118 protein-coding genes and 6 tRNA genes (2 of these 124 running past the window's edge) are annotated in these 109262 nt (G+C 61.1%); 82 read left to right on the forward strand and 42 right to left on the reverse strand.

The window, feature by feature from the left end; translation table 11 throughout:
- A protein-coding gene (locus FA04_RS05345; RefSeq protein WP_034795450.1) for an Rne/Rng family ribonuclease crosses the window boundary here: on the reverse strand, nt 1-1627 show its 5' portion. The gene continues 1178 nt to the left of window position 1, outside the view; 1627 of the gene's 2805 nt are visible here — the first part of the coding sequence; its start codon is at nt 1625-1627; the stop codon falls past the left edge of the window.
- A 771-nt stretch (nt 1628-2398) separates the two neighbouring features.
- Here FA04_RS05345 and FA04_RS05350 point away from each other — a divergent pair.
- The 3 genes from FA04_RS05350 to prfB all read left to right on the forward strand — a co-directional run bounded on the left by FA04_RS05350 (nt 2399) and on the right by prfB (nt 7640).
- Nucleotides 2399-3619: an N-acetylmuramoyl-L-alanine amidase gene (locus FA04_RS05350; protein WP_051659335.1), complete on the forward strand. Its 1221-nt coding sequence runs from the start codon at nt 2399-2401 to the stop codon at nt 3617-3619.
- A gap of 338 nt (nt 3620-3957) precedes the next feature.
- Complete coding sequence (locus FA04_RS05355; protein WP_034795452.1) at nt 3958-6411, forward strand: penicillin-binding protein 1A; 2454 nt, start codon at nt 3958-3960, stop codon at nt 6409-6411.
- A gap of 97 nt (nt 6412-6508) precedes the next feature.
- Nucleotides 6509-7640 (forward strand): peptide chain release factor 2 gene (prfB, locus tag FA04_RS05360; RefSeq protein WP_110818441.1). Its coding sequence is split into 2 segments (ribosomal slippage): nt 6509-6577 and nt 6579-7640, totalling 1131 coding nucleotides; the frame shifts between segments, so codons are not numbered across the junction.
- A gap of 68 nt (nt 7641-7708) precedes the next feature.
- Here prfB and FA04_RS05365 read toward each other — a convergent pair.
- Together FA04_RS05365 and FA04_RS05370 are read right to left on the reverse strand one after the other, a co-directional pair.
- Nucleotides 7709-8197: a hypothetical protein gene (locus FA04_RS05365; protein WP_034795456.1), complete on the reverse strand. Its 489-nt coding sequence runs from the start codon at nt 8195-8197 to the stop codon at nt 7709-7711.
- A gap of 102 nt (nt 8198-8299) precedes the next feature.
- A complete protein-coding gene (locus tag FA04_RS05370; RefSeq protein WP_034795458.1) occupies nt 8300-9073 on the reverse strand; it encodes an NAD kinase in 774 nt (257 codons plus the stop codon).
- A gap of 157 nt (nt 9074-9230) precedes the next feature.
- Here FA04_RS05370 and FA04_RS05375 point away from each other — a divergent pair.
- A tRNA-Thr gene (locus tag FA04_RS05375) sits at nt 9231-9306 on the forward strand.
- A 106-nt stretch (nt 9307-9412) separates the two neighbouring features.
- Here FA04_RS05375 and FA04_RS05380 read toward each other — a convergent pair.
- Nucleotides 9413-9739: a hypothetical protein gene (locus tag FA04_RS05380; RefSeq protein WP_200949988.1), complete on the reverse strand. Its 327-nt coding sequence runs from the start codon at nt 9737-9739 to the stop codon at nt 9413-9415.
- A 27-nt stretch (nt 9740-9766) separates the two neighbouring features.
- Here FA04_RS05380 and FA04_RS05385 point away from each other — a divergent pair, with 27 nt between their 5' ends.
- Complete coding sequence (locus FA04_RS05385) at nt 9767-10240, forward strand: hypothetical protein (protein WP_200949989.1); 474 nt, start codon at nt 9767-9769, stop codon at nt 10238-10240.
- Between the two features lie 196 nt (nt 10241-10436).
- Here FA04_RS05385 and FA04_RS05390 read toward each other — a convergent pair whose 3' ends face one another.
- Nucleotides 10437-11378 carry a LysR family transcriptional regulator gene (locus FA04_RS05390; RefSeq protein WP_034795460.1) on the reverse strand — a complete coding sequence of 314 codons (942 nt, stop codon included), beginning with the start codon at nt 11376-11378 and terminating at the stop codon, nt 10437-10439.
- Nucleotides 11379-11515: 137 nt separating this feature from the next.
- Here FA04_RS05390 and FA04_RS05395 point away from each other — a divergent pair, with 137 nt between their 5' ends.
- Together FA04_RS05395 and FA04_RS05400 are read left to right on the forward strand one after the other, a co-directional pair.
- Nucleotides 11516-12136 (forward strand): FMN-dependent NADH-azoreductase, encoded by a 621-nt coding sequence (locus FA04_RS05395; RefSeq protein ID WP_034795463.1) that lies wholly within the window; start codon nt 11516-11518, stop codon nt 12134-12136.
- Nucleotides 12137-12296: 160 nt separating this feature from the next.
- Entirely contained in the window at nt 12297-12557 is a 261-nt protein-coding gene (locus FA04_RS05400; RefSeq protein WP_234824438.1) for a hypothetical protein, read from the forward strand.
- Nucleotides 12558-12750: 193 nt separating this feature from the next.
- Here the strand turns inward: FA04_RS05400 and FA04_RS05405 are convergent, their stop codons facing one another.
- The gene (locus tag FA04_RS05405) at nt 12751-13626 is read right to left on the reverse strand and encodes a TrmH family RNA methyltransferase (protein WP_034795465.1); all 876 of its coding nucleotides are present in this window, start codon (nt 13624-13626) and stop codon (nt 12751-12753) included.
- A gap of 217 nt (nt 13627-13843) precedes the next feature.
- Here FA04_RS05405 and FA04_RS05410 point away from each other — a divergent pair.
- From FA04_RS05410 to tuf (FA04_RS05420), 3 genes are all read left to right on the forward strand, one after another.
- Nucleotides 13844-13928: transfer RNA gene (locus FA04_RS05410), tRNA-Tyr, on the forward strand.
- Between the two features lie 23 nt (nt 13929-13951).
- A tRNA-Gly gene (locus tag FA04_RS05415) sits at nt 13952-14025 on the forward strand.
- A gap of 277 nt (nt 14026-14302) precedes the next feature.
- Nucleotides 14303-15478, forward strand: coding sequence for an elongation factor Tu (gene tuf, locus FA04_RS05420; protein WP_034795467.1), 1176 nt, complete (start codon nt 14303-14305; stop codon nt 15476-15478).
- A gap of 15 nt (nt 15479-15493) precedes the next feature.
- Here the strand turns inward: tuf (FA04_RS05420) and FA04_RS05425 are convergent, their stop codons facing one another.
- Complete coding sequence (locus FA04_RS05425) at nt 15494-16030, reverse strand: GrpB family protein (protein ID WP_034795470.1); 537 nt, start codon at nt 16028-16030, stop codon at nt 15494-15496.
- 254 nt (nt 16031-16284) lie between these two features.
- On the opposite strand from FA04_RS05425, the gene FA04_RS05430 reads away from it, so the two are divergent.
- The 9 genes from FA04_RS05430 to rpoC all read left to right on the forward strand — a co-directional run bounded on the left by FA04_RS05430 (nt 16285) and on the right by rpoC (nt 28730).
- Nucleotides 16285-16360: transfer RNA gene (locus FA04_RS05430), tRNA-Trp, on the forward strand.
- Between the two features lie 197 nt (nt 16361-16557).
- Entirely contained in the window at nt 16558-16758 is a 201-nt protein-coding gene (gene secE, locus FA04_RS05435; RefSeq protein WP_034795473.1) for a preprotein translocase subunit SecE, read from the forward strand.
- Between the two features lie 16 nt (nt 16759-16774).
- Nucleotides 16775-17305 carry a transcription termination/antitermination protein NusG gene (gene nusG / locus FA04_RS05440; protein WP_034795476.1) on the forward strand — a complete coding sequence of 177 codons (531 nt, stop codon included), beginning with the start codon at nt 16775-16777 and terminating at the stop codon, nt 17303-17305.
- 208 nt (nt 17306-17513) lie between these two features.
- The gene (rplK, locus tag FA04_RS05445; protein ID WP_034795479.1) at nt 17514-17945 is read left to right on the forward strand and encodes a 50S ribosomal protein L11; all 432 of its coding nucleotides are present in this window, start codon (nt 17514-17516) and stop codon (nt 17943-17945) included.
- A 4-nt stretch (nt 17946-17949) separates the two neighbouring features.
- On the forward strand, nt 17950-18648 hold the full coding sequence (rplA, locus tag FA04_RS05450) for a 50S ribosomal protein L1 (protein WP_034795482.1): 699 nt from the start codon (nt 17950-17952) through the stop codon (nt 18646-18648).
- Between the two features lie 330 nt (nt 18649-18978).
- Nucleotides 18979-19497 carry a 50S ribosomal protein L10 gene (rplJ, locus tag FA04_RS05455; protein ID WP_034795485.1) on the forward strand — a complete coding sequence of 173 codons (519 nt, stop codon included), beginning with the start codon at nt 18979-18981 and terminating at the stop codon, nt 19495-19497.
- A 58-nt stretch (nt 19498-19555) separates the two neighbouring features.
- Nucleotides 19556-19933 (forward strand): 50S ribosomal protein L7/L12, encoded by a 378-nt coding sequence (gene rplL / locus FA04_RS05460; RefSeq protein WP_034795489.1) that lies wholly within the window; start codon nt 19556-19558, stop codon nt 19931-19933.
- A 267-nt stretch (nt 19934-20200) separates the two neighbouring features.
- Entirely contained in the window at nt 20201-24340 is a 4140-nt protein-coding gene (gene rpoB / locus FA04_RS05465; RefSeq protein WP_034795492.1) for a DNA-directed RNA polymerase subunit beta, read from the forward strand.
- A gap of 184 nt (nt 24341-24524) precedes the next feature.
- Nucleotides 24525-28730, forward strand: a complete 4206-nt coding sequence (gene rpoC, locus FA04_RS05470) for a DNA-directed RNA polymerase subunit beta' (RefSeq protein ID WP_034795495.1) — start codon at nt 24525-24527, stop codon at nt 28728-28730.
- 123 nt (nt 28731-28853) lie between these two features.
- Here rpoC and FA04_RS05475 read toward each other — a convergent pair whose 3' ends face one another.
- Nucleotides 28854-29150, reverse strand: coding sequence for a hypothetical protein (locus FA04_RS05475; RefSeq protein ID WP_034795498.1), 297 nt, complete (start codon nt 29148-29150; stop codon nt 28854-28856).
- A gap of 567 nt (nt 29151-29717) precedes the next feature.
- On the opposite strand from FA04_RS05475, the gene rpsL reads away from it, so the two are divergent.
- The 31 genes from rpsL to rplQ all read left to right on the forward strand — a co-directional run bounded on the left by rpsL (nt 29718) and on the right by rplQ (nt 49084).
- Nucleotides 29718-30089 (forward strand): 30S ribosomal protein S12, encoded by a 372-nt coding sequence (rpsL, locus tag FA04_RS05480; protein WP_003507760.1) that lies wholly within the window; start codon nt 29718-29720, stop codon nt 30087-30089.
- A gap of 77 nt (nt 30090-30166) precedes the next feature.
- Entirely contained in the window at nt 30167-30637 is a 471-nt protein-coding gene (rpsG, locus tag FA04_RS05485; protein WP_034795512.1) for a 30S ribosomal protein S7, read from the forward strand.
- Between the two features lie 33 nt (nt 30638-30670).
- Entirely contained in the window at nt 30671-32770 is a 2100-nt protein-coding gene (fusA, locus tag FA04_RS05490; RefSeq protein ID WP_034795515.1) for an elongation factor G, read from the forward strand.
- Nucleotides 32771-32840: 70 nt separating this feature from the next.
- A complete protein-coding gene (gene tuf, locus FA04_RS05495) occupies nt 32841-34016 on the forward strand; it encodes an elongation factor Tu (RefSeq protein WP_034795467.1) in 1176 nt (391 codons plus the stop codon).
- 320 nt (nt 34017-34336) lie between these two features.
- On the forward strand, nt 34337-34645 hold the full coding sequence (gene rpsJ / locus FA04_RS05500) for a 30S ribosomal protein S10 (RefSeq protein WP_003507767.1): 309 nt from the start codon (nt 34337-34339) through the stop codon (nt 34643-34645).
- A gap of 139 nt (nt 34646-34784) precedes the next feature.
- Entirely contained in the window at nt 34785-35471 is a 687-nt protein-coding gene (rplC, locus tag FA04_RS05505; RefSeq protein ID WP_034795518.1) for a 50S ribosomal protein L3, read from the forward strand.
- A 12-nt stretch (nt 35472-35483) separates the two neighbouring features.
- Nucleotides 35484-36104: a 50S ribosomal protein L4 gene (gene rplD, locus FA04_RS05510; RefSeq protein ID WP_034795521.1), complete on the forward strand. Its 621-nt coding sequence runs from the start codon at nt 35484-35486 to the stop codon at nt 36102-36104.
- Nucleotides 36101-36394: a 50S ribosomal protein L23 gene (locus tag FA04_RS05515; RefSeq protein WP_034795524.1), complete on the forward strand. Its 294-nt coding sequence runs from the start codon at nt 36101-36103 to the stop codon at nt 36392-36394. The genes rplD and FA04_RS05515 overlap by 4 nt, the downstream gene beginning before the upstream one ends.
- Nucleotides 36395-36437: 43 nt before the next feature.
- Nucleotides 36438-37274, forward strand: coding sequence for a 50S ribosomal protein L2 (rplB, locus tag FA04_RS05520; protein WP_034795526.1), 837 nt, complete (start codon nt 36438-36440; stop codon nt 37272-37274).
- Between the two features lie 15 nt (nt 37275-37289).
- Nucleotides 37290-37568, forward strand: a complete 279-nt coding sequence (rpsS, locus tag FA04_RS05525; RefSeq protein ID WP_018239488.1) for a 30S ribosomal protein S19 — start codon at nt 37290-37292, stop codon at nt 37566-37568.
- A 2-nt stretch (nt 37569-37570) separates the two neighbouring features.
- On the forward strand, nt 37571-37960 hold the full coding sequence (gene rplV / locus FA04_RS05530; protein ID WP_034795534.1) for a 50S ribosomal protein L22: 390 nt from the start codon (nt 37571-37573) through the stop codon (nt 37958-37960).
- The gene (gene rpsC / locus FA04_RS05535; protein ID WP_034795537.1) at nt 37960-38694 is read left to right on the forward strand and encodes a 30S ribosomal protein S3; all 735 of its coding nucleotides are present in this window, start codon (nt 37960-37962) and stop codon (nt 38692-38694) included. Before rplV ends, rpsC begins: the two co-directional genes overlap by 1 nt.
- 38 nt (nt 38695-38732) lie before the next feature.
- The gene (gene rplP / locus FA04_RS05540) at nt 38733-39146 is read left to right on the forward strand and encodes a 50S ribosomal protein L16 (protein WP_011975175.1); all 414 of its coding nucleotides are present in this window, start codon (nt 38733-38735) and stop codon (nt 39144-39146) included.
- Nucleotides 39147-39157: 11 nt separating this feature from the next.
- Complete coding sequence (gene rpmC, locus FA04_RS05545; protein WP_034795543.1) at nt 39158-39358, forward strand: 50S ribosomal protein L29; 201 nt, start codon at nt 39158-39160, stop codon at nt 39356-39358.
- A 12-nt stretch (nt 39359-39370) separates the two neighbouring features.
- Nucleotides 39371-39607, forward strand: coding sequence for a 30S ribosomal protein S17 (gene rpsQ / locus FA04_RS05550; RefSeq protein ID WP_034795546.1), 237 nt, complete (start codon nt 39371-39373; stop codon nt 39605-39607).
- A gap of 178 nt (nt 39608-39785) precedes the next feature.
- The gene (rplN, locus tag FA04_RS05555; RefSeq protein ID WP_034795548.1) at nt 39786-40154 is read left to right on the forward strand and encodes a 50S ribosomal protein L14; all 369 of its coding nucleotides are present in this window, start codon (nt 39786-39788) and stop codon (nt 40152-40154) included.
- Between the two features lie 14 nt (nt 40155-40168).
- Nucleotides 40169-40480 carry a 50S ribosomal protein L24 gene (rplX, locus tag FA04_RS05560; protein ID WP_025426674.1) on the forward strand — a complete coding sequence of 104 codons (312 nt, stop codon included), beginning with the start codon at nt 40169-40171 and terminating at the stop codon, nt 40478-40480.
- Entirely contained in the window at nt 40473-41030 is a 558-nt protein-coding gene (rplE, locus tag FA04_RS05565) for a 50S ribosomal protein L5 (protein WP_034795552.1), read from the forward strand. The genes rplX and rplE overlap by 8 nt, the downstream gene beginning before the upstream one ends.
- A 34-nt stretch (nt 41031-41064) precedes the next feature.
- Nucleotides 41065-41370 (forward strand): 30S ribosomal protein S14, encoded by a 306-nt coding sequence (gene rpsN / locus FA04_RS05570; RefSeq protein WP_034795562.1) that lies wholly within the window; start codon nt 41065-41067, stop codon nt 41368-41370.
- 12 nt (nt 41371-41382) lie between these two features.
- Complete coding sequence (gene rpsH, locus FA04_RS05575) at nt 41383-41781, forward strand: 30S ribosomal protein S8 (protein WP_025426677.1); 399 nt, start codon at nt 41383-41385, stop codon at nt 41779-41781.
- Nucleotides 41782-41827: 46 nt separating this feature from the next.
- Nucleotides 41828-42361, forward strand: a complete 534-nt coding sequence (gene rplF, locus FA04_RS05580; RefSeq protein WP_034795564.1) for a 50S ribosomal protein L6 — start codon at nt 41828-41830, stop codon at nt 42359-42361.
- Between the two features lie 12 nt (nt 42362-42373).
- Nucleotides 42374-42736 carry a 50S ribosomal protein L18 gene (gene rplR / locus FA04_RS05585; RefSeq protein WP_034795567.1) on the forward strand — a complete coding sequence of 121 codons (363 nt, stop codon included), beginning with the start codon at nt 42374-42376 and terminating at the stop codon, nt 42734-42736.
- A gap of 128 nt (nt 42737-42864) precedes the next feature.
- The gene (rpsE, locus tag FA04_RS05590) at nt 42865-43434 is read left to right on the forward strand and encodes a 30S ribosomal protein S5 (protein WP_034795569.1); all 570 of its coding nucleotides are present in this window, start codon (nt 42865-42867) and stop codon (nt 43432-43434) included.
- A gap of 12 nt (nt 43435-43446) precedes the next feature.
- Nucleotides 43447-43650, forward strand: coding sequence for a 50S ribosomal protein L30 (rpmD, locus tag FA04_RS05595; protein ID WP_034795572.1), 204 nt, complete (start codon nt 43447-43449; stop codon nt 43648-43650).
- A 13-nt stretch (nt 43651-43663) separates the two neighbouring features.
- Entirely contained in the window at nt 43664-44134 is a 471-nt protein-coding gene (gene rplO / locus FA04_RS05600; protein ID WP_034795576.1) for a 50S ribosomal protein L15, read from the forward strand.
- 233 nt (nt 44135-44367) lie between these two features.
- Complete coding sequence (gene secY, locus FA04_RS05605) at nt 44368-45708, forward strand: preprotein translocase subunit SecY (RefSeq protein WP_034795578.1); 1341 nt, start codon at nt 44368-44370, stop codon at nt 45706-45708.
- Nucleotides 45705-46283: an adenylate kinase gene (locus FA04_RS05610; RefSeq protein WP_034795582.1), complete on the forward strand. Its 579-nt coding sequence runs from the start codon at nt 45705-45707 to the stop codon at nt 46281-46283. Before secY ends, FA04_RS05610 begins: the two co-directional genes overlap by 4 nt.
- Before the next feature lie 232 nt (nt 46284-46515).
- Complete coding sequence (gene rpsM / locus FA04_RS05615) at nt 46516-46884, forward strand: 30S ribosomal protein S13 (protein WP_034795586.1); 369 nt, start codon at nt 46516-46518, stop codon at nt 46882-46884.
- Between the two features lie 226 nt (nt 46885-47110).
- Nucleotides 47111-47500, forward strand: a complete 390-nt coding sequence (rpsK, locus tag FA04_RS05620) for a 30S ribosomal protein S11 (protein WP_003536496.1) — start codon at nt 47111-47113, stop codon at nt 47498-47500.
- 103 nt (nt 47501-47603) lie between these two features.
- Nucleotides 47604-48614 (forward strand): DNA-directed RNA polymerase subunit alpha, encoded by a 1011-nt coding sequence (locus FA04_RS05625; RefSeq protein ID WP_034795592.1) that lies wholly within the window; start codon nt 47604-47606, stop codon nt 48612-48614.
- 44 nt (nt 48615-48658) lie between these two features.
- Nucleotides 48659-49084: a 50S ribosomal protein L17 gene (rplQ, locus tag FA04_RS05630; protein ID WP_034795595.1), complete on the forward strand. Its 426-nt coding sequence runs from the start codon at nt 48659-48661 to the stop codon at nt 49082-49084.
- A 160-nt stretch (nt 49085-49244) separates the two neighbouring features.
- On the opposite strand, the gene msrQ is transcribed toward rplQ, so the two are convergent.
- Nucleotides 49245-49898 carry a protein-methionine-sulfoxide reductase heme-binding subunit MsrQ gene (gene msrQ, locus FA04_RS05635; protein ID WP_034795611.1) on the reverse strand — a complete coding sequence of 218 codons (654 nt, stop codon included), beginning with the start codon at nt 49896-49898 and terminating at the stop codon, nt 49245-49247.
- 2 nt (nt 49899-49900) lie between these two features.
- The gene (gene msrP, locus FA04_RS05640; RefSeq protein WP_034795613.1) at nt 49901-50845 is read right to left on the reverse strand and encodes a protein-methionine-sulfoxide reductase catalytic subunit MsrP; all 945 of its coding nucleotides are present in this window, start codon (nt 50843-50845) and stop codon (nt 49901-49903) included.
- Between the two features lie 198 nt (nt 50846-51043).
- Here msrP and FA04_RS05645 point away from each other — a divergent pair, with 198 nt between their 5' ends.
- The 3 genes from FA04_RS05645 (at nt 51044) to sugE (ending at nt 54281) form a co-directional block, all read left to right on the forward strand.
- Complete coding sequence (locus FA04_RS05645; RefSeq protein ID WP_034795616.1) at nt 51044-52441, forward strand: DegQ family serine endoprotease; 1398 nt, start codon at nt 51044-51046, stop codon at nt 52439-52441.
- Entirely contained in the window at nt 52438-53751 is a 1314-nt protein-coding gene (locus tag FA04_RS05650; protein ID WP_034795619.1) for a replication-associated recombination protein A, read from the forward strand. Before FA04_RS05645 ends, FA04_RS05650 begins: the two co-directional genes overlap by 4 nt.
- A 215-nt stretch (nt 53752-53966) precedes the next feature.
- Entirely contained in the window at nt 53967-54281 is a 315-nt protein-coding gene (gene sugE / locus FA04_RS05655) for a quaternary ammonium compound efflux SMR transporter SugE (protein ID WP_034795623.1), read from the forward strand.
- Between the two features lie 134 nt (nt 54282-54415).
- Here the strand turns inward: sugE and FA04_RS05660 are convergent, their stop codons facing one another.
- The 9 genes from FA04_RS05660 to FA04_RS05700 form a co-directional block, all read right to left on the reverse strand.
- Nucleotides 54416-55201: an ATP12 family chaperone protein gene (locus FA04_RS05660; protein WP_034795626.1), complete on the reverse strand. Its 786-nt coding sequence runs from the start codon at nt 55199-55201 to the stop codon at nt 54416-54418.
- Complete coding sequence (locus FA04_RS05665; protein WP_034795628.1) at nt 55194-55859, reverse strand: HAD-IA family hydrolase; 666 nt, start codon at nt 55857-55859, stop codon at nt 55194-55196. Before FA04_RS05665 ends, FA04_RS05660 begins: the two co-directional genes overlap by 8 nt.
- Nucleotides 55859-56851: an RluA family pseudouridine synthase gene (locus FA04_RS05670; protein WP_034795631.1), complete on the reverse strand. Its 993-nt coding sequence runs from the start codon at nt 56849-56851 to the stop codon at nt 55859-55861. Before FA04_RS05670 ends, FA04_RS05665 begins: the two co-directional genes overlap by 1 nt.
- A gap of 213 nt (nt 56852-57064) precedes the next feature.
- Entirely contained in the window at nt 57065-57442 is a 378-nt protein-coding gene (gene crcB / locus FA04_RS05675) for a fluoride efflux transporter CrcB (RefSeq protein WP_034795634.1), read from the reverse strand.
- 72 nt (nt 57443-57514) lie between these two features.
- Nucleotides 57515-58348 carry an S-formylglutathione hydrolase gene (gene fghA / locus FA04_RS05680; protein WP_034795636.1) on the reverse strand — a complete coding sequence of 278 codons (834 nt, stop codon included), beginning with the start codon at nt 58346-58348 and terminating at the stop codon, nt 57515-57517.
- A 24-nt stretch (nt 58349-58372) separates the two neighbouring features.
- Nucleotides 58373-59020 carry a DUF1345 domain-containing protein gene (locus FA04_RS05685; protein ID WP_034795640.1) on the reverse strand — a complete coding sequence of 216 codons (648 nt, stop codon included), beginning with the start codon at nt 59018-59020 and terminating at the stop codon, nt 58373-58375.
- Between the two features lie 48 nt (nt 59021-59068).
- Nucleotides 59069-59509, reverse strand: coding sequence for a YaiI/YqxD family protein (locus FA04_RS05690; protein WP_034795642.1), 441 nt, complete (start codon nt 59507-59509; stop codon nt 59069-59071).
- 81 nt (nt 59510-59590) lie between these two features.
- Nucleotides 59591-60718 (reverse strand): S-(hydroxymethyl)glutathione dehydrogenase/class III alcohol dehydrogenase, encoded by a 1128-nt coding sequence (locus FA04_RS05695; protein WP_064816987.1) that lies wholly within the window; start codon nt 60716-60718, stop codon nt 59591-59593.
- Between the two features lie 69 nt (nt 60719-60787).
- On the reverse strand, nt 60788-61183 hold the full coding sequence (locus tag FA04_RS05700) for a helix-turn-helix domain-containing protein (protein ID WP_034804375.1): 396 nt from the start codon (nt 61181-61183) through the stop codon (nt 60788-60790).
- Between the two features lie 246 nt (nt 61184-61429).
- On the opposite strand from FA04_RS05700, the gene FA04_RS05705 reads away from it, so the two are divergent.
- Nucleotides 61430-62368 carry a DMT family transporter gene (locus FA04_RS05705; RefSeq protein ID WP_234798737.1) on the forward strand — a complete coding sequence of 313 codons (939 nt, stop codon included), beginning with the start codon at nt 61430-61432 and terminating at the stop codon, nt 62366-62368.
- A 6-nt stretch (nt 62369-62374) separates the two neighbouring features.
- Here the strand turns inward: FA04_RS05705 and lipB are convergent, their stop codons facing one another.
- Complete coding sequence (lipB, locus tag FA04_RS05710; protein ID WP_034804378.1) at nt 62375-63094, reverse strand: lipoyl(octanoyl) transferase LipB; 720 nt, start codon at nt 63092-63094, stop codon at nt 62375-62377.
- A 193-nt stretch (nt 63095-63287) separates the two neighbouring features.
- Between lipB and FA04_RS05715 the strand changes: the two genes are divergently transcribed.
- Nucleotides 63288-63372: transfer RNA gene (locus FA04_RS05715), tRNA-Leu, on the forward strand.
- Nucleotides 63373-63492: 120 nt separating this feature from the next.
- Here FA04_RS05715 and istB read toward each other — a convergent pair.
- Nucleotides 63493-64284: an IS21-like element helper ATPase IstB gene (gene istB, locus FA04_RS05720; protein WP_089046329.1), complete on the reverse strand. Its 792-nt coding sequence runs from the start codon at nt 64282-64284 to the stop codon at nt 63493-63495.
- Entirely contained in the window at nt 64281-65525 is a 1245-nt protein-coding gene (istA, locus tag FA04_RS05725) for an IS21 family transposase (protein ID WP_246807031.1), read from the reverse strand. The genes istB and istA overlap by 4 nt, the downstream gene beginning before the upstream one ends.
- A gap of 459 nt (nt 65526-65984) precedes the next feature.
- Here istA and FA04_RS05730 point away from each other — a divergent pair.
- Nucleotides 65985-66069, forward strand: a tRNA-Leu gene (locus FA04_RS05730).
- Between the two features lie 242 nt (nt 66070-66311).
- A complete protein-coding gene (gene acmB, locus FA04_RS05735; RefSeq protein WP_034796015.1) occupies nt 66312-67496 on the forward strand; it encodes a methyl acetate hydrolase AcmB in 1185 nt (394 codons plus the stop codon).
- Nucleotides 67497-67543: 47 nt separating this feature from the next.
- On the opposite strand, the gene FA04_RS05740 is transcribed toward acmB, so the two are convergent.
- The gene (locus tag FA04_RS05740; protein ID WP_034796014.1) at nt 67544-67813 is read right to left on the reverse strand and encodes a hypothetical protein; all 270 of its coding nucleotides are present in this window, start codon (nt 67811-67813) and stop codon (nt 67544-67546) included.
- A gap of 52 nt (nt 67814-67865) precedes the next feature.
- On the reverse strand, nt 67866-68375 hold the full coding sequence (locus FA04_RS05745) for a peptide deformylase (protein ID WP_034796011.1): 510 nt from the start codon (nt 68373-68375) through the stop codon (nt 67866-67868).
- A gap of 322 nt (nt 68376-68697) precedes the next feature.
- On the opposite strand from FA04_RS05745, the gene mgtE reads away from it, so the two are divergent.
- Nucleotides 68698-70119, forward strand: a complete 1422-nt coding sequence (gene mgtE / locus FA04_RS05750) for a magnesium transporter (protein WP_034796009.1) — start codon at nt 68698-68700, stop codon at nt 70117-70119.
- Nucleotides 70120-70163: 44 nt separating this feature from the next.
- Nucleotides 70164-70577 (forward strand): MerR family transcriptional regulator, encoded by a 414-nt coding sequence (locus tag FA04_RS05755; RefSeq protein WP_034796007.1) that lies wholly within the window; start codon nt 70164-70166, stop codon nt 70575-70577.
- An 80-nt stretch (nt 70578-70657) separates the two neighbouring features.
- Here FA04_RS05755 and FA04_RS05760 read toward each other — a convergent pair whose 3' ends face one another.
- The 3 genes from FA04_RS05760 to FA04_RS05770 all read right to left on the reverse strand — a co-directional run bounded on the left by FA04_RS05760 (nt 70658) and on the right by FA04_RS05770 (nt 72965).
- Entirely contained in the window at nt 70658-71131 is a 474-nt protein-coding gene (locus FA04_RS05760) for a methyltransferase family protein (protein WP_034796004.1), read from the reverse strand.
- 3 nt (nt 71132-71134) lie between these two features.
- A complete protein-coding gene (locus tag FA04_RS05765; RefSeq protein WP_034796001.1) occupies nt 71135-72142 on the reverse strand; it encodes a heparan-alpha-glucosaminide N-acetyltransferase in 1008 nt (335 codons plus the stop codon).
- A gap of 130 nt (nt 72143-72272) precedes the next feature.
- Nucleotides 72273-72965 (reverse strand): DUF599 domain-containing protein, encoded by a 693-nt coding sequence (locus FA04_RS05770; RefSeq protein ID WP_034795992.1) that lies wholly within the window; start codon nt 72963-72965, stop codon nt 72273-72275.
- Nucleotides 72966-73711: 746 nt separating this feature from the next.
- On the opposite strand from FA04_RS05770, the gene FA04_RS05775 reads away from it, so the two are divergent.
- Both FA04_RS05775 and FA04_RS05780 read left to right on the forward strand, forming a co-directional pair.
- On the forward strand, nt 73712-75112 hold the full coding sequence (locus FA04_RS05775; RefSeq protein WP_034795990.1) for an L-serine ammonia-lyase: 1401 nt from the start codon (nt 73712-73714) through the stop codon (nt 75110-75112).
- A 120-nt stretch (nt 75113-75232) separates the two neighbouring features.
- Nucleotides 75233-75670, forward strand: a complete 438-nt coding sequence (locus FA04_RS05780) for a DUF1489 family protein (protein ID WP_034795986.1) — start codon at nt 75233-75235, stop codon at nt 75668-75670.
- Nucleotides 75671-75851: 181 nt separating this feature from the next.
- Here FA04_RS05780 and FA04_RS05785 read toward each other — a convergent pair whose 3' ends face one another.
- From FA04_RS05785 to FA04_RS05810, 6 genes are all read right to left on the reverse strand, one after another.
- Entirely contained in the window at nt 75852-76121 is a 270-nt protein-coding gene (locus tag FA04_RS05785) for a hypothetical protein (RefSeq protein ID WP_034795983.1), read from the reverse strand.
- 76 nt (nt 76122-76197) lie between these two features.
- The gene (locus tag FA04_RS05790; RefSeq protein WP_034795980.1) at nt 76198-77730 is read right to left on the reverse strand and encodes an SPOR domain-containing protein; all 1533 of its coding nucleotides are present in this window, start codon (nt 77728-77730) and stop codon (nt 76198-76200) included.
- A 181-nt stretch (nt 77731-77911) separates the two neighbouring features.
- Nucleotides 77912-78646 carry a hypothetical protein gene (locus FA04_RS05795; protein WP_034795976.1) on the reverse strand — a complete coding sequence of 245 codons (735 nt, stop codon included), beginning with the start codon at nt 78644-78646 and terminating at the stop codon, nt 77912-77914.
- A gap of 286 nt (nt 78647-78932) precedes the next feature.
- Complete coding sequence (locus tag FA04_RS05800; protein WP_034795974.1) at nt 78933-79541, reverse strand: transglutaminase-like cysteine peptidase; 609 nt, start codon at nt 79539-79541, stop codon at nt 78933-78935.
- A 695-nt stretch (nt 79542-80236) separates the two neighbouring features.
- Nucleotides 80237-80845, reverse strand: coding sequence for a PilZ domain-containing protein (locus tag FA04_RS05805; RefSeq protein ID WP_034795971.1), 609 nt, complete (start codon nt 80843-80845; stop codon nt 80237-80239).
- A 109-nt stretch (nt 80846-80954) separates the two neighbouring features.
- Entirely contained in the window at nt 80955-81596 is a 642-nt protein-coding gene (locus FA04_RS05810; RefSeq protein WP_234798738.1) for a PAS domain-containing protein, read from the reverse strand.
- Nucleotides 81597-81951: 355 nt separating this feature from the next.
- Here FA04_RS05810 and FA04_RS05815 point away from each other — a divergent pair, with 355 nt between their 5' ends.
- Nucleotides 81952-82683: a rhomboid family intramembrane serine protease gene (locus tag FA04_RS05815; RefSeq protein ID WP_034795968.1), complete on the forward strand. Its 732-nt coding sequence runs from the start codon at nt 81952-81954 to the stop codon at nt 82681-82683.
- Nucleotides 82684-82944: 261 nt separating this feature from the next.
- Complete coding sequence (locus FA04_RS05820) at nt 82945-83373, forward strand: CBS domain-containing protein (RefSeq protein ID WP_034795965.1); 429 nt, start codon at nt 82945-82947, stop codon at nt 83371-83373.
- Nucleotides 83374-83506: 133 nt separating this feature from the next.
- Here the strand turns inward: FA04_RS05820 and FA04_RS05825 are convergent, their stop codons facing one another.
- From FA04_RS05825 to folE, 3 genes are all read right to left on the reverse strand, one after another.
- Nucleotides 83507-84466 (reverse strand): patatin-like phospholipase family protein, encoded by a 960-nt coding sequence (locus FA04_RS05825; protein ID WP_034795962.1) that lies wholly within the window; start codon nt 84464-84466, stop codon nt 83507-83509.
- Nucleotides 84467-84864: 398 nt separating this feature from the next.
- The gene (hisI, locus tag FA04_RS05830) at nt 84865-85317 is read right to left on the reverse strand and encodes a phosphoribosyl-AMP cyclohydrolase (RefSeq protein ID WP_034795960.1); all 453 of its coding nucleotides are present in this window, start codon (nt 85315-85317) and stop codon (nt 84865-84867) included.
- Nucleotides 85318-85341: 24 nt separating this feature from the next.
- Nucleotides 85342-85959, reverse strand: a complete 618-nt coding sequence (gene folE / locus FA04_RS05835; RefSeq protein ID WP_034795957.1) for a GTP cyclohydrolase I FolE — start codon at nt 85957-85959, stop codon at nt 85342-85344.
- Nucleotides 85960-86299: 340 nt separating this feature from the next.
- Here folE and FA04_RS05840 point away from each other — a divergent pair, with 340 nt between their 5' ends.
- The 6 genes from FA04_RS05840 to FA04_RS05865 all read left to right on the forward strand — a co-directional run bounded on the left by FA04_RS05840 (nt 86300) and on the right by FA04_RS05865 (nt 91220).
- Entirely contained in the window at nt 86300-86746 is a 447-nt protein-coding gene (locus FA04_RS05840) for an iron-sulfur cluster assembly scaffold protein (protein ID WP_034795955.1), read from the forward strand.
- Nucleotide 86747: 1 nt separating this feature from the next.
- Nucleotides 86748-87122 carry a membrane protein insertion efficiency factor YidD gene (yidD, locus tag FA04_RS05845; protein ID WP_034795951.1) on the forward strand — a complete coding sequence of 125 codons (375 nt, stop codon included), beginning with the start codon at nt 86748-86750 and terminating at the stop codon, nt 87120-87122.
- Entirely contained in the window at nt 87119-87547 is a 429-nt protein-coding gene (locus FA04_RS05850; protein ID WP_034795948.1) for a DUF2267 domain-containing protein, read from the forward strand. Before yidD ends, FA04_RS05850 begins: the two co-directional genes overlap by 4 nt.
- Before the next feature lie 11 nt (nt 87548-87558).
- Nucleotides 87559-88098, forward strand: a complete 540-nt coding sequence (locus FA04_RS05855) for a DUF1697 domain-containing protein (protein ID WP_034796039.1) — start codon at nt 87559-87561, stop codon at nt 88096-88098.
- 220 nt (nt 88099-88318) lie between these two features.
- Complete coding sequence (thrS, locus tag FA04_RS05860; RefSeq protein ID WP_034795946.1) at nt 88319-90301, forward strand: threonine--tRNA ligase; 1983 nt, start codon at nt 88319-88321, stop codon at nt 90299-90301.
- 79 nt (nt 90302-90380) lie between these two features.
- The gene (locus tag FA04_RS05865) at nt 90381-91220 is read left to right on the forward strand and encodes a lysophospholipid acyltransferase family protein (RefSeq protein WP_034795943.1); all 840 of its coding nucleotides are present in this window, start codon (nt 90381-90383) and stop codon (nt 91218-91220) included.
- 33 nt (nt 91221-91253) lie between these two features.
- On the opposite strand, the gene FA04_RS05870 is transcribed toward FA04_RS05865, so the two are convergent.
- Nucleotides 91254-92267, reverse strand: a complete 1014-nt coding sequence (locus FA04_RS05870) for a hypothetical protein (protein ID WP_034795940.1) — start codon at nt 92265-92267, stop codon at nt 91254-91256.
- Between the two features lie 100 nt (nt 92268-92367).
- Between FA04_RS05870 and FA04_RS05875 the strand changes: the two genes are divergently transcribed.
- Nucleotides 92368-92952, forward strand: coding sequence for a nitroreductase family protein (locus tag FA04_RS05875; RefSeq protein ID WP_034795936.1), 585 nt, complete (start codon nt 92368-92370; stop codon nt 92950-92952).
- A complete protein-coding gene (locus tag FA04_RS05880) occupies nt 92952-93554 on the forward strand; it encodes a flavin reductase family protein (protein WP_034795932.1) in 603 nt (200 codons plus the stop codon). The genes FA04_RS05875 and FA04_RS05880 overlap by 1 nt, the downstream gene beginning before the upstream one ends.
- A 22-nt stretch (nt 93555-93576) precedes the next feature.
- Here the strand turns inward: FA04_RS05880 and FA04_RS05885 are convergent, their stop codons facing one another.
- The gene (locus FA04_RS05885; RefSeq protein ID WP_034795930.1) at nt 93577-94275 is read right to left on the reverse strand and encodes a hypothetical protein; all 699 of its coding nucleotides are present in this window, start codon (nt 94273-94275) and stop codon (nt 93577-93579) included.
- Between the two features lie 74 nt (nt 94276-94349).
- Here FA04_RS05885 and FA04_RS05890 point away from each other — a divergent pair, with 74 nt between their 5' ends.
- Both FA04_RS05890 and FA04_RS05895 read left to right on the forward strand, forming a co-directional pair.
- Nucleotides 94350-95486, forward strand: coding sequence for a DUF2336 domain-containing protein (locus FA04_RS05890; protein ID WP_034795928.1), 1137 nt, complete (start codon nt 94350-94352; stop codon nt 95484-95486).
- A 30-nt stretch (nt 95487-95516) separates the two neighbouring features.
- Nucleotides 95517-96536 (forward strand): SDR family oxidoreductase, encoded by a 1020-nt coding sequence (locus FA04_RS05895; protein WP_034795925.1) that lies wholly within the window; start codon nt 95517-95519, stop codon nt 96534-96536.
- A 15-nt stretch (nt 96537-96551) separates the two neighbouring features.
- On the opposite strand, the gene FA04_RS05900 is transcribed toward FA04_RS05895, so the two are convergent.
- Nucleotides 96552-96965, reverse strand: coding sequence for a hypothetical protein (locus FA04_RS05900; protein ID WP_034795922.1), 414 nt, complete (start codon nt 96963-96965; stop codon nt 96552-96554).
- A 220-nt stretch (nt 96966-97185) separates the two neighbouring features.
- Here FA04_RS05900 and FA04_RS05905 point away from each other — a divergent pair, with 220 nt between their 5' ends.
- Nucleotides 97186-97653, forward strand: a complete 468-nt coding sequence (locus tag FA04_RS05905; RefSeq protein WP_034795918.1) for a GNAT family N-acetyltransferase — start codon at nt 97186-97188, stop codon at nt 97651-97653.
- A gap of 99 nt (nt 97654-97752) precedes the next feature.
- Here FA04_RS05905 and parE read toward each other — a convergent pair whose 3' ends face one another.
- Entirely contained in the window at nt 97753-99813 is a 2061-nt protein-coding gene (parE, locus tag FA04_RS05910) for a DNA topoisomerase IV subunit B (RefSeq protein WP_034795915.1), read from the reverse strand.
- Between the two features lie 212 nt (nt 99814-100025).
- Here parE and FA04_RS05915 point away from each other — a divergent pair, with 212 nt between their 5' ends.
- The 6 genes from FA04_RS05915 to FA04_RS05940 all read left to right on the forward strand — a co-directional run bounded on the left by FA04_RS05915 (nt 100026) and on the right by FA04_RS05940 (nt 106942).
- A complete protein-coding gene (locus FA04_RS05915; RefSeq protein WP_063979520.1) occupies nt 100026-100946 on the forward strand; it encodes an alpha/beta hydrolase in 921 nt (306 codons plus the stop codon).
- 230 nt (nt 100947-101176) lie between these two features.
- The gene (locus FA04_RS05920; protein ID WP_034796036.1) at nt 101177-102619 is read left to right on the forward strand and encodes a UbiA family prenyltransferase; all 1443 of its coding nucleotides are present in this window, start codon (nt 101177-101179) and stop codon (nt 102617-102619) included.
- On the forward strand, nt 102616-103938 hold the full coding sequence (locus FA04_RS05925) for an FAD-binding oxidoreductase (protein ID WP_034795908.1): 1323 nt from the start codon (nt 102616-102618) through the stop codon (nt 103936-103938). The genes FA04_RS05920 and FA04_RS05925 overlap by 4 nt, the downstream gene beginning before the upstream one ends.
- Before the next feature lie 93 nt (nt 103939-104031).
- A complete protein-coding gene (locus tag FA04_RS05930) occupies nt 104032-104472 on the forward strand; it encodes an EamA family transporter (protein ID WP_034795905.1) in 441 nt (146 codons plus the stop codon).
- Nucleotides 104469-105479, forward strand: coding sequence for an NAD-dependent epimerase/dehydratase family protein (locus FA04_RS05935; RefSeq protein ID WP_034795903.1), 1011 nt, complete (start codon nt 104469-104471; stop codon nt 105477-105479). The genes FA04_RS05930 and FA04_RS05935 overlap by 4 nt, the downstream gene beginning before the upstream one ends.
- Before the next feature lie 107 nt (nt 105480-105586).
- Nucleotides 105587-106942, forward strand: coding sequence for an aspartate aminotransferase family protein (locus FA04_RS05940; protein WP_371273179.1), 1356 nt, complete (start codon nt 105587-105589; stop codon nt 106940-106942).
- 36 nt (nt 106943-106978) lie between these two features.
- Here FA04_RS05940 and FA04_RS05945 read toward each other — a convergent pair whose 3' ends face one another.
- On the reverse strand, nt 106979-107578 hold the full coding sequence (locus tag FA04_RS05945; protein WP_034795898.1) for a YceI family protein: 600 nt from the start codon (nt 107576-107578) through the stop codon (nt 106979-106981).
- Entirely contained in the window at nt 107575-108195 is a 621-nt protein-coding gene (locus tag FA04_RS05950; protein ID WP_034796035.1) for a cytochrome b, read from the reverse strand. The genes FA04_RS05945 and FA04_RS05950 overlap by 4 nt, the downstream gene beginning before the upstream one ends.
- 193 nt (nt 108196-108388) lie before the next feature.
- On the opposite strand from FA04_RS05950, the gene FA04_RS05955 reads away from it, so the two are divergent.
- Together FA04_RS05955 and FA04_RS05960 are read left to right on the forward strand one after the other, a co-directional pair.
- Entirely contained in the window at nt 108389-108868 is a 480-nt protein-coding gene (locus FA04_RS05955; protein ID WP_060539243.1) for a hypothetical protein, read from the forward strand.
- A 184-nt stretch (nt 108869-109052) separates the two neighbouring features.
- Nucleotides 109053-109262, forward strand: the 5' portion of a protein-coding gene (locus FA04_RS05960) for a GNAT family N-acetyltransferase (RefSeq protein WP_034795892.1). It continues 276 nt past the right edge of the window; 210 of the gene's 486 nt are visible here — the first part of the coding sequence; it begins with the start codon at nt 109053-109055; its stop codon lies off the right edge, out of view.

A 109262-nucleotide genomic window follows, 5' to 3' on the forward strand; every position in this document is an offset into this window, starting at 1 on the left:
CGAGCAGGCCGAAATGCGAGATGCGGCCGACCTGGATGCGGGCGCGATCGTTCTTCAGGCAATCCTTCAGACGCTTCTCGACCGAGCGGTTGTTCCGCTTTTCTTCCATGTCGATGAAGTCGATGACGACGAGGCCGGCAAGGTCGCGCAGGCGGAGCTGGCGTGCCACTTCTTCCGCCGCTTCCAGGTTCGTCTGGAGAGCGGTGTCTTCGATCGAGTGCTCGCGCGTCGAACGGCCGGAGTTGACGTCGATCGAAACCAGGGCTTCGGTCTGGTTGATGATGATGTAGCCACCGGACTTCAGCGTTACCTGCGGCTGCAGCATGCGGTCGAGCTGCGCTTCGATGCCGGAGCGCGAGAAGATCGGATGCACGTCACGGTAAGGCTGAACCACCTTGGCGTGGCTGGGCATCAGCATCTTCATGAAGCCCTTGGCTTCCTTGTAGCCTTCCTCACCGGAAACGATGATCTCGCTGATGTCCTTGTTGTAGAGGTCGCGGATCGAGCGCTTGATCAGGCTGCCTTCTTCATAGACGAGGCAGGGGGCCGTGGAATTCAGCGTCAGCGTGCGGACGTTTTCCCACAGGCGCATCAGATACTCGAAGTCGCGCTTGATCTCGACCTTGGTGCGGTTGGCACCGGCGGTGCGCAGGATCACGCCCATGCCCTGCGGCACTTCGAGGCCGCGGGCGATTTCCTTCAGGCGCTTGCGGTCCTGCAGATTGGTGATCTTGCGGGAGATGCCGCCGCCACGTGCGGTGTTCGGCATAAGCACCGAGTAGCGACCGGCGAGCGACAGGTAGGTCGTCAGTGCCGCGCCCTTGTTGCCGCGCTCTTCCTTGGCGACCTGAACCAGCAGGATCTGGCGGCGCTTGATGACTTCCTGGATGCGGTACTGCTTGCGCGGCTTGCGAACCTGGCGATCCGGAACTTCTTCCATGGCGTCTTCGGCGCCGACGGATTCGATGATTTCCTTTTCGCCGTCGTGACTGTCGTCGTCATCATCGTCATCGTCATGGCGACGGCGGCTGTCGACATCCTCGGAAATGGCGTCGGTATCGACCATGGCAGCCATTTCGCCGCCATTGCTCTCGTCGCCGTCGGTCGATGCAGCAGCCGCTTCTTCAGCGGCCTTGGCCTTGGTCTTGCGGGTGCGCTTCGGCTTCGCCTTCGGCTTTTCGGCCGGCGCTTCCTCTTCGACGACCGGTGCGGCGTCAGCGACGGCTGCGACCGGCTCGGCTTCAGTTTCCGCGACGACTTCGAGGTCTACGGGAACGGAAAGTTCGCTTGCCGGGGCAGGGGCGGTCTCGACATGCTCGATGTCGTCGTCACGCCGCGCTTCTTCGGCTTCGGCCTTCAAGAGCGCCTGACGATCGGCGAGCGGGATCTGGTAGTAGTCGGGATGGATTTCGGCGAAAGCCAGGAATCCGTGGCGGTTGCCGCCGTAGTCGACGAAGGCGGCCTGGAGCGAGGGCTCCACCCGGGTGACCTTCGCCAGATAGATATTGCCGCGGATCTGCTTCTTATGTTCCGACTCGAAGTCGAACTCTTCTATGCGGTTCCCGCGAACGACAACGACGCGCGTCTCTTCTGAATGAGACGCATCGATAAGCATTTTCTCTGCCATCTAAGCTGTGCTCCTCGGCGCGCCAGCGGAACGGGAGACAGACCTGCTTCCTTAGGAAGACTGCCAAACACGTCGGAAGGTGCGCCGGATATGAAAGTTCCTGTTTGGCGCAGGCGATGGTGCAGCAGCCAGACGACAGCCGGAACATGTGTGTCCCGGGGCCGCGCTACTTCTGACCGATACTGCTGAGTCAACATCAATGACCAAACAAGAATGCCAATGTCCAAGGTCTCATGAAGACCCGATGAATGCGCCCGCTTGCGGGCGTCGGTGAAAAATCACCATCAAGAACTCCGGCCACCGCCGGAAATTTGCGATCCAGTGTACGGGGAGGAAATGCAGCGACGGCGGATGAACACTTGCGACCGCGGAATTGCGATAAGTTAACCGGTCAATCCGGTTCGACCGCACCCTGGCGCCAAGCTTTGGAGAAGCTCCGGCTGCCCGGTCGACTGTTCTATCCCGTCAACACTTTCTCCTTGTGACGCTTTTATGTTTTCTATGTCACATTGGCAAGGGAAAAGCCCGTGCCGCCACAATAATGATCGATTCGCTTGTCCACGTGGAGTAGGTCGATAAACGGTAAATCGATTGTCCCGGCGGGCCGGGGAAGATGATCATTGTCAAGCATTGGTTAACCATAAGGGTTCATTGATCAACCTGTGCGTCCAGCAGCCGTGCGTCGGCTGCTGTTTGGTTTTCTGAGAAAGTGGTGGAGAGCCCGAGGTGAGGCCTTTGGCGGTTTGTATGCGTGGTTCGCTGTTGTCGTTGATGTCGCGCACGGGCAGGCTTCTGCTCGGAGCATCGCTGCTTGCCGGCGGTCTTCTTTTGAACGTGCCGGCGGCTGTTGCCGCCGAGCCGGGGCCTTTGCTCGCCTTTGCTGCGCGGATCGCCGGCGACGATGCACGCACGCGCGTCGTCGTCGAGTTCGATCGCAAACCGGAATTCTCCCTGCACTACGTAGCCGATCCTGTTCGCGTCGTGGTCGACCTGCCGGAAACGGCCTTTGGCCTCAAGGCGGACAGCCTTGAACCGCGCGGCCTCTTCGATGCGATCCGCTACGGCGGCATGGGGGCGGGCAACTCCCGCATCGTTCTTTCGGCGAAAGGCCCCGTGGCGGTAACCCATGCGGAAGTCGTCGCGGAAGAGGGGGGCAAGGGCTACCGGCTCGTGCTCGATGCCGAGCGCGTCGACCAGGCGCGCTTCGATGCGCTTCTCGGTGAACAGCAGTGGACCGGATCGGTCGCCGCCGCCAAGACCGACAGGCCGGTTGCCGTCGCTCCCACGAGGGAAGGCGGGCCGTTCATCATCGCGATCGATGCGGGCCATGGAGGCATCGATACCGGTGCGCTCGCCGGCGAAACGAAGACGGAGGAGAAGCATGTAACGCTCGCCTTCGCGAAAGATCTCGTCGAGGCCCTGAACAAGGGCGCCGGGATCGAGGCTTTCCTCACCCGCGACAAGGACGTCTTCCTCTCGCTTCCCCAGCGCGTACAGATCGCCCGCAACAAGGGCGCCCATCTCTTCATTTCGCTTCATGCGGACGCGCTGCGCCAGAAGGACATCCGCGGCGCGACGGTCTATACCATCTCCGACAAGGCCTCCGACCATCTGGCCGCAAGTCTTGCCGCCCGCGAAAATTTGTCCGACGAAATCGCCGGCGTGCCGCTTCAGAGCGAGCCGGCGGAAGTGGCCGACATCCTGATCGATCTGACGCGCCGCGAGACGCAGGCCTTCTCGGTCAACATGGCGCGCGCCGTCGTTACGTCCTTCGAGGGCCAGATCAATCTCATCAACAATCCGCACCGTTTTGCCGGCTTCCGCGTGCTGCAGGCGCCGGACGTGCCCTCGATCCTGCTTGAACTGGGCTTCCTGTCGAACAAGGAGGACGAAAAACTGCTGCTGGATCCGGAGTGGCGCAAGAAGGTTTCAGAGCGTCTTGCGGTCGCTGTTCAGCGATACCGCGAGCAGGCCATCGCCAGCGGCGGCTGACGCTTGAAGGCAGGCCCGGGAACGAAGTGATTTGTGTCGCCCCGGTAACAGCGCTATGCTTTTCAACGGGATGCGCACGGGATTATCGCATAACAGCCCTATTTTACGCACAATCCGGGACCTAACCGGAATTGCGCCCGGATTTGTTGAGAAACGAGTTGAAGCCCGGAGTTCCCCGCCATATGAGGAGCCGGGCTAGGTGGGGCGTTGCGACGCCAGACGATTTCTCGTGAAAGAGTTTGGTCGGCCCGCTGTATAGAAGCCGGCAGGACAGAGCATGGACTGTCAGTCGGGCGGTTCGGCAATTGGACGATAATTAAGGTACCGGTATCTGACTGATGATCAGGCTGATTGGATATTTCTTCGGGATTGGCGCGTTTCTGCTGCTGGGTGTGGCCGGGGCCGTGGCGCTCTATCTTGGTGTCGTCACCAAGGACCTGCCGGATTACGAGGTTCTGGCGAAGTATTCGCCGCCGGTGACCACGCGCTTCCACGCCGGCAACGGCGCGCTGATGGCGGAGTATGCCCGTGAGCGGCGTCTCTATCTGCCGATCCAGGCCATCCCGGATCGCGTCAAGGCGGCCTTCATCTCGGCTGAAGACAAGAATTTCTATCAGCACCCGGGCGTTGACATCACCGGTCTTGCGCGCGCCATCGCGGTGAACCTGCAGAACTTCGGCTCCGGCCGTCGTCCGGTCGGCGCCTCGACGATCACGCAGCAGGTGGCCAAGAACTTCCTGCTCTCGTCAGACCAGACGATCGACCGCAAGGTCAAGGAAGCAATCCTCTCCTTCCGCATCGAGCAGGCCTACACCAAGGACCGCATTCTCGAACTCTATCTCAACGAGATCTTCTTCGGCCTGAATTCCTACGGCATAGCCGGTGCGGCGCTGACCTATTTCGATAAGTCTGTGACTGAGCTTACCATTGCCGAGACCGCCTATCTCGCAGCCCTTCCGAAGGGCCCGGCCAACTATCATCCGTTCCGCAAGACCGAAGCGGCGCTTGAGCGCCGCAACTGGGTAATCGACCGCATGGTCGAGAACGGCTACGTCACCAAGGCCGATGGCGAAGAAGCCAAGAAGCAGCCGCTCGGCGTCAACCCGCGTCGCGGCGGGGCGCATCTCTTCGCCTCCGACTTCTTCGCCGAGGAAGTCCGCCGGCAGATCATCCAGAAATACGGCGATAACGCCCTCTATGAAGGCGGCCTGTCGGTTCGCACCTCGCTCGATCCGCGGCTGCAGATCGCCGCGCGCAAGGCGCTGCAGGCGGGTCTGCTCAGCTACGACGAGCGTCGCGGCTTCCACGGCCCGGTCAAGTCGATCGAAATCGGCGGCGATTGGGGCGAGCCGCTGGGCGCTGTCGTTGCCTTCAACGACGTGCCGGAGTGGAAGCTTGCCGTCGTTCTCTCCGTCGATGGACAGGGCGCCGAGATCGGCATTCAGCCGGAGAAGGAAGCCTCGGGCAAGATCGTCGCCGAGCGTGTCACCGGGCATATCTCCGCCAAGAACATGCAGTGGGCCTACCGTTCCGCCAGCGGCGACCGCAAGTCGGCGAAATCGCCTGAAGGCGTCTTCGGCGCCGGCGACGTCATCTATGTCGAGCCGCTGCCGGAGAAGGGCGAGTATCGCCTGCGCCAGCCGCCGAAGGTGCAGGGTGGCCTCGTCGCCATGGACCCGCAGACCGGCCGCGTTCTGGCGATGGTCGGCGGCTTCTCCTATGGCCAGTCGGAATTCAACCGCGCGACGCAAGCGATGCGCCAGCCGGGTTCGTCGTTCAAGCCCTTCGTCTACGCGGCCGCCCTCGACAACGGTTATACGCCTGCATCGGTCATTCTCGACGCGCCGATCGAGATCGTCGCTGGTGGCCAGGTCTGGCGCCCGGAAAACTACGGCGGCGGCTCGGCCGGTCCGTCGACGCTGCGTCTCGGCATCGAGAAGTCGCGTAACCTGATGACCGTTCGCCTCGCCAACGACATGGGCATGAACCTCGTTGCCGAATATGCCGAGCGCTTCGGTATCTACGACAAGATGCCGCCGCTGCTCGCAATGTCGCTAGGCTCGGGCGAAACCACCGTCCTGCGCATGGTTTCGGCCTATTCCGTGCTCGCCAACGGCGGCAAGCAGATCAAGCCGTCGCTGATCGACCGAATTCAGGACCGCTACGGCAAGACGATCTTCCGTCACGAAGACCGCACCTGCGACAACTGCAACGCCGGCGATTGGCAGAGCCAGGAAGAACCGGTTCTCACCGACAACCGCGAGCAGGTTCTCGATCCGATGACCTCCTACCAGATCACGTCGATGATGGAGGGCGTGGTGCTGCGCGGCACGGCTGCCGGCAAGATCAAGCTCGATCGTCCGGTTGCCGGCAAGACCGGTACCACCAATGACGAAAAGGACGCCTGGTTCGTCGGCTACACGCCGGACATGGTTGCAGGCCTCTATCTCGGCTTCGACAACCCGGCCCCGCTTGGCCGCGGCGCGACCGGCGGCAGCCTCGCCGTGCCGATCTTCAACGACTTCATGACAGAAGCGGTGAAGGGCACGCGCCCGAGCAAGTTCGTCGTGCCCGAAGGCATGAGCATGGTCGCCGTCAACCGCAAGACCGGCATGGCCGCCCAAGAGGGTGAGCCGGACACGATCATCGAGGCCTTCAAGCCCGGCACCGGCCCGGCCGACACCTTCTCGGTCATCGGCGGTCTTGACCAGTACGTGCCGCCAGAAGAGATCCTCAAGAACTCGCCGCAGGCGAACCAGGCAGTGACCTCCGGTTCCAACGGCCTGTTCTAGTCCTTATCCCCTTCACGCGATGCCCGCCGCCTTTACATCAGCGGTGGGCATCGCTATTTGACGCTCACTTTCCTATCGGTTCACAAGAAGCAGGATCATGCGCAGCGAAATCGAGAACATTGTCGACGAAATCAAGCAGGCCATAAGCCTGCTGAGGAGGCATCTTTGACTGGGATCAGGCGGTAAGACGACTGGACTGGTTGAACAACAAAGCGGAAGATCCGGCGCTTTGGAACGACGCTTCGGAAGCGCAGAAGCTGATGCGCGAGCGCCAGCAACTCGATGACGGCATCAATGGCCTGCGCCGTTTCGAGCAGCAGCTCAATGACAACATCGAACTCATCGAACTCGGCGAGGAAGAGGGCGACGCCGCCATCATCGCCGACGCCGAACAGGCGTTGCGGGATCTCAGAAACGAAGCGGCGAAGAAGCAGGTCGAAGCCATGCTCTCGGGCGAGGCGGATCAGAACGATACCTATCTCGAAGTGCATTCGGGTGCCGGCGGTACCGAAAGCCAGGACTGGGCCAACATGCTTTTGCGCATGTACACCCGCTGGTCCGAGCGCCAGGGGTACAAGGTCGAGCTTCTGGAAATCCAGGACGGCGAAGAGGCCGGCATCAAGTCCGCGACGCTCCTCGTCAAGGGCCACAATGCCTATGGCTGGCTGAAGACCGAATCGGGCGTGCACCGCCTGGTTCGCATCTCGCCCTACGACAGCAACGCGCGCCGCCACACCTCGTTCTCCTCGATCTGGGTCTACCCGGTCGTTGATGATTCGATCCAGATCGACATCAACGAGAGCGATTGCCGTATCGACACCTACCGCTCGTCGGGCGCCGGCGGTCAGCACGTCAACACGACCGACTCGGCCGTGCGCATCACGCACATCCCGTCGGGCATCGTCGTGCAGTGCCAGCAGGAACGTTCGCAGCACAAGAACCGGGCGAAGGCCTGGGACATGTTGCGTGCGCGCCTCTACGAGGCCGAACTGAAGAAGCGGGAAGAGGCCGCCAACGCCGAAGCCGCGTCGAAGACCGACATCGGCTGGGGCCACCAGATCCGCTCCTACGTTCTGCAGCCCTATCAGCTGGTCAAGGACATGCGCACCGGCGTTGAAAGCACGGCACCGGGCGACGTTCTCGACGGTGAACTCAACGAGTTCATGGAGGCCGCCCTTGCGCACCGCGTCAGCGGCGGCGCGGATGCCGTCGTGGATGATCTGAACTAAGGCAGACAGCGGTCTGCACCAGTGCAATTGAAGAGGGCCGGGTGTTCGCATCCGGCCCTTTCTTTTGCTCAGTTGGAGGCACGCTCGATCTTGATGTCGCCGAGATCGTCGATGAGCACGGTCCAGCTCTCAGGCTCTCTCACCGACGGGTCCGTCTTCAGATAGACGGTCGCAAACATGCCGGGCTGCGCGGTGACACCGGTCGAGGTCTCCGGGCGGATGTCGGTGACGTAGGCCTTGAGCGCGGAGAATTCTTCGAGTTCCGCCGACGAAATCACCAGAGGGCCGGCCGAGGTCGCTGCCACCTGCTGCAGATGGATCTGGGCGGTTCCATCCGCCTGGCGAAGCGCGATCAGCTTGTAGTAACCACGCCGGGCGTCGCCCGGCTTTTCGGCGGCCGCGTTCGGATCGAGGGATGAAAGCGGCTCTCCGCTTTCCTCCCAGTAGCCGGTGCTGGTCACGAAGGTCGCCTCAGGCGGAACGATGTTGGCATCCTGAGCCTTGGCGCCGGCACTGCTGAGAAACAGGAACAGCGCGAGGAGGGCGGATCTGTGCATTGGGTCGTCGTCCTTAAGGCGGCGGCTCGGTTGCCGTTTACTGCGGGCCGGCGGAAACCTAGCCGGCAGAATGATACCATAGGTCGCGCGGAGAACGTGCGCTCAGTTCGAAAACTGCTCGGCGAGGATGCGATCCGACCAGGAATGATCGGGATCCGAGAGGATGCGCGCCGTCATGTTTTCCGATTCGGCGATCTTCACCTTGACCACGGACTTCACTTCCTGATGGTCGGCCACCGCGTTTACCGGCCGCTTGTCGGCCTCAAGGATTTCGATCTCGACTGTGACATGGTTCGGCAGAAGCGCGCCACGCCAGCGGCGCGGGCGGAAGGCACTGACCGGGGTCATCGCCAGAAGCGGGGCCTCGAGCGGCAGGATCGGCCCGTGGGCGGAGAGATTGTAGGCGGTGGAGCCGGCAGGGGTGGCGACCAGCAGGCCGTCGCAGGTCAACTCCTCCAGCCTTGTCTTGCCATCGATCAGGACGCGGAGCTTCGCCGCCTGGTAGGACTGGCGGAAAAGGTAGACCTCGTTGATCGCAAGTGCCGTGAAGCTCTCGCCATAGACGTCGGTCGTCTGCATCTCCAGCGGATGAAACGCGTTCTCGACTGCCTGGCAGATTCGGTCCGTCAGGTTCTCCGTGCTGTAGCGGTTCATCAGGAACCCGACCGAGCCACGGTTCATGCCGTAGACCAGCTTGCCGCTGTTCATGGTCTGATGCAGCGTCTGCAGCATGAAGCCGTCGCCGCCAAGCGCGACGATCACATCGGCCTTCGACGGATCATGGTCGCCATAGATCGCCTTGAGATCAGCCGCAGCCTTTTGTGCCTCTTCCGCGGACGAGGCGAGAAAGGCTAGGGAAGTGAACGTTCGGGCCATGAAACTCTAGTCCGCTCGATATGTTATGCGCCGCCAGCGGCAATCTCTCTCTATCGTTTCTGGCATGGCCCGGAACCGAACGCATCTGAAAAATTGGGAGAATTCGCAATTTTGCTTTACACCACATCAGATTATGGTAACTCCCACCAAAGCAAGTGCCCTTATAGCTCAGTTGGTAGAGCGGCTGATTTGTAATCAGTAGGTCGGGAGTTCGAGTCTCTCTGGGGGCACCACTTCATTTCTTCCCCATTGTTTTTTCCGAATTTTTGGCGGCTATTCGAGCCGGAATTTCAGGTTCGGCGTGTTGCCGCGGGTACACCGTCGGCGCAAAGCGAGCAGTTAGTCACGCATCGCAAAGATGGCCATGAACACTGGTGTGCCGATCAGAACGCCGGCAATCGAAAATAGCGGCCCATAGATCAGCGCGCTCAGCGGTATGCCGGCGATGCATACCGCAATGCCATCCTTCAGGCAGTTGTACGGCCCGCCCTCGAATATGCCGTAGACGGGTAGGAACAGCCCCGCGACGATAAGGCTGACAAGGAACGCCAGGACGGCGGAGATGATCAGTCTTCCAAGAGTTCTCATCCTCCTGAAATATAGGGAATCAGTGGTTTCGGCCACCGCCGATTGTTTCTCCAGCGCCGATGAACGGAGGACGAGCATTCGTCAGCTGGCTCTCTTGGAAAGGTCTTGGTCATCGAACACGTTCTTTCGGCTGCCGCCAAAAGCAGCCTTACCAACCCCGCGGCACTGGCGCCGGTCAGATGGGCGGTCGTTCTGCTTTGTGGGTTTGTCGTCTGGAGCCCTGCCAACGCGCAGGAGGGATCCGATTGGACTGAGATGAGTTCGAGCGCGACCCAAGTTTCCGGTTTGGGGGCGGTCCGCTATTCCGTGGGATACAGCAACATCGGTTATGACCACTTTCGTTCGGAGATCGTGGTTGAGTGGCGTGATGGCGGTAAGCGGACGCAGACGATCTACGAAGGCATCTATGACAATCCCCCTGCGAAGGTCTGGGGTGCTAAAGGCCTTCTCTGCGTTTCGATGGAGGCTTGCGCGCGATCGACGAACGCCTGCACAGTGGAGGTGATCGCCTATCGATATGACGTCGGCGCCAAGTCTTTTGCCGAGCTTGCAGACGGCGGCGAGCTTTGCCGCCGATGAGATGCGGAGCCTTGGTCGGAGTAAGCGGTCAACGCTCGATCGATCACCGGCTCCCGCATCGCTTAGTCCGGCGCTCTCCGTGCGTCTCGAGATCGTGACGCCGGTGCAGTCCGAGCAATGGTTCACGATTCGCGATCCCGATGGCAACGTGCTGATGATCTGCCGCTGCTGATCGGAAAAGCCGCGCCGTGCGGCATCAGATGTCGAAGGACGGCCCCATGCGCACAGGAACCTCGCGGCATTTCTGCAGGGCGTTGAGCAGGTTCTCGGCGAGATAGTCGATCAGCGCCCGCGTCGCCGGCAACATGCCCTGGCGGGACGGGAAGACGAGGTGCACGACGACGTCGTTCGACGTCCATTCCGGCAGCACCGGCGCAAGGACGCCGGCGCGGAAAGCGCGCTCGCAGATATGGTCAGGCAAGAGGGCGACCCCCATGCCTTCGATCGCGGCGCGTTCGAGAATCAGGAAATCGCTGCAGCCGACGATCGGACGATGGGTGATTTCCGTCGTGTTGCCATCGATCGAAACCAGCCGCCAGACATCGGTCGGGTGCTGTTCGTTCATCGACAGCGTCGCCTGCTGGCTGAGGTTCTCGATCGTGATCTCGCCGGCGCGGGCGAGGAAGGTGGGGCTGGCTGCAAGCCGCTCGCGAACCTCGCCGAACTTGCGGATGATGAGTTGGTTGTCCGTATCGAGCTGCCCGCGGGCACGCAGCGCCACGTCGACCCGCTCCTCGATCAGATCGATGCGACGGTTGGTGGCGGTGATCAGCAGCCGGACGCCGGGGTAGCGGCGGTGAAACGCCGGCAGGATGTCGGCAAGCATAGGGGTGAAACCGAGCGGGCAGGCGAGCCGCACCGTGCCCGAGGGCTCCGCGCGCACGGCGGCGATCTCGGCTTCGGCGGCAGCCACCCCGTCGAGAAGGCTCTGGCAATGCTCATAGAAGACCCGGCCGATATCGGTGACACGCAGCTTGCGGGTCGAGCGCTCCAGCAACCGCACACCGAGCTGCTCCTCGAGGCGGGCCACATGTTTGCTGAGCTTGGATTTGGGTATATTGAGGTCCCGTGCCGCAGCACTGAAGCCGTTGTTTCGCACGACGGCGGCAAAAAGCCCGAGGTCGTTCAGATCCTGCATTGTCCTGTCTCCGAGGTGCGGATGATGGGTATGATTGTTTCCGGCTGGAAACAGTATGTCAAATATCCGCTGGCTTATCGGGCCATTGTTTTCCCCTCATATGTGGATCACCGCAACGTAAACACAAAGGTGTTCCCATGAACGTTCTTCATATCGACTCCGGTATCCTCGGCGACCACTCGGTTTCCCGCCGTCTGACGGCCGCCCTTGCCGCCCAGGTCAAGGCTGACCGCCCGGATGCGCAGGTGACCTATCGCGACCTCGCTGCCAGCTCGCTGCCCCATCTGACCGGCGCCCAGATCATGGCCCCGGCCGACCTCGAAGGCGTCGACGCGGGTCTCGCTGCCGACGTCAAGCTTGGCCGCGACATGCTGGAAGAATTCCTCGCCGCCGACACCGTCATCATCGGCGCTCCGATGTACAACTTCGGCATTCCGAGCCAGCTGAAGGCCTGGATCGATCGCATCGCCGTCTCCGGCAAGACTTTCCGCTACACCGAGAATGGTCCGGAAGGCCTCGCCAAGGGCAAGAAGATTATCGTCGCCTCCACCCGCGGCGGCCACTACTCCGCCGGCCCGGCGGCCGTCATGGATCACCAGGAATCTTACCTGAAGACGGTCTTCGGTTTCCTTGGCATCACCGATGTCGAATTCGTGCGCGCCGAAGGCCTGAACCTCAGCGCCGACAGCAAGCAGTTTGCGATCGCCGAGGCCGAAAAGACCATCTCGGAAGGCAGCGTGCTTCGCCTGGCGAGCTAAGACCAAATTCAGCGGATCACCGAGGTGATCCGGTGGGAGGGGCGTATGCCCCACGTGCGGACGGTGCCGGTTGCGCAAGCAGCCGGCATTGTCCGTTTTCGAACATCGATATCTGCTTTATAATGCCCTCATGATGGACGGGCGGACGATCCTTTGGGGCATGACCGCTGCGGTGGCCTTTTTGCTCGCCGCCGAAGCGACCCTTGCTGCGCCGCCGGATCATGGCTGCACCTGCCGCAATCGAGACGGTTCCAAATACGAACTTGGGCAGGTCGCTTGCCTGCGTGTCGACGGCAACGCCTACCTCGCGCGCTGCGAGATGAACCTCAACGTCACGACCTGGAAGAAACTGCGTGAAGGCTGCCCTACGGCCGGCATGAGCACACCGGGTAGCCTTGCGGGGCAATCGATCCGTTTCTGACGCGGAAGAGCGGCTTGCCGTCCTCATTCCGATCTTTTTCGAAACTGCACGGCGCAGCGCTCCGCGATCCCACCGGAGCGGAAATTTCCACAGGCGCTATTTCGCGTTACCGCCTCGGCTTTGGCGCCGTTGTCTGTGAGCTGCGGAGGACCGCCGCGCTTTGCGGTGAGGCGGCCCGGAACGCCTGGCGATGTCAGCGCTTCAGATGCTGGCGCGCCGCATACATCGCGATCGCCGCTGCGTTCGATACGTTCAGCGACTTTATCGCGCCGGGCATGTCGAGCCGGGCAAGATCGTTGACGATCGAGCGGGTCTTCTGCCTAAGCCCCTTGCCCTCGGAGCCGAGAACGAGGGCGATCTTTTCGCCGCTGAATGTCCCTTCCAGCGGCTGCGGCCCTTCCGAATCAAGTCCGATCGTCTGGAAGCCCAGCCGATGCAGTTCCTCGATGGCATCGCCAAGGTTGGTGATCTGGATATAGGGGATCATCTCAAGCGCGCCGGAGGCCGATTTGGCGAGCACGCCCGATTCGGTCGGGCTGTGGCGCATGGTGGTGATCAGCGCGCCGGCATCGAAGGCGACGGCCGAGCGCATGATGGCGCCGACATTGTGCGGATCGGTCACCTGGTCGAGCACCAGAATCAGCGGGCAGTCGCGCAGAGCCTCGAGCCGGCGATGCGGCAGCGGGCGGGTCTCGAGCATCACGCCCTGGTGGATCGCGTCGGGACCGAGAATCTTGTCGAGATCCTGCGGCGTCACCGTTTCGACCGGGAAGGGCAGGGCCGAAAGCTCGCCGAGTTCCAGACGGGCGGCCGCGTTCGGCGTAACGCTGAGACGGATGACCTCGCGAGCCGGATTGTCCAGCGCCGCGCGAACCGTGTGCAGGCCATAGAGTAGAACTTGCTCGGGCGAGAGCGGCTGCGGCCTCCAGTCGGCCGGCGCCTTGCGGCGCTTGTCCTCTCTTGGCGTGGGGATTTCGCCACGTTCCCGCTTGGCGTCGCGATGCGCGCGCCGAAGGTTGGCGTAATGGGTGTCCTTGGCGCTCTTGTCGCCGGTGCGATCTTTGCTCATTGGCGTCTTATAGAGAGGTTGCACGCGGGGCGAAACGGTTTTCAGCGTCGGGTCCTTTTTTACGGCTGTGGAGAAAATCGGAAATTTTCCGCTGACCCGTGTTGACAGGACGAAACGGGGCAGTCATATACCCGGCCACAGATCGAGAGCGGCACGGCCAAGTCGCTGGTTGTCTCACGATCTCAAATGCTTGGTCGAAAGATCCCGACAGAATAATGGAGGGATGCCCGAGTGGTTAAAGGGGACGGACTGTAAATCCGTTGGCTCAGCCTACGTTGGTTCAAATCCAACTCCCTCCACCATTCTGCTTCTGGATCGAAGGCCCGCGGGTATAGCTCAATGGTAGAGCAGCAGCCTTCCAAGCTGAATACGCGGGTTCGATTCCCGCTACCCGCTCCAATAGCGGCTTCCTCCTTCTTTTCGAATTAATGTATCAAGTCAACGTTCATCGCTAAGCGTTTGAATGTTTTACTGCGGCTGCGATTCGTAGCTCGATAGCACTGAATCTTGTAGCGGCGTCGCGCGCTTCTTATATATCGGCAGGAAAAGGCCAGCGGCGGCCGGCCCGGGCGCGCGCAATTAAGTCTTGCGCAAATCCCCTGAAACCCTTAAACGGCTCCACAAACCGGCCCTGCCGGCTGATCATTATTCATACTTGACCACAGGAAACGTACCCATGGCAAAGAGCAAATTTGAGCGCAACAAGCCGCACGTTAACATTGGCACGATTGGCCACGTTGACCATGGCAAGACGTCGCTGACCGCAGCGATCACGAAGTACTTCGGCGAGTTCAAGGCGTACGACCAGATCGACGCTGCTCCGGAAGAAAAGGCCCGTGGTATCACGATTTCGACGGCGCACGTTGAGTATGAGACGCCGAACCGTCACTACGCTCACGTTGACTGCCCCGGCCACGCCGACTACGTCAAGAACATGATCACCGGTGCAGCGCAGATGGACGGCGCGATCCTGGTTTGCTCGGCTGCTGACGGCCCGATGCCGCAGACCCGCGAGCACATCCTGCTCGCTCGTCAGGTTGGCGTTCCGGCAATCGTCGTGTTCCTCAACAAGGTCGACCAGGTTGACGACGCCGAGCTTCTCGAGCTCGTCGAGCTGGAAGTTCGCGAACTTCTGTCGTCCTACGAATTCCCGGGCGACGACATTCCGATCATCAAGGGCTCGGCTCTTGCTGCTCTGGAAGATTCGGACAAGAAGATCGGCGAAGACGCGATCCGCGAGCTGATGGCAGCTGTTGACGCCTACATCCCGACGCCTGAGCGTCCGATCGACCAGCCGTTCCTGATGCCGATCGAAGACGTGTTCTCGATCTCGGGCCGTGGTACGGTTGTGACCGGTCGCGTTGAGCGCGGCATCGTCAAGGTCGGCGAAGAAGTCGAAATCGTCGGCATCCGCGACACGTCGAAGACGACGGTTACGGGCGTTGAAATGTTCCGCAAGCTGCTCGACCAGGGCCAGGCTGGCGACAACATCGGCGCGCTGATCCGTGGTGTTAACCGTGACGGCGTTGAGCGTGGCCAGATCCTGTGCAAGCCGGGTTCGGTCAAGCCGCACAAGAAGTTCATGGCTGAAGCCTACATCCTGACGAAGGAAGAAGGCGGCCGTCATACGCCGTTCTTCACCAACTACCGTCCGCAGTTCTACTTCCGCACGACGGACGTGACGGGCATCGTGACGCTGCCGGAAGGCACGGAAATGGTTATGCCGGGCGACAACGTCACCGTTGCCGTTGAGCTGATCGTTCCGATCGCGATGGAAGAAAAGCTGCGCTTCGCAATCCGCGAAGGCGGCCGTACCGTCGGCGCAGGCATCGTTGCCTCGATCGTCGAGTAATCGACTGATTTCAGATCAGTAGAGAGGCCCCGCCGGCAACGGCGGGGCCTTTTTCGTTTCGGTTGTCGCCAGGATTTCGTCGATGAAGGCGCGCTTGCCGTGGGTGTAGATATCCCAATCGCCATTGGCCTGCTCTGCGAGTTGCCGCTTCAGGGCTTCGTAGCGGCTGGCGAGTTCGGGAGCGTCACGCAGCCGGTCCCTGAGCACTAGACGTGCCGCATGGGCGGCGTTGTCGTCTCCACAGAGATAGAGCCGCGTGCCATAGGCAAGCGTTGCCATAGTAAACGTCCACAGGCCGCTTGCGTGCGGGTCGCCGTGAAAGGTGTAGCCTGCGTTGCAGAGGCGAGCGCTGAGCCCCGGCAGCTCCGCTACGTCCGCTACCACCGCATCGATATCGATCTTCGGCTTCGCGGCCAGTCCGGGTATCGCCGTGCTTCCGATGTGGTGGATCTCGCGGACGAAAGGCGAGAGCAGGGCGGTGATGGAAAGCGCCCGCGCCTCAAAGAGCGACGGCCAGAGAGGATCATATTCGACCAGCGTGATGCGCGACATGCGAATCGATTCCGGTGAGGAGAGCTTCTGGCAGGATAGCGAATGCCCGCAGCGCCGCGACCATTTCTGAGTGGCGAGGCAATGACTTGCCTTTCTTTGTGGGGCACTCCGGCCGGCAGGGCAGGGGATAGATGCGATTGAATGCGGATTTTTTCGGATCGGCGTTGAAAGGTGCTTGTCATCCTCCGGCAAACTGAATATGAAGCCGCTGACTTGAGGCGGCGAGACGTTGTTGAACGGGCACGCAGCCGAATAGGGGTATAGCTCAGTTGGTAGAGCGGCGGTCTCCAAAACCGCAGGTCGGGGGTTCGAGCCCCTCTGCCCCTGCCATTCTCTCCAGGCTTGCATAAGAGCTGAGGGTTCGGCAGAGTAAGTTTAAGGATCGGTTAGCCGGTCGACGAAATTCACAGAAAAGACTGATTGGCTCTTGTGGTTTTTAGAATCGGTCTTTATGTAGGGTCCAAACAGACACGCGGTGCGTGGGGCTGAATCATCGGCTTTACGCGCCGTAATGGCGTGAGCATTACATGGCATCCAAAACGAATCCGGTAACGTTTCTGCAGCAGGTTCGCTCTGAAACGTCGAAAGTGACCTGGCCCTCTCGGCGCGAGACGATGATCTCGACGCTGATGGTCTTTGTCATGGTCTTTTTTGCCGCTGCCTTCTTCTTTGCTGCGGACCAGTTGATGGGTTGGGCGATCGGCCTCATCCTCAACGTTGGCGCTTGATTGGGTGGAGGCTAGTATGGCTGCGCGCTGGTACATTGTTCACGCCTATTCGAACTTCGAAAAGAAGGTCGCTGAATCGATCGAGGAAAAGGCCAAGCAGAAGGGTCTCGAGCACCTGTTCGAGAAGATTCTCGTGCCGACCGAGAAGGTTGTCGAAGTGCGTCGCGGCCGCAAGGTTGACGCCGAGCGCAAGTTCTTCCCGGGCTACGTTCTGGTTCGCGCCAACCTGACGGATGAGGCTTTCCATCTCATCAAGAACACGCCGAAGGTAACCGGTTTCCTCGGTACCGACAGCAAGCCGGTTCCGATTCCGGACCATGAAGCCGAGCGCATCCTCGGTCAGGTCCAGGATGGTGTCGAGCGTCCGAAGCCTTCGGTCTCGTTCGAGATCGGCGAGCAGGTTCGCGTTTCCGACGGTCCGTTCGCCTCGTTCAACGGCGTCGTTCAGGATGTCGACGAAGAGCGTTCGCGCCTCAAGGTCGAAGTTTCGATCTTCGGCCGCGCGACCCCGGTCGAGCTGGAATACGGTCAGGTCGAGAAGGTCTGATAAGGCCTTAAAAGGATAGGGTGGGTTTAGGCCCATTCTGGCGGAGAAATCCGCATGCGCGTGGAAGGATGCCGGCCTTAGCCGGGTCGGATGTTCCGTACCACGCAACCGCAGCCGCCGGCCATCGAGGTCGGCAAGAGCCGGGTAACTGGCATAACAGGTCCTTGGAGCGATCCGTCGCGAGGGGATTTTAGAAAGGCAGAGAGAAATGGCTAAGAAAGTTGCAGGCCAGCTCAAGCTGCAGGTGAAGGCTGGGGCGGCCAATCCGTCTCCGCCGATCGGTCCTGCGCTCGGTCAGCGTGGCATTAACATCATGGAATTCTGCAAGGCGTTCAATGCCGCCACGCAGGAAATGGAAAAGGGTATGCCGATCCCGGTCGTCATCACCTATTACCAGGACAAGTCCTTCACCTTCGTCATGAAGCAGCCGCCGGTCAGCTACTTCCTGAAGAAGGAAGCAAAGATCCAGTCCGGCTCGAAGACCCCCGGCAAGGGCGGTTCGGCTGGCAAGCTCACCAAGGCTCAGATCAAGTCGATCGCCGAAGCCAAGATGAAGGATCTCAATGCCGCCGATATCGAAGGCGCAATGGCCATGATCGAGGGCTCTGCCCGCGCTATGGGCCTGGAAGTGGTAGGCTAAGACCATGGCGAAGATTGCAAAGCGAGTACAGAAGTCCCGCGAGGGCGTTGACCCGACGAAGATCTACGGTCTTACCGAAGCCGTCTCGATGGTCAAGGAACGCGCAACTGCCAAGTTCGACGAAACCGTCGAAGTTGCGATGAACCTCGGCGTTGACCCGCGCCACGCTGACCAGATGGTCCGCGGCGTTGTCAACCTGCCGAACGGCACCGGCCGCTCGGTTCGCGTCGCCGTTTTCGCACGTGGCGCCAAGGCTGACGAAGCCAAGGCTGCTGGTGCTGACGTCGTTGGCGCAGAAGAGCTTGTCGAAATCGTCCAGGGCGGCAAGATCGATTTCGATCGCTGCATCGCCACCCCGGACATGATGCCGCTCGTCGGTCGCCTCGGTAAGGTTCTCGGCCCGCGTGGCATGATGCCGAACCCGAAGGTTGGCACGGTTACGATGGATGTCGCTGGTGCCGTCAAGGCTTCCAAGGGCGGCGCCGTTGAGTTCCGCGTCGAGAAGGCCGGTATCGTTCACGCTGGCATCGGCAAGGCGTCCTTCGACGCCAAGGCACTGGAAGAAAACATCCGTGCTTTCGCTGACGCCGTGATCAAGGCAAAGCCGACCGGCGCCAAGGGCAACTACGTCAAGCGCGTCGCGATTTCGTCGACCATGGGCCCGGGCCTCAAGATCGACCCGGCCACGCTCAGCGTCGCCTAAAGAATTTTCGGGCTTCGGCCCGGGAAAGAGTTTCCGGCCCTTCGGGGCCGGAAATCCGGATTTCGATCCGGAACTCCTGTCCGAGATTGCGGGTGGTTATACCTTAATCACTTCGGCCTGCATGAGACGGGTAAGATCTGAATTTCGCCATGACGCCGGAGGCGTCGAAATTCGGTTCGAACCTCGCTTGCCTTGTGTCAGACCCGGCTCTTCCGGGAACGCCAAGGGACAGGATCCTTAAGCGTTATCAGGGATCGAGCTCGATCTCGGGTGACAAAGGCAAACCCGATGGGGCTGCATTATTGCAACCCTGTCTACTGGAGACAGACAGTGGAAAGAGCGGAAAAACGCGAATTCGTCACGGAGCTGAACGAAGTCTTCAAGGCTTCCGGTTCGGTTGTCGTGGCCCACTATGCTGGTGTCACAGTTGCGCAGATGAACGACTTCCGTTCGAAGATGCGCGCTGCTGGCGGCACCGTCAAAGTCGCGAAAAACCGCCTGGCCAAGATCGCTCTTCAGGGCACCGAGTCGGAAGGGATGACCAATCTCTTCAAGGGTCAGACGCTGATCGCATACAGCGAAGACCCGATCACGGCTCCTAAGGTTGTCATGGATTTCGCCAAGACCAACGACAAGCTCGTTGTTCTCGGTGGCGCCATGGGCACGACCACGCTCAACGCCGAAGCAGTCAAGTCGCTTGCGACCCTGCCTTCGCTCGACGAGCTGCGCGCAAAGCTGCTGGGCCTTCTCAATGCCCCGGCAACCCGCGTCGCAACGGTTGTTCAGGCACCGGCAAGCCAGCTTGCTCGCGTGTTCTCGGCCTATGCCAAGAAGGACGAAGCCGCCTAAGGCGGATTTTCGCTGTTGTATTTAAAACCAGTTCGAACCGAACAAAAGGAAAAGTAAAATGGCTGATCTCGCAAAGATCGTTGAAGACCTCTCCTCGCTGACCGTTCTGGAAGCTGCTGAGCTTTCCAAGCTGCTCGAAGAGAAGTGGGGCGTTTCGGCTGCTGCTCCGGTAGCTGTCGCTGCTGCTGGCGGCGCTGCTGCTCCGGCTGCTGCTGAAGAAGAAAAGACCGAGTTTGACGTTATCCTCGTTGACGCTGGCGCCAACAAGATCAACGTCATCAAGGAAGTTCGCGGCATCACCGGCCTCGGCCTCAAGGAAGCCAAGGACCTGGTCGAAGGCGCTCCGAAGCCGGTTAAGGAAGCAGTTTCCAAGGCTGAAGCTGCTGACCTCAAGAAGAAGCTCGAAGACGCTGGCGCCAAGGTTGACGTCAAGTAATTCGGCTACATGCAAGGGGAGGTGGCCTTTTCAGGCCGCCTCTCTTTGACCGTTTTTAGAACATATTACCCAAAAGCCTGTCGAAAAACGGCTTTTGGGTAATGGGTTCTTCAAGAGGATGGTCTCGAACGGAAGGCAGCACAGCAATCCGCGCTGAGCGTTTTTCGTTGGTTGGACGAGATTGAACTACTCATTGATTGACGGGGTCGACTGGCCATCGGTTCCCGTCCGTTGCAGGCCCGGATGCAAGATTGACAAGGAGCGACGATGGCTCAGACCCTTTCGTTTAACGGTCGCAGGCGCGTACGCAAGTTTTTTGGTAAAATTCCAGAAGTCGCAGAAATGCCGAACCTCATCGAGGTTCAAAAGGCATCCTACGACCAGTTTCTGATGGTTGAAGAGCCCAAGGGCGGTCGCCCTGATGAAGGGCTCCAAGCTGTTTTCAAGTCCGTTTTCCCGATCAAGGACTTCTCGGGCGCATCGATGCTTGAATTCGTTTCGTACGAATTCGAGCCGCCGAAGTTCGACGTCGAAGAATGCCGTCAGCGCGATCTGACCTACGCAGCGCCGCTCAAGGTGACGCTGCGCCTCATCGTGTTCGATATCGACGAGGATACCGGCGCGAAGTCGATCAAGGACATCAAGGAACAGAACGTCTACATGGGCGACATGCCGCTCATGACCGACAACGGTACCTTCATCGTCAACGGCACCGAGCGCGTCATCGTTTCGCAGATGCACCGTTCGCCGGGCGTGTTCTTCGACCACGACAAGGGCAAGAGCCACTCGTCGGGCAAGCTGCTGTTTGCGGCCCGTGTCATTCCTTACCGCGGTTCCTGGCTCGACATCGAGTTCGATGCCAAGGATATCGTTCATGCCCGTATCGACCGTCGCCGCAAGATTCCGGTGACGTCGCTGCTGATGGCGCTCGGAATGGACGGCGAGGAAATCCTCGACACCTTCTACACGAAGTCGCTCTACCAGCGCGACGGCGAAGGCTGGCGCGTGCCGTTCCAGCCGGACGCCCTTAAGGGCCAGAAGGCCATCACCGAGATGGTCGACGCCGACACCGGCGAAGTCGTTGTCGAAGCTGGCAAGAAGCTGACCCCGCGTCTGCTGCGCCAGCTGCAGGAAAAGGGCCTGAAGGCGCTCAAGGCGACCAATGATGACCTCTACGGCAACTACCTTGCCGAAGACGTCGTCAACTACAGCACCGGCGAGATCTATCTCGAAGCCGGCGACGAAATCGACGAGAAGACCCTTCCGGTCATCCTCTCGGCTGGTTTCGACGAGATCCCGGTTCTCGACATCGACCACATCAATGTAGGCGCCTACATCCGCAACACGCTGACCGTAGACAAGAACGAGAACCGTCAGGACGCCCTGTTCGACATCTACCGCGTCATGCGTCCGGGTGAACCGCCGACCATGGATTCCGCGGAAGCCATGTTCAACACGCTGTTCTTCGATGCCGAGCGCTACGACCTTTCGGCCGTCGGTCGCGTCAAGATGAACATGCGTCTCGACCTCGAAGTTGCCGACACCGTGCGCATCCTGCGCAAGGAAGACATCCTGGCTGTCGTCAAGATGCTCGTCGAGCTGCGTGACGGCAAGGGCGAGATCGACGACATCGACAACCTCGGCAACCGCCGTGTTCGTTCGGTCGGCGAGCTCATGGAGAACCAGTACCGTCTCGGCCTGCTCCGCATGGAGCGCGCGATCAAGGAACGCATGTCCTCGATCGAAATCGACACGGTCATGCCGCAGGACCTGATCAACGCGAAGCCGGCTGCGGCCGCCGTTCGCGAGTTCTTCGGCTCCTCGCAGCTGTCGCAGTTCATGGACCAGGTGAACCCGCTTTCGGAAATCACCCACAAGCGCCGTCTTTCGGCTCTTGGCCCGGGTGGTCTGACCCGCGAGCGCGCCGGCTTCGAAGTCCGCGACGTTCACCCGACCCACTACGGCCGTATTTGCCCGATCGAAACGCCGGAAGGCCCGAACATCGGTCTGATCAACTCGCTTGCAACCTTTGCCCGCGTCAACAAGTACGGCTTCATCGAAAGCCCGTACCGCAAGATCGTTGACGGCAAGGTGACGAACGACGTCGTCTATCTCTCCGCAATGGAAGAGGCGAAGTACCACGTTGCCCAGGCAAACTCGGTTCTCGAGAACGATGGCTCGTTCGCTGAAGAGTTCGTTGTTTGCCGTCACGCCGGCGAAGTTATGCTGGCGCCGCGCGACAACATCAACCTGATGGACGTTTCGCCGAAGCAGCTCGTTTCGGTCGCAGCGGCGCTCATCCCGTTCCTCGAGAACGACGACGCCAACCGCGCACTGATGGGCTCGAACATGCAGCGTCAGGCCGTGCCGCTGCTGCGCGCCGAAGCACCGTTCGTCGGTACCGGCATGGAGCCGGTCGTTGCCCGTGACTCCGGCGCTGCTATTGCAGCCCGTCGTGGCGGTGTCGTCGACCAGGTTGACGCGACGCGTATCGTTATCCGCGCCACCGAAGACCTCGATCCGTCGAAGTCGGGCGTCGATATCTACCGTCTGCAGAAGTTCCAGCGCTCGAACCAGAACACCTGCGTCAACCAGCGCCCGCTGGTCACCGTCGGTGACATCCTGAACAAGGGTGACATCATCGCTGACGGTCCGTCGACCGACCTCGGTGACCTGGCTCTCGGCCGCAACGCGCTCGTCGCGTTCATGCCGTGGAACGGCTACAACTACGAAGACTCGATCCTGCTCTCCGAGCGGATCGTGCGCGACGACGTGTTCACCTCCATCCACATCGAAGAATTCGAAGTGATGGCGCGTGACACCAAGCTGGGTCCGGAAGAAATCACCCGCGACATTCCGAACGTTTCGGAAGAAGCGCTGCGCAACCTTGACGAAGCCGGTATCGTTTATATCGGTGCAGAGGTTCAGCCGGGTGACATCCTCGTCGGCAAGATCACGCCGAAGGGCGAAAGCCCGATGACGCCGGAAGAAAAGCTTCTGCGCGCCATCTTCGGTGAAAAGGCCTCCGACGTTCGCGACACCTCGATGCGCATGCCCCCGGGCACCTTCGGTACCGTCGTCGAAGTTCGCGTCTTCAACCGCCACGGCGTTGAGAAGGACGAGCGCGCGATGGCGATCGAGCGCGAGGAAATCGAACGCCTCGCCAAGGACCGCGACGACGAACAGGCGATCCTGGACCGCAACGTCTACGCCCGTCTCGTCGACATGCTGCGTGGCCACACGGCCGTTGCCGGCCCGAAGGGCTTCAAGAAGGGCACCGAGCTTTCGAACCTCGTCGTCAGCGAATACCCCCGCTCGCAGTGGTGGATGTTCGCCGTCGAAGACGAAAAGGCTCAGGGCGAGATCGAAGCTCTGCGCGCCCAGTACGACGAATCCAAGTCGCGCCTCGAACAGCGCTTCATGGACAAGGTCGAGAAGGTCCAGCGCGGCGACGAAATGCCTCCGGGCGTCATGAAGATGGTCAAGGTCTTCGTCGCTGTGAAGCGCAAGATCCAGCCGGGTGACAAGATGGCCGGCCGTCACGGCAACAAGGGCGTTGTGTCGCGTATCGTACCGATCGAAGACATGCCGTTCCTGGAAGACGGCACGCATGTCGACGTCGTTCTGAACCCGCTCGGCGTGCCTTCGCGCATGAACGTCGGCCAGATCCTCGAAACCCACCTTGGCTGGGCTTGCGCCGGCATGGGTCAGAAGATCGGCGCGATGCTCGACGCCTACAAGGCAGGTGCCGATATCCAGCCGCTGCGCGACACCATCGACAGCGTCATCGGGTCGGGCCCGAAGGGTGAGCCGATCAAGCAGTACGACGACGAGTCGATCGTGCGCCTGGCCGAGCAGACCCGTCGCGGCGTTTCGATCGCAACGCCGGTCTTCGACGGTGCTGTCGAAGCCGACGTCAACGAGATGCTGGAGCAGGCAGGTCTGAAGGTGACCGGTCAGTCGACGCTCTATGACGGCCGTACCGGCGATCAGTTCGACCGCCAGGTGACCGTGGGCTACATCTACATGTTGAAGCTCAACCACCTGGTCGACGACAAGATCCACGCCCGTTCGATCGGTCCGTACTCGCTCGTCACCCAGCAGCCGCTCGGTGGTAAGGCGCAGTTCGGCGGTCAGCGCTTCGGGGAAATGGAGGTCTGGGCGCTCGAAGCGTACGGCGCCGCCTACACCCTGCAGGAAATGCTGACGGTCAAGTCGGACGACGTTGCCGGTCGTACGAAGGTCTACGAAGCGATCGTCCGTGGCGACGATACCTTCGAAGCGGGCATTCCGGAGAGCTTCAACGTTCTCGTCAAGGAAATGCGCTCGCTGGGCCTTTCGGTCGAGCTCGAAAACTCGAAGGTCGACGAGGCTGGCGCGGCGCAGTTGCCCGACGCAGCCGAGTAAAGAGACCCAAGGTGCGTGCCGCTCATGCGGCGCGCACCGTTTCCGCCGGGAGACGCTGACGTCTCCGGCAGGAACGAAGCCGCAGCCAATGCGGTTTTAGCTGTTTATGGGGCAGGGGCCGGCGCCCGGGATTTGTCGGCACCCTCGCCAAGCTCAGGGCGTAAAGCCCGTAAAGGAGACAGGCATGAACCAAGAGGTCATGAATCTTTTCAATCCGCAGGTGCCTGCACAGACCTTCGATTCCATTCGGATTTCGATCGCCTCGCCGGAGAAGATTCTTTCCTGGTCTTACGGTGAGATCAAGAAGCCGGAGACGATCAACTACCGCACGTTCAAGCCGGAACGCGACGGTCTGTTCTGCGCGCGCATCTTTGGACCGATCAAGGACTACGAGTGCCTGTGCGGCAAGTACAAGCGCATGAAGTACAAGGGCATCATCTGCGAAAAGTGCGGCGTCGAAGTGACGTTGTCGCGCGTTCGCCGTGAGCGCATGGGCCACATCGAGCTCGCCGCTCCCGTTGCCCACATCTGGTTCCTGAAGTCGCTGCCGAGCCGCATTTCGACGCTGCTCGACATGACGCTGAAGGATGTCGAGCGCGTTCTGTACTTCGAAAACTACATCGTCACCGAGCCGGGTCTGACGTCGCTGAAGGAAAACCAGCTCCTCAGCGAAGAAGACTACATGCTCGCCGTCGACGAGTTCGGCGAAGACCAGTTCACCGCCATGATCGGCGCCGAAGCGATCTACGAAATGCTCGCTTCAATGAACCTGGAAAAGATCGCCGGCGACCTGCGCGCCGAGCTCGCTGAGACGACCTCGGATCTGAAGCAGAAGAAGCTGATGAAGCGGCTGAAGATCGTCGAGAACTTCATGGATTCCGGCAACCGCCCGGAATGGATGATCATGAAGGTCGTTCCGGTGATCCCCCCGGATCTGCGTCCGCTCGTGCCGCTCGACGGCGGCCGTTTCGCGACCTCGGATCTGAACGATCTCTATCGCCGCGTCATCAACCGTAACAACCGTCTGAAGCGCCTGATCGAACTGCGCGCCCCGGGCATCATCATCCGCAACGAAAAGCGCATGCTGCAGGAATCTGTCGATGCGTTGTTCGACAACGGCCGTCGTGGCCGCGTCATCACCGGCGCCAACAAGCGTCCGCTGAAGTCGCTGTCCGACATGCTCAAGGGCAAGCAGGGCCGCTTCCGTCAGAACCTGCTCGGCAAGCGCGTCGACTATTCCGGCCGTTCGGTCATCGTGACCGGCCCGGAGCTGAAGCTGCACCAGTGCGGCCTGCCGAAGAAGATGGCGCTCGAGCTGTTCAAGCCGTTCATCTACGCGCGTCTTGACGCCAAGGGCTTCTCGTCCACCGTCAAGCAGGCAAAGAAGCTCGTCGAAAAGGAAAAGCCGGAAGTCTGGGATATCCTCGACGAGGTCATCCGCGAGCACCCGGTTCTCCTGAACCGTGCGCCGACGCTGCACCGCCTGGGCATCCAGGCCTTCGAACCGACCCTGGTCGAAGGCAAGGCGATCCAGCTGCACCCGCTCGTCTGCACGGCCTTCAACGCCGACTTCGACGGTGACCAGATGGCCGTTCACGTGCCGCTGTCGCTCGAAGCTCAGCTCGAAGCCCGCGTGCTGATGATGTCGACCAACAACATTCTGCACCCGGCAAACGGCGCGCCGATCATCGTTCCGTCGCAGGACATGGTTCTCGGTCTCTACTACTTGTCGATCCTGAACCAGAACGAGCCGGGCGAAGGCATGGCGTTCTCGGACATGGGCGAGTTGCACCACGCGCTCGAAACCAAGGCCGTGACGCTGCACGCCAAGATCCGTGGCCGCTTCAAGACCGTCGACGCCGAGGGCAACCCGGTTTCGAAGATCTATGAAACCACGCCTGGCCGCATGATCATCGGCGAGCTGCTGCCGCGCAACGTCAACGTGCCGTTCGATACCTGCAACCAGGAAATGACCAAGAAGAACATCTCCAAGATGATCGACACGGTCTACCGTCATTGCGGCCAGAAGGACACGGTCATCTTCTGCGACCGCATCATGCAGCTCGGCTTCGCCCATGCCTGCCGCGCCGGCATTTCGTTCGGCAAGGACGACATGGTCATCCCGGACACCAAGGTGAAGATCGTCGGCGACACTGAAGCGCTCGTGAAGGAATACGAGCAGCAGTACAATGACGGCCTCATCACCCAAGGCGAAAAGTACAACAAGGTTGTCGACGCCTGGGGCAAGGCGACGGAAAAGGTCGCCGAAGAAATGATGGCCCGCATCAAGGCGGTCGAGTTCGACGACAATGGTCGCCAGAAGCCGATGAACTCGATCTACATGATGTCGCACTCGGGTGCTCGTGGTTCTCCGAACCAGATGCGCCAGCTGGGCGGTATGCGTGGCCTCATGGCCAAGCCGTCGGGCGAAATCATCGAGACGCCAATCATCTCGAACTTCAAGGAAGGCCTGACCGTTAACGAGTACTTCAACTCGACCCACGGTGCCCGTAAGGGTCTGGCAGACACTGCCTTGAAAACCGCGAACTCCGGTTACCTGACCCGCCGTCTCGTCGACGTCGCGCAGGATTGCATCGTCAACTCCGTCGATTGCGGCACCGACAAGGGCCTCACCATGACGGCGATCGTCGATGCCGGTCAGGTCGTGGCTTCGCTTGGCGCTCGTATTCTCGGTCGTACGGCTTTGGACGACATCGATCACCCGGTCACGGGCGCTCGCATCGTCGACGCCGGCCGGATGATCCTTGAACCGGATGTCATCGAGATCGAGAAGGCTGGTATTCAGTCGATCCGCATCCGCTCGGCGCTGACCTGCGAAATCCAGACGGGCGTTTGCGGCGTCTGCTACGGCCGCGACCTGGCTCGTGGTACGCCGGTCAACATGGGCGAAGCGGTTGGCGTTATCGCCGCACAGTCGATCGGTGAACCGGGCACCCAGCTCACCATGCGTACCTTCCACTTGGGTGGTACGGCGACCGTGGTTGACCAGTCGTTCCTCGAAGCGTCCTACGAAGGTACGGTTCAGATCAAGAACCGCAACATGCTGCGCAACTCTGACGGCGTTCTCGTCGCCATGGGTCGTAACATGGCCGTCCAGATCCTGGATGAACGTGGCGTCGAGCGGTCCTCGCAGCGCGTTGCCTACGGTTCGAAGATCCTCGTCGACGACGGCGACAAGGTGAAGCGCGGTCAGCGTCTCGCCGAATGGGACCCCTACACCCGTCCGATGATGACGGAAGTGGAAGGTACCGTTCACTTCGAAGACGTCGTCGACGGCATCTCGGTTCTGGAAGCGACCGACGAGTCCACCGGCATCACCAAGCGTCAGGTTATCGATTGGCGTTCGACGCCGCGCGGTACGGACCTGAAGCCGGCGATCGTCATCAAGGACAAGAACGGCGCAGTCATGAAGCTGTCGCGTGGTGGCGACGCCCGCTTCATGCTTTCGGTTGACGCCATTCTGTCGGTCGAACCGGGCACGAAGGTTTCGCAGGGTGACGTGCTTGCACGTTCGCCGCTCGAAAGCGCCAAGACCAAGGACATCACCGGTGGTCTGCCGCGCGTTGCCGAACTGTTCGAAGCACGTCGTCCGAAGGATCACGCCATCATCGCTGAGATCGATGGTACGATCCGCTTCGGCCGCGACTACAAGAACAAGCGTCGCGTTCTGATCGAGCCGGCGGAAGACGGTGTCGAGCCGGTCGAATACCTGATCCCGAAGGGCAAGCCCTTCCATCTTCAGGATGGCGACTACATCGAAAAGGGCGACTACATCCTCGACGGCAACCCGGCGCCGCACGACATCCTGGCGATCAAGGGCGTGGAAGCACTTGCTTCCTACCTGGTCAACGAAATCCAGGAAGTCTACCGACTGCAGGGCGTTGTCATCAACGACAAGCACATCGAGGTGATCGTCCGTCAGATGCTGCAGAAGGTTGAAATCACCGACGCCGGTGACTCGACCTACATCGTCGGCGACAACGTCGATCGCATCGAGCTCGAAGACGTCAATGACGGCCTGATCGAACAGGGCAAGAAGCCGGCTTACGGCGATCCGGTCCTGCTCGGCATCACCAAGGCCTCGCTGCAGACGCCGTCGTTCATCTCGGCAGCGTCGTTCCAGGAGACCACGAAGGTCCTGACGGAAGCCGCAATCGCCGGCAAGACCGACGGCCTGCAGGGTCTGAAGGAAAACGTCATCGTCGGCCGTCTGATCCCGGCCGGTACCGGCGGCACGATGACCCAGATCCGTCGCATCGCAACCGCGCGCGACGAAATGATCCTGGAAGAGCGTCGTCGCGGCACCGGTGCAGACGTGGCAACGCCGATGCTCGCCGATCTCGCAAGCGAGAACGCGGCAGCCGAATAATGGGGGAGGGCGTGTTCGCCCTCCAACCTCACAAAATAAGAAGCCGCCGAGAGCGATCTCGGCGGCTTCTTCTTTTGCAAATACGGTCTTGGGAGCTGGTGCGATGGGCGGTCTTGCAGCGTCTCAGCTGAAGCGGATGATCGCGACTTCGCCTTCGAGCGCACCCTGATAGGCGGACGCGTGCGGCTCTTCGCTCGGAACGTCGGTCAATGTGCCGATCTGGTCCAGGTCGGCCTCGAGAAAACCTTCTTCTGCAAGCGCGTTGAGCGCTTCGCGTACCGCGGTATCGTCGTCGGGCGCCTTCAGCATTACGTGAATGTCCACGCCGTCCTCGTCGCCGTCGGTCTCGTAGGCCTTGCCGATGATGATGAACACCATCGGCTCGTCCGGGGCATTGTCGTTGTCTGGGGTGACGGCCATTTTGTTTCCTTTCGAATGGGTTTGGTGCGACCTTAGCTTCCTTTTTGAATCAGCGCGATGGAAATGCAATGCCGCGCGGACGCTTCCGTTGAGAGCGAGTCGATCATCGTGGAAAACCCCCACAAAGTGGTTGCCGATTCCTTAATCCCGTCAGACACTCCGGGCACAGAAGGGCAGATGAGGCGGGCGCCAGGCGCCAAACCATGTGCAAAAGCCTTGTTTTTCAGGCATGCCGGGCGAACGCGTCCGGGAATATTTCTTAATTGCCCTTGACTGTTCGCCTTGAAATCAGTACACCCCGCCGCATCGGAGCCCATGTGAGGCTGGCTGGTTCGGAACGTCGCGTTCTGAAGTTCGCCTCAAACAAGGTTCGAAACGCACGCTGACGACTACAATGCTGCACGCACGACGCACGAAATAGTGCGTCCTCTGCTTTATTTGGGGCCATCTGCGGAAAAGGCGGATCGGCCCTTGTTTTGCGCATTTCATGAGGCGTTCGAAACTGCCGGCGACGGCAACGATCCGCCCGCAAGGGTAATGTGACAAGATTTTGCAAGGGATGGGTATATGCCTACCGTAAACCAGCTGATCCGTAAGCCTCGTCAGGCACAGGTAAAGCGCAACAAGGTTCCTGCTCTGCAGGAAAACCCGCAGAAGCGTGGCGTTTGCACCCGCGTTTACACGACGACCCCGAAGAAGCCGAACTCGGCTCTGCGTAAGGTTGCCAAGATTCGTCTGACGAACGGCTTCGAAGTCATCGGCTACATTCCGGGTGAAGGCCACAACCTTCAGGAACACTCGGTCGTGATGATCCGTGGCGGCCGCGTTAAGGACCTTCCGGGTGTTCGTTATCACATCATCCGCGGTGTTCTCGATACCCAGGGCGTCAAGAACCGCAAGCAGCGCCGTTCGAAGTACGGTGCGAAGCGTCCGAAGTAATTCGGTTTTGAAAATCCCGGCGCTGCGCGAGGTCCTCCGCGTGGTAGAGCGCTAAATAGTTTGAAGAGACGAGAAGTATGTCCAGACGTCATAGAGCAGAAAAGCGTGAGATCAACCCGGATCCGAAGTTCGGTGATCTGGTTGTCACGAAGTTCATGAATGCGATCATGCTGCACGGCAAGAAGTCGGTCGCTGAAACCATCGTTTACGGTGCGTTCGATGCGGTTCAGGCCAAGCTGAAGCAGGAGCCGATCGCTGTATTCCATTCCGCGCTCGACAACATCGCGCCGCACGTTGAAGTGCGTTCGCGTCGCGTTGGTGGTGCAACCTACCAGGTTCCGGTCGACGTTCGTCCGGAGCGTCGCCAGGCTCTCGCCATCCGTTGGCTGATCACGGCTGCACGCAAGCGCAACGAAACGACCATGGTTGATCGCCTCTGCGGCGAACTCATGGACGCAGCGAACAACCGTGGTAGCGCCGTGAAGAAGCGCGAAGACACGCACAAGATGGCTGATGCCAACCGTGCGTTCTCGCACTATCGCTGGTAATTCTGGCGCGAACGTCTCAAGAGGCAGTCCACTATGGCACGCGAATACAAAATCGAAGATTACCGTAACTTCGGTATCATGGCGCACATCGACGCCGGCAAGACCACGACGACCGAGCGCATTCTCTACTACACCGGCAAGTCCCACAAGATCGGCGAAGTCCACGACGGCGCCGCTACCATGGACTGGATGGAGCAGGAACAGGAACGCGGCATCACGATCACGTCTGCTGCGACGACCACCTTCTGGAAGGGTCGTGACGGCAAGGCTCGCCGCTTCAACATCATCGACACCCCCGGCCACGTTGACTTCACCATCGAAGTCGAGCGTTCGCTGCGCGTTCTCGACGGCGCCATCGCGCTGCTCGACGCCAACGCCGGTGTTGAGCCGCAGACGGAAACCGTCTGGCGTCAGGCGGAAAAGTACAACGTTCCGCGCATGATCTTCTGCAACAAGATGGACAAGACCGGCGCGGACTTCTACCGCTCGGTCGAGATGATCAAGACCCGTCTGGGCGCGATCGCCGTCGTCATGCAGCTGCCGATCGGCGCTGAAACCGAGTTCAAGGGTGTTATCGACCTGGTCGAGATGAACGCTCTCGTCTGGCGCGACGAATCGCTCGGCGCCCAGTGGGACGTCGTCGAGATTCCGGACGACATGAAGGACAAGGCCGAAGAATATCGCGAGAAGCTGATCGAGACCGTTGTCGAGATCGACGAAGCCGCGATGGAAGCCTACCTCGAAGGCAACATGCCCTCGAACGACAAGATCCGCGAACTCGTTCGCCGCGGCACCATCGACGTGAAGTTCCACCCGATGTTCTGCGGTACCGCGTTCAAGAACAAGGGCGTTCAGCCGCTTCTCGACGCGGTTGTCGACTACCTGCCGTCGCCGCTCGACATTCCGGCGATCAAGGGCATCGACGCCAAGACCGAAGCCGAGATCGAGCGTCACGCTGACGACGCCGAGCCGCTTTCGATGCTCGCGTTCAAGATCATGAACGACCCCTTCGTCGGTTCGCTGACCTTCGCACGCATCTATTCGGGCAAGCTCGAAAAGGGCTCGTCTGTCATGAACACGGTCAAGGACAAGCGCGAGCGCGTCGGCCGTATGCTGCAGATGCACTCGAACTCGCGTGAAGACATCGAAGAAGCCTTCGCAGGCGACATCGTTGCTCTTGCCGGTCTCAAGGAAACCACCACGGGTGACACGCTTTGCGATCCGCTGAAGCCGGTTATCCTCGAGCGCATGGAATTCCCGGAGCCGGTCATCCAGATCGCGATCGAGCCGAAGTCCAAGGGCGACCAGGAAAAGATGGGCCTCGCGCTCAACCGCCTGGCAGCTGAAGACCCGTCGTTCCGCGTCAAGACCGACCAGGAATCCGGCCAGACGATCATCGCTGGCATGGGCGAACTTCACCTCGACATCATCGTCGACCGTATGCGTCGCGAGTTCAAGGTTGAAGCCAACGTTGGTGCTCCGCAGGTTGCCTACCGCGAAACCATCACGCGTCAGCACGAAGAAGACTACACGCACAAGAAGCAGTCCGGTGGTACCGGTCAGTTCGCGCGCGTCAAGATCGTGTTCGAACCGAACCCGGATGGCGAAGATTTCGTCTTCGAATCCAAGATCGTCGGTGGTGCTGTTCCGAAGGAATACATCCCGGGCGTTCAGAAGGGTATCGAAAGCGTTCTGTCTTCGGGTCCGCTCGCTGGCTTCCCGATGCTCGGCGTCAAGGCGACGCTCATCGACGGTGCATTCCACGACGTCGACTCGTCGGTTCTCGCCTTCGAAATCGCATCGCGTGCTTGCTTCCGTGAAGCGGCCAAGAAGGCTGGTGCACAGCTTCTCGAGCCGATGATGAAGGTCGAAGTCGTAACGCCGGAAGACTACGTCGGCGACGTTATCGGCGACCTGAACTCCCGCCGTGGCCAGATCCAGGGCCAGGAATCGCGTGGCGTTGCCGTTGTGATCAACGCAAACGTTCCGCTGGCGAACATGTTCAAGTACGTCGACAACCTGCGCTCCATGTCTCAGGGCCGCGCGCAGTACACGATGACCTTCGATCACTACGCGCCGGTTCCGTCGAACGTCGCGCAGGAAATCCAGGCGAAGTATTCCGGTCAGAAGTGACCGGAATACCAAGACGCTGACAGAAGTTAAAAGTTTTCCCCGGTAGGGGATAGAAAACGGAGAGCCGGAAATGGCAAAGAGCAAATTTGAGCGCAACAAGCCGCACGTTAACATTGGCACGATTGGCCACGTTGACCATGGCAAGACGTCGCTGACCGCAGCGATCACGAAGTACTTCGGCGAGTTCAAGGCGTACGACCAGATCGACGCTGCTCCGGAAGAAAAGGCCCGTGGTATCACGATTTCGACGGCGCACGTTGAGTATGAGACGCCGAACCGTCACTACGCTCACGTTGACTGCCCCGGCCACGCCGACTACGTCAAGAACATGATCACCGGTGCAGCGCAGATGGACGGCGCGATCCTGGTTTGCTCGGCTGCTGACGGCCCGATGCCGCAGACCCGCGAGCACATCCTGCTCGCTCGTCAGGTTGGCGTTCCGGCAATCGTCGTGTTCCTCAACAAGGTCGACCAGGTTGACGACGCCGAGCTTCTCGAGCTCGTCGAGCTGGAAGTTCGCGAACTTCTGTCGTCCTACGAATTCCCGGGCGACGACATTCCGATCATCAAGGGCTCGGCTCTTGCTGCTCTGGAAGATTCGGACAAGAAGATCGGCGAAGACGCGATCCGCGAGCTGATGGCAGCTGTTGACGCCTACATCCCGACGCCTGAGCGTCCGATCGACCAGCCGTTCCTGATGCCGATCGAAGACGTGTTCTCGATCTCGGGCCGTGGTACGGTTGTGACCGGTCGCGTTGAGCGCGGCATCGTCAAGGTCGGCGAAGAAGTCGAAATCGTCGGCATCCGCGACACGTCGAAGACGACGGTTACGGGCGTTGAAATGTTCCGCAAGCTGCTCGACCAGGGCCAGGCTGGCGACAACATCGGCGCGCTGATCCGTGGTGTTAACCGTGACGGCGTCGAGCGTGGCCAGATCCTGTGCAAGCCGGGTTCGGTCAAGCCGCACAAGAAGTTCATGGCTGAAGCCTACATCCTGACGAAGGAAGAAGGCGGCCGTCATACGCCGTTCTTCACCAACTACCGTCCGCAGTTCTACTTCCGCACGACGGACGTGACGGGCATCGTGACGCTGCCGGAAGGCACGGAAATGGTTATGCCGGGCGACAACGTCACCGTTGCCGTTGAGCTGATCGTTCCGATCGCGATGGAAGAAAAGCTGCGCTTCGCAATCCGCGAAGGCGGCCGTACCGTCGGCGCAGGCATCGTTGCCTCGATCGTCGAGTAATCGACGAGACTGAGGGCGGGAAGACACAAGGCGCATGTGCTATGCGCCTTGGACATACCCGCCCCGAAAGATTTAGTTGGTCGCACGGCTTGCCGAAGACGACGAAATAGTGCAAATGGCGCCCACGCGTGATTTGCACGGTGCTTCGACGTTGTGCGCTCACAGAAAGACAGGCCGGCCACGGCCGCTCAAATAGGAAGGGGCAGGGGAAACCCTGTCCCTCCGATCTTTGAAAAGTTAGCGGACTGGCCGAAATTAAACGAAGTTCACTGCGTGTTTTTCCACGGAAACCGCAAGTAACCTGAACAAGGATAAGTCGTATGAACGGCCAGAACATCCGCATCCGCCTCAAGGCGTTTGATCACCGGATCCTCGACGCCTCGACGCGCGAAATCGTGTCGACTGCAAAGCGTACCGGTGCAAGCGTGCGCGGTCCCGTACCGCTGCCGACGCGCATTGAAAAGTTTACGGTCAACCGCTCGCCGCACGTCGACAAGAAGAGCCGTGAACAGTTCGAAATGCGCACCCACAAGCGCCTTCTCGATATCGTAGACCCGACCCCGCAGACCGTTGACGCGCTGATGAAGCTCGACCTGGCTGCCGGCGTCGACGTGGAAATCAAGCTTTAATAAACAAGGAAGGTACGTGGACCTCGGTCCAACGGCTTCCAAAAACGGGCGACCTCAAGATCGGATGATCTCAAGGAAACCTTAAACCAGAGATGTGAAGGGGCTCGCTCCGTCACTAACTCTCAAGAGGAATGAACCAATGCGTTCAGGTGTGATTGCACAGAAAGTGGGAATGACCCGCGTCTATAACGACGCCGGTGAGCATATCCCGGTTACAGTTTTGAAGCTGGAAAGCTGCCAGGTGGTAGCCCAGCGTACGGAAGAAAAGAACGGCTACGTTGCTGTCCAGCTCGGTGCTGGCCGCTCCAAGGTCAAGAACACGCCGAAGGCGATGCGCGGCCACTTTGCTGCTGCCAACGTCGAGCCGAAGGCGAAGCTCGTCGAGTTCCGCGTTTCCGCGGACAACCTGATCGACATCGGTGCAGAACTGACGGCGAACCATTTCGTCGCCGGTCAGCTCGTCGACGTCACCGGTACCACGATCGGTAAGGGCTTTGCCGGCGCCATCAAGCGCCACAACTTCGGCGGTCTGCGTGCAACGCACGGCGTTTCCGTATCGCACCGTTCGCATGGTTCTACCGGTTCCAACCAGGACCCGGGCCGCGTTTGGAAGGGCAAGCGCATGGCTGGTCACATGGGCCAGACGCGCGTCACCACTCAGAACCTCGAAGTCGTATCGACCGATGAAGACCGCGGTCTGATCCTGGTCAAGGGCGCTGTCCCCGGCTCCAAGGGTGCCTGGATCGTCGTTCGTGACGCCATCAAGTCGGGCACCCCGGAAGGCGCTCCGCGTCCGGCCGCTGTGCGCGCCGAAGCATCGAAGTAAGGGAGCCGAATAATGGATCTCAACGTCAAAACCCTCGAGGGCAAGGACGCAGGAAAGGTTTCTCTTTCTGACGCCATTTTCGGCCTCGAACCCCGTGAAGACATCATTGCCCGCGTCGTTCGCTGGCAGCTCGCCAAGAAGCAGCAGGGCACGCACAAGGCCAAGGGCCGCGCTGAAGTGTCCCGCACCGGCGCCAAGATGTACAAGCAGAAGGGTACGGGCCGCGCCCGCCACCACTCCGCTCGTGCTCCGCAGTTCCGGGGCGGTGGCAAGGCTCATGGCCCGGTTGTTCGCAGCCACGCCCATGACCTGCCGAAGAAGGTTCGCGCCCTCGGCCTGCGCCATGCACTCTCGGCCAAGCTGAAGGCTGAAGAGATCATCGTCATCGACGATCTCGTTGCCAAGGAAGCCAAGACGAAGGCTCTCGCCGGCGTATTCGCGTCGCTCGGTCTCACCAACGCTCTCATCATCGGCGGCGCCGAGATCGAGAACAACTTCAAGCTCGCAGCCCAGAACATCCCGAACGTGGACGTTCTGCCGGTTCAGGGCATCAACGTTTACGACATTCTGCGCCGTGGCAAGCTCGTGCTTTCCAAGGCTGCCGTGGAAGCTCTGGAGGAGCGGTTCAAATGACGGATCTTCGCCACTACGACGTGATCGTGTCCCCCTCGATCACTGAAAAGTCGACGCTGGTTTCCGAACAGAACCAGGTCGTCTTCAACGTCGCCAAGGACGCTTCGAAGCCTGAAATCAAGGCTGCAGTCGAAGCTCTGTTCGGCGTCAAGGTTACGGCCGTGAACACGCTGGTCCGCAAGGGCAAGACGAAGCGTTTCCGCGGCTTTGCCGGAAAGCAGAAGGACGTGAAGAAGGCGGTCATTACGCTCGCCGACGGTCAGTCCATCGACGTCTCCACCGGTCTCTAACGGATAGGCCCATTAGGGTAAAAACCCAAAAGGGAACAAGAAAATGGCATTGAAAAGTTTCAATCCGACGACCCCGAGCCAGCGCCAGCTGGTCATCGTTGACCGGTCCGGCCTCTACAAGGGCAAGCCGGTAAAGGCGCTGACCGAGGGCCTGTCCTCCAAGGGCGGTCGCAACAACCTCGGTCGCATCACCGTTCGCTTCCAGGGCGGCGGTCACAAGCGCACCTATCGTCTGGTGGACTTCAAGCGTCGCAAGTTCGACGTTGAAGGCACGGTCGAGCGTCTGGAATACGACCCGAACCGCACCGCGTTCATCGCGCTCGTCAACTACGCCGACGGCGAAAAGGCCTACATCCTCGCTCCGCAGCGCCTTGCTGCTGGCGACAAGGTCATCGCTTCGGAAAAGGCCGTTGACGTGAAGCCCGGCAACACGATGCCGCTGCAGTACATCCCGGTCGGCTCCATCATCCACAACGTGGAAATGAAGCCGGGCAAGGGCGGCCAGATGGCCCGCTCCGCCGGTACCTACGCACAGCTCGTTGGCCGCGACCAGGGCATGGCGATCCTTCGCCTGAACTCTGGTGAACAGCGCCTGGTGCATGGTTCCTGCCTCGCCTCGATCGGCGCCGTGTCGAACCCCGACCACGGCAACATCAATGACGGTAAGGCTGGTCGTTCGCGTTGGCGTGGCAAGAAGCCGCACGTTCGCGGTGTCGTCATGAACCCGGTTGACCACCCGCACGGCGGTGGTGAAGGCCGTACCTCGGGTGGTCGTCACCCGGTTACCCCGTGGGGCAAGCCCACGAAGGGTAAGCGTACGCGCTCGAACAAGTCGACCGACAAGTTCATCATGCGCTCGCGCCACCAGAAGAAGAAGTAAGAGAGGAAGTCTCGAATGACTCGTTCAGTATGGAAAGGTCCGTTCGTTGACGGTTATCTTCTCAAGAAGGCTGAGAAGGTCCGCGAAGGCGGTCGCAACGAAGTGATCAAGATCTGGAGCCGTCGCTCCACGATCCTTCCGCAGTTTGTCGGTCTCACCTTCGGCGTCTACAACGGCAGCAAGCACGTCCCGGTCAGCGTCAACGAAGACATGGTCGGCCACAAGTTTGGTGAATTCTCTCCGACCCGGACCTACTACGGTCACGGTGCGGACAAGAAGGCAAAGAGGAAGTAACAATGGGCAAGGCAAAAGCCGAACGCCGGCTGAAGGATAATGAGGCGCAGGCAGTTGCGCGCACGATCCGCGTCAGCCCCCAGAAGCTCAACCTGGTTGCCGCGATGATCCGCGGCAAGAAGGTCGATCGCGCTCTGGCCGAACTGGAATTCTCCCGCAAGCGCATTGCAGAGACGGTCAAGAAGACCCTTGAATCTGCCATCGCAAACGCGGAGAACAACCACGATCTCGACGTCGATTCGCTCGTCGTTGCAGAAGCTTACGTTGGCAAGTCGATTGTCATGAAGCGCTTCCACGCTCGTGGTCGCGGCCGTGCATCGCGTGTCGAAAAGCCGTTCTCGCACTTGACGATCGTCGTCCGTGAAGTGGAAGCCAAAGGGGAGGCCGCATAATGGGTCAGAAGATTAATCCGATCGGCTTCCGTCTCGGTATCAACCGGACCTGGGACAGCCGCTGGTTCGCGGACAACGCCGAGTACGGCCAGCTTCTTCACGAAGACCTGAAGATCCGCGCTTACCTGATGGAAGAACTGAAGGCTGCCGGCATCGCCAAGGTGGTAATCGAGCGTCCGCACAAGAAGTGCCGCGTCACGATCCACTCCGCTCGTCCGGGCCTGATCATCGGCAAGAAGGGCGCTGACATCGAGAAGCTCCGCAAGAAGCTTTCCGAGATGACCAGCTCCGAAACGCACCTCAACATCGTTGAAGTGCGCAAGCCGGAAGTCGACGCGACCCTCGTCGCTCAGTCGATTGCCCAGCAGCTCGAGCGCCGCGTGGCTTTCCGCCGTGCGATGAAGCGCGCTGTTCAGTCGGCCATGCGTCTTGGCGCCGAAGGCATCAAGATCACCTGCGCCGGCCGCCTCGGTGGCGCCGAAATCGCTCGTACCGAATGGTACCGCGAAGGTCGCGTTCCGCTGCACACGCTGCGTGCGGACATCGACTACGGCACGGCTGAAGCGGAAACCGCTTTCGGTATCTGCGGCATCAAGGTCTGGATCTTCAAGGGCGAAATCCTTGAGCATGATCCGATGGCTTCGGAGCGTCGCGCGATCGAAAGTGACAACCAGGGCCCGGCAGGCCGTGATCGCGACCGTGGCGATCGTGACCGCCGTCGTGAAAACGCGTAACATTCGCGTTTGGCAGCCAATATCGGAGAAGTAAAAAAATGTTGCAGCCAAAGCGTACGAAGTATCGCAAGCAGTTCAAGGGCCGCATCAAGGGCGTAGCCAAGGGCGGATCTGATCTCGCTTTCGGCGAATTCGGCCTTAAGGCTCAGGAACCCAACCGCGTGAATGCACGCGAGATCGAAGCGGCCCGCCGCGCGATCACGCGTCACATGAAGCGCGCCGGCCGCGTCTGGATCCGTGTGTTCCCTGACGTTCCGGTCACCGCCAAGCCGACGGAAGTCCGCATGGGTAAGGGTAAGGGTTCGGTCGAATACTGGGCATGCAAGGTCAAGCCCGGCCGAATGATGTTTGAGATCGATGGTGTCAGCGAAGAACTTGCCCGTGAGGCACTTCGTCTTGGCGCTGCCAAGCTCTCTGTCAAGACGCGCTTCGTGCAGCGTATCGCAGAGTAAGGAGTGAACTCATGAAAGCCGTAGATGTTCGCGCCCTGAGCGCCGATCAACTCAACGAAGAGCTCGCCAAGCTGAAGAAGGAGCAGTTCAACCTGCGCTTCCAGAAGGCAACCGGCCAGCTCGAGAAGTCTTCGCGTATCAACGAAGTCCGCAAGGACATCGCACGCGTCAAAACCATTGCCCGCCAGAAGGCGGCAGAAGCCAAGGCCTAAGGACCAGAAAATATGCCGAAACGCATTCTGCAGGGCACTGTTGTCAGCGACAAGAACGACAAGACCGTCGTCGTACGGGTCGAGCGCCGCTTTGCGCATCCGATCCTCCAGAAGACCGTCCGTCGCTCCAAGAAGTACAAGGCGCATGACGAAAACAACCAGTACAAGGTTGGTGACGTCGTTTCCATCGAGGAATGTGCGCCGATCTCGAAGGATAAGCGCTGGACGGTAGTCGCCGCCCACGCTTGATTTCAGCAGGTTTTGACGCCAAGACCCTTGCGTCTTGGGAAAATACCTGTATGAAGCACGCAATTGAAGCAGGGGAACGCTCGATTCCGGGCGTTCTTTTGCTTTGAGATGAGCACTATAAGCCGGGCGAGGGGGTTTCGACCCAACCGGCCTGGTAACAACAAGAAGGCGACCTGACATGATTCAGATGCAAACAAACCTCGACGTGGCGGATAATTCCGGCGCACGTCGTGTCATGTGCATCAAGGTGCTGGGCGGCTCCAAGCGCAAGTATGCGTCGGTCGGCGACATCATTGTCGTTTCGATCAAGGAAGCCATTCCGCGCGGCCGCGTAAAGAAGGGTGATGTCATGAAGGCTGTTGTCGTTCGCACTGCGAAGGACATCCGCCGTCCGGATGGCTCTGTCATCCGCTTTGACACCAACGCAGCCGTTCTTATCGATAACAAGAAAGAGCCGATCGGCACTCGTATCTTCGGACCGGTTCCGCGCGAACTTCGCGCCAAGAACCACATGAAGATCATCTCGCTGGCTCCAGAAGTACTCTAAGGGAGCGTTGAGAGATGCAAAAGATTCGCAAAGGCGACAAAGTCGTCGTTCTCACCGGTAAGGACAAGGGTCGTACCGGCGAAGTCGTACAGGTAATGCCGAAGGAAGACCGGGCTGTCGTGCGTGGCGTAAACATGGTGAAGCGTCACCAGCGCCAGACCCAGAGCCAGGAAGCCGGCATCATCAACAAGGAAGCCTCGATCCATCTTTCGAACATCGCGATTGCCGATCCGAAGGACGGCAAGCCGACCCGCGTCGGTTTCAAGATCGATGGCGACAAGAAGGTCCGCGTGGCCAAGCGTTCGGGAGTAGTGATCGATGGCTAAGTCCGCTTACGAGCCGCGGCTCAAGAAGGAATATGTCGAGCGTATTCGTGCGGCTATGCAGGAGAAGTTCTCCTACGCCAACGAAATGCAGATCCCGCGCCTCGACAAGATCGTCATCAACATGGGCGTTGGCGAATCGACGGGCGACTCCAAGAAGCCGACCGTTGCTGCAGCCGACCTCGCAGCGATTGCTGGTCAGAAGCCGGTCATCACCCGCGCTCGCAACTCCATCGCAGGCTTCAAGCTTCGCGAAGGTATGCCGATCGGTGCCAAGGTTACCCTGCGCGGCGTTCGGATGTTTGAGTTCCTGGATCGCCTCGTGAACATTGCGCTTCCGCGCGTTCGCGACTTCCGTGGCCTCAATCCGAAGTCCTTTGACGGACGTGGCAACTTCGCCATGGGCGTCAAGGAACACATTGTGTTCCCTGAGATCAACTACGACAAGGTTGATCAGATGTGGGGCATGGACATCATCGTTTGCACGACGGCTACTAACGACGACGAAGCTCGCGCTCTGCTCACAGAGTTCAACTTCCCGTTCCGTCAGTAATCCGTAACGACAAGCGTAAAGAAGGATAACTGTAATGGCGAAAACGAGCGCAGTTGAAAAGAACAAGCGCCGCCGCAAACTGGTTGCCTCGCAGGCTGCAAAGCGTGCCGCTCTGAAGGCGACCATCATGAACCAGTCTCTGCCGATTGAAGAGCGGTTCAAGGCAACCATCAAGCTGGCAGGCCTGCCGCGCGATGGATCCAAGACCCGCATCCGCAACCGTTGCGAAGTTACCGGCCGTCCGCGCGCCTTCTATCGTAAACTTCGTATGTCGCGTATTGCGCTTCGCGAACTGGGCAACCTCGGCAAGGTGCCGGGTATTGTCAAGTCGAGCTGGTAAGGAGACGGGCACATGGCAATGACTGATCCGCTGGGCGATATGCTCACCCGTATCCGTAACGGCGCGGCTCGCCGCAAGTCGAGCGTTTCCACGCCGGCTTCGAAGCTCCGTGCACGTGTTCTGGATGTTCTTCAGGCTGAAGGCTACATCCGTGGTTACTCCGAAGTCGTATTCGGCAACGGCAAGGCCGAGCTGAACATCGAACTGAAGTACTACGAAGGCGCTTCCGTGATCCGTGAGATCGGACGCGTCTCCAAGCCGGGCCGCCGAGTTTATGTCTCGGTTAAGTCCATTCCGCAGGTCGCGAACGGCCTCGGCATCACCATCCTTTCGACCCCGAAGGGCGTGATGGCCGATCATCAGGCACGCGAACAGAATGTTGGTGGCGAGATCCTTTGCTCCGTCTTCTAATCGAAGACGGTAGCAAGTTCTCCATAGCGAACAGACAGGTATAAAAATGTCTCGTATCGGTAAGAAGCCCGTTCAGGTTCCGGCAGGCGTCACGGCAAGCGTTGATGGCCAGAAGGTAACGGCGAAGGGCCCGAAGGGCGAACTGTTCTTTGTTGCAAACGACGAAGTATCGGTAAAGCTCGAAGAAAATGCGGTTGTTGTACAGCCGCTCAGCCAGAGCAAGGATGCTCGTTCGAAGTGGGGCATGTCCCGCACGATGATCGAGAACATCTTCAAGGGCGTCAAGGACGGTTACGAGCGCAAGCTCGAAATCAACGGCGTTGGTTATCGTGCGTCGCTGCAGGGCAAGAACCTGCAGCTGGCGCTCGGCTTCAGCCACGACGTCGTCTACCAGACCCCGGAAGGCATCACGATTGCTGTTCCGAAGCCGACCGAAATCATCGTGTCCGGCATCAACAAGCAGCAGGTCGGCCAGGTTGCCGCGGAAATCCGCGAATACCGCGGCCCCGAGCCCTACAAGGGCAAGGGCGTCAAGTATGCCGAAGAGCGGATTGTCCGCAAAGAAGGCAAGAAGAAGTAAGGATCACGCGAAATGGCTAGCAGGAAAGATACTCTTGTGCGTCGCGCCAACCGCGTGCGCCGTCAAATCAAGGCGGTCGCCAATGGCCGTCCGCGCCTGTCGGTTCATCGCTCGTCGAAGAACATCTACGTACAGGTTATCGACGACGTGGCCGGTAAGACGCTTGCGTCTGCCTCCACGCTCGATACCGATCTGCGTTCGTCGTTGAAGACGGGCGCTGACACGGCAGCTGCTGCTGCCGTCGGCAAGCTCATCGCTGAGCGTGCCGCCAAGGCTGGCGTCAAGGACGTTGTCTTTGATCGTGGCGCCTTCATCTATCACGGCCGCATCAAGGCTTTGGCCGATGCTGCCCGTGAAGGTGGTCTGAACTTCTGATCGGTCGCCAGGCGGGCGTTGCGCCTGCCTGGCACTCTCATAGGTTTCCGGTCGCATCCGATCCATCGGACGGGGGCGACTTTTGTCAATCTGCCGATTGCACCCGGAAAAGAAAAAGGAAAAGGACAATGGCACAGGAAAGAAAGGGTTCTCGCGAAGATCGCCAGAACCGCGAAGAGCGCGACAGCGAATTTGTCGATAAGCTCGTAGCAATTAACCGCGTCGCCAAGGTGGTGAAGGGCGGTCGTCGTTTCGGTTTCGCCGCTCTCGTCGTCGTTGGCGACCAGAAGGGCCGCGTTGGCTTCGGTCATGGCAAGGCACGCGAAGTGCCGGAAGCCATCCGCAAGGCAACCGAAGCCGCAAAGCGCGACCTGATTTTCGTCCCGCTGCGTGGTGGTCGTACCCTGCATCACGACGTTCACGGCCGTCATGGCGCCGGCAAGGTGCTGCTGCGTTCGGCCAAGGCCGGTACCGGTATCATCGCTGGTGGCCCGATGCGCGCCGTCTTCGAAACGCTCGGCGTTCATGACGTCGTTGCCAAGTCGACCGGTTCGTCGAACCCCTACAACATGGTTCGCGCAACGTTCGACGCCCTCAAGAACCAGATGCACCCGAAGGACATCGCAGCTCAGCGCGGCATGAAGTACGCCACGCTCCAGGCTCGTCGTGTTTCCTCCGGCGCTGCTTCCGAAGAATAAGGGAGCTGACAGATGGCTAAGAAAGAAGTCGCAGCGAAGACCGTTACCGTCGAGCAGGTCGGTAGCCCCATTCGCCGTCCGGCCGTACAGCGTCAGACGCTGATCGGTCTGGGCCTCAACAAGATGCACCGGGTTCGCACGCTGGAAGACACTCCGTCTGTCCGCGGCATGATCCGGACTGTCCAGCACCTCGTTCGCGTCGTCGACGAGAAGTGAGGGGGATAAGCTCATGAAACTGAATGAAATCAAGGACAACGAAGGCTCGACCCACAGCCGTAAGCGTCTTGGCCGTGGTATCGGCTCGGGCTCCGGCAAGACCGCCGGTCGCGGTGTGAAGGGTCAGAAGGCTCGTTCGGGCGTCGCCATCAACGGCTTCGAAGGCGGCCAGATGCCGATCTACCGTCGTCTGCCGAAGCGCGGCTTCAACAACATCTTCGCTTCGGAGTTTGTTGTCGTGTCGCTCGGCCGTATCCAGACGGCAATCGACGCCAAGAAGCTCGACGCTTCCAAGACCGTTGACGCAGCTGCCCTCAAGGCTGCCGGCGTCATCCGTCGCGAAAAGGACGGCGTCCGCGTTCTGGCCGACGGCGAACTGAAGGCGAAGGTTTCGCTCGAAGTTGCCGGTGCTTCCAAGTCGGCGATCGAGAAGATCGAAAAGGCTGGCGGCTCGATCAAGCTGCTCGCTGCGGCTGCTGAATAATATTATTGATGAACCGCCCGGGGTGCTTCACTCCGGGCGGTTTTGCTCCCATATGTGAGCCTCACGTCCGCAAGCGCGAATCGCTCGCCGCGGCGGACATAGCGGAAACCACGGTGAGGCATCCGATTGCAGACACAATCGCCTCGCGTCCGGTTTTCAAGACGAAAAGTTAGTCCTTCCGGAACGGACCGGGTGTTCCCGCTGATTCCGAGATTTGGTACGCGGAGAATTGCATGGCTTCTGCAGCGGAACAGCTCGCCTCGAACCTGAATTTCTCGACTTTCGCCAAGGCGGAAGATCTGAAGAAACGGCTCTGGTTCACGCTTGGTGCGCTTCTGGTTTACCGTCTTGGCACCTATATCCCGCTGCCCGGTCTTAACCCGGAAGCGTTTGCCCAGGCATTCCGCGGCCAGAGCGGCGGTATCCTCGGCCTCTTCAACATGTTTTCGGGCGGTGCAGTTGAGCGCATGGCGATCTTCGCGCTCGGCATCATGCCCTATATCTCTGCTTCGATTATCGTTCAGCTGATGACCTCTGTCGTTCCGGCACTGGAACAGCTGAAGAAGGAAGGCGAGCAGGGCCGCAAGATCATCAACCAGTACACCCGTTACGGCACGGTGCTTCTTGGCACGGCGCAGGCTTACGCCATCGCCGTCGGCCTCGAGAGCGGCAACGGCCTCGTCAACGATCCGGGTTGGTTCTTCCGTGTTTCGACCGTCATTTCTCTGCTTGGCGGCACCATGTTCCTGATGTGGCTCGGTGAACAGATCACCTCGCGCGGCATCGGCAACGGCATCTCGCTGATCATTTTCGCCGGTATCGTCGCACATCTGCCGACGGCGCTCGCCGGCACGCTCGAACTCGGCCGCACCGGCGCTCTGTCCACCCCGCTGATCCTCGCGATCATCGTCATGGTCGTCGGCGTCATCGCGCTCATCGTGTTCGTCGAACGTGCGCAGCGGCGGCTTCTGATCCAGTATCCGAAGCGCCAGGTCGGCAACCGCATGTTCCAGGGCGACACCTCGCACCTGCCGCTGAAGCTCAACACCGCGGGCGTCATCCCGGCGATCTTCGCCTCGTCGCTGCTGCTTCTGCCGGCAACGCTCGCAGGCTTTGCCAACACGGCGACGCTGCCGGGTTGGGCGACCACCGTGGTTGGTGCACTTGCGCACGGCAAGCCGCTCTACATGGTGCTTTACGGTGCGATGATCGCGTTCTTCGCCTTCTTCTACACCGCGATCGTGTTCAATCCGAAGGACACGGCCGACAATCTGAAGAAGCACGGCGGCTTCATTCCGGGCATTCGTCCGGGCGAGCGTACCGCGGAATATATCGATTATGTCCTGACGCGCATCACCGTGATCGGTGCGGCCTATCTGATCTTCGTCTGCATTCTGCCGGAAGTTCTGATCGCTCAGACCGGCGTGCCGTTCTACCTTGGTGGTACGTCGCTTTTGATTGTTGTCAGCGTCACCCTTGATACGGTAGCACAGATCCAGGGCCACCTCATCGCACAGCAATATGAGGGGCTGATCAAGAAGTCGAAGCTGCGCGGAGGAAAGAGGGGACGATGAGACTGATTTTTTTGGGACCGCCGGGCGCTGGCAAGGGGACACAGGCCAAGCTTCTGACGGAGAGATACGGCATTCCGCAGCTTTCCACAGGAGATATGCTGCGGGCGGCCGTCGCCCAGGCGACCGAGGTCGGCAAGCGTGCGAAGGCGGTCATGGATGCCGGTCAGCTGGTATCCGATGAGATCGTCAACGAAATCGTGTCGGATCGCATCGACCAGCCGGACTGCGCGAAGGGGTTCATCCTCGACGGTTACCCGCGCACGGTTCCGCAGGCGATTGCGCTCGGCAAGATGCTCGAGGGCAAGGGTCTGAAGCTCGATGCCGTAATCGAGCTCAAGGTCGACGAGGCAGCCCTTGTAAAGCGGATGGAGAATCGCGTAGCGGAAACCATCGCAGCCGGCGGCACTGTACGTTCGGACGACAATCCGGAAGCCTTCAAGCGCCGGCTGACCGAGTACCGTGAAAAGACGGCGCCGCTCTCCGAGCACTACGCCGGAACGGGGCAGCTCAGAACGGTTGATGGCATGGCGGAAGTGAACACCGTCACCGCCGAGATCGAGAAGATTCTGGCTTAGACACTGGTCTTTGCCGAAAAGGAACTGCCGGGGAGTTGACTTTTCCGGCCGATTCCGCCAAAGACAGCGCCAACTCGCGACATGAGAGCGGTCGGCGCGGTCTTCAAAGAAAATGAAGTCCGGGTACGGTCGTTTTTGACGTGTCTCGAACCTCAATCAACGTGCGGCTCTTCGAGGTCGCGTAACGAAGCACCTATTGCCGGATGGCAACTGGAACGCAAGGAGAATAGACGTGGCACGTATCGCTGGCGTCAACATCCCGACGGCAAAGCGCGTAGTTATTGCGCTGACCTACATTCACGGGATCGGCCCGAAATTCGCACAGGAAATCATCGAGAAGGTCGGTATTCCGGCTGATCGTCGCGTGCATCAGCTGACGGACGCTGAAGTCCTGCAGATCCGCGAAACGATCGACCGCGACTACCAGGTCGAAGGTGACCTGCGTCGCGAGACCTCGATGAACATCAAGCGCCTGATGGACCTCGGCTGCTACCGCGGCCTGCGTCACCGTCGTGGCCTGCCGGTTCGCGGTCAGCGCACCCACACCAACGCTCGCACCCGCAAGGGTCCGGCGAAGGCGATTGCCGGTAAGAAGAAGTAATTTCCCGAAAAGGGAGATTGGGAGGCTGGTGTCAAACGCCGGCCTCCTTTTGCAGTTTGGAAGGGCGTTTGCCTGACCTTTGTTCGGCCGATCCGGCCGGGCGATATGTTCGCCGGACGATATCTCGTCCTGCGGGAAATGAAGATGCAGGGCAGGGGACGTCAAATCCTTTTCCCGGTGGAGCCGCTGGAATTACGGCGGTGCAGAGATCTAAGAAAGGGATCCTATGGCCAAGGAAGCCACCCGCGTTCGCCGTCGCGAACGCAAGAACATCACGTCTGGCGTCGCGCACGTCAATTCGTCGTTCAACAACACCATGATCACCATCACCGACGCACAGGGCAACGCGATTGCCTGGTCGTCTGCCGGTGCCAAGGGGTTCAAGGGTTCGCGTAAGTCGACCCCGTTTGCCGCACAGATCGCCGCTGAAGACTGCGCCAAGAAGGCTCAGGAACACGGCATGAAGTCGCTGGAAGTCGAAGTTTGCGGTCCGGGTTCCGGCCGTGAATCCGCTCTTCGCGCGCTGCAGGCTGCGGGCTTCATGATCACCTCGATCCGCGATGTGACCCCGATCCCGCACAACGGCTGCCGCCCGCGCAAGAAGCGCCGCGTCTGATCATATGCATTCAATATGCCGGTGAGGGCGCAGATGCGCGCTCCCGGTCTTCGGGGCTCGGTTGCCACGATTGGATGGTGGCAACGAACGGAAGGCAGAAAACATGATCCAGAAGAATTGGCAGGAACTGATCAAGCCGAACAAGGTGGAGTTCGTCTCCTCCGGCCGCACCAAGGCAACGTTGGTTGCGGAACCGCTTGAACGCGGCTTCGGTCTGACGCTCGGCAACGCGCTTCGCCGCGTGCTGCTGTCGTCGCTGCGCGGTGCTGCTGTCACCGCAGTGCAGATCGACGGCGTCCTGCACGAGTTCTCCTCTATCCCGGGCGTCCGGGAAGATGTGACGGACATCGTGCTCAACATCAAGGAAATCGCCATCAAGATGGATGGCGACGACGCAAAGCGCATGGTCGTGCGCAAGCAGGGTCCGGGCGTTGTAACCGCCGGTGACATCCAGACGGTTGGCGATATCGAAATCCTCAACCCGAACCATGTGATCTGCACCCTCGACGAGGGCGCTGAGATCCGCATGGAGTTCACCGTCAACAACGGCAAGGGTTACGTGCCGGCTGATCGCAACCGTTCGGAAGATGCTCCGATCGGCCTGATCCCGGTCGACAGCCTGTACTCGCCGGTCAAGAAGGTGTCCTACAAGGTGGAAAACACCCGCGAAGGCCAGGTTCTTGACTATGACAAGCTGACGATGTCCATCGAGACGGACGGTTCCGTCACCGGTGAAGATGCGATCGCATTTGCGGCCCGCATCCTTCAGGACCAGCTGTCGGTCTTCGTCAACTTCGACGAGCCGCAGAAGGAAGCAGAGGAAGAGGCAGTTACCGAACTCGCCTTCAACCCGGCGCTTCTCAAGAAGGTCGACGAACTGGAACTTTCGGTCCGTTCGGCCAACTGCCTGAAGAACGACAACATCGTCTACATCGGCGACCTCATTCAGAAGACCGAAGCAGAAATGCTCCGCACGCCGAATTTTGGTCGCAAGTCGCTGAACGAAATCAAGGAAGTTCTCGCTTCCATGGGCCTGCACCTCGGCATGGAAGTGCCGTCCTGGCCGCCCGAGAACATCGAAGATCTCGCCAAGCGTTACGAAGACCAATACTAACCATTAGACTGCGGGCGAATGCCTGCAAGTGAAGGAGAATAGCCATGCGCCACGGTAAAGCCGGCCGCAAGCTGAATAGAACCGCCAGCCACCGCAAGGCGATGTTTGCCAACATGGCAGCTTCGCTGATCGAACACGAGCAGATCGTTACGACCCTGCCGAAGGCCAAGGAAATCCGCCCGATCGTCGAGAAGCTCGTCACGCTCGGCAAGCGCGGTGACCTGCACGCTCGCCGCCAGGCGATCTCGCAGATCCGCGACGCCGCTGTCGTTGCCAAGCTGTTCGACACGATCGCATCGCGCTACGCCACCCGCAACGGCGGCTACCTGCGCATCATGAAGGCTGGCTTCCGGCACGGCGACAACGCCGCGCTCGCCGTCATCGAATTCGTTGACCGCGACGTCTCGGCAAAGGGCGCGAAGGATCTCGCCCGCGTTGCTGCAGAAGCCGAAGCTGCTGAAGCAGCCTAAGCCGATCGAAGGCAGAAGATTGAAGCGGCCGGGTGTTCGTCACCCGGCCGCTTTTTCTTTTGGGGCTGTTGCTTAGCGTGCGTTTGACGGTGTGCTCGTTCTGTCACCGTTTCGTCGAAATGCGATCGAGGGTCGATGTCCTGGCGAGGCGAAGATGGCCTCAGGCGCTTCCGGCGGCGGTTCTGACCGACGCATTGGCCGCCTGTCGCTTGCGCCGCAGATACGGCTTGCGCACCAGCCGCCAGACAAGCAGTACGGCGACGAGCCCGAGATAAAGCAGCTGTTCGGCGCCGATGACCTTCACCGACATCGAAAAATGCACGGCGCCGGCGGTGGCGATCACATAGGCCAGGCGGTGAAGCGTGTTCCACCGCGTACCGAGCCTGCGGATCGACCAGTTGTTGGAGGTGAGCGCCAGCGGGATCAGCATGACGAGTGCGGCCATGCCGATGGTGATGAAGGGGCGGCGGGCGATGTCGGCCAGTATGCTCGGAAAGTTTAGCCGCTGATCGAGCAGCATGTAGGCGAGGAAATGCATCAGCACATAGTAGAACGCCAGCAAACCTAAGGCCCGCCGATAGCGCAGCCAGTTGATGCCGAATAGGTCGCGAATCGGCGAGATCGCCAATGTCGCGACGAGGAAACGCAGCGCCCAGAGGCCGAGCAGGTGTTCGAATTCCTTGACCGGGTTTCCGGGCAGTTGGCCCGTAGCGCCGAGATAGAATGCATAGGCGGCGGGCAGCAGACCAAAGCCGTAGAGCCCCCAGACCGAGGCCGAATGGTAGCGTTTCGGGAGCGAGGGCAGGCGGGCCATGATCAATAGTTCGCTCTGAGATCCATGCCGGCATAAAGTCCGGCCACCTCGTCGGCATAGCCATTGAAGGGCAGGGTATCGCGCCGGTTGGAGCCGAAGAAGCCGCCACCGCCGATGCGGTTTTCCGTTGCCTGGCTCCAGCGTGGATGATCGACCGCCGGATTGACGTTGGCAAAGAAGCCGTACTCGTTCGGCGCCGAGAGGTTCCAGGTGGACGGTGGCTGGGTTTCCGTGAGCGAAATACGCACGATCGACTTGATCCCCTTGAATCCGTATTTCCAAGGGGTAACCAGCCGGATCGGCGCGCCGTTCTGGTTGGGAAGCGTCTTGCCGTAGACGCCGACGGACAGCAGCGTCAGCGGGTGACGGGCCTCGTCGAGTCTCAGCCCTTCGCGATAGGGCCAGGCAAGCGGCTGGAAGAACCCGGATTGTCCCGGCATTTCGGACGGGCGCACGACGGTTTCGAACGAGACATATTTCGCGCTGCCAAGCGGCTCTACCTTGTCGAGCAGGGCCGAGAGCTGAAACCCGGTCCAGGGGATCACCATCGACCAGGCCTCGACACAGCGCATGCGGTAGACGCGTTCCTCGATCGGGAGCGCTAGCAGTTCCTCGAGCCCGAATTCCTTCGGCTTGCCGACGAGGCCATCGACTTTCACGGTCCAGGGCGTTGGCTTGAAGCTGTTCGAATTGGCAGCAGGGTCGCCCTTGCCGGTCCCGAACTCGTAGAAATTGTTGTAGCTGGTGACGTCGGCCTCCGGCGTCAGGTCTTCGTCGACAGTGTATTTGCTCTTGGGCGCGCCGAGTGCGGCCGCCAGCCCCGTGCCGCTGCCCGCAAGCAGCATGCCGCCGCCGGCAGCAGCCCCTAGGAAGGTGCGGCGGTTGAAAAAGAGGGCCTCCGGGGTGATCTCGGAGGAAACGATTCGCGGCGGGCGGTAAGATGGCATGGTCTTTTCCGAAGTGATTTATGAGCCTTGTCTTCTATGAACTCACCAGACTTTCGATCACCGTGAAAGGGGTTGCGAACCACGTTTTCGTGCGTAGCGCGTGAAGCTGGCAACTTTGCATATCCTGCGCCAACATTTGCCTTTTTTCCCGCGAAATCCTATCTGAACGTAGCCGCGACGAATAGGAGAATGCTTTACATGATCGTAGGTCGAAGAGCGCTTGTTTCGCTCGTCATCGCTGTTTCTCTCGCCTGTCCGGCATTGGCCCAGGAGGCCAAGAGCGTTCCGCAATCGCGGACCGAAATGCAGCTTTCCTTTGCGCCTCTCGTCAAGCAGACGGCAAATGCCGTCGTCAACGTCTATGCCGAGCGGGTGGTCGAGCGCCGTTCGATTTTCTCCGGTGACCCCTTCTTCGAGGAGTTCTTCGGCCAACGCATGCCGAACCGCTCGGAGAAGCAGTCTTCGCTCGGTTCCGGGGTGATCGTCGGCAAGAACGGCATCGTCGTGACCAATAACCACGTCATCGAGGGCGCCGACGATATAAAGGTGGCGCTGGCCGATGGCCGCGAGTTTCCCTGCAAGATCGTGCTCAAGGACGACCGGCTCGACCTCGCTGTTTTGAAGATCCAGTCGGACGGTCCCTTCGACATCGTGCCGCTTGGTGATTCCGATGCAGTCGAGGTCGGCGACCTCGTGCTCGCGATCGGCAACCCCTTCGGCGTCGGCCAGACGGTGACGAGTGGCATCGTCTCGGCGCTCGCGCGCAATCAGGTCTCCTCGGGTGATTTCGGCTTCTTTATCCAGACGGATGCGGCGATCAACCCGGGTAATTCCGGCGGTGGCCTTATCGACATGAACGGCCAGCTCATTGGCATCAACACGGCCATCTTCTCCAAGGGCGGCGGTTCTAACGGCGTTGGCTTTGCCATCCCCGCCAATCTGGTGAAGGTCTTCGTTGCGTCGGCCGAAGGTGGCAACGGCGCCTTCGTGCGTCCTTTCATCGGCGCCAGCTTCGAGCCGGTCACTTCGGAAGTGGCCGAAGCCCTTGGCCTCAGCCGCGCCCGTGGTGCGCTGGTGACCGCCGTCGTGGCCGGTGGCCCGGCCGAACAGGCCGGTATCAAGCCCGGCCAGGTGATCACCGCCGTCAACGGCATCGAGGTCGAACATCCCGACGCACTCGGTTATCGCCTGACGACGGTCGGCATCGGTCATGAGGCGCGCGTCACCGTATCGGAAAACGGCAAGCCGCGGGAAGTGACGATCAAGCTCGACCGGGCGCCCGAGACCTCGCCACGCGATGAACGGCTGATCGAAGGTCGTAACCCCTTCGCCGGTGCAGTCGTTGCCAACCTGTCGCCGCGCCTTGCCGACGAGCTGCGCATGTCGACCTCGCTGCAGGGCGTCGTCGTCATGCAGGTCAACCGCGGTTCGCCCGCCGCCCGCATCGGCCTCGAGCCGAAGGACATCGTGCGGTCGGTCAACGGCACGGCGATCGACACGTCGAAGACGCTGGAACAGGTAATGGCCGACGATGCCTCCTTCTGGCGTGTCGAGATCGAGCGCGACGGCCAGCTCATCCGTCAGTTCTTCCGATGAGCGACCTGTTCACCGCCCACGAACCACCGGAAATGGCGTCGGCAAGACCGCTTGCCGACCGGCTTCGCCCGCGAACGCTTGCCGAAGTCACCGGTCAGGATCACCTGACCGGTGAGGATGGCGTGCTGTCGCGCATGATTGCTTCGGGTTCGCTCGGGTCGATGATCTTCTGGGGGCCGCCCGGAACAGGCAAGACGACCGTGGCGCGGCTGCTTTCGGGGGAGGCGGGTCTCGCCTTCGAGCAGATCTCCGCGATCTTCTCCGGCGTCGCTGATCTCAAGAAGGTGTTCGAGGCGGCGCGGGCAAGGCGCATGTCCGGCCGTCAGACGCTGCTTTTCGTCGACGAGATTCATCGCTTCAACCGGGCACAGCAGGACAGTTTCCTGCCGGTGATGGAAGACGGCACCGTGATCCTTGTCGGCGCGACGACGGAAAACCCATCCTTCGAACTCAACGCCGCTCTCCTGTCCCGAGCCCGGGTGCTGACCTTCAAGCCGCATGGCGAAGACAGTATCGAGGAACTGCTGTCGCGCGCCGAAGAGTCCGAGGGCAAGAAACTGCCGCTCGATGCGGATGCGCGCGCCAGCCTCATCCGCATGGCCGACGGCGACGGTCGCGCTGCGCTGACGCTGGCGGAAGAAGTCTGGCGCGCGGCGCGGCGCGACGAGATCTTCGATGCGGCAGCACTCCAGAACATCGTCCAGCGCCGGGCGCCGGTCTATGACAAGGGCCAGGACGGCCACTACAATCTGATCTCGGCCCTGCACAAGTCGGTGCGTGGCTCTGATCCGGATGCCGCACTCTACTATCTCTGCCGCATGTTCGATGCCGGCGAGGATCCGCTTTATCTCGGGCGGCGCCTGGTGCGCATGGCGGTCGAGGATATCGGCCTTGCCGACCCGCAGGCCCTGGTGATCTGCAACGCCGCCAAGGACGCCTATGACTATCTCGGCTCGCCCGAGGGCGAACTGGCGCTTGCCGAAGCCTGCGTCTATCTCGCGACCGCGCCGAAATCGAACGGCGTCTATACCGCCTACAAGGCAGCGATGCGGGCGGCGAAGGAAAACGGCTCGCTGCTGCCGCCGAAACATATCCTCAACGCCCCGACGAAACTGATGAAGGGTGAGGGCTACGGCGACGGCTACCGCTACGACCATGACGAGCCGGATGCTTTTTCCGGCCAGGACTATTTCCCCGAGAAGATGGGGCGCAGAAACTTCTATGATCCGCCGGAGCGCGGTTTCGAGCGCGAGATCCGCAAGCGGCTGGAATGGTGGGCGAAACTCCGTCGGGAGCGCAACGCACCGTAGGGGCAGACTTGCAGACCCCTCACGTTTCCATGGTTTCAACGACAGCGTGAAATGGTTTAGCTTTGCCGCGGACGCAGGGCTGATTTGCCCTTGACCGCCTTGCCGGCGAAACTGGAGTGTGAGATAGAACCCGCGTTGCAGACGGCTGCACGGTTCGCAAAGGCGATACCGAACATCCGCGGGGACGGCCTCGCTCCAAACTTTGGGAGTTTGACATGGCCTGGTTCCTTCTTCTGCTTGCCGGTATTCTTGAAATCGGCTGGGCAATTGGTCTCAAATACACGGATGGTTTTACGCGGGTGACACCGACGATCCTGACCGTCGGTTCGATGATCCTCAGCATCGCGTTGCTCGGTCTCGCCGTGCGGACCCTGCCGCTCGGTACGGCTTACGCTGTCTGGACCGGCATCGGCACCGTCGGCACCGTGATCCTCGGCATTTTCCTGTTCGCAGAGCCGGCAACCTTCGTTCGCCTTGGCTGCATCGCGCTCATCGTCAGCGGTATCGCCGGCCTGAAGCTGGCCGCTTAACGCTGCGGCTATTGGCTTCCGTTACGTTAGCGCGAACAGAGCCGCTCTGACGCCGACATATTGAACAAAAAAGAAAGCGGGCTGCGCGTCGGAAGACACGCAGCCCGCTTCGCATTCCGTGGTATCCGGTGTCGTCAGCGCAGGGCGTCAAGAACCGTGGCGACCGCCTGCATTTCCTGCCAGCGGTTCTCGCGGCGGCGGAAGGCCTCCTCGTCGGTTCCCCAATGTTCGATCTGCCAGTCCTCGTCGACATGGGCGGCCGTCCAGGCTTCTTCGGCGGATATCCGGCCGGAAGCGAAGGCGAGCGCCAGCAACGCAGAGCCGGTGAGGCTCGTCACCGTGTGGACGCAGGTGAGGCCGAGCGGGGTTGCGAAGGCGCGCAGGCCTTCGGCATAGGCGGAAAGTGCTTCCTCCGGCTGCTCCTGGTGGATCACGCCTTCGGCGAGGATGAAACGGGCGCCGAGTGCCTGCTGGGCCCACTCGATCACCGGGTTCCAGATTTCGTTCTGGCGGGCGACAAGGCCTTCCGGGCTATCGGCGCGATAGCAGAGCATGTCCGTTCCGGCGAAACGCAGGATATCGTCGAAGACCGAGCGCTGGTCCTTGGCGACGCCGTCAAGTGCGGTATTGACGATACGCGTGATCGGCATCTTGCCGGGATCGATGACCTCTGCCTGCGCATCCCATTCGGCGGCGAGCATGTCGGCGAGCTTGCGCGTCGGCACGGCAAGCGGCTGCTTGGCCGGCGTGCGCACGGTGCGGCCGTCGAGCAGCACCGCGTGCGTATCGCCATCGGCCGCGGCCACGCTGACGTCCTTGTAGAAGCGCTTCGGTAGTGGCTTCAGCATCTGGATTTGCGCGCGGCGGACCGGATCCTCGTGGCTCATCGCACCGCTGAGTTCGTCGCGAATATCAGACATGATTGTGTTCCATCCATTCAATGATGTCGGCCGGCGTCCGGGCAACGAAATCCGCGCCCGCCTCGATGAGGTCGGGAACGGAAGCATAGCCCCAGGCGACGCCGATGGCGGATGCTCCAGCGGCCTTGGCCATCTGCATGTCGTAGATCGCGTCGCCGATGACGACCGTATCCTTCGCATCGATGCCGGCTTCAAAGCAGCATTCCGTCACCATGGCCGGATGCGGCTTGGAGGGGCAGTCGTCGGCGGTGCGGGACACGAAGAAGATCCGGTCGAAGCCGTGAGTCTCGGAAATATGCGTCAGGCCGCGACGCGACTTGCCGGTTACGGCGCCGATCAACAGTGCGTCGCGTGACGACAGCGTCTGCATCATGTCGGCGATACCCGGAAACAGAAGCTCCTGGAAGCCTGCCTCTGCGCGAACGCCGGCGAAGATCGACTTGTAGTGCGCCGTCATCGCCAGCGCCTGATCGTCGACATGTTCGCGGCCGAGCAGGCGCGCGATGGCAATGTCGAGGGTCAAGCCGATAATGCTCTTGGTTGCCGAGAGGGGCGGGCGCTCGAGATCGAAGGCCTCGAAGGTGCGCGCCATCACTTCATGGATCAGGCCTCCGCTATCGACCAGCGTACCGTCACAATCAAAAAGCGCCAGTTTCATCAGTCGTCCTCGCCAGGCTCGTTCTCTTCGAAGCCCAGCAGGTTCCAGCTCTGGACCATGTGCGGTGGCAGCGGTGCGGTCACGCGCAGGCGGCCACCGTCCGGGTGAGGAATATCGATATGGCGCGCGTGCAGATGCAGACGGTTCTGCATGCCGCCGGGCAGGCTCCAGTTGATATCGGCGTCGAAATATTTGGGGTCGCCGAGGATCGGGTGTCCAATGTGCAGTGCATGGACGCGAAGCTGATGGGTGCGGCCGGTATAGGGCTCCATCTCCAGCCAGGCGAGGTTCTGTGCGGCCTGTTCGCGAATACGGTAGTAGGAGATGGCGTGGTCGGCACCGTCTTCGCCGTGTTTGGCGATGCGCATACGGTCGCCATCCGGCGTCTGCTCCTTGACGAGCCAGGTGGAGATGCGGTCTTCGCGCTTGCGCGGCACGCCCTTGACCAGCGCCCAGTAGGTCTTTTTGGTGTCGCGCTCGCGGAAGGCGGCGGTCAGCTTCTGCGCTGCACCCCGGGTGCGGGCGATCACCAAGACGCCTGACGTGTCGCGGTCGAGCCGGTGGACGAGACGCGGCTTTTCGCCCTTCTGGTTGGTCCAGGCTTCAAGCATCTTGTCGATATGTCGGTTGACGCCCGAGCCGCCCTGAACGGCAAGGCCGGCAGGCTTGTTGAGCACGATAACCTTGGCGTCCTCGTGCAGCACCATGCGCGACAGCAGTTCGCCGTCGGGTGAGTTCCTGAGGTCGCGTCCGGCGATCGGCCCGGTCTTGGTTTCCTTGGGATCCACTCCGAGCGGCGGAATGCGGATCGTCTGGCCGGGCTGGATCCGCGTGTCGGATTTGGCGCGGGCACCGTCGACGCGGATCTGGCCGGAGCGCAAAAGCTTCTGCAGCGGGCCGAAGCCCAGTCCCGGAAAATGCACCTTGAACCAGCGATCCAGGCGCATGCCCGCCTCGTCACCGTCCACCTGCCTGTGTTCTATGCCTGCCATTTGAGCGAACCTGCCTTCTGTTTGGTCGCAGCGTCGCGCGTCGGTCCGAAGCCCCTGCGTTGGGATGACGCAAAGAGGAGGCTTCAGGCGCGCAAAGGCTGCCGCAATATTTTCGTTGCTGCATGACAATGCCCTCGAAGCGACAACGGTTGAAGGACAATGCAGCAATGCGCCGCGTGTCCCCTGGATACGCAGCGCCTGTAAGACGAGCCTTTAGACTATTGCGCGCATCAGAGCCAGCCCGCTGAAGACCGCGAGGATCGAAAGCGCGACACTGGCGATGACATAGACGGCCGATAGCATGACATCGCCGCGCTCGAAGAGCGTGATTGCGTCCAGCGAGAAGGTGGAAAAGGTGGTGTAACCGCCCAGAATGCCGGTGATGAGGAAGACACGCATGTCCGGCGAGGCGCCGAACTTGCGCATGATCACTTCGGCGAGCACGCCGATCAGGAACGACCCCGTTATGTTGACGCCAAACGTGCCCCAGGGAAAGCCGGACCCGAAGCGGTGAACGGCCCAGAGACCGACGAGATAACGCAGCATCGAGCCGATCGCGCCGCCGGCGCCAACAAGGAGAAGGTGGGTCATCAGTCGCTCCGGGTAGATTGACGGCGCAATTCCGCGAAAGCGGCTTTCATACGAAATTGCGCCATTCGGTGGCTAGATCAGCCGCTCGGCATGCCAGCGCAGATGATCGTCCATGAAAGTCGAGATGAAGTAGTAGGAATGGTCGTAGCGTTCATGCATGCGCAGCGTCAAATCGATGCCGGTGCCCTTGACCGCTTCCTCGAACAGCCAGGGACGCAGGCCGTTTTCAAGGAAGCTGTCCGCCTTGCCCTGATCGATCAGGAACCCGGGGAAGCGCGCACCATCCTTGACGAGCGCGCAGGCATCATATTGGCGCCAGGCGGCGCGGTCCGCGCCCAGATATTTCTCGAAGGCGCCGATCGACCAGTCGGCGGTCGAAGGCTCGACGATCGGGGCGAAGGCCGAGCAGCTCTTGAAGCGGCCCGGGTTCTTGAGCGCGATGGTCATGGCGCCGTGACCGCCCATCGAATGGCCGAAGATGCCCTGGCGGCTCATGTCCATGCGGAAGTGCTGGCTGACGAAGGCGGGCAGCTCCTCGGTGATGTAGCTATACATCTGGTAGTGCTCGGCCCAGGGCGTTTCGGTGGCATCGAGATAGAAGCCTGCACCCTTGCCCATCTGCCAGTTCGTCAGTTCGTCGGGAACATCAGTGCCGCGCGGGCTCGTATCCGGGCAGACGACGATCAAGCCAAGCTCGGCGGCCATGCGCCGGTACTCGCCTTTCTCCATGACGTTCGCATGCGTGCAGGTGAGGCCGGAGAGATACCAGAGCACCGGCCGCGGCTCGTTGATTGCCTGCGGCGGTACAAAGACGGCGAAGGTCATCTCGCCCTTGCATGCCTCGGACTCGTGCGAAAAGACGCCCTGCATGCCGCCGAAGGTGGTGTTTTGCGAAAGGACTTTCATGGGATGCTCCTTGGATAAAGATGCTCAACCGGCAAGCTGCACGGCCGCATTGACGGCGGCGGCGACGAGCACGGTGTTGAAGAAAAACGATACGATGGCGTGTATCAGGTTGATGCGCCGCATGGCCGTCTTGGTGATGGCGACATCGGAGGTTTGCGCCGTCATGCCGATGACGAAGGAAAAATAGAGGAAGTCAAAGCCGCCGGGCTCGGGCGTTTCGGGAAAATCGAGTCCGCGTGCCGGTTCGGTGGTCGGACCATCGGGTGCTGGGACCCAATAGACATGGGCGTAGTGCATGGCCGCCATCATGTGGATCGTTGCCCAGCCGAGCACAACGGAGGCAAAGGCGAGGCCGAGCGCCAGCGCCGAGCCGGACTTCTCGCCGTTGAGCGCGAAAAACAAGGATACGAGCGAACTCGCGGCTGCCCCGAACGTCACGAGCAGGATCACGACCTCGGGCTCGTCGGTGTTCCTGGCATGGGTCTTCAGATGCCGACCGGTCATCATCCGCAAGCGCCGCCAGCATAGGACGAGATAGACGCAGAAGAAGGTGATCGCTGCCCCTTCAAGGGCGAAACGCTGCGCCACGAACCAGAGGACAGGCACGCTTGCGAGCGCGCACAGAATGGCGGTGTAAAACGGCCAGTGCCTGAGCTTCGTCGTCGCTGCCATGCTAGTGCCCCTGCGATTGCGGGCCCCATGGTCCCGCCCGTTGCGCGATCATTTTTTCGACTGACGCGCGAGTCGGTCAAGGGTTTCGAGGAAGGTGGATCGATCGCGCGGTGTGAAGGCGGCGTTGTAGCCCTTGCTCTCGCCGGTCTCGCGCAGGTGCTGTCCGAGATCGCGCATCGCAGACGCCATGCCGATATTGCCCTTGTCGAAGACCCGGCCGGAGGGGCCGGTGACAAGTGCGCCGGCGGCAACGCAGCGAACGGCAAGCGGCACGTCGGCGGTAACGACGATATCGCCCTCGTGCGCCCGTTCGGCGATCCAGTTGTCGGCCGCGTCGAAGCCTGCCGAGACGATGACATTGTGCACCATCGGGTCGCGCGAAGGGCGCAGGCCCGAATTAGCGACCAAGGTCACCTCGATCCCGTGGCGCTCGGCCACTTTCAGGATTTCGGCTTTCACCGGGCAGGCGTCTGCGTCGACATAGATCATCTTGAATCAACTTCTCAACGGGACTGAAAAAGGCGCCGGAAATCAATCGTCTCCGGCGCCTCCTTGAATCAAAATAGCAGCTTAGTAGAGAACGACCGAGCGGATGCTCTCGCCAGAATGCATCAGTTCGAAGCCCTTGTTGATGTCTTCGAGCGGCATCGTGTGGGTGATCATCGGGTCGATCTCGATCTTGCCTTCCATGTACCAGTCGACGATCTTCGGCACGTCGGTGCGGCCGCGCGCGCCGCCAAAGGCGGTGCCCATCCAGGTGCGACCGGTGACGAGCTGGAACGGCCGGGTGGAGATCTCCTGGCCGGCGCCGGCAACGCCGATGACGACCGACTTGCCCCAGCCGCGATGCGAGGCCTCGAGCGCCTGGCGCATGACCTTGGTGTTGCCGGTGCAGTCGAAGGTGTAGTCGGCGCCGCCGATCTGGTCGGCTCCGCGCTTGGTCATGTTGACGAGGTACGGCACGATGTCGTCGCCGACCTCCTTCGGGTTGACGAAGTGGGTCATGCCGAAGCGTTCGCCCCAGGCCTTCTTGTCGTTGTTGAGGTCGACACCGATGATCATGTCGGCACCGGCAAGGCGCAGGCCCTGAATGACGTTGAGGCCGATGCCGCCGAGACCGAAGACGATCGCAGTCGCACCCATTTCCACCTGTGCCGTGTTGATGACGGCGCCGATGCCGGTCGTCACGCCGCAGCCGATGTAGCAGATCTTGTCGAACGGCGCGTCCGGGTTGACCTTGGCAACCGCGATCTCCGGCAGCACCGTGTAGTTGGCGAAGGTCGAGCAGCCCATGTAGTGGTGGATCGTGTCCTTGCCGATCGAGAAGCGCGAGGTGCCGTCGGGCATCAGGCCTTGGCCTTGCGTCGAGCGGATCGCGGTGCACAGATTGGTCTTGCGCGACAGACACGATGGGCAGGAGCGGCACTCGGGCGTGTAGAGCGGGATGACGTGGTCGCCCTTCTTCACCGAGGTCACGCCCGGGCCGACGTCGACGACGATGCCGGCGCCTTCATGGCCGAGGATCGCCGGGAACAGGCCTTCCGGATCGGCGCCGGACAGGGTGAAATCGTCGGTGTGGCAGATGCCTGTGGCCTTGACCTCGATCAGCACTTCGCCGGCCCGCGGGCCTTCGAGCTGAACCGTCATGACCTCGAGCGGCTTGCCTGCCTGAACGGCAACGGCGGCGCGTACATCCATCTATTTTCTCCTTGGACTGAAATGACGTCGGGCCGCCAGAACGGCGGCCCTAAGTGGAATCGCAATAGGTTATCGAATGTTCTGTTGAACGCGATTGAGTTCCATCTCAAGAGCGGCAATCGCCTTGCCGGTCTGTTCGTGCAGCTTCTTGACGAGGGCGAGCTGCTCGCGCAGGCCGTCCTTCTCGTCGATTGCGTCGGCATCCGGCGCGCGGCCGAGCCCGGCGATCAGCCAGGCCGGGGTGACGCCGAGTACGCCTGCAAGCATGAACAGCCGGTTTGTGCGGGGTTCGGCCCGATCCCGTTCCCAGGCCGCGATCGTCTCCGTGCGCACGCCGAGTTGATCGGCCAGTTCCTTGGCGCTGAGATTTGCGGCGTCGCGCGCCCTCCAGATGCGTCCTCCCAGCGTATCACCGTCGCTGGTGTCGCGCAGGCGGGCAATCATCGTTTCGGTGGACAAGCGCATGGACATCTCCTTTGCCACGGTCACGTTCAAAGGTCCCGAACCATGGGGGCCGACGGCCGACCTTTGGATCCGGGGCGGAAGATTGTCCTGAGCTTATAGGCATTTGGGCGGCGAGGGACCACCCCGAAGCGCCAAAAACACCGTCAATTGCGGCTAGGGCGCGGATAGTTCTTTCTCCGTCGCATCCTCGGCCGTTGAAAACCAACGCGTAGGCTCTAATGTGCGGCGGCCACAGGAGCTTGCCCCATGACAGACGCCCGAACTGCGACCACCGAACCCGCCGACACGGTGATGCAGGGCGTCGCCATCATGCTCTTTGCCATGGTCATCCTGCCGGGTATGGACGTGATTGCGAAATACATGGCCGTCTATGAGGGCATGTCGCCGGGGCAGGTGACCTTTTACCGCTTCTTCTTCCAACTGGTAGCGACGCTACCGATGCTGCTTGGCGCCGGTGGCCTGCGGGCGCTGAGGCCAAAGCGGCCCTGGGCCAATCTGCTGCGCGGTGTACTGCTGGCGACCGCGGCCTTGTTCTTCTTCATATCGGTGAAGTACATGCCGCTTGCCGACACCTTCGCCATCTATTTCGTCGAGCCCTTCATCCTGACCTGTCTTTCGGCGGTGTTCCTCAAGGAAAGAGTGGGCTGGCGGCGCTGGCTCGCCATTGTCGTCGGTTTCGGTGGAGCGATGATCGTCATCCAGCCGAGCTTTGCCGCTTTCGGCCTGACCGCGCTGTTGCCGGTTGCCTGCGCCTTCGTCTTTGCCTGCTACCTGCTCCTCAACCGTGCTGTCGGTACCGGCGACTCGCCGCTGACGATGCAGACAATAGCCGGCATCGGCGGCACATTGACGATGGCGCTGGTGATCCTGATCGGCAACGGCATGGGCAGCGCCGATTTCGTGCCGTCGCTGCCGAAGTCGCCGCTTGGCTGGATGCTCGTGATCGTGCTTGGCGCGCTGTCCGGCTACGGCCATCTGCTGGTGGTCAAGGCGTTCCGGGCGGCACCCGTCTCGCTGCTCGCGCCGTTTCATTATTTCGAGATCGTCACGGCGACGGCGCTCGGTTATCTCATCTTCGGAGACTTTCCGTCGCTCTCCAAATGGCTTGGTATCGCCATCATCGTTGGCTCGGGCCTCTTCATCATCTGGCGTGAGCGGCAGGCTGGACGTCGAACGGCAAGTTGAACGGGCTTACGGCGCGTCGTTCCGCGTCGGACCGAACACGGTCTCGAAGGCCTCGCGCAAGCGGATGTCCACGTCCGGCATCATTACGGGCAGGCCGAGATCGACGAGGCTGGTGACGCCATAACCGCGAATGCCGCAGGGCACGATGCCGCCGAAATGGTCGAGATCCGGGTCGACGTTGAGCGCAAAGCCATGGAAACTCACCCATTTGCGCAGGCGGATGCCGATCGCGGCGACCTTGTCTTCCGACATGGAGCCGTCGGGCAGGGCAGGCTTTTCCGGGCGCCGCACCCAGACACCGACCCGGTCTTCACGCCGCTCGCCCCGAACGTTCATCGAATCGAGCGTGGAGATGACGACGCTTTCGAGTGCCGCGACGAAAGCGCGTACGTCCTGCTTCCTGCGCTTGAGGTCGAGCATGACGTAAACGACGCGCTGGCCCGGGCCGTGATAGGTGTATTCGCCGCCGCGGCCGGTGGCAAAGACCGGAAAACGGTCGGGCATGACGAGATCGGCGGCGTCGGCACTGGTGCCGGCCGTATAGAGCGGCGGATGCTCGACGAGCCAGACCAGTTCATCTGCGGTGCCGGCGGCAATCGCCGCGGCTTCCTGCTCCATCAGCTCGACGGCCTGCGGATAATCGACCAGTTCGGAGGCAATCCGCCAGCGAACCGGGGGTGATTCCGGAGGGGCAAACATGTCCTGGCTCAGATTTTCACGCTGCATTCGCTCGGCATTCCTGTTTTTTAGAGCCTGTACATGGGATGGCGCGAGGCAAGAGTCCAGCGTTTCCGGGGCTCCTTGGGCGGGCTGTTGAAATAGTTTCATTTCCCGTCAAAATTCTGTCGTGATCCCCTTGTGCCCCCCAGGGGCTTTTGCTACATGCAGCCCCGTCGACGCAAGTCGGCCCTACCACGATGCGGTCGTGGCGGAATTGGTAGACGCGCAGCGTTGAGGTCGCTGTGGGGCAACCCGTGGAAGTTCGAGTCTTCTCGACCGCACCAAAAAAACCCGGCTTCGGCCGGGTTTTTTGTTTTTAATCCTGGTGTTATCCAATTAGGCCTATCAAGCGTCATCGTGAACTGGTCCTTAGGCGACACGCAAATCTGGTCCGCCAAGGGTGTTTAGTTACTCTCCATACCGGCTGCCGTCGTGGACTTCTGTAGAAGCCCGCTACGGCGCTTTTCTCGTAGCCTGTAGCTGTCGCCACGGATTGTGATGACGTGGCTGTGATGCAGCAACCGATCAAGGATAGCAGTTGCCACGACGGGGTCGCCGAACACTGTTCCCCATTCTCCGACACTGCGGTTGGAGGTGACGAGCATTGCACCCCGCTCGTAGCGCCTCGATACGAGCTGGAAAAATAAGTGGGCTGCATTGGGCTCGAGTGGAAGATAGCCAAGCTCGTCGATGATGAGCAGCTTGGGCTTGGCGAGAAACCCAAGTCGTTCTTCCAGGCGTCCTTCGCCATGTGCTCTCACGAGCGTTGCGACCAATGCCTGCGCCGTTGTGAACAACACCGTGTAGTTTTGACGGATGACCTCTCTTCCAAGCGCAATCGCGAGATGGGACTTCCCAACGCCAGGTGGACCGAGCAGCAGCAAGGCATCACCATTTGCCACCCAACGGGCGGTGGCGAGTTCTCGTATCTGTTGCGGATCGACACTGGGCTGCGCCTCGAAATCAAATCCCTCGAGATCTCGTGCATGCGGGAAATGCGCGATCTTCATCGCCATGATGATGCGTCTCTCGTCCTTCCTTGCAATCTCGCGTTCGCACAGGAATGCGAGCGTCTCGCGAATGGTGAGATCCGCGCGCGAGGCTTCGTCAAGAAGGTTGTCGAGCTGGTCGCGGATGGCGGTGAGCTTCAGCCGGCTCAGCCAGCCGATCAGCGTGTCGTGATCAACTGCCATCACCATTGCCCTCCGATCAACCGCTCATATTCCGACAGTGGGCGAAGAAGTTCGGGCAGCTTGGGAGCGGGCGGATCGGCCTGCGCGGCTTGCTTGACAGGCATGCCGAAGCCGCTGACGCCGACAAAATGGGCGGGATCCGTCAGGCGACGATGACGCCCGTGTGACTCGGCGTGGCTCGCGACAAGCTGACCAGCATGGAATACGCGGACCTGGCCACCGCTGATCGTCACCTCGACAATCTCGCCGATGAGCCGCCACGGGACTGAGTAGGCGTTGGTGTCGACCTCAACGGCGCAATCGGCGTGGACCTTGCGCAGCAGTTCTCGGATCTGACGAAATGGCGGCCTGCCATTTAGTGGGTGTAGCGTCATAGCTTCGTCGCGGACAAAGCGCTCAAGTGGTGGTTCGCCTGTCGTGCCATGGCATCGAAGATCGGCAACCGTGCGCATCCACCACGCAAGGTGCAGGTGAAGGCCTTCCATGCTGTCAAAGCTGTGTCCGGCAAGTGCGTTGTGCTTCACATACCCGACGCCTCGCTCGTCCTTGCCTTTGGTACGAGCCCGGTATGGTGCACATGCGCGAGGACGGAAGTCCCAATAGCGGGAGAAGGCATGCAGCCGATCGTTGAACACGACCTCGCGGGTCACCGCGTCGTGCCGTGTTACCAATGCCGCAGCATTATCGAGAAGGACCTCGCTTGTGACACCGCCAAAATGCCTGAAGGCTGCCTCCATCCCATCGAACCAGGCAGACTGACGGTCGTGGAGAAACGCCGTCGCGTATGTGCGACGCGAATAGCCAAGCGTTGCCACGAAGATGTAGACGCGGACTTTCTCGCCTCCGATCTCCATTCGCTTCTCGCCAAAATCGATCTGTATCTGATGGCCTGGCGGTGTCTCGAAGCGCATCGTCGCTAAAGCCGATGCCGCCAACTGCTGCCGATACCCCGCGACCGCTCGCTCAACCGTGCGCAGACTGACCTCAATGCCGAGTTCTCGAGCCAGATCCTGCCGCACGACATCAGCATTGCCGCCATGGCGAAAGAACCGCTCACGGACCCACGCTTCATGCTTCGAGAGCTGCGTTTCCCGGCGGGCTCGCCGATACCCGCGCCAGCCACCCGTCTCGATGTATCGCTGTACCGTCGTGCGCGAGCATCCCAGCTCCGCCGCGATCCGCCGCGTGCCCCACCCCAGCTTCTTGAGCCGCAGCATCGCAGTCACCTCGTCCGGTTCGAGCATCGCTTCTCTCCGCGCCAATCTCGCGGAGATCTTCGTACCTGTCTCAACGTCCATTAGTCCCTCCTAAGGTCTGAAAGGGGGACCAGTTTTAGGTGTCGCTACCGGACCAGTTTTACATGTCGCCTGACAAGGCCTTCTGCCCGGGCGCAACCGGCGCATCCCTTTGTCTTCCAGTCCATATCATGCGTTCGAATAGGGGTGGCGGCCGTCGCTGATCTTGCGCGCGAATGCCGAACGAATTGCCGACGATCCCGTCGTGGCGAGAGCGAGCCTCGAAAGGCGTCGGGAAGGTTCGTTCGCTGGTCTGAAATGCGCGCGCTGAACGCCGTCTTTTCGCGCCGCACTGTGAATGCCCTCCCGTCCGTCGCCATCGTTTAATTTGTCCACAGCCATCCCTTGTGCACTCAAGGGGCTTTTGCTACATGCAGCCGCGCCGACGCAAGTCGGCCCTACCACGATGCGGTCGTGGCGGAATTGGTAGACGCGCAGCGTTGAGGTCGCTGTGGGGCAACCCGTGGAAGTTCGAGTCTTCTCGACCGCACCAAATACCCGGCTTCGGCCGGGTTTTTTGTTTCAAATCCATGTTTAGCTTCCCCGTTCTGGCGCGCCCTGATCGGCGGCATCGTGATGCCTTCTGGCAATCCGAGTCTCGCTCGTTTCGCGCTGAGTTGGCCGGTAGAAAATGGCTTGGGTCGCCCTTTGATGTTAAGATTTGTGCGGCGGTTCAACGTGAAGGGTGGCACGACCGCCACGCGTGTCGAAGCCTTGGCTGTGCGGGAGGTTCCTTTGTCCGGCGATCTCAAGACTGCTGCCGATGCAATCCTAAACGCCGCGGTCGCTTCCGCCGATGGCGTGCCAGGCGTTGTCGCAATCGCCACGGATCGCCACGGCAATTTTTACGCGGGCGCCACCGGAAAGCGCTCTTTGGCTGGCGCGACGGATATGACCATCGCCAGCGTCTTTGCGATCTTCTCGATGACGAAGGCGATCACGGCGACGGCCTGCCTGCAATTGGTCGAGGAGGGCAAGCTCGATCTCGACGCTCCCGCCAGGCAGTACGCGCCCGAAATCGGCACGCTGCAGGTGATCGAAGGTTTTGACCTCGCCGGGAATCCGAAACTCCGCCCGCCCAAACGAGACATCACCACGCGCATGCTGCTCCTGCACACGGCCGGTTTTGGCTACGATTTTTTCAACGAGACCTATGCCCGGTTGGCGCGGCAACATGGACAGCCGAGCGTGATCACCGCCTCCCATGCATCCATCCGGACGCCTTTGCTCTTCGATCCGGGCGACGACTGGGAATATGGGAGCAGCCTGGACTGGGCCGGGCAGGTCGTGGAGGGCATCACCGGCAAGCGGCTTGGCGCTGTGATGGCGGAACGCATCCTCCAGCCGCTTGGCATGGAAGACACCGGCTTTGCAATGACCGCATCCATGACATCCCGCGTGGTTACCTTGCACCAAAGGGACGATGCCGGACGTTTGTCGCCGTTGCCTGATTTCAGGCTCCCGCAGGACCCGGAGGTCCAGATGGGCGGGCACGGTCTCTATTCGACGGCCGTCGACTACGCCAAATTTATCCGCATGTGGCTCAACGACGGGATGTCACCCGGCGGTCGGGTGCTGAAGACGGAAACGGTCGAAATGGCGGCAAGGAACGGCCTCGGAGAAAGGAAGATCAAGAGGCTCCCGGGGGTAATAAGAAGCCTGTCGCACGACGCCGAATTTTTCCCCGGCATGCCGAAGTCCTGGGGGATAAGCTTCATGATCAACGATGAAGCAGCACCGACGGGACGGCCAGCCGGTGCGTTAGCCTGGGCGGGGCTTGCGAACCTCTACTACTGGATAGATCGCCAAAACGGTCTCGGTGGCCTGTGGGCGACACAGATACTGCCCTTTGCCGATCCCGCTTCGTTCGGGAGCTATCTCGATTTCGAAACGGCGGTGTACGCGGCTCGAAATACATAGCGGCGACGGGCGACAGAGGTCGCTGCGCCCGTCCGCCCTGATCCGTGTCAGTTGTTGCCGGCAGGTCCGCTCTGGTCCATGCGGCGGCGGACGAGCTTGTAGGTGCGGTCGGGCTGAACCTCGTAGGTCTCGTAGACCATCTGGCCTTCATACATGAAGCGGTTCTGGATCATGGCGCCCGGTGCGGCCTGTGTCTTCCTGCTGGCCGCGTTCTCGCCATAGGTCAGGCTCTGGGGCAGGGGCTCGAGATCTTGCTGGGCGCTGTTGCAGCCGGCGAGCGCGAGGAGGCCGATGAGGGCGAGATAGGTCGGTTTCATGGTTCGGTCCTTGGTGACTATGACGTGATGTTGCGAGCAGGGAATCGGTGCGCTAGCCGCGCGCCTGCTCCCTGGTCAGCTTTTCGAACTTCTTGATGGCGCGATCGCGCTTCAGGCGCGAGAGCCGTTGTGTCCAGAAGATGCCGTCGAGCTGGTCGATTTCGTGCTGCAGGCAGGTGGCCATGAAGCCGTCGGCTTCCTCGTCGATCGTCTCGCCGCCAAGCGTCTGGTAGCGGACGCGAACGGCGCGGGGGCGTTCGACCTCTTCAAGGATGCCCGGCATCGAGACGCTGCCTTCCGTATGGGTCGCCTTCTCGTCGCTACACCAGATGACCTCCGGATTGACGAAGGTCCTGGCGCCGCTTTCGCGATCGAACTCGATCACCGTCACGCGCTCCAGGATGCCGATATGCGGCGCGGTGATGCCGACGCCGGGGGCGTCCCGCATCGTGTCGAGAAGGTCCGCGGCCAGCGCCTCTAATGCCGCGTCGAAGCGGGTGATCGTCTCCGCCTTCCGCGTCAGCAGCGGGTTGGGAAAGCGGACAATGGGGCGAATGGCCATCAGATCTTCCTTGGCGGCGCCAAATGGGTGTTGCGCCTCCGATATCTCGACTGAAGTGCTAGCCGATCGCGCGGTCGATGTCGACTGTGTCGAGAAGCAGCCGGTTTTTCATGTATTTGCAACAGCTTGAATAAATCTGTTGTTGCGGCGCGCCCGGTGGTATCTGTGCTGTGGACCTCGGCAGGGCTTTGCGCTAGCAGGCTGTAAGGCCAGAATTCCCGCCCATGGCGGCGGATGAGGGCGAGGCAAACGTCAGTGGACGCATTCTTTCCGGCTCGCGAGGCGGACGGCCGGGAAGCAGCAAATCGTTTCGAGGGCGCGCATGAGCAATACTGGCGACGAAGACCGCGGCTCAGAAGACGTCAAGGCCTTTGACGGCTCGGACATTTATGCCGACGACGGTTCTATCCGCTCTGATTTTCTCATGCATGTCGGCGCGGCAATCGCCGACCGCGATACGATCTATCTGCGCCAGCACGTTGCCCACCTGCACTCGTCGGAAATGGGTGACCTGCTCGAGGCGATCCAGCCCGATCAGCGCCTGGCGCTGGTTTCGCTGCTCGGCAAGGAATTCGACCTTTCGGCACTGACGGAGGTCGACGAAGCGATCCGTCTCGATATCGTCGAGCACATGCCGAACGAACAGATCGCCGAGGCCATCGGCGAGATGGATTCGGACGATGCGGTCTACATTCTGGAAGACCTGGACCAGGAAGACCAGGACGAGATCCTGGCGAAGCTGCCGTTTACCGAACGGGTTCGCCTGCGACGCTCGCTGGATTACCCCGAAAGCACGGCCGGCCGGCGCATGCAGACCGAGTTCGTGGCGGTGCCGCCATTCTGGACTGTCGGCCAGACGATCGACTACATGCGCGAAGACGAGGACCTGCCGGAGAGTTTCACGCAGATCTTCGTGATCGACCCGACCTTCAAGCTGCTCGGCGCCATTGACCTCGACCGCATCCTCCGAACCAAGCGTTCGGTCAAGGTCGATGCGATCATGCACGACACCAGCCATGCCATTCCGGCCGAGATGGACCAGGAAGAGGCGGCCCAGCTATTCGAGCAATACGACCTTCTTTCTGCGGCCGTCGTCGATGACAATGGCAGGCTTGTTGGCGTGCTCACCATCGATGACGTCGTCGACGTCATTCAGGAAGAGGCCGAGGAAGACTTGCTGCGCCTGAGCGGCGTCGGCGACGAAGAGCTTTCGGACTCCGTCGGGGAGGCATCGCGCTCGCGCGTGCCCTGGCTGTTCATCAATTCGATGACCGCCTGCATCTCCGCTTCGGTCATCGGCCTCTTCGACGCGACGATCCAGCAGATCGTGGCTCTCGCCATCCTGATGCCGATCGTTGCGGGCATGGGCGGCAATGCCGGTTCGCAGACGATGACCGTTACCGTGCGCGCGCTCGCAACACGGGGTCTCGACATTCACAACGCGCCGCGCATCATCCGGCGTGAAGCCGGCGTTGGGCTGCTCAACGGCATGATCTTCGGCACGCTGATCGGGCTTCTTGCCGGTCTCTGGTTTCAGGACCTGAACATCGGCGGCATCATCGCAACTGCGATGCTGATCAACATGATGGCTGCGGCCCTTGGCGGCATCCTCGTGCCGCTCTGCCTCGATCGCTTCGGCGCCGACCCGGCGGTCTCTTCCGCCGTCTTCGTGACGGCCATTACCGATATCACCGGCTTCTTCAGCTTTCTCGGCATCGCCACCTGGTGGTTCCACGTCACGTAACGTGGCGCGTTGTTTGACTTTTACGTCAAGGTCAACGATAGTGCATGCTCAGGAACACATGGAATGGCAGCGTGGATAAATACTATAGCATCACCGAATTGACGCGGGAATTCGGCATTTCCACGCGAACGCTGCGTTTCTATGAGGACGAGGGCCTCATCCATCCGGAGCGCCGTGGTCGCACGCGCCTGTTCCGGCCGGCCGACCGGCGGCTCATTCAGGAGATTCTGCGAGGGCGCCGCATCGGCTTCACCATCGCCGAGATCCGTGAAATCATTCAGGTCTACAAGGACCCTCCCGGCGAGCTCGGCCAGCTTCAGCTGCTGATGTCGCGCGTCGAGGAAAAGCGCGAAGAGCTGCGCCAGAAGCGCAAGGACATCGACGATACGCTGGCGGAACTCGACAATGTCGAGGAAGCGTGCCTGACGCGTTTGGCCGAAATCGGCGTCGGCACCTGAAGGGTCGCTGGTTTATGTCTGGAATTTTCGAAGGGTAGCGTTCGCGCTGCCCTTTTTGCTGCGTGTATCCCTGCCGGCGCTCAGATCCAACGGCTGGTATGCCGGCAGTAGCGCTCGAATTCGAAACCGAAGCGCGACAGCAGGTGCCGCTCTTCATTGCGGATGGCAAAGAGTGTGGTCAGCATCACGGCTGCAATCGCCATGATGAAGAACCACGGATTGAGCGTCGCCAGCCCAAAGCCGATCATCATCAAGGTGTAGCCGAGATAGATCGGATTGCGCGTGAAGCGGAACGGACCGTAGGTGACCAGGCATGTGGCTGATCGGTAGGGCATGACCGCCGTATGCCGATCGAGCAGCGTTTTGACGGCCCACAGGGCCAGCCAGATCGCGACGATAATCAGGGCGCCGCCGCTGATCCAGGGAAACCAGCCGTGGCCATGTGCCACCGGAATGGGAAAATGTCGCGCCAGTAGAAGCGCCGCAAGAGTGGCGACCCCGTAGAGAAGGGCCGGCCATGGGAAGTTCAGCGGCTTGGCACGATAGGCATTCATGTCCTAGTCCCCTGATTGCACGTTGATTGTGCATTGCTGCGCGATTCGCGCAATGCGTTCATCGCTGCTGACGTTGATCTCTCCCCTGTTCAGGCTGTCGAACAGGTTCTGTTCCACCAGACGGTCGAGGGTACAGCCGCAGAAGCTGTCGCACGGCACGGCAGGATTTCCCTGGTTGCAGGCCGCAACGCAATTGCTGCGGTAGGCTTCCTTGGGATCCGGCAGTGTCGGCGGAGAGATCAGCGAGAAGAGATAGACCAGTCCGATGAGCACGGGCTGGTGAATGAGGTATATGGCCAGACTGTGACGGCTGCCGAAGACGAGGGGCGTCATCCACAGCCGCCCCTTGCCATCTGTGGAGGGCCGGCTTGCAAGCGCGGATACCAGCCGCGCGTGGAAGAGCTTGGCGGCACCAAGGCCGAGCAGAAACGGCCCGAGCCACGGCAACAGCGGCACGTAGTCGTTGGACCGTGGCAGCGTCTCGGACAGACCGACCCACCAGAGCCAGGGCGCATCGAAGATCGGCGAGCGCAGATAGAAGGGTGCCGCGATGGCCGCGGCGGCTGCGGCGAAGGAAACGACGGCAGGAAGCCTGAGGAATATCAGGCCGATCAGGCTTGCCGCGGCGATCGCATGCAGGATGCCGAAGAAGATGAAGGTGTCCGGGAAGGCAAAATAGGTGGCAATCGTGATCAGCGCTGCGGCGCCGGCGATCTTGGCGAAACGGCGCAGGAACGCGTTGATGCGGATCGTCGGCCATTGTCCGAGCACGAGGCTGTAGCCGGCAAGAAACAGGAAGCTGCTGGCAATCAGCCGCGCAAAAATCTTCCAGCCGCCGGTGCCGGCCGTGCCTGCTGCGACATAGCCGAAGAACTCGAGGTCCCAGACGAAGTGATAGGTCGCCATGGCAAGCAGCGCCACGCCGCGCGCGACATCGATGAAGGCGAGCCGCCTGCCTGTCGGTTTCGCTGGGGTCTCTGCTGCCGGTGCGGTCACATGGATATCGGACATGGGCATTCGCCATCCTGTTGGCGTGAGGAAGAGTGGCAGGCCTGGCTTGCGCCAGGCACGCGTCCTTGATTGCTGATGGAACGCCGCGGCTGCGATCCGCAGCCGTCCGGCGCGCCGGTTGCGCGGATTGTCAGGGTGTTGCGTCCTTGAGGAGCGCGGAACGCGCCTCCGAGAAGAACTGTCTGCGGGTCAAGACGAAGATGACGAAGACGGTGAGCGCCACGAACACATAGGGGCTGATGAACCAGCCGAGATAGCCGATCGAAAGAAAGATCGCCCGGAGACCGGCGTTGAAGTGCTTGGCGGCAAGCACGTTCATGCGGATCGCCCGTTCGGCCGCCTTCTCCGCCGCATGTCGATCCCGCTGCATGTCGGCGGTCATCGGGATGCCACCCATCAGGATCGAGCAATAGTTGAACAGCCGGTAGGACCAGCCGAACTTGAAGAAGGAGTAGCCGAAGAGGCAGGTGAGGCCGCCGACCTTCAGCTCGAACGCCGTGCGCCCGCCATGGAAGACATAGGGCATGTCGGCAAAGATCATCTGCGCCTGTTCGGTAGCGCCGAGCAGTGCGAAGCAGCCGCCGAGCGCGAAGATGGTCGTTGAAGCGAAGAAAGCGGTGCCGGCCTGGAGCCCCGCGATGATCTGCGTATCGATCATCTTCAGGTCGCGGTTGAGCGAATTGCGGATCCAGCGGCCGCGATGCTCGTTCATGAGGCGCGTAAGACTCACGCGTTTGAAGCCGCGCGTGCCATCGGTCGCCCAGCTGAAACCCGCCCAAAGCAGGATAAACACGACAAGCGCTATGTAATCTTCGAAGGTCATACACGTGTTTTTGGCATGGCTTTTGGAAATTGCAAGGTGGCCGGGGCGGTGTCGGAATCCGCGACGCGTCAACTACTGTGATGAAATTGCGGCGGAATTTCTTCCCGGCCGTACCGACCATTTGTGCGGTTTTCACCAGGATCCTGTGTTCGGTCGCACGGGCTTGACACCTTTCCGCCACATTCCCCCATTGCGCATTTACGCTTTCTTCAATATGCATGGCCCCAGACGCGGGCGCCTACGGTGCTGCCCGCGGCCGTTGAGAGTGTTTTCGGAGACATCATGGACAATACAATTCAGAAGTCTTGCTGGGGCGTAACTGCACGCGCCGTGGCTGGTTTCGCTGGCGTTCTTGTTCTTGCTTATCTTTTCGGCGGCCTTTGATATCTAGTATCTAGAAAAGTCCACTGATTGACGGCGCGGCTTCCCAAAAGCCGCGCCGTTTTTGATTCCAGGCAACCAGTGGCGCTACCCGGAGCCCTTGCGGGAGGTCAATGTCGCACGGACGGGATCGAATGTCGGTTGACCGCCTGACGGCCTGCTATGGGATCGCTTAGGCTTCGTTCCTATATCTGCTTGCGGATCTCCTTAAATCGGCACCGATCAAGGCGTAAAATCCACCAGCAAATAAGACGGTATCACGCCGGTTCGCATAGACTTCGAAGCGTGGTATCGAGGCAATCGTTAATGCGGTGCCGGGCGATCATGCCCGTGCGTCGCGGGTCAGTCTCCGGGGCAGGCAGCTTATGTTTCTTTCCGTCTTCGACGTGTTCAAGATTGGTATCGGGCCTTCGAGCTCGCATACGATGGGGCCGATGTCGGCCGCCAATCGCTTTCTCGATCTCATCCTTTCCGACGACTGGCCACGTCCGTCCCATGCCTCCGTTGCGGCAATCAAGGTGAGCCTGCACGGTTCGCTCGCCCACACCGGCATCGGCCACGGAACGGGCAGGGCGGTGATCCTCGGACTCGTTGGCGAACGCCCGGATCTCGTCGATCCGGATCGCATGGATGCCCTCATCGATGAGGTCGAACGCACGGGCCGCATTACACCGCCGGGCCATCCGTCCTACGAATTCCAGCCGAAGACCGATCTGGTCTTCGACAAGAAGGTGCCGTTGCCCGGCCATGCCAACGGCATGTCGTTTTCTGCCTTCGACCGCGACGGCCGCCTGCTGTTGAAGCGCATCTACTATTCGATCGGCGGTGGCTTCGTCGTGACCGACACGGAACTTGAGGCCATGCGCGCCTCGAAGAACAAGGCGACGGGCGTCAAGGTGCCGTTCCCGTTCTCCTCGGCCCAGGAAATGCTGGACATGTCGGCGCGCTCCGGCTTGACGATTGCGCAGATGAAGCGGGCGAACGAAGAGGCGACGATGTCGCCGGACGAACTGAACGCCGGGCTCGACCGCATCTGGGGCGCCATGAGCAATTGCATCGACCGGGGCTTGAGCCAGGACGGCATCATGCCCGGCGGCTTGAAGGTTCGCCGCCGCGCCCGCTCGATCCACGACAAGCTGCAGGAAGAGTGGCGTTCCAACAAGGCCAATCCGCTGCTCGCCAACGATTGGCTGAGCGTCTACGCAATGGCGGTCAACGAGGAAAATGCCGCCGGCGGCCGCGTCGTCACTTCGCCCACCAACGGTGCCGCAGGCGTGGTGCCGGCGACGATCCGCTATTACATGCATTTCCATGACGACGCCGACCAGGAAGGCATTCGCGACTATCTGCTGACGGCTGCCGCGATCGGCGGCATCATCAAGCACAACGCCTCGATTTCCGGCGCTGAGGTCGGCTGTCAGGGCGAAGTCGGCTCGGCGTCCGCGATGGCGGCGGCGGGCCTTGCTGCCGTTATGGGCGGTACCCCCGAGCAGATCGAAAATGCGGCCGAGATTGCACTCGAACATCACCTCGGTATGACCTGCGATCCTGTGGCCGGCCTCGTGCAGGTGCCCTGCATCGAGCGCAATGCGCTTGGAGCGGTCAAGGCGGTGACGGCCGCTTCTCTGGCGCTCAAAGGTGACGGCAAGCATTTCGTGCCGCTCGACGCCTGCATCGAGACGATGCGGCAGACGGGCGTCGACATGAACGAGAAGTACAAGGAAACATCGACCGGCGGTCTTGCGGTCAACGTTGTCGAATGTTGAGGCTTGCAAGCCTCTCGAAGCCCAGACGCCGGTGTATCGACCGGACGTATTGCGGTGATTGTGGATGAACGACGTCTGGCCGCTTGACCGCAACGGCCGGACGGGTGTTCAAAAAAAGCCATGTCTCTACATCTCATAAAGCTTTGCGTCGGAGCGGAATCGATCGAGGACCTGCGCGAATGGGTCTCGCGCAAGGCGATGGCGGCCATGGCCGCCGGCCTCGAGCCGCACTCGTTCCACACGACGCGCATGGTGCCCAAGCGCGTGGAGGAACTGCTGGAAGGCGGCTCGCTCTACTGGGTGATCAAGGGCAGCGTGCAGGCGCGCCAGCCGCTCATCGGCATCGAGACCTTTACCGACGGCGAAGGTATCGGCCGTTGTAATCTGCTGCTGGGTCCGGAAGTGATCGAAACCGAACTGCAGCCGCGTCGCGCGTTTCAGGGATGGCGTTACCTGACCGACAAGGACGCCCCGCGCGACCTGGCGTCGCTATCGGGCGGCGGCTCCGAGATGCCGCTCGAACTGCGGCGCGAACTGGCCGAACTCGGGCTTCTCTAGAAGTCCTATGCCGCGGGCATTTTGCTGAGCTCTTGGCAATCGAGCGGCAACCAACGCGTCCTTGAAGGTGTCGCCTGCTTTCGCACTCTTCTGCGCGCGCGAAACGGCCCTGCCGAGGCCGCACCATCATCCAGCCAGAAAGCAAAAAGGCGGCCGTGGCCGCCTTCCGGACTGTGAATGTTCAGGTGATCCGCATCTTCAGCGGATGGCGCCGGTTTGGCGCCGTCACGTGAAGGTGGATGCCGGCGCGCGGCTGGGTCGAGCGCCAGGCTCGAGCTCCGTGCGTCAAAAGCATGCCGACGAGATCGCGTGTCTTGGCCTTCGATCGATTGAGGCCGAGATCGGCGATGCGCATGGCCGCCTCGTGCAGGGGGTGCAGATTGATGCGCGACGGTTTAGCCCGTCGCCCCGGCAGCGGGGTGACACCCGGAACGTTCTCGTTCATTGCCATGTTTAACCTCGTTACGCTGTACAAATCCGAGGAAGGCGGCCGGAAAACAAACACATCCGGCCGCCAAATTTCGTCGTTACTGCTGGCTGGCCCAGCAGGAGATGCCTTTCTTCTTCAAGGCCTTGCAGGCGTTGACTGCCGAATTCTGGTCATCGAAGCCGCCGAAGCGGGCGCGGTAGACCTGGCCGAAGGCGACGGTGAACGGCTGCGCGTTGCGCAGTGCCTTGCCGCCCTTGTCCTTGGCGTTGCCGAGCAGCGTCATGGCCTGATCCTTGTCCGGAGTGGCACCGATCTGGATCACCCAGCCCTGCGGCTGCGCCGGCATCGGCTCGGCCTTTGCGACTTCAGCAGGCTCTGCCTTGGCAACAGCCTCTGCCTTCTTCGGCACGGAATTGGTGATCTGGGTGTCGACCATCGCTGCGGTCACAGGCTGGCGAAGCTTCAGGCTCTGCGCGTCGAGCGTGTTGGGAACGATCTTCGGAGAAAGGACAGGGTTGTCCGATGCACGCTTGTTGCCGGCATAGGCCATCTGCACGCTGCTGGCGCTTTCGCCGTTGTAGCGGAAATCCGGAACGGGACCGGTGTTGGGCAGGTCATGGCCAGCGGCGACGGCTGCGACGACCGGCGTCTCGGCAACGGGCGCTGCGGCTGCAACCTGGGTCTCTTCGGCCGGAACGGGGGTCGGCTTGGTCTCGGCAATCAGGTTGCCGTTGCCGCGACGCGATGCGTCCGGCATGTACTTCGCGACCAGGCGGCGCATCTGTGCATCGCGGCTGGCGCCCGAGGTGCCGCCCATGACGACGGCGACGATGCTGCGGCCGTCGAGCTGGGCCGAGGTCACGAGGTTGAAGCCGGAAGCGCGCGTGTAGCCGGTCTTGATGCCGTCGACGCCGCGCACATTGCCGAGCAGGCGGTTGTGGTTGCCGATGGTCTGCTTGCCGAAGCGAAAGCTGCGCGTGGAGAAGTAGTCGTAATACTGCGGGAAATGCTGGCGAAGCGCGAGGCCGAGGCGGGCCTGGTCGCGTGCGGTCGTGCGCTGTTCCGGATTGGGCAGGCCGTTGGCGTTGCGGTACGTCGTGCGCGTCATGCCGAGCGCGCGCGCCTTGTTCGTCATCATGCGGGCGAAGCGTTGCTCGGAGCCGCCGAGATACTCGCCAAGTGCCGTGGAGGCATCGTTGGCCGACCGTGTAACGAGCGAAAGGATCGCCTGTTCGACGGTGATCGACTGGCCGGCGCGCACGCCGAGCTTAGACGGAGGTTCCGCGGACGCATTTTTCGAGAAGGGAATCTGCGTGGACTTGCTGATCCGACCGGCTTCGAGCGCCTCGAAGGTGAGGTAGAGCGTCATCATCTTGGTGAGAGACGCCGGATAGCGCAGTTCGTCGGCATCCTCGCCATAGAGGATCTTGCCGGTCTTGGCATCGACGACGATGCCCGAATATTTGGGATTGGCGTAGGTCGACGCCGCAAAGCCGGGCAACACAAAGGCGACCGAGGCAATGGTGCCTGCCAGGACGACCCGCTTTACCATCTTTGAAAGAGCGCCGAACGGGCGCTTCGCGAGATCAAAAAAACCGGTTTGGGACACTACGCTGCTCTTTATTCTCATGTCATGGGGTTGTCCGGACGCCGCCTCCGGGAACGACCGTTCTCGAGACAGTATCGGCATAGCGTTACCAATCGGTTTATGATGAATGATTGGTTTCCGGAATCGGACGCATTCGTACAAAGACAATTCCGGTGTAGCGCAATGATGCGGTGCCTGCCTGCACCACATCAGTTGGACGAAATCAGGGCACGATTCGGCTTTTGATGAAAGCTGTAATCGCGTTGTCGATTTCCTTCCATTGCGGCAACAGTTTATTGGCGAAGCGGTAGAGGACGACGAGGTCCTTGCCGGCATGAATGTCGCGCTGGCAGTCGGCGCTGGTCGATATGGTTTGCGCGTCGGATTTCAGGCAGCGCACCACGTAGGGCGCCTGGCCTGTCCGCTCCGCAGTATAAAAGACTTCGCCTGCATAGCTGGAGGCAGCTTTGGTCGCATGTAAAAGCAGTCCGTTCGGCCCGCGGGATGGAGGGCCGTCGAAAACCTGCTTGTAGATCGGCTCCACCCGACCCGACATGTCGCGGGACATCGTGCTTTGCGAAATCTGCAGGAAGATCAGATTTTCAGGCGCGTCGACGTCGTTGAAGAGGTCGCGATTTTCGTCGCTGTAACCTTCAAGGCTGGGCCATGTCAGATAGACATCGACACGCCCGACGATCGAGGTGGCGCGTTGGGCCTCGAAGCGGATCATGTTCGCCGGCAGCCGCAGATGATCCTGTCCGATGAAGATATCGTAGGGCTCTCTGCTGGCGGTGTGACCGGCCAGCGCCAGGTTTTCGCCGAACCATCTTCCCGCGAACGCGATTGCCGCCGTCAGGGCTGCGAGCACAACAACGACCGCCGTCACCCGGTAGATGAAGCGGGCCGACAGCAGCGGCCGGAGTTCCGGTTCGTCTATCCCGTTTGGAGCGTTGCTCATGGTGGCCGTCCCGTCGCGTTGGCCGCGCCCAAGTCGAGTGTCGAGCCCCTGGTTGGCGGCGGACCGAAGTGTGGCGGACGCCGCTTGCCCGACGCTGGTCGAAGACGGTTAACTTTCGATGAATGCCCTATGCCCGCGTGCGTCCGGGGAGACAAGGCCGCATAAAAAAATGGCCGGTTCCGAGGGACACGGAACCGGCCGAGGCTCGGTCTGGACGGGGAAAATGGACTGACCGAGGCCCGTTGGGAGACGTCCGCCGGGTGGCGGCTCGCCTGTATTTCAGATCTTACTGCGTGCGAACGCTACCGACGGCAACGGTGCGGCCGTCCTGAAGCTTGACCCAGCGGCCGGAATGCTCGGTCGATTGGCGCTTGAGGTAGGTGTATTCGGTATCCGACCACAGCAGCACCTTGTTGCGCATGTTGTCGAGGATGAAGTCGCCGCGGTCGGTACGAACGGTGAGGACGGCATGGCCGTCGCCATTCGGCTGCAGCACGACGGTGATCAGCAGGTCGGATGCGGAGAAGCCGTTTTCGATCAGCTTGCGGCGCTTCAGGAGAACGTAGTCTTCACAATCGCCGACGGTTTCCGGATAGGACCACTTCTCTTCGACGCCATGGATTTCCATGTCGGTCATCGGAGTGATCGCCTGGTTCACGTCGTAGTTGATCTCGAGAATTTTCTGCCAGCCTTCGCGGGTCAGCACCATCGGGCCGCCGTCCTTGCCGTTGGAGGTGCACTCCGACGCATAGATCTTGCAGAACTCGTAGTGGCCGATCGGCGGGTTGGTGGAGCCGGTCACGACCATGTTGGCCGGAAGCGCCTGAGCCGTGCCGAAAAGGCCGCCGGTGAAAAGGACCGCAACCGCGATCAGCTTGGTGATTGTCTTGAGCATGATTGTCTCCCCGTTATGGTTCGACAATGGCACAGACGTTTTTATCGCTCGCGAACTTGCGAGCTAAAAACAAGTACAAATGAAAGTCGTATAAGAATAAAACAAGAATAGAATTTTATTTGTATTTGAATCGAATTTGAATCAAATTTTATCGATTTTAGCTCCGCCCGCTCGTGGAGGTGTAATTTGTTAAGCATTTAACCCGCTGTATTTGTTTGGGTATGCGCGAAACGAGCGACTGGGCGGTGCAAAAACTGCGGCGCGGCCACGGCAGGAGATGCATCTTTGCAGCGTCTGTACTTGCCACTTCGGGAGAGTTTTGACTTGAAATATGCGTTTTCGCTTGAATTCCACCGGAAAAATATTTGCGGACGACGAGAGCATTTTGATCGCGGCGCCGGACTTGTCTCGAAATGATCCAGGCGCGGATGCGGCGCGCTTCTTACTCGCGAAAACCGCTCCGGTTGCCACCGATCATCGTGTGTCTTCGGGCTCGGGGACGTAGGGCCTAAGCGAGCACGCCTTTAGCGCGTTCTCTCGGGCGTAGCCGAGCGGAGCGATGTGGGAGCGGGGGTTCTTTGCCGCACAAAAGAAGCACGAAGACGGTTTTATGTCTGAAGGACAGTTCGGGAGATGGGGGCTAGGAGCGTTGCTCAATGCAAGGCGGGTAGCCGAAGGACGGCGCAGGCGCGCCGTTAGAGGAATTCGGTCAGTGCCTCACGGGACTGGATGCCCAAGAACTCGATGGCGCAGCCTTCCTGGAAGTGACGGACGATCCGGCCCTTCATATTTCCCAGGAGGATGGCGGTTCCGATCGGCGGGCGGTTCTCGATGTCGACGGCAGCACCGGACAGCGAAAGGTCGATGATGCGGCACGGGAACTTCTCGCCGGTGTCGAGCGTCAATTCGGTTACCGTTTTGCGCGGCGCAAGGCGATCGTGGCGGCGGTCTTCGGGCAGGCCGAGCTCATGCTTGTTGGCGATCCAGGTGAGCTGGGCCGCGAGCTTCTCGCGCTTGCGCTCGGTCGCGTTGAGCTGGATGACGAAAGCGCCATCGGCGATGCGAGACACCGTGCCTTCGAGGCGACCGACGTGATCGACATAGGCGATGATGCGTTCGCCCGCGCGCGGCTGGGCCGGCGAGGAAAGCAGGACGTCGCCGGGCGACATGTCGATGGCGGTGCACTCGAACTCGTCACGATTGGCAAGCATCAGCCGCCCCGCCAGATTCACGGAAACGCGCTGGAACGCACCTTCGTGGTGCGGTTTCGGAGCGGTATTCTGTGCGTGCTGAAACGAGAACATGTTGACTCTGTGGCGACATAGCTTGGCTGGCGGAGCTTAGCCTTTTCAAGTTAATAGAAGGTTCGTCCTCCGGTTGGTCCCTGACATCATCTCGGGACAGTCGGCGCGATCAATCGCGGCGCCCGCCCTCGAGGATGCGGAGATGCCCGAACTGGCGGAATTCGCGCGAAAATGCGCCGGCGGCAGGCGATTTCGCAAAGGCATCGCTCTGTCGTTCGGTTTCCTCGTCGCGAAAAACAGCGGTCCGATCAGGGTCAAGAACCTTCATGCCCGTCGCATCGAGACATTCGATTGAGGTTGCATGCAACCAATACGGGCGGGAAAGAGGTGAGAGGGCGCCAAGGACCCGGTCACTTTCGCCTTCGCTGGAGGCAAGCGGCAAAAGCAGGGTTTCGATATCGACTTCCCGCGCGTCGGCGGTACGGCCCTTGGCCGAAAGCACGAGCGGCACACGGTGCGTCATGACCTGGCCGGTGATGCGCTGCGTTTTCGCCGCCTGGCTGCCGAGCCAGAGCATGCCGAATTGCCGCCCGCGCAGCTCCTGCCCGAAGAGGGCGCACACCTGGGTTCCCGCTAGGCGAAACGAGATGCCGGCATTGCGGTCGCGCTCGAGAATGAACAGGTTCGGCAGCAGCGTTCTGATGTCGGAAGGTTCAAGCTCGTCGCGGCGCGGAAGCTCGCGCTTCCCGCGAATGGTGTTCCAGTATCGGAAAAGCTCCGTCGTCGTATTGCTGCGCATCGCTTCTTTCATTCCATTCCTGCGGCCCGTTGTGTCCCGGTTCGAGACATCTTCGGCCATGCATTTCGGTTCTGAGGATTAAGGAGCGAAAACCGTGCCAGCCGGAAATTAAGGTTAACAAACGGTTTCCGTTGCAGTGCGCCGCCGCAACTGGCAGGGGAGGACATCACTTTACGAAGCGTTGTCTTCGGCACTTGAACTGGAGCTCGGATCTGAGCTTGGCGACCGTTCAGTTTTTGCTGGACGGTCTTTTTTTGTTTGCTTATGGCTGGTCGCCCCAACTCCAGTCCTAATTCCGGTGATGCCATGCCATTGCCGCGATCGCACAGGAATGTGTGGGCCGCATTGAGAGGAGAACACAGCAACCATGGAACGAGATCAGACGGCGACGCCACCGGAAGCAGAGCGCGACAGCGCCGCGAACCCGGCGCGCGAGCCGGCCTTCAATCTGCCGGCGGGGCTGACCTTCATCCTGCTGTTTCTGATCGCAATCCATGTTCTGCGAACCTACGTGCTGCCGCCGGCGATCGATCAGGAGATCATCTTCAACTTCGCCTTTCTCCCGGCCCGCTACGATCACCCATTGGCCGAGCAGGGGCTTGCCTGGCTGTGGAGCCCCGTCACCTATTCCTTCCTGCATGGAAGCTGGGAGCATCTGATCTTCAACATCTTCTGGATGGTGGCCTTCGGTGCGCCGGTCGTGCGGCGGATCGGCATGGGGCGTCTCGCCGTGTTCTGGTGCCTGTCGGCGGCGGCCGCAGTCGCGCTGCATACGGCGTTTCACTGGGGGGAAATGATCGTCGTCGTCGGCGCTTCCGGCGTGGTGTCCGGATTCATGGGGGCTGCCGCGCGCTTCGTCTTTTCGCCGAGCGGACGCATCAGCCGGCAGTTTGCCCATCTCAATCGCCGGCTCGACGTCGGTGAGGCTCTGGCCAACCGCTCGGTTGTGGTCTTCGCCGGTATCTGGTTCCTGACCAATTTCCTAATCGGCCTTGGCATGTTTACCCCCGGCGGAGCGGGCAGCGTCGCCTGGGAAGCGCATATCGGCGGCTTCCTCTTCGGCTTTCTGCTCTTCAGCCTTTTCGATCCGCGTGACTGACGGAGCGAAAGATTGGCGGACGGCGCTTGTGAGCGCTTGATTTCCCCAAGGCGCTGGCGCACCATTTGTTACGGTCGCCCGTGATCGAAAGACTGGGCGACCCGTGTAGGCCGGGTATCGAATGCCATCCGCGTCTGAGGAGCACGCGAGACGGCTTTCGCAAGCGGCCAGGGTACAGGTTCCATCGCCCGACCGTACCGCACGTGAGATGGCTGGACCTATCCCTGCCGACCCGGTGTTGTCGCAACGGGAGATGTGCGCATGTCAGTAAAAGCCATACTCGATGAAAAGGGCCGGAATGTCGTAACGGTCGGCCCTCAGATGACAGTCCAACAGGCTGCCATCCTCTTGCGTGACAATCATATCGGTGCGGTCGTCATCCTCGACGCGGACGATCAGATCGCAGGCATCCTCACCGAGCGCGACATCGTCGCAGCGATTGCCAAGCAGGGTTCGACCTGTCTCGAAAGGCCGGTGGCAGCGGTCATGTGGCAGAATGTCTATTGCTGCACCGAGGACATGTCGGTTCAGACCCTGATGGAAATGATGAGCAAGCTCAGGGCCCGTCACCTGCCGGTCGAAAGGAACGGCCAGCTTGCCGGCATCGTCTCGATCGGTGACGTGATCAAGCATCACATCCGCGCCATCGAGCACGAGACCGAACAGATCAAGGCCTATATCGCCGGCTGAGAGAAAAGGGCGGCATTGCGCCGCCCTCTTAATCCCCCTGGGAGCCGCGAAGCACCCGTGTGTTCAGGATGCACCCTGGGCGACCGGTAAGTGCGCCGCCGCGTATCGCGGCTTTCATGCCGGGCACGCTCCGTCAGCGAACGAGCACTTCCTGCATGCGGCGAATTTCAACCAGCCTCGCTTTTGCCTCGTGGTAGCCGCGATCGATTGCTTCGCCCGCGCGATGGAATTCCGAAAGACCGATGTCGTTGAGTTTCGGGTGCAGCGCCAGGTCCGGCGGGTCGCCGGCAAGCCGGGCGCGGGAAATCCGGTCCTGGATGATGTTGAAGGCCTGGACCATGACGCTGGTCATGCCGAGGCGCGACTGGTGCGGCGCTTCCTTGGCGGGCGCATCCAGGGATTCAGCGCCGGCGCTGTGTTTGACGACGGCCGAGCGGCCATAGAGATCGTAGTTGAGGTTCACCGCGACGACGAGTTGCTGCTCATGGGCGCGGCACACCGAAACCGGAACCGGATTGACGAGCGCGCCATCGATCAGCAAGCGTCCATTCGCCTTGATCGGCTCGAAGATGCCGGGCAGGGCGTAGGAGGCCCGGATCGCGGTGATCAGCGATCCCTTTTCAAGCCACACCTCGTGGCCGCTGTGAACTTCCGTTGCAACGGCAATGAACGGCCTGTCGAGGCCTTCGATGCTGAGGCCTTCCAGATGCTCCTGCATGCGCTTGGTGAGCCGCAGGCCGCCGAAAAGGCCGCCGCCGCCGATGGCGAAATCGAGCAGGCCGGCGATCCGGCGTACGGTGAGGGAGCGGGCGAAGGCTTCGAGTTCGTCGAGCTTGCCGGCAAGATAGCAGCCACCGACGAGCGCGCCGATCGAGGTGCCGGCGATCATGCCGACTTCGATGCCTTCTTCGTCGAGCGCGCGCAGCACGCCGATATGGGCCCAGCCGCGCGCGGCACCGCCGCCAAGCGCGATTGCGATCTTCGGTTTTTGCGGAGGTGGCGCCGGTTCAGGTGGCGTTGTCGAAATCGATGTTCCGTCCGGTCCGGACAGATCCGTAATCTGATTGTTACGCGTAAACGTCCAATTCAACATCCGGCACCTCCAACACCGCCGAATACTCCGCAGCGCGACACGTCGATGAGAATGCGCGAAGGTCGCTGTGGCAATTCATCGCTGACTAAACTTCCAGGGGTCGGGATTGATCCTGGAGAGAGGCAATTTCATGCGCGCGTCCTGGGGAGGCTCCGCCAAGCCGGCGCCGGTGCTGGCCTTGTCCGCTTCATTGCTGAAAGACTGGCACCTTTGTCTAAGGTATATCACCGATCCCACCGACGATTGCGGCACGACCGATAAACATTGGATACAGTTTGCAATACAGTTTGGAACGAGATCGTTCCGATTGCGCCGCATCCCTGCTTAAGGATTAGGCGCCCGGTTGGTTTCCAAAATATAAATATAGCATGCACCCGCGCCAAAAAGATGCGCGATGCTTAATTTTTATCATAGATCTCGGCGGGGTCGAAATGCCTGTGGTCGTCGGTGATTTTGACCGAGGCCTTGCCGTCTTCGGTGCCGACGGTGCGGTAGAAACAGGAGCGGCGGCCGGTATGGCAGGTCGCGTCGTGGCCGGCGACGGAAACCTTCAGCCAGATCGCATCCTGGTCGCAATCGGTGCGGATTTCCTTGACCGCCTGCAGGTTCCCGGAGCTTTCGCCCTTCTTCCAGAGGCTCTTGCGCGAGCGGCTGTAGTAGTGGGCCACGCCGGTCTCGATCGTCAGGGCCAGGGCCTCCGCGTTCATGTGGGCGACCATCAGCAACTCGCCGTCCCTGACGTCGGTGACGACGGCGGTGATCAGCCCCTTTTCATCAAAACGGGGAGTGAAGGCCGGACCGGTTTCCAGTTCGGCCTTGTCTGAGGAGGGAGCGTCGAAGGTGAGCGTCATGGAAAGGCTCCGTCTGTCGGAGCCTTACTTGAAGCCCCTGATCATCGTCATGAACCGCGCCTGCTCGGCCGGTTCCGTCTGGAAGGTACCCGTAAATGTGGTCGTCAGCGTTGTCGAGCCTTGCTTCTGCACGCCGCGCATCGCCATGCACATATGCTCGGCTTCGATCATCACGGCAACGCCGCGCGGGGCGAGCGATTCGTCGATCGCCCTGGCGATCTGCGCCGTCATCGATTCCTGCGTCTGCAGTCGGCGGCCGTAGATATCGACCACGCGGGCGATCTTCGACAGGCCGAGCACGCGCCCGTTCGGCAGGTATGCGACATGCGCCTTGCCGATGATAGGCACCATGTGGTGCTCGCAATGCGAATAGAACGGGATGTCCTTGACGAGCACCATATCGTCGTAGCCGGCAACCTCCTCGAAGGTGCGGCCAAGCACGTCTTCGGCAGCCAGATCATAACCGCTGAAAAGCTCGCGGTAGGACTTGGCCACGCGCGCGGGCGTATCCAAAAGCCCCTCGCGCTGCGGGTCTTCGCCAGCCCAGCGCAAAAGAACGCGCACCGCTTCCTCGGCCTCCTTCTGGGTGGGGCGGCCGCTCGCATCGTCGAGCACAGGAAAATTCTTCACTATGGCATCCATAATGGCCTCTTTTAGCAATACGGGATTGCTTGACGTTTTATCTTTCGGACAACTCGCCACTGGCCATTCGCCTAACCCTGCAGGCTTGGGTTCCGTTGGCGGGCTCCGGGGCTTTCCGGTCCTGGCTTAGCAGTGCACTGGACCTTCCGGCACGGTTTCCCAAACAACAGGCGACATTGTTCCTCTTGCGGAACTGTCGCCCCAACACGACATAGCATATAGTATGGTGCCATAGAGATGAAAGAGGCGGAGCGTGTCGCGTCGTGCTTTTTTCCCGTCTACCGGAGAAAATCATGCGTCGATCACTCAAAACCGCGAAAAATCAGTCGGATCGCGTCAAATGATGGATGACATCTACAACAGCCGAATTCTCGAATTCGCCGGCAACATTCCCCGTATCGGGACGCTCGGCGATGCCGATGCGGACGCGACGGCGCATTCCAAGCTGTGCGGCTCCAAGGTGCATATCTGGCTGAAGATGGATGGCGACGTCGTCACCGATTTTGCCCATGACGTCAAAGCCTGCGCGCTCGGCCAGGCGTCGTCCTCGATCATGGCGCGCCATGTCGTCGGCGCCGGGGCTGAGGAGATCCGCCAGGCGCGCGAAGACATGCTGGCTATGTTGAAGGCGGACGGTGAGGGGCCTTCGGGCCGTTTCGAGGATATGCGCTTCCTGCGTCCGGTGAAGGACTACAAGGCGCGCCACGCATCGACCATGCTAACCTTCGATGCGGTCGTCGATGCCATCGAGCAGATCGAGGCCAGGCGACTGCTCGCGGCCGTCTGAGATGTGCGGCGAACCGAATTGCCGACACGCTGCACATGAAAAGGCAGCGCCAGCGGTCCGTGGCCGAAACTGGTCGGGCCCCTTTCGCAAGACCCCCGGGCGGCTCGCCGGCATGGCGCTGATCCGCGCCTATCAGCTCACGCTTTCGAGCTTTATCGGCAATTCGTGCCGACACCTGCCGACCTGTTCGGAATATGGCTATGAGGCGATTGCCCGCCACGGCTTCTGGGCCGGAGGCTGGATGACGCTGTTTCGCGTGGCGCGCTGCGGGCCGGGCGGAACGCATGGTTTCGATCCTGTGCCGGAGCGGCTTGAACCGCGCCTCGTATGGTACGCGCCGTGGCGCTTTTGGCGGCCGCGGCCGAAGATTGGATGACCGCCATGCCCATGCCGATGGAGTATCGTCAGGCTTCCTTAGACTTCGAGCGCTTCCTTCTCGATGCCCGCGACTTGGCCGGGCTGCAGACGACGAACCAGGCCTATACGATGGTCCAGGCGGTACTGCAGACGTTTCGGCGCCGGCTCGAGATCGAGGATGCCATTCTGTTTGCCGACATCCTGCCGCCTGTCATCCGGGCGATCTTCGTTGCCGAGTGGGACCTTGAAGAGCCGCGGCTCCCGTTTTCGGGTCGCATCGCCATGACCCGCGAGGTACAGGCGCTGCGCCCGGATCACAATATTTCCCCGGACGGCGCCATTGCAGACGTCGCTGGCGCCTTGCGTCGCAACATCGACGAGGCGAAACTCGACCGGGTGCTCGCGCGGCTGCCGGCGGGCGCTGCGGATTTCTGGCGCGCCTGACAAGGGGAATGATGAACAGCTACGTCGCCTTGCTTTACAGCATCGTTCTCGGGCCCGGCCGCCGGGTCGTCATGGCTGACCTCAAGAAGATGGCTGAAGGGCTCGGCTATCAAGCGCCGCGGACGTTGGTCGCAACGGGCAATCTGGTGTTTCAGACCGGACAAACGTCCACTCGGGACCTCGAAATGCCGCTTGAGAAGGCCTTTGCCGAGACGTTTGGCCGGCACGTCGACATTCTTGTCCGGTCGGGCGCCGATTGGCAGACGCTTGCCGCAGCCAATCCCTTCCATGAGGAGGGCGAGGCGGACGCGACGCAGGTTCATGTCCGGGTGATGCGCGAACCTTTGACGGAAGCGGCGCTCCAAGGGCTTCGGCGCTACTGCACCGCCGGCGAGCGACTGGCGATCGTCGATGGCGATCTCTGGGTGCATTTCCCGGGCAAGGCGAGCGAATCGAAGCTGCTCGGCGCCATGACCACCAAGCGGCTGGGCATCGGGACGTTCCGCAACTGGAACACCGTGAAGGGGCTTTGCGAGATGCTGCGCAGCTAGCGTCCGCCGCAGCCTTTGCCTTTACTCACTTTCGAAAACCCTTTATCAGGCTACGGCGTATTTCCGCGGGTCGTCCTTCGGCTCGGGGAAAAACACGCAGCAAAAGCACTACAGCGATCTCTGCGCGTCTGACGGATGCGACGCTGTATCGTCAATTCACCGGCCTTGCCGGTCAACCATACCACCCGCATTCGTTGGCGGGACTGGATAGGAGATCACTATGTCGAATCCTGTTTCCCTTACATTTCCTGATGGCTCGGTGCGCGAATATCCCTTCGGCACGACCGGCCGCGACGTGGCAGAATCGATTTCGAAGTCGCTCGCCAAGAAGGCGGTTGCGATCGCGCTCGACGACGAGCTGCGCGATCTGTCCGATCCGGTGACTAATGGTCGCCTGGAAATCGTCGTTCGTGACGACAAGCGCTCGCTCGAACTGATCCGCCACGATGCCGCGCACGTGATGGCGGAGGCCGTTCAGGAACTGTGGCCAGGAACGCAGGTGACCATCGGCCCGGTCATCGACAACGGCTTCTATTACGACTTTGCCCGCAACGAGCCCTTCACGCCCGACGACCTGCCGCTCATTGAAAAGCGGATGAAGGAGATCATCGCCCGCAACAAGCCTTTCACCAAGGAAGTCTGGTCGCGCGATAAGGCCCGCCAGGTTTTTGCCGAAAAGGGCGAGGCCTACAAGGTCGAACTCGTCGACGCGATCCCCGAAGGGCAGGATCTCAAGATCTACTATCAGGGCGACTGGTTCGATCTTTGCCGCGGCCCGCACATGGCCTCGACCGGCCAGATCGGCACCGCCTTCAAGCTGATGAAGGTGGCCGGCGCCTATTGGCGCGGCGACAGCAACAACGCGATGCTGACCCGCATTTACGGCACCGCCTGGCACACCCAGGAAGAGCTCGACCAGTACCTGCACGTGCTCGCTGAAGCCGAAAAGCGCGACCACCGTCGCCTCGGCCGCGAAATGGACCTGTTCCATTTCCAGGAAGAAGGCCCGGGCGTCGTCTTTTGGCATGGCAAGGGCTGGCGCATGTTCCAGACGCTGGTTGCCTACATGCGTCGCCGGCTCGCCAACACCTATCAGGAAGTCAACGCGCCGCAGGTGCTCGACAAGTCGCTCTGGGAAACCTCGGGTCACTGGGGCTGGTACCGGGACAACATGTTCAAGGTGACCGTTGCCGGTGACGAGACCGACGACGAGCGCATCTTTGCGCTGAAGCCGATGAACTGCCCGGGCCATATCCAGATCTTCAAGCATGGCCTGAAGTCCTATCGCGAACTGCCGGTGCGCCTCGCCGAGTTCGGCAACGTTCATCGCTACGAGCCGTCGGGCGCGCTCCACGGGCTGATGCGCGTGCGCGGCTTCACCCAGGACGACGCGCATGTCTTCTGCACCGACGAGCAGATGGCGGAAGAATGCCTGCGCATCAACGACCTCATCCTCTCGGTCTACGAGGACTTCGGCTTCAAGGAAGTCGTGGTCAAGCTCTCCACCCGTCCGGACAAACGCGTCGGTTCCGATGAGCTATGGGATCGCGCCGAAAGCGTGATGACGGACGTCTTGAAGACGATCGAGGCGCAGTCGGAAGGCCGAATCAAGACCGGCATTCTGCCGGGCGAGGGCGCCTTCTACGGTCCGAAGTTCGAGTACACCCTGAAGGACGCGATCGGTCGCGAATGGCAGTGCGGCACGACCCAGGTCGACTTCAACCTGCCGGAGCGTTTCGGTGCCTTCTACATCGACAAGGAATCCGAAAAGCGCCAGCCGGTGATGATCCACCGCGCGATCTGCGGCTCGATGGAACGCTTCCTCGGCATCCTGATCGAGAACTTCGCCGGCCACATGCCGCTCTGGGTTTCGCCGCTGCAGGTCGTCGTCGCGACGATCACTTCGGAAGCCGACGACTACGGTCGCGAGGTTGCCGAACTCCTGCGTGATGCAGGGCTGACTGTAGAGACCGACTTCCGCAACGAGAAGATCAACTACAAGGTCCGCGAACATTCGGTCACGAAGGTTCCGGTCATCGTGGTCTGCGGCAAGCGCGAAGCCGAAGAGCGCTCGGTCAACATCCGCCGTCTGGGCTCGCAGGCCCAGACCGCCATGTCGCTCGACGAGGCGATTGCATCGCTTGCGCTCGAAGCCATGGCGCCGGATCTCAAGCGCAAGGCAGAAAAGAAAGCTCGGGGTTGAGACCCCGAGCACTTGCTTTGTCAGCAAACTGTCATATTAGCGGAATATCCGGATAAGATCGTATCCATCGGAGATTTCCGTGCAGTTCAAAGAGCTGTCCTACGCCAATGAGAACGACCGGCGCCTGAAGCGCTGGTTCATTCGCTCCATGGAAGGCCTGTCGGGCCGCAACCGCTATGCCAAGCTTTATACGCGCTGGCGGTCCGACATCGTCGGCAAGAGCGAGCGCGTCTTCGGGGAGATGTTGCAGCTCATCGATGTGACGCTGCAGACAAAAGGCGAGTGGCCGCCGCGGAACCTGCCCGATACGCCGATCGTCATCATCGCCAATCATCCTTTCGGCATCGGCGACGGCATCGCCGTGCTGGCGCTTGCCGAACAGCTCGGCCGTCCCTTCCGCGTCCTCATCAACAACGAACTGCTGAAGGTGCCGGAAATGGCGCCTTACTCGCTGCCGGTATCGTTCGAAGAGACGAAGGAGGCGCTGGCCGTCAACATGGCGACACGCCATGAAGCGCTGCGACTGCTGAAGGAAGGCGTGACCATCGTCATCTTCCCGGCCGGCGGCGTGGCGACCGCGCCGAAGGGTTTTGGTCGGGCCGAGGACCTGCCGTGGAAGATCTTTCCGGCAAAGCTCATTCAGGCGGCGCGGGCGAGCGTGATCCCGATCTACTTCGAAGGGCAGAACGGCCCGTTCTTCCACCTGGCGAGCAAGATTTCACTGACGCTGAGACTGTCGCTCTTGATCCGCGAATTCCGGCGTCTGTCCGGAACGACGATCGCGGCGCGCATCGGCGGCGTGCTCACGCCCGAGGATCTCTGTGCCTGTGGCGATCGCAAGGACCTTTTGGCGCGCATCTATGAAGCGGTCTTTTCCATGGCGCCGCCGCGTCGGCGGTTCATGCGACGGGCAGGCTGACGTTAGGTCAACTGCGTTCCGTTACGTCGAAGCTCAGTCCTGTGCTTCCGACACAACGCTCGCATTGGTGTTCGCATTGTTGCCGCCGCTGCTGAGCAGCACTTCCACGTCCATATTGACGCCGGCCTTCACGGTGAAGTCGCGCTCGTAGATCTTGTCCTTGTAGCGCGCCACGGCGGAATAGCTGCCTTCGAGCAGGACCTGCGTCGGGAAGGCGCCGTTGGCTTCGCTCACCGTATCGCCGGCGGAGGTGAGGATCGTCCAGGCGGTGTTGGCGATCGCTTCGCCGCCCGGTTCCGAAACCAGCTTGAGCGTGAGCTTGGCGGCGCGGTGCTGCATGGTTGCTTCGGTCAGCTTGCCCGCTTCGACCTGGATGTCTGCCGCGGTCGAGGCGTTGGTCGTGCCGCCATAGCTGGAGGTCACGTGATAGGTTCCGGCACCCAGCCGGACCACCGTGTTCGGCTTGACGTCCTCGACAATGAGCGCCCGTTCGCCGTCGCTCTTGGTGTCGGCGGAATAGACGTCGAAGCTGAGTTCGGCCGGTGGGATGCGCACGTCGCTGCCGGAGACCGCATTGAGCTTCATGCCGCCGGCATCGAGCACCAGCACCTGCTTGTCGAGCGCGCCTTGCTCCGGCACGCGGACCTTGCGCGTGGCCGAGGCGCGTCCAAAGGAGACATTGACGAAATATTCGCCCGGTACCAGATTGAACGCTGTCGAGCCGCCTTCCGACGTTGCGAGAAGCGGCAGCTTGCCGTCGCTTCCGGGGATCGGGCTGAACACACGCCAGGTGAGCCCAGCTTCGACCGGTCCGCCTTTTTCGGTCAGCAGCGCCTCGAGCTTGATATCCTTCAGCGTGCCGTCCGCCAGCGGATCCGATGTCATCGGGCTGAAGCCCGTCAGCTTCGGCATCTTGCGCGGGCCGGCGATCGAGGGGAAACTTTCAAACGCCTGGGTCGCATCCTCTGCGAACACATTTCCCGTAGCGGTGCCGGCGACAAGGATCGCAAGACCGGTCTGAAGGAAAATACGAGAGCGTGCACGCATGAGAACAGTTGACTTCCTGACTGAGTGACTCCACTTGGGACGCCGGTATGGCATTTTCGTGGCTGCCTGTGGGGCGGCAAATTAGTGGAATTCATCTGACATGAAAACCGAAATTAAGCTCGTCGACTACCTGACGTCCCGTCGCTCCATCCCCGCTTTCCAGATGGGAGGTCCCGGTCCCGGCAAGGCCGAGGTCGAGGAAATGCTGAAGCTTGCTTCGCGCGTGCCGGACCACGGCAAACTCGCGCCCTGGCGCTTCATCGTCTATCGCGGCGAGGAGAGGGTACGCATCAGCGCCAAGCTGAAGGCAATGGCGCTTGAGCTGAAGCCGGATCTGTCGGAAGAGATGATCAAGGTGGAGGAAACTCGCCTGTCGCGTGCGCCTGTGGTCGTCGCCGTCGTCAGCACCGCCGCGCCGCATTTCAAGATCCCGGAATGGGAACAGGTCATGTCCGCTGGTGCCGTCTGCCTCAACCTGCTGATGGCCGCCAACGCCCTCGGTTACGCATCCAACTGGCTGACCGAGTGGTATGCTTTCGACGAGCGCGCCTATCCGCTGCTGGGCGTGAAGCCGGGCGAGAAAATTGCTGGCTTCATCCATATCGGTACCGCCATGGTGCCACCGACGGAGCGGCCGCGGCCGGAGCTGGCCGAGATCGTCACCTGGGTTGGCGAGGAAGCCTGATGTTTTACGATACGACCTCGAACAGTCACGGTCTGCCGCATGATCCTTTCAAGGCGATTGTTTCGCCGCGGCCGATCGGTTGGATTGGCACGCGGTCGGCCGAGGGCGCGCTGAACCTCGCGCCCTATTCCTTCTTCAATGCCATCAGCGACCGGCCGAAGCTCGTGATGTTTTCATCGAGCGGCTATAAGGATTCGGTTCGCAACATCGAGGCAACCGGCGAGTTCACGGCGAGCTTCGCCAGCCGTGACCTGGCGGCCGCCATCAACAAGACGTCGATCCCGGCGCCGCATGGCGAGAGCGAATTCGAGATCGCCGGATTGACGCCGGTCGACGGCGCGCTGGTTGGGGCGCCGTTCGTCGGTGAAGCCTATGCCGCGCTCGAATGCCGGATGACCGAGATGTTCCAGCCCAAGGATCTGGATGGTGCATTGTCCGACAACTACGTCGTCATCGGCCAGGTCGTCGGCATCCACATTCGCGAAGATGCGATCCGCGATGGCCGTTTCGACATGGCGACGGTCAAGCCGCTCGCCCGCCTCGGCTACATGGACTATTGCGACGGCGGCGACGTCTTCCAGATGACCCGCCCGACGCGCTGACGGTTACCGCGCCGGCTCGGCGTCATACGCTGCCGGCGATGACTGCTTGCTCGGGCGAGCGGCAGACGACCGAAGCGAATCCGTCGTTACTGCTTTGTGAAAGCGCCCAGCGTGTGGCTGCAGCATCGGCGGTGGGCGGCAGCACCTCATAGGCGCGGATGCCGGCGTCATGGGCCCTTAGCACCACATTGGCGCGACCCGCGAGCACGGGCGCGGCCACGCCCTGATGCGCGGCACTCGCCGGCTCCTTGCAGCCGACTGCCTTTGCCAGCGCCGAGCCGTTGAAGATCAATCCTTCCAGTCGCTGCGAGCACCCCGCCAGTGTGTGCGGCGACAGCAGGCCTTCGGGTGCTGCGCCGTATTCGGCGTAAATCCGGGTGCGATTGGCTGGAAGGCCAATCCTTGCTTCGGCAACCCGCAGCATCACGTCGAGCTTCTGTATGTCCGCGCGGCCGCGGCATCCGGTAAGCACGACGCCATCGATGCCGCTATCAAGCAGCCGGTGTACGTCGTCTTCATGGAGCAGCCCTACCGGTTCCACACAGGCGAGCAGCGCGAGATCGCGTCCTTCCATCCGGGCGAGGCCAAGACGCGTTTCGTGGCCGAGGCCGGCAGTCAGGATCAGCCCAGCCAATGTGTTGAGAACGCTCACGTCCAGGCTAAGCGCGTCGTCGTCCGCAAACAGCAGCGGCCTTATGGTTTGGAGGCGGTTAACAGACATGGTGAACCAATCTTAAACCTTTGCTCGCTAGGCTCAGAACATCGGTGGCATTGGCGTGGTCTAGTGGGGCGTAGGTGATCATACAAGCATTTCTTCGCTGGGTGGAAACGGCGAGAACAGGCGAACGCATTCGCGCCGCCAGCGCGCTCGGCCGCGCCTATGTTGACGCGCAACTGAATGGCCTCGATCGTCGCGCCGCCGAGATGGCGATGACCTTCCTGCTGGACGATCCGTCGCCCAAAGTTCGCCTTGCCTTGGCCGAAGTCCTTTGCGGTTGCTCTTCCGTGCCGCGCGCCATCATTCTTGGTCTTGCCGGGGACCAGCCTGAAATTGCCTATCTCGTCGTTTCGCATTCTCCCGTCCTGACCGACGACGACCTGGTCGACCTCGCGGCTCGGGGAACGCTGGAGACCCGCGCGCTGATCGCGGCGCGCAGTTTCGTTTCGCGCGGGGTCGCCGCTGCGATCGCCGAAATCGGCGACGAAGACGAAATGCTGATCCTGCTCGAAAACCCCGGCGCTCTTCTGTCGCGCCGTTCGCTGAAGCGCATTGCCGAGCGTCTTGGCCATTCGGCTTCGGTTCGTGACCTGCTTCTTGCGCGCAACGACCTGCCGAGTGCCGCCCGCCACGCGCTTGTCGAAGAAGTCGGTGCAGCACTTGCCGCCTTCGGCCTCGTACAGGTGACGATTGGAGAAGGTCGCGTGCAGCGGGTCACCCGCGAAGCCTGCGATATCGCCGCCGTCGGCATGGTTGGAACGACGGCCGTCGAGGAGCTGCCGGACCTCGTCACGCATCTGCGCGAGACCGGCCGCCTGACGCCCGCCTTCCTGCTGCATGCGCTCGTGACCGGCCGTGCAGAGTTTTTCTCGGCCGCAATCGTCGACCTCTCCGGCGTCAGCGAAAAACGCGTGCGTTCCATCCTGTCCGGTGGGCGCGTCCACTCGATCCGTGCCCTGTTCGAAAGCGCCGGGCTCGGCCGCGACGTCAGCGAGACGTTTGCGACAGCGGTCCTCCTGTGGCGTCAGGACGGGCCGGGTTCAATCGGCGGCCACGCGACGGTCTCGGCAGAACTGCTCGTGCGCCTGCGACGTGGACGGGCAACATCGCCGACCGACGCAGCGATGATCGATCTGCTCGAGCGCCTGGCATTCGCCGAGGAACGCCAGTCGGCCCGTGACTACGCGGAACTTGCCGCACGCCAGGCCGCCTGATCGCGACCCGCTTTAGCGAGGAATGGACCCATGAACGCGAGGACCGCGACCGTTGCCGTGACCGGAATCGGCGGTTTTGTCGGACGGCACGTCGCGCTCGCCTTGCTGCGCGAAGGTTATCCTGTGCACGGCACGGTTCGCGCGCTCGGGCGCGCCGAGGAGATCGAGCGATCCATTCGCGCGGCCGGTGGTACGGATGCCGCGCGCCTGACGTTTGGAGAGGCGGATCTCCTGGAGGAGCGGGGCTGGGCTGAGGCCTTTGCCGAGGTTTCCTACGTCGTCCACACCGCCTCGCCATTTCCGGTTCGCTTGCCTGCCAATGAAGATGAGCTGATCGGGCCGGCCCGTGACGGCACGCTGCGTGTGCTCAGGGCAGCCCATGCGGCCGGTGCCAAACGCGTCGTGCTCACGTCGTCGGTCGCCGCGGTCATCTACGGGGCAGGGCGCGCGCCGTTTACGGAGGACGATTGGACCGATCCGCAGTCATCGCTTGCGACACCCTACTACCGCTCCAAGACCTTCGCCGAACGCGCGGCCTGGGACTATGCGGCTGACAGCGGCCTGGAGCTTGTGGTCATCAATCCCGGAATCGTCCTCGGGCCGGTTCTTGGCCATGAGATCGGCACATCCGTCGCCGTGGTGCGCAACCTGCTCAAGGGGAACTATCCCGCCTTGCCGAAGTTCGCCGTGCCGGTTGTCGACGTCCGCGACGTGGCGGATGCGCATGTGCAGGCCTTAAGCGTCGCCGCAGCGGCAGGCGAGCGTTTCCTGATTGCGGGAGAGGCGCTTTCCCTTGCGGATATCACGGCCATCCTCCGGCGCAGGTTCCCTGAACATGCGGGCAGGCTTCCGAGGTTCGTGCTGCCCAATTGGCTGGCAGGGCTTGCCGCCCCCTTCGATGCGGGCCTGCGCCTCATCGTGCGCGAACTCGGGCATGACCCCCGCATTTCCAACGAAAAGGCGCGCCGTGTTCTCGGGTGGCAGCCGCGCTCTGCCGAAGAGGCCGTCGTGGCCTCGGCGAACAGCCTGATTTCGGCCGGCCTCGTCTGAGGCGTGCTTGGCGCGTCAGTCGGTAAAGCGGCGCGCGACCCAGGAATAGCCATCTTCGACATAGCGCACCGGCTTCGTGACGATGGTCTTCAGCTTCTCCCGATCGGGGATGGCGCCCGACAGGAAAGCCAGCGTGCGTTTCGGCAATCCTTGCTCGGGTTCCGGCTCCGCTGCCGGAACGGGCAGCGCCTGGTTCTGCTGGGCGCCCGGTGGCGGCGCGGGGATTTCGGCGACGCTGGGCGCCGAGCTCTCGCATACCGCAACGACGACCGGATAGTTCGCATTGGAAAACTTCGGCAGTTGCGCGTTCGAAGCCGTGTCGCACTGCGCGATCGATGGCCAACTGCCGTTGACCGTCGAGATGTACTGGCATTGGCTGACGTCGTGGTCGCAGCCGAGAATGGTCATGACTATCAGCGCCGCTTGCATCGCATTCCCATCGTCTTTGCAGGTTGTGGTGGATCAACCTATGCCTGCATGATTCTCCTCGAAATAGGGCGATGCTGCCGGCAGCGCGGAACAAATTGTTTCAGCCTGTTAGGCGGATTGATGGGGAGGCATACGAGCCTGCGCCATTTGACGTATTGGTCCGGGCGTAGGCCGGCGGTAGTTTGGCGCAAAACCACGCCTGAATGAAAAGGACGACCGATTGCCTGCCGTAATCATAGCCCAGGAGACGCCGCGCCAAGCTGAAGTTCTGCGTCTCCTGGAACTCTCTGACGCCTACGCCGCCTCGCTCTACCCCGCCGAGAGCAATCACATGGTCGATCTGTCGAACCTGGAAAAGCCGGAGGTATCGTTCTTCGTCGCACGGCGTGGCGGCGATACCGTCGGCTGCTGCGCCCTGGTTGATGCCGGTGACGGGACTGCGGAAATCAAGCGCATGTTCGTCGATCCCGAGGCGAGGGGGCTGAGGGTCGGCAAGTTGTTGCTGCAGGCGCTGGAGGTGCGCGCGGCGCAACTCGGACTGGTGGCAATCCGCCTCGAAACAGGCATCTATCAGCCCGAAGCGATAGGCCTTTACAAGGCGGCCGGCTACGTCGAGCGCCCGCCGTTCGGGGGGTATCAGCCGGATCCGCTGAGCCTCTTCATGGAGAAGCCCGTTCACGTTGCGTAAGCTCGAGCGGCCTTCAAACCCTGAATACAGAAACGGCGGCCTGTGAGCCGCCGTTTCTGTATGGATTATTGTGATCCTGCTTGCCGGCAGAAAGCCGGCTCAGATGTCCAGGTTGTCCGCAAAGACAGCGCGCTCCTGGATGAAGCGGAAGCGGGCATCCGCCTTCGTGCCCATCAGGTTGTCGACCGCTTCGCGCGTGCCCTCGAAATCGACATCGTCGATCTCGACCTTGAGCAGCGTGCGGAACTTCGGATCCATCGTCGTTTCCTTGAGCTGCGCCGGCAGCATCTCGCCGAGACCTTTGAAGCGGCCGATCTCGACCTTGCCGCGACCGGCAAACTCGGTGCGCATCAGCTCCTCGCGGTGCGCGTCGTCGCGGGCATAGAGCGTCCTTGCGCCCTGGCTGATGCGATAGAGCGGCGGCACGGCGAGATAGAGGTGACCGCCGCGGATCAGTTCGGGCATCTCCTGGTAGAAGAAGGTAATCAGCAGCGAGGCGATATGTGCGCCGTCGACGTCGGCGTCGGTCATGACGACGATGCGCTCGTAGCGCAGATCCTCTTCCCGGTACTTGCTGCGGGTGCCGCAGCCAAGCGCCTGGATGAGGTCGGCAATCTGCTGGTTGGCGCCGAGCTTTTCTCGACCAGCGCTCGCCACGTTGAGGATCTTGCCGCGCAAGGGCAGGATCGCCTGGTTGGCGCGGTTGCGCGCCTGCTTCGCCGAGCCGCCTGCTGAGTCCCCTTCGACGATGAAGAGTTCGGCGCCTTCAGCGGTGTTCTGCGAGCAGTCGGCAAGCTTGCCGGGCAGGCGCAGCTTGCGCACGGCCGTCTTGCGGTTGACTTCCTTTTCCTTGCGCCGGCGCACGCGCTCCTCGGCGCGCTCGACCACCCAGTCGAGCAGCTTGTCGGCCTCGGCCGGATTGTCGGTAAGGTAATGGTCGAAGGGATCGCGCAGCGCATTTTCGACGATGCGTTGTGCTTCGACTGTCGCTAGCTTGTCCTTGGTCTGGCCGACGAATTCCGGTTCGCGGATGAACACGGACAGCATTCCGGCGGCCGAGATCATCACGTCATCGGTGGTGATGAGCGCTGCACGCTTGTTCTGCTTCAGCTCGGCATAGTTCTTCAGTCCCTTGGTCAGCGCGATGCGGAAGCCCGCCTCGTGTGTACCACCCTCAGGCGTCGGAATGGTGTTGCAGTAGGAATGAACCTGCTGGTCGCCGCCATACCAGGTGACCGCCCATTCTAGCGAACCGTGACCGTTGGCCTTCTCCGATTTGCCGGCGAAGATCTCGCGGGTAACGGTGAATTCCTTGCCGAGCGTCGCCGCCAGGTAGTCCTTCAGGCCGCCCGGGAAGTGGAAGACGGCCTTGTCCGGGATCTCCGAACCTTCCTGCAGCAATGACGGATCGCAGGACCAGCGGATCTCGACGCCACCGAAGAGATAGGCTTTCGAGCGCGCCATGCGGAAAAGCCGGCCGGGCTCGAAATGCGCGTGCGGTCCGAAAATATCCGGGTCCGGATGGAAGCGGACGCGCGTGCCGCGGCGATTGTGCACGTCGCCGAGTTCCTCGAGCCCGCCCTGCGGAATACCGCGGGAGAAGCGCTGGCGATAGAGCTTGCGATTGCGGGCGACCTCGACTTCGAGCGCGTCGGAGAGTGCGTTGACGACGGATACGCCGACGCCGTGCAGACCGCCCGAGGTCTCGTAGGCCTTGCCATCGAACTTGCCGCCGGCATGGAGCACCGTCATGACGACTTCGAGCGTCGACTTGCCGGGGAATTTCGGATGGTTTTCGACCGGGATGCCGCGGCCGTTGTCGGTGACTGTCAGGAACCCGTCCGCGTCGAGATGGACCTCGATGAAGTTCGCATGGCCGGCGACCGCTTCGTCCATCGAGTTGTCGATGACTTCGGCAAAGAGATGGTGCAGCGCCTTCTCGTCGGTGCCGCCGATATACATGCCCGGGCGACGACGGACCGGCTCAAGGCCCTCGAGCACCTCGATCGCCGACGCATCGTAATCGCTGCCATCGCTGCCTTTCGGGGCAGGGCGCGGCTCTTCGCGCGCGATGGGGGCTGCAGCCACGGCCGGCTTGGCGCTCGGCTGTACGGCCTTCGGTTGCTCGGGCATTGAGAAGAGGTCGCTGTTGTCGTCCATGGGGCCGTTCGGATCGTTCCTGTCGTTCGGGAATGCCAGAGGCCATAGCAAGCCCCAGGCTCTGCCGCCATCCCCCGGCGGTCGAATCACCTGAATTCTGCCAGACTCTCACAGGATACGCGAACAAAAGGAGAATTTCTGGCGCCGGCCGCCGATGATTTTTCGCACGAACGGCCGTGTTTCGGGCCAAGTGTTGCTTTGCGGTGCGGCCAATGGCAAGGCTTGCGGCGAAAGAGGGAGCCCGTCATTTGGCCGTGTCCACAGTTGTTTTTCCGTTTCGTGCCTGCCTGTTCGCCCTAGCCTTGGCAATTGCCGCCTCGTCGGCAGAGGCGCAGACGCTCAAGCCCTACAAGGACGATCTGTTCTCCTATGCCAAGGTGCTCGACCAGGAGGATGGTGGTGACGACCTGACGGTCGACTACCAGGAACTGCGGGATATCAACGAACGCGACGAAATCCCGGAACGCCGGGTGAAGCGCGCCTATGTGTCGCTTGGCGTGAAGAACGAGCAGGTCAATGAAACGCTCGATATCGGTGGCCGCGCGCTCGACGTGACCCGTGTCGGCCCCGATCGCGGCGCCAGCTTCTCGGTCATCTTCATCCATGGCCGCAGCGGCGACCGTCGGCTCGGTGCCAACGACTTTTCCTTCGGTGGAAACTTCAACCGGCTGAAGAACCTCGCCGTCGCCAATGGCGGCGTCTACTACGCCCCGAGCGTCCGCTCCTTCGATACGGCAGGTGCCGCCGATATCGCCGGCCTGGTTCGATACGCGTCCGAACGTTCCGGAGGCCGTCCGGTCGTGCTCGCCTGCGCCTCGATGGGAAGCTTCATCTGCTGGGGTGTCTCGCGCGACGCCTCCGCCGTCGCAGCACTCTCCGGCATGATGGTCATGGGCGGCGTCAGTGATCCGGACTTCACGAAAAGTGCCGCCTACAAGGCGAAGCTGCCGATGTTCTTCAGCCATGGAAGCCGTGACAGCGTCTATCCCGCCGAAGGCCAGAAGGCGCTCTATCGCTCTCTCAAGGCCAAGGGCTATCCGACGCGCTTCGTGCTTTTCGAAACCGGCTCGCACGGAACGCCGGTGCGCATGACCGACTGGCGCGATGCGCTGAACTGGATCGGCAGCCGCTAATGCATGTCGCGCAAAAGTGTGCAGCGGTTTTGCTGCAGCGACATGCATCAAAACAAGAGCCTAAGGCCTGGTGCGTGAATCTTCGTTCACGCGACAGGCGATAGGCGTCGCCCTGCTGCTGCGGATTTGTTAACCAGCCCGCCAATTTGCGAGCGAAACAAAGGCCTGCGTTTCCACTCTGGAAAGTTGAAGTCGTGATGATACCGGCAACTATGGCTGGGATGGACTTCATGGACGCGCGCACCGAGACACGGCACATTCCGCTGTGTGTGGATCTTGACGGCACTTTGCTGGCCGCCGACACCCTGTGGGAAGGGGCGGCGATCATCCTGCTGCGCAATCCGCTGATGCTGTTTCCGATGCTGGTCTGGCTGGCAAAAGGTAAGGCACGCCTGAAGCACGAAGTGGCCCTTAGATCCGGCCGCCGTGCGGAAGACTGGCCTTATCGGCAGGCCGTCATCGACCGGCTCATGGAGGAAAAGAAGAGCGGGCGAGAACTCGTGCTCGTGACCGGCGCAGCACCGTCCGTTGCAAACGACATTGCCGCCCATGTCGGCATGTTCTCCTCGGTCATGCATTCGACCGACGCGCTCAACCTGACGAGCAGCAACAAGCGCCGGGCGCTGGTAGAGCGGTACGGCGACGGCGCCTTCGACTACATGGGCAACAGCCGTGACGATATCGCCGTCTTTGAGGTGGCACGCCGCGCGATCGTGGTCTCGCCCGATGCGGCCGCGGAAAGATGGCGTCGCAACCATGATGCCGAACGGCTCGATACCGGCAAGGTCAGCGCGCTTGCGCCGATGAAGTCGATCCGCGTGCATCAATGGGCGAAGAACGTGCTCATCGGCGTGCCGATGATCCTCAACCACGAGGTACTGCACTTCGATGCGATCGTCAGCGTCATCATCGCCTTCTTTGCCTTCAGCTTCCTCGCATCCGCCGTCTACGTCATCAACGATCTTTCGGACCTTGCCAACGATCGCCGCCATGCGAAGAAACGTTACCGGCCGCTCGCGAGCGGCCAGATGTCCGTGCCGACAGCGCTGGTGCTTGCAGGCTGCCTCATCATCGCGTCCGTGGCGCTGACCGTTCTGTTGCCCTGGAAGTTTGCCGGGGTGCTCGCCTTCTACGCCTGCGCGACGACGGCCTATACCTTCGTGCTGAAGCGCAAGCTGCTCGTCGACGTGTTCACGCTCGCCGGCCTCTACACCACACGCATCGTCGCTGGCGCGGCCGCGACCGGCACGGAACTGTCCTTCTGGCTGGTGTCCTTTGCGATCTTCTTCTTCCTGAGCCTCGCGCTGGTGAAGCGTTACGTCGAGCTGCACGAATTCGAGGACAAGGACGGCGGCAACGTGCCGGGGCGTGGCTATCTCGCTGTCGACTTCGAGATGGTCGGCCAGGCCGGCGTTGCCTCCGCCTTCACCTCGGCCCTGGTTCTGGCGCTCTACGTGCACAGCAAGGAACTGCAGGAGATGTACACCACGCCCTGGGCGTTGTGGCCGCTCTGCCCGCTGGTGCTCTATATGTTGCTGCGCATTTGGATGCTTGCGCGCCGCGGCATGCTGCATGAGGATCCGGTCGTCTTCATCATGCGCGACTGGCGCAGCCAACTGACCATGCTGATCGGCGCGCTGCTGATCCTATTTGGAGCCATCGGGCCGCAATGACCCTGCAAGACCATGAAAGCTGGGGCCGCATCGACAATCGCGTGCGGCCTGGAATTTCGCCTGACGACTATGAAGACCGGCTCGGCAGCCTTGAGGCCGAAGGCTATCTGCCTTTCGGCAACGGACGCAGCTACGGCGACAGCTGCCACAACGATCGCGGTACGCTGATCGAAAGCAACCTTCACGGCCGGATACTCGCCTTCGATCCCGGCACCGGCATGATGACCTGCGAGGCGGGGGTGACGCTGCGCCAGGTGCTGGAACGGGCGATCGAGCATCGTTTCTTCCTGCCGGTGACGCCTGGCACGGCTTTTGTCACCGTTGGCGGCGCGGTCGCCAACGACGTGCACGGCAAGAACCATCACGCGCGCGGCACCTTCGGCAATCACGTGACGCGTTTCACGCTGCTGCGCTCGACCGGCGAACGGCTGACCTGCTCGCCGGTCGAAAACCCGGAACTCTACGCCGCGACCATCGGCGGTATGGGGCTGACCGGACTGATCCTCACCGTCGATATCCGGTTGATGAAGGTGCCGTCGCCGCATGTGCAGCAGCACGCGATCCGTTTCGAGAACCTGGACCAATATTTTGCCCTCGTCGACGGCGTCGATGCCGAGCATGAATACTCCGTCGCCTGGATCGACCAGCTCGCAAAGGGATCTCGAATGGGCAGGGGCGTGCTGCTCGCCGGCGATCATGCCGACGGTTCCTGCGAACTGCCCGACATCCCCAAGGGATTGAAGCTGTCCGTGCCGTTTTCGCCGCCGTTCAACCTCCTCAACCAGGCAACGCTCAAAGGCTTCAACGAGTATTACTTCCGCAAGGTGAAGCCGGGCGAGACGGTGACGACCGTTCCCTGGACGTCCTATTTCTATCCGCTGGATGCGATCGGCGCCTGGAACCGGCTCTATGGCCCGCGCGGGCTCTACCAGCATCAGAGCGTCTATCCCGCGGAAAACGCACCGGAGATCACGGCCAAGCTCATGGAAACCGCCCGCCAGGCCGGCCATGCGTCGTTTCTGACGATCCTGAAGCGTTTCGGCGACATCGGCTCCCGGGGCATCTTGTCCTTCCCGCGTCCCGGTTTTACTTTGACGCTGGACTTCGCCAATCAAGGTGAACGGACAGTAAAGCTGCTCGATGCGCTCGATCGCATCGTAGTCGAGGCCGGCGGTGCGATCAATCCGTACAAGGATGCCCGCATGAGCCCGCAAGTCTTTGAAAAATCTTTTCCTTTCTGGAGAAAGATCGAAACGTTGCGCGACCCTGCGCTGGTTTCGAACTTCTGGAAACGCACGGCTCTGGCTTTGCCAGAATGAGAATGCAGACAATTTTATTCAATTAAATGCGCAAACTTCACGGAATATCCGTCTCTTGCCCGTAAGTAGATTTTCGGGACTGGGAGTAAAACTATGAAATATATTCCATTCATTCTCTTTACCGTGCTCACCAACGCCGCCGCTCAGCTGATGCTGAAGCAGGGCATGATGACGCTCGGACCGATTTCGATGACTGCCGAAACCGCGATCGTCCGGCTGTTTCAGATCGTCTTCAACCCATGGGTCTTTGCCGGTCTTGCGACCTTCGTCATCTCGATGGCGTCGCATCTTTATGTGCTGTCGAAGGTCGAGCTTTCCTTTGCCTATCCGTTCCTGAGCCTCGCTTACGTTCTCGTTGCGGTCTTCGCCTATTTCGTCTTTCGCGAAGACCTCAATGCCTGGCGTATCGCCGGCATCGCGCTGATCTGCGCCGGAACCGTTCTTATCGCCCAGTCGGGCATCTCATCCAGCGCCGACGAAAAATCGGCTGATGCCGCCGGGGTGAGCACCGCAGAATTCGGGAGCAAGTCATGAAACACATCATCTTTGGTGGCGACGGCTTCGTTGGCCGTCATTTGGCGGAACGCCTCGTCAAGGAAGGCGAGGACGTCGTTGTCGCCGATATCGTCAAGTCCGACCTGCCGCACTACGGCCGCGTCCGCTTCGTCCATTGCGACGTCACCGATCTGGAAGCCGTCCAAAAGGTCGGCATCGGCGCCGACGACATGATCTACAACATGGCGGCCAAGATGCTGTCGCCGTTGCAGGTCCGCGCCAAGCGCTGGGAGTTCTTCTGGCCCGTCAATTATTACGGTGCCGAAAACATCATGAAGGGGATGGATACCGCCGGCGCATCACGCCTGGTGCAGTTCACCACCGACATGATCTATGGCCACACCGTCCAGTCGCCGCAAACCGAGACCCATCCGGCAAAGCCGCTCGGCGAATATGGCAAGTCGAAATGGGCAACCGAGCAGCTGGCCATGCAGTGGCGCAAGCAGGGCATGAACATTTCGATCTTCCGCCCGCGCCTGATCATCGGTCCCGGCCGTCTCGGCATCCTCGAGAAATTGTTCAAGCTGATCGACCTGAACCTGCCGGTGCCGATGATCGGCTCGGGCAAGGTGCCCTACCAGTTCATCTCGGTCTTCGATTGCGCCGAAGCTGCGCGCCTTGCCTGGAAGGGCGGCGTGCCGAACGAAGCGTACAATCTCGGCTCTGACAATCCGCCTTCGGTGCGGGAGTTGCTCGGCAACCTGATCAAGCACGCCGGCTCGAAGTCGTTCCTGCTGCCGACACCGGCCTTTGCGGTGAAGCAGACGCTGGCGCTGTTCGACCTGATCAACAAGCCGATCATGGATCCGGAGCAGTACCTGATCGCCGACGAAATGTGCGTGCGCGAGACCGGCAAGCTGAAGCGCGAGCTCGGCTGGCGCGCGGAGTTCAACGATGGCGACATGTTGATCGCCGCCTATGATGAATATCGGGCCAAGAAGATGGGCGCCGCAGTTCCTGCAACTGTCGCCGTGCCGGCCGAATGAGGGGAGAGATCATGCTGGACAGACCGAACCGTATTGCCGTTGCCGCCCCTTCGCTCGGTGGCGGCGTTGCCAGGCCCGATCTCATCACCGTCGAACAGGCGAAAGCCATGTCGATCGGCGACATCACCTCCGCGTTCAAGGAACACCTGAACCCGGGCCAGCTCCACTTCATGAAGCTGCTCGGCTTCCACAAGGTGAAGATCGAGAGCGCCGAGGGCATGTTCTACACCGACCAGAACGGCCGCCAGATCCTCGATTTCTTCGGCGGATTCGGCTCGCTCGCCTTCGGCCACAACCATCCGCGCATTCTGGAAGCCCGACAGAAATTCCAGGACGAAAAGCGCCACGAGATCGCGATCGCCTTCATGTCGCAATATGCAGCGGCGCTGGCGAAGAACATCGCGGCCTGCTCGCCGGGTGATCTCGACATGGTGTTCCTCGGCTCTTCCGGTTCGGAGGCCATGGAGGCTGCCGTCAAGCTTGCCGAACGTGCCGCCGGCCCGAAGCGGCCGAAGGTCGTCTATGCGGAGAATTCCTTCCACGGCAAGACCAAGGGCGTGCTCGCCATCACCGATGGCCAGCTTTACCGCGCCGACTTCAAGATCACGGACAACACCGTGCGCGTGCCCTTTGCCGATATCGACGCGGTGGAGAATGCCTTCAAGTCCGACCCGGAAATCGGCGTCATCGTGCTCGAAACCATCCAGGGCGGCGGCGGCATCATCCAGGCACCGGCGGAGTACTGGCAGAAGCTGCGTGCGCTCTGCGACAAATACGGCGTGCTCTGGGTCGCCGACGAAGTGCAGTGCGGCTATGGCCGCTCCGGCCGCTTCTATGCCTTCGAGCATTACGGCGTCGTGCCTGACGTGACGGCGCTCGCCAAGTCGCTGGGCGCCGGCAAGGCCGCCGTCGGCGCGATGATTGCCCGCCGTGAGGTCTACATGAAGGCTTACGGCACGCCGAAGACCGCCATGATCCATGCGATGGCCACGTTCGGCGGCATGGGCGAGGCCTGCGTCACGGCGATTGAAGGCATCAATGTGCTTTACGACGAGCACCTGATCGACCGCGCCGCCGACAGCGGCAACTATCTGCTCGAGCGTCTGCAGGCGCTGAAAGAGAAGTATCCGAAGATCATCAAGGACGTCCGCGGCAAGGGCTTGATGGTCGGCCTGGAATTCCAGGACTTCAGCCAGACGCTGCCGATGGTGCTGCGTCCTGTTGTCTCGATGCTCGACGACAAGCTCAAAGGCTCGCTCTCCGGCTTCATCGGCGCGCTGCTCCTGCGTGACTACGACGTGCTGGTGGCCTTCACCGAATACAATCGCAACGTCATCCGGCTCGAACCGCCGCTGATCTGCGAGCGCGGTCATGTCGACCAGTTCATCGCCGCCCTCGACGACCTGCTCGGCCGCGGCATCGTGCGGATCGTCAAGGATTTCGTCGGCAGCCAGATCGGTTGATCGAGAAGCCTATCGACTTGCAAAGGACAGGGGCGTTCAGCGCCTCTGCCCTTTGATGTTCATGTCGAACTCGACGACGTTGGAATAGATCGGCGTGCCGACATCCATGCCGTAGGATGATCGGTGGATATTGCCGCGGATGTTGAAGGCGATCGAGCCGCGGTTCCAGTCAAGCAGCGTTACCGAGAAGCGCTCCTTTCTCGACGTGCCGCGCGCCGTCAGCGTTCCCTCGACCGCGGCCGTGTCCGGTCCGGTCTGTTTCACGGTCGTCGAATGGAATGTGACGGTGCTGAAGTTTGCGGTATCGAAGACGGCGCTCGACTTCAGGAAGTCCTCGATCCGCTTTTCTCCGGTTTTCACGCTCTCCGGGTAAAGCGTGAATTCGACCGTCGAATGGCCGACATCATTTCGGTCGATGCGGAAGTTGCCGGAAAACTTGGCGAAATCGCCGACAATGCCGCCGCCGCCCGCTTGCGCAACGGTGAAATGGATACGCGAAGCCGGCGTGATCCCGTAGTTGCCGGCAGCATCGGCAAGGTCCGGCGCGGCTGCCGTGGCGGGCGACGGAATGCTCCCGAGCGCCAGCAGCAGCGTGAAGGCAATGGCCTTTGTTGGTGATTGCGAGTGCAGTGTCATGGTTTCTTCCTTCCGGCGATAACCGGATCCGAACCAGCCGCTTGGGAGGAAGCGCGTTGGCGTGATCCGGTCTGAAGCATGCGGACGAGGACGTCGTCGCGGCGTGCGAAGTGATGGTAGAGGGCGGCCAGGACGTGAAGCGCGACGAAGCAGAGCAGGAGGTAGGCGAGCGTCATATGGACGAGCGTCCAGAGGTCTTCGGCCGCTTCCGATTTCGCCATCGGCAGGTGGGGGATGACGATCCAGTTGAAATAGAAGCTCGGTATGTTCAGCGTCGATGTCGAGGCCACCGCCCAGCCGGCAAGCGGAACGGCGAGCGCGAGGAGGATGAGCACCACATGGGTGGCGCTGGCTGCACGGCGCTCGAGCGCGTTGAGGCCTGCGGGCGGACGCGGACGAACCTCGACCAGGTGCCAGAGCGCGCGGATTGTCGCCAGACCGAGCGCGGTGAAACCGAGCGACTTGTGCCATTGGTAAAGCGAAAACTGCAGCACCGGATCGACGGGCGTTCGCCGCATGCTGAAGCCGAGGCCGAGTAGGGTGAGGATCAATGCCGCAATCGCCCAGTGAAGGACGATGGTGATCCACCCAAATCCGGCTTTGTCGTTGCGCAGCATGTTCGACCCCATGGTCGCTCGCCCGGCCGCTATTGGCTCGGCGACTGCGGTAAGACTCATGAGTTCGTGCTTTTATTCGCCTAGAATACCATAAAATTGCACTGAGATCTTGTTGATCTCGGCAAGCTATGGTCCATTTGCTGGTGGAGGGGACACGGAGGGGTTGTTCCTGGGAGCATGTGGACTGGCGTACATGACAAAGAAGAAAACGACACCAATGAACCCGCACGAGCGGGAAGCCTACGAACACGGCCGCGCGGGCATCCGGCTTGGAACCGAAGGCAACTATGGCGAAGCGGTCGACGCCTGGCGTCTGGCATCCAACATAGCCGATGTCCACCTCGCTTTCACGGACATGTATTATTGGGTCAAGAGCGGCTACGGCGCCGCCCTTTGCGATGCCGGGCACCATCGGGAGAGCATTGCCGTCTCCCTGCTTGCCCGTGAGTGGACGCTCGCGCGGCGCCAGCCGCTCTCGTCGCTTTCGATCGCGCGCGCTTATCTGGCGCTCGGCGAAGGCGAGGCGGCAGCACCCTATCTCCGCGAGGTTCACGCCCTGATCGGCGACGCGATCTTCGAGCAGTTCGACGAGGACGCTGAAGCCGACGTTCACGCGGCGATCGCCGGCTTGGAGAACGGCGGCAATCAGCCGACGGCCGGCCGCCCGAAGTGAAGGCAGGCGTATAGCCTAGTAACAGCGGTGCCGGAATCTGGCGAGATGCCGGCAGTTCTGACTTTGGCGTTTTCTCGCCATGATTTCATTTTATCCGCCGATTGCCCCTTTAACGGGTGATTCGAGGTCCGCCGGTCTGGTTTGGGCCTTTTTTTAACATTTTGATTTTTCTAAGGAGTTTCCCGTGAGTGAAACCGTATTGCCGTCCGATGCCGAAATTACCCTTCGGCGCATATCAGCCTTGACCGTCTGCGACGTCTGCGAACTCAGCGAGACGCTGAGCGACGAACAGCGCAACATGGTGGCGGACAACGGCACCTCGATCGCCGAGGCGCATTTTTCCGAGAATGCCTGGTTCCGTGGGGTCTATGCCGATGAGACGCTCATTGGCTTC

The sequence above is a fragment of the Ensifer adhaerens genome (genome assembly GCF_000697965.2).
GTDB lineage: Bacteria > Pseudomonadota > Alphaproteobacteria > Rhizobiales > Rhizobiaceae > Ensifer > Ensifer adhaerens.

What these genes read in the sequence shown, in the direction of transcription:
- msrQ (WP_034795611.1), bottom strand. Translation starts at nt 49,898, where the DNA reads ATGGCCCGCCTGCCCTCGCTCCCGAAACGCTACCATTCGGCCTCGGTC.
- rpsK (WP_003536496.1), top strand. Translation starts at nt 47,111, where the DNA reads ATGGCCAAGGAAGCCACCCGCGTTCGCCGTCGCGAACGCAAGAACATC.
- rpoC (WP_034795495.1), top strand. Translation starts at nt 24,525, where the DNA reads ATGAACCAAGAGGTCATGAATCTTTTCAATCCGCAGGTGCCTGCACAG.
- yidD (WP_034795951.1), top strand. Translation starts at nt 86,748, where the DNA reads ATGTGCGGCGAACCGAATTGCCGACACGCTGCACATGAAAAGGCAGCG.
- FA04_RS05755 (WP_034796007.1), top strand. Translation starts at nt 70,164, where the DNA reads ATGCTCAGGAACACATGGAATGGCAGCGTGGATAAATACTATAGCATC.
- rpsL (WP_003507760.1), top strand. Translation starts at nt 29,718, where the DNA reads ATGCCTACCGTAAACCAGCTGATCCGTAAGCCTCGTCAGGCACAGGTA.
- FA04_RS05745 (WP_034796011.1), bottom strand. Translation starts at nt 68,375, where the DNA reads ATGGCCATTCGCCCCATTGTCCGCTTTCCCAACCCGCTGCTGACGCGG.
- rplE (WP_034795552.1), top strand. Translation starts at nt 40,473, where the DNA reads ATGGCTAAGTCCGCTTACGAGCCGCGGCTCAAGAAGGAATATGTCGAG.
- nusG (WP_034795476.1), top strand. Translation starts at nt 16,775, where the DNA reads ATGGCTGCGCGCTGGTACATTGTTCACGCCTATTCGAACTTCGAAAAG.
- FA04_RS05765 (WP_034796001.1), bottom strand. Translation starts at nt 72,142, where the DNA reads ATGTCCGATATCCATGTGACCGCACCGGCAGCAGAGACCCCAGCGAAA.
- FA04_RS05395 (WP_034795463.1), top strand. Translation starts at nt 11,516, where the DNA reads ATGAACGTTCTTCATATCGACTCCGGTATCCTCGGCGACCACTCGGTT.
- FA04_RS05665 (WP_034795628.1), bottom strand. Translation starts at nt 55,859, where the DNA reads ATGAAACTGGCGCTTTTTGATTGTGACGGTACGCTGGTCGATAGCGGA.
- lipB (WP_034804378.1), bottom strand. Translation starts at nt 63,094, where the DNA reads ATGCAGCGTGAAAATCTGAGCCAGGACATGTTTGCCCCTCCGGAATCA.
- FA04_RS05880 (WP_034795932.1), top strand. Translation starts at nt 92,952, where the DNA reads ATGTTTTACGATACGACCTCGAACAGTCACGGTCTGCCGCATGATCCT.
- FA04_RS05785 (WP_034795983.1), bottom strand. Translation starts at nt 76,121, where the DNA reads ATGGCAATGAACGAGAACGTTCCGGGTGTCACCCCGCTGCCGGGGCGA.
- FA04_RS05740 (WP_034796014.1), bottom strand. Translation starts at nt 67,813, where the DNA reads ATGAAACCGACCTATCTCGCCCTCATCGGCCTCCTCGCGCTCGCCGGC.
- secY (WP_034795578.1), top strand. Translation starts at nt 44,368, where the DNA reads ATGGCTTCTGCAGCGGAACAGCTCGCCTCGAACCTGAATTTCTCGACT.
- parE (WP_034795915.1), bottom strand. Translation starts at nt 99,813, where the DNA reads ATGGACGACAACAGCGACCTCTTCTCAATGCCCGAGCAACCGAAGGCC.
- rpmD (WP_034795572.1), top strand. Translation starts at nt 43,447, where the DNA reads ATGGCTAAGAAAGAAGTCGCAGCGAAGACCGTTACCGTCGAGCAGGTC.
- FA04_RS05365 (WP_034795456.1), bottom strand. Translation starts at nt 8,197, where the DNA reads ATGCACAGATCCGCCCTCCTCGCGCTGTTCCTGTTTCTCAGCAGTGCC.
- FA04_RS05935 (WP_034795903.1), top strand. Translation starts at nt 104,469, where the DNA reads ATGAAACACATCATCTTTGGTGGCGACGGCTTCGTTGGCCGTCATTTG.
- FA04_RS05380 (WP_200949988.1), bottom strand. Translation starts at nt 9,739, where the DNA reads ATGCTCGTCCTCCGTTCATCGGCGCTGGAGAAACAATCGGCGGTGGCC.
- FA04_RS05825 (WP_034795962.1), bottom strand. Translation starts at nt 84,466, where the DNA reads ATGTTGAATTGGACGTTTACGCGTAACAATCAGATTACGGATCTGTCC.
- rpsE (WP_034795569.1), top strand. Translation starts at nt 42,865, where the DNA reads ATGGCACAGGAAAGAAAGGGTTCTCGCGAAGATCGCCAGAACCGCGAA.
- fghA (WP_034795636.1), bottom strand. Translation starts at nt 58,348, where the DNA reads ATGAAAGTCCTTTCGCAAAACACCACCTTCGGCGGCATGCAGGGCGTC.
- FA04_RS05705 (WP_234798737.1), top strand. Translation starts at nt 61,430, where the DNA reads ATGACAGACGCCCGAACTGCGACCACCGAACCCGCCGACACGGTGATG.
- FA04_RS05820 (WP_034795965.1), top strand. Translation starts at nt 82,945, where the DNA reads ATGTCAGTAAAAGCCATACTCGATGAAAAGGGCCGGAATGTCGTAACG.
- FA04_RS05795 (WP_034795976.1), bottom strand. Translation starts at nt 78,646, where the DNA reads ATGAGCAACGCTCCAAACGGGATAGACGAACCGGAACTCCGGCCGCTG.
- tuf (WP_034795467.1), top strand. Translation starts at nt 14,303, where the DNA reads ATGGCAAAGAGCAAATTTGAGCGCAACAAGCCGCACGTTAACATTGGC.
- FA04_RS05685 (WP_034795640.1), bottom strand. Translation starts at nt 59,020, where the DNA reads ATGGCAGCGACGACGAAGCTCAGGCACTGGCCGTTTTACACCGCCATT.
- secE (WP_034795473.1), top strand. Translation starts at nt 16,558, where the DNA reads ATGGCATCCAAAACGAATCCGGTAACGTTTCTGCAGCAGGTTCGCTCT.
- rplN (WP_034795548.1), top strand. Translation starts at nt 39,786, where the DNA reads ATGATTCAGATGCAAACAAACCTCGACGTGGCGGATAATTCCGGCGCA.
- FA04_RS05770 (WP_034795992.1), bottom strand. Translation starts at nt 72,965, where the DNA reads ATGACCTTCGAAGATTACATAGCGCTTGTCGTGTTTATCCTGCTTTGG.
- FA04_RS05610 (WP_034795582.1), top strand. Translation starts at nt 45,705, where the DNA reads ATGAGACTGATTTTTTTGGGACCGCCGGGCGCTGGCAAGGGGACACAG.
- FA04_RS05940 (WP_371273179.1), top strand. Translation starts at nt 105,587, where the DNA reads ATGTCGATCGGCGACATCACCTCCGCGTTCAAGGAACACCTGAACCCG.
- FA04_RS05920 (WP_034796036.1), top strand. Translation starts at nt 101,177, where the DNA reads ATGGACGCGCGCACCGAGACACGGCACATTCCGCTGTGTGTGGATCTT.
- FA04_RS05650 (WP_034795619.1), top strand. Translation starts at nt 52,438, where the DNA reads ATGAGCGACCTGTTCACCGCCCACGAACCACCGGAAATGGCGTCGGCA.
- rpsS (WP_018239488.1), top strand. Translation starts at nt 37,290, where the DNA reads ATGACTCGTTCAGTATGGAAAGGTCCGTTCGTTGACGGTTATCTTCTC.
- istA (WP_246807031.1), bottom strand. Translation starts at nt 65,525, where the DNA reads ATGCTCGAACCGGACGAGGTGACTGCGATGCTGCGGCTCAAGAAGCTG.
- FA04_RS05915 (WP_063979520.1), top strand. Translation starts at nt 100,026, where the DNA reads ATGGCAAGGCTTGCGGCGAAAGAGGGAGCCCGTCATTTGGCCGTGTCC.
- FA04_RS05790 (WP_034795980.1), bottom strand. Translation starts at nt 77,730, where the DNA reads ATGAGAATAAAGAGCAGCGTAGTGTCCCAAACCGGTTTTTTTGATCTC.
- FA04_RS05775 (WP_034795990.1), top strand. Translation starts at nt 73,712, where the DNA reads ATGTTTCTTTCCGTCTTCGACGTGTTCAAGATTGGTATCGGGCCTTCG.
- rpsQ (WP_034795546.1), top strand. Translation starts at nt 39,371, where the DNA reads ATGCCGAAACGCATTCTGCAGGGCACTGTTGTCAGCGACAAGAACGAC.
- FA04_RS05695 (WP_064816987.1), bottom strand. Translation starts at nt 60,718, where the DNA reads ATGGATGTACGCGCCGCCGTTGCCGTTCAGGCAGGCAAGCCGCTCGAG.
- fusA (WP_034795515.1), top strand. Translation starts at nt 30,671, where the DNA reads ATGGCACGCGAATACAAAATCGAAGATTACCGTAACTTCGGTATCATG.
- rplX (WP_025426674.1), top strand. Translation starts at nt 40,169, where the DNA reads ATGCAAAAGATTCGCAAAGGCGACAAAGTCGTCGTTCTCACCGGTAAG.
- FA04_RS05855 (WP_034796039.1), top strand. Translation starts at nt 87,559, where the DNA reads ATGAACAGCTACGTCGCCTTGCTTTACAGCATCGTTCTCGGGCCCGGC.
- rpsN (WP_034795562.1), top strand. Translation starts at nt 41,065, where the DNA reads ATGGCGAAAACGAGCGCAGTTGAAAAGAACAAGCGCCGCCGCAAACTG.
- FA04_RS05810 (WP_234798738.1), bottom strand. Translation starts at nt 81,596, where the DNA reads ATGAAAGAAGCGATGCGCAGCAATACGACGACGGAGCTTTTCCGATAC.
- FA04_RS05405 (WP_034795465.1), bottom strand. Translation starts at nt 13,626, where the DNA reads ATGAGCAAAGATCGCACCGGCGACAAGAGCGCCAAGGACACCCATTAC.
- msrP (WP_034795613.1), bottom strand. Translation starts at nt 50,845, where the DNA reads ATGCCATCTTACCGCCCGCCGCGAATCGTTTCCTCCGAGATCACCCCG.
- sugE (WP_034795623.1), top strand. Translation starts at nt 53,967, where the DNA reads ATGGCCTGGTTCCTTCTTCTGCTTGCCGGTATTCTTGAAATCGGCTGG.
- FA04_RS05370 (WP_034795458.1), bottom strand. Translation starts at nt 9,073, where the DNA reads ATGGCCCGAACGTTCACTTCCCTAGCCTTTCTCGCCTCGTCCGCGGAA.
- mgtE (WP_034796009.1), top strand. Translation starts at nt 68,698, where the DNA reads ATGAGCAATACTGGCGACGAAGACCGCGGCTCAGAAGACGTCAAGGCC.
- FA04_RS05670 (WP_034795631.1), bottom strand. Translation starts at nt 56,851, where the DNA reads ATGGCAGGCATAGAACACAGGCAGGTGGACGGTGACGAGGCGGGCATG.
- FA04_RS05780 (WP_034795986.1), top strand. Translation starts at nt 75,233, where the DNA reads ATGTCTCTACATCTCATAAAGCTTTGCGTCGGAGCGGAATCGATCGAG.
- FA04_RS05885 (WP_034795930.1), bottom strand. Translation starts at nt 94,275, where the DNA reads ATGTCTGTTAACCGCCTCCAAACCATAAGGCCGCTGCTGTTTGCGGAC.
- rplF (WP_034795564.1), top strand. Translation starts at nt 41,828, where the DNA reads ATGTCTCGTATCGGTAAGAAGCCCGTTCAGGTTCCGGCAGGCGTCACG.
- FA04_RS05700 (WP_034804375.1), bottom strand. Translation starts at nt 61,183, where the DNA reads ATGCGCTTGTCCACCGAAACGATGATTGCCCGCCTGCGCGACACCAGC.
- FA04_RS05425 (WP_034795470.1), bottom strand. Translation starts at nt 16,030, where the DNA reads ATGTCGCGCATCACGCTGGTCGAATATGATCCTCTCTGGCCGTCGCTC.
- FA04_RS05355 (WP_034795452.1), top strand. Translation starts at nt 3,958, where the DNA reads ATGATCAGGCTGATTGGATATTTCTTCGGGATTGGCGCGTTTCTGCTG.
- rpsG (WP_034795512.1), top strand. Translation starts at nt 30,167, where the DNA reads ATGTCCAGACGTCATAGAGCAGAAAAGCGTGAGATCAACCCGGATCCG.
- FA04_RS05875 (WP_034795936.1), top strand. Translation starts at nt 92,368, where the DNA reads ATGAAAACCGAAATTAAGCTCGTCGACTACCTGACGTCCCGTCGCTCC.
- FA04_RS05815 (WP_034795968.1), top strand. Translation starts at nt 81,952, where the DNA reads ATGGAACGAGATCAGACGGCGACGCCACCGGAAGCAGAGCGCGACAGC.
- FA04_RS05350 (WP_051659335.1), top strand. Translation starts at nt 2,399, where the DNA reads ATGTCGCGCACGGGCAGGCTTCTGCTCGGAGCATCGCTGCTTGCCGGC.
- rpsC (WP_034795537.1), top strand. Translation starts at nt 37,960, where the DNA reads ATGGGTCAGAAGATTAATCCGATCGGCTTCCGTCTCGGTATCAACCGG.
- FA04_RS05850 (WP_034795948.1), top strand. Translation starts at nt 87,119, where the DNA reads ATGACCGCCATGCCCATGCCGATGGAGTATCGTCAGGCTTCCTTAGAC.
- rplR (WP_034795567.1), top strand. Translation starts at nt 42,374, where the DNA reads ATGGCTAGCAGGAAAGATACTCTTGTGCGTCGCGCCAACCGCGTGCGC.
- FA04_RS05690 (WP_034795642.1), bottom strand. Translation starts at nt 59,509, where the DNA reads ATGATCTATGTCGACGCAGACGCCTGCCCGGTGAAAGCCGAAATCCTG.
- rplD (WP_034795521.1), top strand. Translation starts at nt 35,484, where the DNA reads ATGGATCTCAACGTCAAAACCCTCGAGGGCAAGGACGCAGGAAAGGTT.
- FA04_RS05625 (WP_034795592.1), top strand. Translation starts at nt 47,604, where the DNA reads ATGATCCAGAAGAATTGGCAGGAACTGATCAAGCCGAACAAGGTGGAG.
- rplA (WP_034795482.1), top strand. Translation starts at nt 17,950, where the DNA reads ATGGCGAAGATTGCAAAGCGAGTACAGAAGTCCCGCGAGGGCGTTGAC.
- tuf (WP_034795467.1), top strand. Translation starts at nt 32,841, where the DNA reads ATGGCAAAGAGCAAATTTGAGCGCAACAAGCCGCACGTTAACATTGGC.
- FA04_RS05955 (WP_060539243.1), top strand. Translation starts at nt 108,389, where the DNA reads ATGACAAAGAAGAAAACGACACCAATGAACCCGCACGAGCGGGAAGCC.
- FA04_RS05895 (WP_034795925.1), top strand. Translation starts at nt 95,517, where the DNA reads ATGAACGCGAGGACCGCGACCGTTGCCGTGACCGGAATCGGCGGTTTT.
- rplL (WP_034795489.1), top strand. Translation starts at nt 19,556, where the DNA reads ATGGCTGATCTCGCAAAGATCGTTGAAGACCTCTCCTCGCTGACCGTT.
- FA04_RS05390 (WP_034795460.1), bottom strand. Translation starts at nt 11,378, where the DNA reads ATGCAGGATCTGAACGACCTCGGGCTTTTTGCCGCCGTCGTGCGAAAC.
- FA04_RS05475 (WP_034795498.1), bottom strand. Translation starts at nt 29,150, where the DNA reads ATGGCCGTCACCCCAGACAACGACAATGCCCCGGACGAGCCGATGGTG.
- rplP (WP_011975175.1), top strand. Translation starts at nt 38,733, where the DNA reads ATGTTGCAGCCAAAGCGTACGAAGTATCGCAAGCAGTTCAAGGGCCGC.
- hisI (WP_034795960.1), bottom strand. Translation starts at nt 85,317, where the DNA reads ATGACGCTCACCTTCGACGCTCCCTCCTCAGACAAGGCCGAACTGGAA.
- rpoB (WP_034795492.1), top strand. Translation starts at nt 20,201, where the DNA reads ATGGCTCAGACCCTTTCGTTTAACGGTCGCAGGCGCGTACGCAAGTTT.
- rpmC (WP_034795543.1), top strand. Translation starts at nt 39,158, where the DNA reads ATGAAAGCCGTAGATGTTCGCGCCCTGAGCGCCGATCAACTCAACGAA.
- FA04_RS05660 (WP_034795626.1), bottom strand. Translation starts at nt 55,201, where the DNA reads ATGTCTGATATTCGCGACGAACTCAGCGGTGCGATGAGCCACGAGGAT.
- FA04_RS05950 (WP_034796035.1), bottom strand. Translation starts at nt 108,195, where the DNA reads ATGCTGCGCAACGACAAAGCCGGATTTGGGTGGATCACCATCGTCCTT.
- FA04_RS05870 (WP_034795940.1), bottom strand. Translation starts at nt 92,267, where the DNA reads ATGCGTGCACGCTCTCGTATTTTCCTTCAGACCGGTCTTGCGATCCTT.
- rpsH (WP_025426677.1), top strand. Translation starts at nt 41,383, where the DNA reads ATGGCAATGACTGATCCGCTGGGCGATATGCTCACCCGTATCCGTAAC.
- FA04_RS05925 (WP_034795908.1), top strand. Translation starts at nt 102,616, where the DNA reads ATGACCCTGCAAGACCATGAAAGCTGGGGCCGCATCGACAATCGCGTG.
- rplK (WP_034795479.1), top strand. Translation starts at nt 17,514, where the DNA reads ATGGCTAAGAAAGTTGCAGGCCAGCTCAAGCTGCAGGTGAAGGCTGGG.
- thrS (WP_034795946.1), top strand. Translation starts at nt 88,319, where the DNA reads ATGTCGAATCCTGTTTCCCTTACATTTCCTGATGGCTCGGTGCGCGAA.
- FA04_RS05805 (WP_034795971.1), bottom strand. Translation starts at nt 80,845, where the DNA reads ATGTTCTCGTTTCAGCACGCACAGAATACCGCTCCGAAACCGCACCAC.
- FA04_RS05900 (WP_034795922.1), bottom strand. Translation starts at nt 96,965, where the DNA reads ATGCAAGCGGCGCTGATAGTCATGACCATTCTCGGCTGCGACCACGAC.
- FA04_RS05945 (WP_034795898.1), bottom strand. Translation starts at nt 107,578, where the DNA reads ATGACACTGCACTCGCAATCACCAACAAAGGCCATTGCCTTCACGCTG.
- FA04_RS05930 (WP_034795905.1), top strand. Translation starts at nt 104,032, where the DNA reads ATGAAATATATTCCATTCATTCTCTTTACCGTGCTCACCAACGCCGCC.
- rplO (WP_034795576.1), top strand. Translation starts at nt 43,664, where the DNA reads ATGAAACTGAATGAAATCAAGGACAACGAAGGCTCGACCCACAGCCGT.
- crcB (WP_034795634.1), bottom strand. Translation starts at nt 57,442, where the DNA reads ATGACCCACCTTCTCCTTGTTGGCGCCGGCGGCGCGATCGGCTCGATG.
- FA04_RS05400 (WP_234824438.1), top strand. Translation starts at nt 12,297, where the DNA reads ATGACCGCTGCGGTGGCCTTTTTGCTCGCCGCCGAAGCGACCCTTGCT.
- FA04_RS05800 (WP_034795974.1), bottom strand. Translation starts at nt 79,541, where the DNA reads ATGCTCAAGACAATCACCAAGCTGATCGCGGTTGCGGTCCTTTTCACC.
- FA04_RS05840 (WP_034795955.1), top strand. Translation starts at nt 86,300, where the DNA reads ATGATGGATGACATCTACAACAGCCGAATTCTCGAATTCGCCGGCAAC.
- FA04_RS05645 (WP_034795616.1), top strand. Translation starts at nt 51,044, where the DNA reads ATGATCGTAGGTCGAAGAGCGCTTGTTTCGCTCGTCATCGCTGTTTCT.
- FA04_RS05760 (WP_034796004.1), bottom strand. Translation starts at nt 71,131, where the DNA reads ATGAATGCCTATCGTGCCAAGCCGCTGAACTTCCCATGGCCGGCCCTT.
- rpsJ (WP_003507767.1), top strand. Translation starts at nt 34,337, where the DNA reads ATGAACGGCCAGAACATCCGCATCCGCCTCAAGGCGTTTGATCACCGG.
- rplQ (WP_034795595.1), top strand. Translation starts at nt 48,659, where the DNA reads ATGCGCCACGGTAAAGCCGGCCGCAAGCTGAATAGAACCGCCAGCCAC.
- FA04_RS05515 (WP_034795524.1), top strand. Translation starts at nt 36,101, where the DNA reads ATGACGGATCTTCGCCACTACGACGTGATCGTGTCCCCCTCGATCACT.
- rplV (WP_034795534.1), top strand. Translation starts at nt 37,571, where the DNA reads ATGGGCAAGGCAAAAGCCGAACGCCGGCTGAAGGATAATGAGGCGCAG.
- folE (WP_034795957.1), bottom strand. Translation starts at nt 85,959, where the DNA reads ATGGATGCCATAGTGAAGAATTTTCCTGTGCTCGACGATGCGAGCGGC.
- rplB (WP_034795526.1), top strand. Translation starts at nt 36,438, where the DNA reads ATGGCATTGAAAAGTTTCAATCCGACGACCCCGAGCCAGCGCCAGCTG.
- rplC (WP_034795518.1), top strand. Translation starts at nt 34,785, where the DNA reads ATGCGTTCAGGTGTGATTGCACAGAAAGTGGGAATGACCCGCGTCTAT.